The organism is Laceyella sacchari (assembly GCF_004343255.1).
Classification (GTDB): Bacteria; Bacillota; Bacilli; order Thermoactinomycetales; family Thermoactinomycetaceae; genus Laceyella; species Laceyella sacchari.
In genome coordinates this window covers 57,672-150,561 of sequence record NZ_SMDD01000004.1, presented here as the reverse complement: position 1 = coordinate 150,561, position 92,890 = coordinate 57,672, and the positions used below count along the sequence as shown (strand labels likewise).

114 protein-coding genes, 1 tRNA gene, 1 rRNA gene and 2 other annotated features are annotated in these 92,890 nt (G+C 47.9%); of the genes, 8 read left to right on the top strand and 108 right to left on the bottom strand.

Features of this window, described 5'->3' with window-relative positions:
• From EDC32_RS14495 to EDC32_RS14485, 3 genes are all read right to left on the bottom strand, one after another.
• Window positions 1–72 (bottom strand): 16S ribosomal RNA (locus EDC32_RS14495); the annotation flags it as partial.
• Window positions 73–288: 216 nt separating this feature from the next.
• Window positions 289–717, bottom strand: a complete 429-nt coding sequence (locus tag EDC32_RS14490; protein WP_211341939.1) for an OsmC family protein — start codon at window positions 715–717, stop codon at window positions 289–291.
• A 14-nt stretch (window positions 718–731) separates the two neighbouring features.
• On the bottom strand, window positions 732–1,346 hold the full coding sequence (locus tag EDC32_RS14485) for a stage II sporulation protein M (RefSeq protein ID WP_158283398.1): 615 nt from the start codon (window positions 1,344–1,346) through the stop codon (window positions 732–734).
• A gap of 93 nt (window positions 1,347–1,439) precedes the next feature.
• Here EDC32_RS14485 and pdaB point away from each other — a divergent pair, with 93 nt between their 5' ends.
• Window positions 1,440–2,204, top strand: a complete 765-nt coding sequence (gene pdaB / locus EDC32_RS14480) for a polysaccharide deacetylase family sporulation protein PdaB (RefSeq protein WP_132223268.1) — start codon at window positions 1,440–1,442, stop codon at window positions 2,202–2,204.
• 72 nt (window positions 2,205–2,276) lie between these two features.
• Here the strand turns inward: pdaB and EDC32_RS14475 are convergent, their stop codons facing one another.
• Window positions 2,277–2,876, bottom strand: a complete 600-nt coding sequence (locus EDC32_RS14475) for a KinB-signaling pathway activation protein (protein WP_022738912.1) — start codon at window positions 2,874–2,876, stop codon at window positions 2,277–2,279.
• A gap of 148 nt (window positions 2,877–3,024) precedes the next feature.
• Here EDC32_RS14475 and gerD point away from each other — a divergent pair, with 148 nt between their 5' ends.
• Window positions 3,025–3,654: a spore germination lipoprotein GerD gene (gerD, locus tag EDC32_RS14470; RefSeq protein ID WP_132223262.1), complete on the top strand. Its 630-nt coding sequence runs from the start codon at window positions 3,025–3,027 to the stop codon at window positions 3,652–3,654.
• A 37-nt stretch (window positions 3,655–3,691) separates the two neighbouring features.
• Here the strand turns inward: gerD and EDC32_RS14465 are convergent, their stop codons facing one another.
• The 66 genes from EDC32_RS14465 to EDC32_RS14140 all read right to left on the bottom strand — a co-directional run bounded on the left by EDC32_RS14465 (window position 3,692) and on the right by EDC32_RS14140 (window position 52,521).
• Window positions 3,692–4,792: a P-loop NTPase gene (locus tag EDC32_RS14465; protein ID WP_132223259.1), complete on the bottom strand. Its 1,101-nt coding sequence runs from the start codon at window positions 4,790–4,792 to the stop codon at window positions 3,692–3,694.
• 48 nt (window positions 4,793–4,840) lie between these two features.
• A complete protein-coding gene (gene cwlD, locus EDC32_RS14460) occupies window positions 4,841–5,590 on the bottom strand; it encodes an N-acetylmuramoyl-L-alanine amidase CwlD (RefSeq protein ID WP_132223256.1) in 750 nt (249 codons plus the stop codon).
• Between the two features lie 70 nt (window positions 5,591–5,660).
• Complete coding sequence (locus EDC32_RS14455) at window positions 5,661–6,092, bottom strand: hypothetical protein (RefSeq protein ID WP_132223253.1); 432 nt, start codon at window positions 6,090–6,092, stop codon at window positions 5,661–5,663.
• 109 nt (window positions 6,093–6,201) lie between these two features.
• Window positions 6,202–6,594, bottom strand: a complete 393-nt coding sequence (gene rpsI / locus EDC32_RS14450) for a 30S ribosomal protein S9 (RefSeq protein ID WP_022738906.1) — start codon at window positions 6,592–6,594, stop codon at window positions 6,202–6,204.
• Between the two features lie 18 nt (window positions 6,595–6,612).
• Complete coding sequence (gene rplM / locus EDC32_RS14445; protein ID WP_022738904.1) at window positions 6,613–7,050, bottom strand: 50S ribosomal protein L13; 438 nt, start codon at window positions 7,048–7,050, stop codon at window positions 6,613–6,615.
• A gap of 204 nt (window positions 7,051–7,254) precedes the next feature.
• Window positions 7,255–8,007, bottom strand: a complete 753-nt coding sequence (gene truA / locus EDC32_RS14440) for a tRNA pseudouridine(38-40) synthase TruA (RefSeq protein WP_132223289.1) — start codon at window positions 8,005–8,007, stop codon at window positions 7,255–7,257.
• A 17-nt stretch (window positions 8,008–8,024) separates the two neighbouring features.
• Window positions 8,025–8,819 (bottom strand): energy-coupling factor transporter transmembrane component T family protein, encoded by a 795-nt coding sequence (locus EDC32_RS14435; protein WP_132223250.1) that lies wholly within the window; start codon window positions 8,817–8,819, stop codon window positions 8,025–8,027.
• The gene (locus EDC32_RS14430) at window positions 8,816–9,679 is read right to left on the bottom strand and encodes an energy-coupling factor transporter ATPase (RefSeq protein WP_132223247.1); all 864 of its coding nucleotides are present in this window, start codon (window positions 9,677–9,679) and stop codon (window positions 8,816–8,818) included. The genes EDC32_RS14435 and EDC32_RS14430 overlap by 4 nt, the downstream gene beginning before the upstream one ends.
• On the bottom strand, window positions 9,655–10,503 hold the full coding sequence (locus EDC32_RS14425) for an energy-coupling factor transporter ATPase (RefSeq protein WP_132223244.1): 849 nt from the start codon (window positions 10,501–10,503) through the stop codon (window positions 9,655–9,657). The genes EDC32_RS14430 and EDC32_RS14425 overlap by 25 nt, the downstream gene beginning before the upstream one ends.
• An 88-nt stretch (window positions 10,504–10,591) precedes the next feature.
• Window positions 10,592–10,984 (bottom strand): 50S ribosomal protein L17, encoded by a 393-nt coding sequence (gene rplQ / locus EDC32_RS14420; RefSeq protein ID WP_022738898.1) that lies wholly within the window; start codon window positions 10,982–10,984, stop codon window positions 10,592–10,594.
• 25 nt (window positions 10,985–11,009) lie between these two features.
• Window positions 11,010–11,954: a DNA-directed RNA polymerase subunit alpha gene (locus tag EDC32_RS14415; RefSeq protein ID WP_022738897.1), complete on the bottom strand. Its 945-nt coding sequence runs from the start codon at window positions 11,952–11,954 to the stop codon at window positions 11,010–11,012.
• A gap of 159 nt (window positions 11,955–12,113) precedes the next feature.
• Window positions 12,114–12,512 (bottom strand): 30S ribosomal protein S11, encoded by a 399-nt coding sequence (gene rpsK, locus EDC32_RS14410; protein ID WP_029072151.1) that lies wholly within the window; start codon window positions 12,510–12,512, stop codon window positions 12,114–12,116.
• A gap of 21 nt (window positions 12,513–12,533) precedes the next feature.
• Complete coding sequence (gene rpsM, locus EDC32_RS14405) at window positions 12,534–12,902, bottom strand: 30S ribosomal protein S13 (protein ID WP_022738895.1); 369 nt, start codon at window positions 12,900–12,902, stop codon at window positions 12,534–12,536.
• 19 nt (window positions 12,903–12,921) lie between these two features.
• Window positions 12,922–13,035: a 50S ribosomal protein L36 gene (gene rpmJ, locus EDC32_RS14400; RefSeq protein ID WP_022738894.1), complete on the bottom strand. Its 114-nt coding sequence runs from the start codon at window positions 13,033–13,035 to the stop codon at window positions 12,922–12,924.
• Window positions 13,036–13,104: 69 nt separating this feature from the next.
• On the bottom strand, window positions 13,105–13,323 hold the full coding sequence (infA, locus tag EDC32_RS14395) for a translation initiation factor IF-1 (RefSeq protein WP_022738893.1): 219 nt from the start codon (window positions 13,321–13,323) through the stop codon (window positions 13,105–13,107).
• 4 nt (window positions 13,324–13,327) lie between these two features.
• Window positions 13,328–13,633, bottom strand: a complete 306-nt coding sequence (locus tag EDC32_RS14390) for a KOW domain-containing RNA-binding protein (RefSeq protein WP_054095567.1) — start codon at window positions 13,631–13,633, stop codon at window positions 13,328–13,330.
• A 13-nt stretch (window positions 13,634–13,646) separates the two neighbouring features.
• Window positions 13,647–14,393, bottom strand: a complete 747-nt coding sequence (gene map, locus EDC32_RS14385) for a type I methionyl aminopeptidase (protein ID WP_132223241.1) — start codon at window positions 14,391–14,393, stop codon at window positions 13,647–13,649.
• Window positions 14,390–15,043, bottom strand: coding sequence for an adenylate kinase (locus EDC32_RS14380; RefSeq protein WP_132223238.1), 654 nt, complete (start codon window positions 15,041–15,043; stop codon window positions 14,390–14,392). The genes map and EDC32_RS14380 overlap by 4 nt, the downstream gene beginning before the upstream one ends.
• Window positions 15,044–15,156: 113 nt before the next feature.
• Window positions 15,157–16,455, bottom strand: coding sequence for a preprotein translocase subunit SecY (gene secY / locus EDC32_RS14375; protein ID WP_022738888.1), 1,299 nt, complete (start codon window positions 16,453–16,455; stop codon window positions 15,157–15,159).
• Complete coding sequence (rplO, locus tag EDC32_RS14370) at window positions 16,455–16,895, bottom strand: 50S ribosomal protein L15 (RefSeq protein WP_054095565.1); 441 nt, start codon at window positions 16,893–16,895, stop codon at window positions 16,455–16,457. The genes secY and rplO overlap by 1 nt, the downstream gene beginning before the upstream one ends.
• A 33-nt stretch (window positions 16,896–16,928) precedes the next feature.
• The gene (rpmD, locus tag EDC32_RS14365; protein ID WP_102991335.1) at window positions 16,929–17,123 is read right to left on the bottom strand and encodes a 50S ribosomal protein L30; all 195 of its coding nucleotides are present in this window, start codon (window positions 17,121–17,123) and stop codon (window positions 16,929–16,931) included.
• 6 nt (window positions 17,124–17,129) lie between these two features.
• Window positions 17,130–17,597, bottom strand: a complete 468-nt coding sequence (gene rpsE / locus EDC32_RS14360) for a 30S ribosomal protein S5 (RefSeq protein ID WP_029072149.1) — start codon at window positions 17,595–17,597, stop codon at window positions 17,130–17,132.
• Window positions 17,598–17,644: 47 nt separating this feature from the next.
• Window positions 17,645–18,013, bottom strand: a complete 369-nt coding sequence (gene rplR / locus EDC32_RS14355) for a 50S ribosomal protein L18 (protein WP_022738883.1) — start codon at window positions 18,011–18,013, stop codon at window positions 17,645–17,647.
• 35 nt (window positions 18,014–18,048) lie between these two features.
• Window positions 18,049–18,585, bottom strand: coding sequence for a 50S ribosomal protein L6 (gene rplF, locus EDC32_RS14350; protein WP_022738882.1), 537 nt, complete (start codon window positions 18,583–18,585; stop codon window positions 18,049–18,051).
• A 27-nt stretch (window positions 18,586–18,612) separates the two neighbouring features.
• Window positions 18,613–19,011 (bottom strand): 30S ribosomal protein S8, encoded by a 399-nt coding sequence (gene rpsH, locus EDC32_RS14345; protein ID WP_022738880.1) that lies wholly within the window; start codon window positions 19,009–19,011, stop codon window positions 18,613–18,615.
• A gap of 24 nt (window positions 19,012–19,035) precedes the next feature.
• Window positions 19,036–19,221, bottom strand: coding sequence for a type Z 30S ribosomal protein S14 (locus tag EDC32_RS14340; RefSeq protein ID WP_022738879.1), 186 nt, complete (start codon window positions 19,219–19,221; stop codon window positions 19,036–19,038).
• 41 nt (window positions 19,222–19,262) lie between these two features.
• The gene (gene rplE / locus EDC32_RS14335; protein WP_022738878.1) at window positions 19,263–19,805 is read right to left on the bottom strand and encodes a 50S ribosomal protein L5; all 543 of its coding nucleotides are present in this window, start codon (window positions 19,803–19,805) and stop codon (window positions 19,263–19,265) included.
• Window positions 19,806–19,830: 25 nt separating this feature from the next.
• Window positions 19,831–20,184 (bottom strand): 50S ribosomal protein L24, encoded by a 354-nt coding sequence (rplX, locus tag EDC32_RS14330; protein WP_022738877.1) that lies wholly within the window; start codon window positions 20,182–20,184, stop codon window positions 19,831–19,833.
• Between the two features lie 54 nt (window positions 20,185–20,238).
• The gene (gene rplN, locus EDC32_RS14325; RefSeq protein WP_022738875.1) at window positions 20,239–20,607 is read right to left on the bottom strand and encodes a 50S ribosomal protein L14; all 369 of its coding nucleotides are present in this window, start codon (window positions 20,605–20,607) and stop codon (window positions 20,239–20,241) included.
• A 40-nt stretch (window positions 20,608–20,647) separates the two neighbouring features.
• Window positions 20,648–20,914 carry a 30S ribosomal protein S17 gene (rpsQ, locus tag EDC32_RS14320; RefSeq protein WP_022738874.1) on the bottom strand — a complete coding sequence of 89 codons (267 nt, stop codon included), beginning with the start codon at window positions 20,912–20,914 and terminating at the stop codon, window positions 20,648–20,650.
• Window positions 20,911–21,123, bottom strand: coding sequence for a 50S ribosomal protein L29 (gene rpmC / locus EDC32_RS14315; protein ID WP_022738873.1), 213 nt, complete (start codon window positions 21,121–21,123; stop codon window positions 20,911–20,913). Before rpmC ends, rpsQ begins: the two co-directional genes overlap by 4 nt.
• Window positions 21,120–21,545 carry a 50S ribosomal protein L16 gene (gene rplP / locus EDC32_RS14310; protein ID WP_022738871.1) on the bottom strand — a complete coding sequence of 142 codons (426 nt, stop codon included), beginning with the start codon at window positions 21,543–21,545 and terminating at the stop codon, window positions 21,120–21,122. The genes rpmC and rplP overlap by 4 nt, the downstream gene beginning before the upstream one ends.
• A 3-nt stretch (window positions 21,546–21,548) precedes the next feature.
• Window positions 21,549–22,208, bottom strand: coding sequence for a 30S ribosomal protein S3 (gene rpsC / locus EDC32_RS14305; RefSeq protein ID WP_022738870.1), 660 nt, complete (start codon window positions 22,206–22,208; stop codon window positions 21,549–21,551).
• A 29-nt stretch (window positions 22,209–22,237) separates the two neighbouring features.
• Window positions 22,238–22,570: a 50S ribosomal protein L22 gene (gene rplV, locus EDC32_RS14300; RefSeq protein WP_022738869.1), complete on the bottom strand. Its 333-nt coding sequence runs from the start codon at window positions 22,568–22,570 to the stop codon at window positions 22,238–22,240.
• A gap of 30 nt (window positions 22,571–22,600) precedes the next feature.
• Window positions 22,601–22,882, bottom strand: coding sequence for a 30S ribosomal protein S19 (rpsS, locus tag EDC32_RS14295; protein ID WP_022738868.1), 282 nt, complete (start codon window positions 22,880–22,882; stop codon window positions 22,601–22,603).
• 42 nt (window positions 22,883–22,924) lie between these two features.
• Entirely contained in the window at window positions 22,925–23,755 is an 831-nt protein-coding gene (gene rplB, locus EDC32_RS14290; protein ID WP_022738866.1) for a 50S ribosomal protein L2, read from the bottom strand.
• Window positions 23,756–23,785: 30 nt separating this feature from the next.
• Window positions 23,786–24,073 (bottom strand): 50S ribosomal protein L23, encoded by a 288-nt coding sequence (gene rplW / locus EDC32_RS14285; protein ID WP_132223235.1) that lies wholly within the window; start codon window positions 24,071–24,073, stop codon window positions 23,786–23,788.
• Window positions 24,070–24,696, bottom strand: coding sequence for a 50S ribosomal protein L4 (gene rplD, locus EDC32_RS14280; RefSeq protein WP_022738864.1), 627 nt, complete (start codon window positions 24,694–24,696; stop codon window positions 24,070–24,072). The genes rplW and rplD overlap by 4 nt, the downstream gene beginning before the upstream one ends.
• Before the next feature lie 29 nt (window positions 24,697–24,725).
• Window positions 24,726–25,352, bottom strand: a complete 627-nt coding sequence (gene rplC / locus EDC32_RS14275) for a 50S ribosomal protein L3 (protein ID WP_022738863.1) — start codon at window positions 25,350–25,352, stop codon at window positions 24,726–24,728.
• Window positions 25,353–25,384: 32 nt separating this feature from the next.
• On the bottom strand, window positions 25,385–25,693 hold the full coding sequence (gene rpsJ, locus EDC32_RS14270; RefSeq protein WP_029072148.1) for a 30S ribosomal protein S10: 309 nt from the start codon (window positions 25,691–25,693) through the stop codon (window positions 25,385–25,387).
• Between the two features lie 451 nt (window positions 25,694–26,144).
• Window positions 26,145–27,332, bottom strand: a complete 1,188-nt coding sequence (gene tuf, locus EDC32_RS14265; protein ID WP_132223232.1) for an elongation factor Tu — start codon at window positions 27,330–27,332, stop codon at window positions 26,145–26,147.
• A gap of 116 nt (window positions 27,333–27,448) precedes the next feature.
• On the bottom strand, window positions 27,449–29,524 hold the full coding sequence (fusA, locus tag EDC32_RS14260) for an elongation factor G (protein ID WP_132223229.1): 2,076 nt from the start codon (window positions 29,522–29,524) through the stop codon (window positions 27,449–27,451).
• A gap of 36 nt (window positions 29,525–29,560) precedes the next feature.
• Complete coding sequence (rpsG, locus tag EDC32_RS14255; RefSeq protein WP_022738859.1) at window positions 29,561–30,031, bottom strand: 30S ribosomal protein S7; 471 nt, start codon at window positions 30,029–30,031, stop codon at window positions 29,561–29,563.
• A gap of 45 nt (window positions 30,032–30,076) precedes the next feature.
• On the bottom strand, window positions 30,077–30,490 hold the full coding sequence (gene rpsL, locus EDC32_RS14250; RefSeq protein WP_022738858.1) for a 30S ribosomal protein S12: 414 nt from the start codon (window positions 30,488–30,490) through the stop codon (window positions 30,077–30,079).
• Window positions 30,491–30,651: 161 nt separating this feature from the next.
• On the bottom strand, window positions 30,652–30,900 hold the full coding sequence (locus EDC32_RS14245) for a 50S ribosomal protein L7ae-like protein (protein WP_022738856.1): 249 nt from the start codon (window positions 30,898–30,900) through the stop codon (window positions 30,652–30,654).
• Between the two features lie 81 nt (window positions 30,901–30,981).
• Window positions 30,982–34,596, bottom strand: a complete 3,615-nt coding sequence (gene rpoC, locus EDC32_RS14240) for a DNA-directed RNA polymerase subunit beta' (RefSeq protein ID WP_132223226.1) — start codon at window positions 34,594–34,596, stop codon at window positions 30,982–30,984.
• Between the two features lie 73 nt (window positions 34,597–34,669).
• Window positions 34,670–38,206: a DNA-directed RNA polymerase subunit beta gene (gene rpoB / locus EDC32_RS14235; protein ID WP_425436578.1), complete on the bottom strand. Its 3,537-nt coding sequence runs from the start codon at window positions 38,204–38,206 to the stop codon at window positions 34,670–34,672.
• 248 nt (window positions 38,207–38,454) lie between these two features.
• Window positions 38,455–39,057, bottom strand: coding sequence for a class I SAM-dependent methyltransferase (locus EDC32_RS14230; protein WP_132223223.1), 603 nt, complete (start codon window positions 39,055–39,057; stop codon window positions 38,455–38,457).
• Between the two features lie 201 nt (window positions 39,058–39,258).
• Window positions 39,259–39,624: a 50S ribosomal protein L7/L12 gene (gene rplL, locus EDC32_RS14225; protein ID WP_022738851.1), complete on the bottom strand. Its 366-nt coding sequence runs from the start codon at window positions 39,622–39,624 to the stop codon at window positions 39,259–39,261.
• Window positions 39,625–39,691: 67 nt separating this feature from the next.
• Window positions 39,692–40,204, bottom strand: coding sequence for a 50S ribosomal protein L10 (gene rplJ, locus EDC32_RS14220; RefSeq protein WP_054095561.1), 513 nt, complete (start codon window positions 40,202–40,204; stop codon window positions 39,692–39,694).
• Window positions 40,205–40,232: 28 nt separating this feature from the next.
• Window positions 40,233–40,364: a sequence feature (ribosomal protein L10 leader region), on the bottom strand.
• A 49-nt stretch (window positions 40,365–40,413) separates the two neighbouring features.
• Window positions 40,414–41,112 (bottom strand): 50S ribosomal protein L1, encoded by a 699-nt coding sequence (gene rplA, locus EDC32_RS14215; protein WP_022738849.1) that lies wholly within the window; start codon window positions 41,110–41,112, stop codon window positions 40,414–40,416.
• A gap of 83 nt (window positions 41,113–41,195) precedes the next feature.
• A complete protein-coding gene (gene rplK, locus EDC32_RS14210; protein ID WP_022738848.1) occupies window positions 41,196–41,621 on the bottom strand; it encodes a 50S ribosomal protein L11 in 426 nt (141 codons plus the stop codon).
• Between the two features lie 163 nt (window positions 41,622–41,784).
• Entirely contained in the window at window positions 41,785–42,318 is a 534-nt protein-coding gene (gene nusG / locus EDC32_RS14205) for a transcription termination/antitermination protein NusG (RefSeq protein ID WP_022738846.1), read from the bottom strand.
• A 47-nt stretch (window positions 42,319–42,365) separates the two neighbouring features.
• Window positions 42,366–42,593, bottom strand: coding sequence for a preprotein translocase subunit SecE (gene secE, locus EDC32_RS14200; RefSeq protein WP_022738845.1), 228 nt, complete (start codon window positions 42,591–42,593; stop codon window positions 42,366–42,368).
• A gap of 44 nt (window positions 42,594–42,637) precedes the next feature.
• The gene (gene rpmG, locus EDC32_RS14195; protein WP_022738844.1) at window positions 42,638–42,787 is read right to left on the bottom strand and encodes a 50S ribosomal protein L33; all 150 of its coding nucleotides are present in this window, start codon (window positions 42,785–42,787) and stop codon (window positions 42,638–42,640) included.
• 324 nt (window positions 42,788–43,111) lie between these two features.
• Window positions 43,112–43,777 carry an RNA polymerase sporulation sigma factor SigH gene (gene sigH / locus EDC32_RS14190; RefSeq protein ID WP_022738842.1) on the bottom strand — a complete coding sequence of 222 codons (666 nt, stop codon included), beginning with the start codon at window positions 43,775–43,777 and terminating at the stop codon, window positions 43,112–43,114.
• Window positions 43,778–43,860: 83 nt separating this feature from the next.
• Window positions 43,861–44,397 (bottom strand): NYN domain-containing protein, encoded by a 537-nt coding sequence (locus tag EDC32_RS14185; protein ID WP_022738841.1) that lies wholly within the window; start codon window positions 44,395–44,397, stop codon window positions 43,861–43,863.
• Window positions 44,375–45,115: a 23S rRNA (guanosine(2251)-2'-O)-methyltransferase RlmB gene (rlmB, locus tag EDC32_RS14180; RefSeq protein ID WP_132223220.1), complete on the bottom strand. Its 741-nt coding sequence runs from the start codon at window positions 45,113–45,115 to the stop codon at window positions 44,375–44,377. The genes EDC32_RS14185 and rlmB overlap by 23 nt, the downstream gene beginning before the upstream one ends.
• A complete protein-coding gene (locus tag EDC32_RS14175) occupies window positions 45,108–45,542 on the bottom strand; it encodes a Mini-ribonuclease 3 (RefSeq protein WP_022738838.1) in 435 nt (144 codons plus the stop codon). Before EDC32_RS14175 ends, rlmB begins: the two co-directional genes overlap by 8 nt.
• Window positions 45,539–46,945, bottom strand: a complete 1,407-nt coding sequence (gene cysS, locus EDC32_RS14170) for a cysteine--tRNA ligase (RefSeq protein WP_132223286.1) — start codon at window positions 46,943–46,945, stop codon at window positions 45,539–45,541. Before cysS ends, EDC32_RS14175 begins: the two co-directional genes overlap by 4 nt.
• Window positions 46,905–47,654, bottom strand: coding sequence for a serine O-acetyltransferase (cysE, locus tag EDC32_RS14165; RefSeq protein WP_083464836.1), 750 nt, complete (start codon window positions 47,652–47,654; stop codon window positions 46,905–46,907). The genes cysS and cysE overlap by 41 nt, the downstream gene beginning before the upstream one ends.
• 56 nt (window positions 47,655–47,710) lie before the next feature.
• Window positions 47,711–47,941: a binding site (T-box leader), on the bottom strand.
• 26 nt (window positions 47,942–47,967) lie between these two features.
• The gene (gene gltX, locus EDC32_RS14160; RefSeq protein WP_281275234.1) at window positions 47,968–49,425 is read right to left on the bottom strand and encodes a glutamate--tRNA ligase; all 1,458 of its coding nucleotides are present in this window, start codon (window positions 49,423–49,425) and stop codon (window positions 47,968–47,970) included.
• A gap of 39 nt (window positions 49,426–49,464) precedes the next feature.
• On the bottom strand, window positions 49,465–49,944 hold the full coding sequence (gene ispF / locus EDC32_RS14155) for a 2-C-methyl-D-erythritol 2,4-cyclodiphosphate synthase (protein ID WP_132223214.1): 480 nt from the start codon (window positions 49,942–49,944) through the stop codon (window positions 49,465–49,467).
• Window positions 49,941–50,630 (bottom strand): 2-C-methyl-D-erythritol 4-phosphate cytidylyltransferase, encoded by a 690-nt coding sequence (ispD, locus tag EDC32_RS14150; RefSeq protein WP_246026961.1) that lies wholly within the window; start codon window positions 50,628–50,630, stop codon window positions 49,941–49,943. The genes ispF and ispD overlap by 4 nt, the downstream gene beginning before the upstream one ends.
• Window positions 50,631–50,807: 177 nt before the next feature.
• Window positions 50,808–51,902: a PIN/TRAM domain-containing protein gene (locus EDC32_RS14145; RefSeq protein ID WP_102991313.1), complete on the bottom strand. Its 1,095-nt coding sequence runs from the start codon at window positions 51,900–51,902 to the stop codon at window positions 50,808–50,810.
• Between the two features lie 124 nt (window positions 51,903–52,026).
• Entirely contained in the window at window positions 52,027–52,521 is a 495-nt protein-coding gene (locus tag EDC32_RS14140; protein WP_259436708.1) for a CarD family transcriptional regulator, read from the bottom strand.
• 226 nt (window positions 52,522–52,747) lie between these two features.
• Between EDC32_RS14140 and EDC32_RS14135 the strand changes: the two genes are divergently transcribed.
• The gene (locus EDC32_RS14135; RefSeq protein ID WP_132223211.1) at window positions 52,748–53,143 is read left to right on the top strand and encodes a DUF1573 domain-containing protein; all 396 of its coding nucleotides are present in this window, start codon (window positions 52,748–52,750) and stop codon (window positions 53,141–53,143) included.
• A 104-nt stretch (window positions 53,144–53,247) separates the two neighbouring features.
• On the opposite strand, the gene pssA is transcribed toward EDC32_RS14135, so the two are convergent.
• The 9 genes from pssA to EDC32_RS14090 form a co-directional block, all read right to left on the bottom strand.
• Window positions 53,248–53,955 (bottom strand): CDP-diacylglycerol--serine O-phosphatidyltransferase, encoded by a 708-nt coding sequence (gene pssA / locus EDC32_RS14130; protein WP_022738828.1) that lies wholly within the window; start codon window positions 53,953–53,955, stop codon window positions 53,248–53,250.
• Between the two features lie 96 nt (window positions 53,956–54,051).
• Complete coding sequence (gene disA / locus EDC32_RS14125) at window positions 54,052–55,125, bottom strand: DNA integrity scanning diadenylate cyclase DisA (protein ID WP_132223208.1); 1,074 nt, start codon at window positions 55,123–55,125, stop codon at window positions 54,052–54,054.
• Between the two features lie 3 nt (window positions 55,126–55,128).
• Complete coding sequence (gene radA, locus EDC32_RS14120) at window positions 55,129–56,502, bottom strand: DNA repair protein RadA (protein WP_132223205.1); 1,374 nt, start codon at window positions 56,500–56,502, stop codon at window positions 55,129–55,131.
• A 231-nt stretch (window positions 56,503–56,733) separates the two neighbouring features.
• Window positions 56,734–59,181, bottom strand: coding sequence for an ATP-dependent Clp protease ATP-binding subunit (locus tag EDC32_RS14115; RefSeq protein ID WP_022738824.1), 2,448 nt, complete (start codon window positions 59,179–59,181; stop codon window positions 56,734–56,736).
• Window positions 59,182–59,373: 192 nt separating this feature from the next.
• Window positions 59,374–60,453: a protein-arginine kinase McsB gene (gene mcsB, locus EDC32_RS14110; protein ID WP_022738823.1), complete on the bottom strand. Its 1,080-nt coding sequence runs from the start codon at window positions 60,451–60,453 to the stop codon at window positions 59,374–59,376.
• A gap of 11 nt (window positions 60,454–60,464) precedes the next feature.
• Window positions 60,465–60,974 (bottom strand): protein-arginine kinase activator protein McsA, encoded by a 510-nt coding sequence (gene mcsA / locus EDC32_RS14105; RefSeq protein ID WP_022738821.1) that lies wholly within the window; start codon window positions 60,972–60,974, stop codon window positions 60,465–60,467.
• A 6-nt stretch (window positions 60,975–60,980) separates the two neighbouring features.
• Window positions 60,981–61,451: a CtsR family transcriptional regulator gene (locus EDC32_RS14100; RefSeq protein ID WP_022738820.1), complete on the bottom strand. Its 471-nt coding sequence runs from the start codon at window positions 61,449–61,451 to the stop codon at window positions 60,981–60,983.
• A 201-nt stretch (window positions 61,452–61,652) separates the two neighbouring features.
• Window positions 61,653–62,342, bottom strand: a complete 690-nt coding sequence (locus tag EDC32_RS14095; RefSeq protein WP_022738819.1) for an MgtC/SapB family protein — start codon at window positions 62,340–62,342, stop codon at window positions 61,653–61,655.
• 153 nt (window positions 62,343–62,495) lie between these two features.
• Complete coding sequence (locus EDC32_RS14090) at window positions 62,496–63,161, bottom strand: HAD family hydrolase (protein WP_054095554.1); 666 nt, start codon at window positions 63,159–63,161, stop codon at window positions 62,496–62,498.
• A gap of 621 nt (window positions 63,162–63,782) precedes the next feature.
• Here EDC32_RS14090 and EDC32_RS14085 point away from each other — a divergent pair.
• From EDC32_RS14085 to EDC32_RS14070, 4 genes are all read left to right on the top strand, one after another.
• Window positions 63,783–63,977: a hypothetical protein gene (locus EDC32_RS14085; RefSeq protein ID WP_132223202.1), complete on the top strand. Its 195-nt coding sequence runs from the start codon at window positions 63,783–63,785 to the stop codon at window positions 63,975–63,977.
• Window positions 63,958–64,788, top strand: coding sequence for a sensor histidine kinase (locus EDC32_RS14080; RefSeq protein ID WP_132223199.1), 831 nt, complete (start codon window positions 63,958–63,960; stop codon window positions 64,786–64,788). Before EDC32_RS14085 ends, EDC32_RS14080 begins: the two co-directional genes overlap by 20 nt.
• Window positions 64,781–65,455, top strand: coding sequence for a response regulator (locus tag EDC32_RS14075; protein WP_132223196.1), 675 nt, complete (start codon window positions 64,781–64,783; stop codon window positions 65,453–65,455). Before EDC32_RS14080 ends, EDC32_RS14075 begins: the two co-directional genes overlap by 8 nt.
• Before the next feature lie 86 nt (window positions 65,456–65,541).
• Window positions 65,542–66,285: a FixH family protein gene (locus EDC32_RS14070; protein ID WP_132223193.1), complete on the top strand. Its 744-nt coding sequence runs from the start codon at window positions 65,542–65,544 to the stop codon at window positions 66,283–66,285.
• A gap of 174 nt (window positions 66,286–66,459) precedes the next feature.
• On the opposite strand, the gene EDC32_RS14065 is transcribed toward EDC32_RS14070, so the two are convergent.
• The 5 genes from EDC32_RS14065 to EDC32_RS14045 form a co-directional block, all read right to left on the bottom strand.
• Window positions 66,460–67,554 carry a site-2 protease family protein gene (locus EDC32_RS14065; RefSeq protein WP_132223190.1) on the bottom strand — a complete coding sequence of 365 codons (1,095 nt, stop codon included), beginning with the start codon at window positions 67,552–67,554 and terminating at the stop codon, window positions 66,460–66,462.
• Window positions 67,555–67,699: 145 nt separating this feature from the next.
• Window positions 67,700–67,775: transfer RNA gene (locus EDC32_RS14060), tRNA-Ala, on the bottom strand.
• A 103-nt stretch (window positions 67,776–67,878) separates the two neighbouring features.
• Window positions 67,879–68,082 (bottom strand): hypothetical protein, encoded by a 204-nt coding sequence (locus EDC32_RS14055; RefSeq protein WP_102991300.1) that lies wholly within the window; start codon window positions 68,080–68,082, stop codon window positions 67,879–67,881.
• Window positions 68,066–70,036 (bottom strand): tetratricopeptide repeat protein, encoded by a 1,971-nt coding sequence (locus tag EDC32_RS14050; RefSeq protein ID WP_132223187.1) that lies wholly within the window; start codon window positions 70,034–70,036, stop codon window positions 68,066–68,068. Before EDC32_RS14050 ends, EDC32_RS14055 begins: the two co-directional genes overlap by 17 nt.
• Window positions 70,029–70,787, bottom strand: coding sequence for a serine/threonine-protein kinase (locus EDC32_RS14045; protein ID WP_022738808.1), 759 nt, complete (start codon window positions 70,785–70,787; stop codon window positions 70,029–70,031). Before EDC32_RS14045 ends, EDC32_RS14050 begins: the two co-directional genes overlap by 8 nt.
• 424 nt (window positions 70,788–71,211) lie before the next feature.
• Here EDC32_RS14045 and EDC32_RS14040 point away from each other — a divergent pair, with 424 nt between their 5' ends.
• Complete coding sequence (locus EDC32_RS14040; protein WP_132223184.1) at window positions 71,212–71,541, top strand: winged helix-turn-helix transcriptional regulator; 330 nt, start codon at window positions 71,212–71,214, stop codon at window positions 71,539–71,541.
• 48 nt (window positions 71,542–71,589) lie between these two features.
• On the opposite strand, the gene EDC32_RS14035 is transcribed toward EDC32_RS14040, so the two are convergent.
• The 24 genes from EDC32_RS14035 to EDC32_RS13920 all read right to left on the bottom strand — a co-directional run bounded on the left by EDC32_RS14035 (window position 71,590) and on the right by EDC32_RS13920 (window position 92,810).
• Window positions 71,590–73,092, bottom strand: coding sequence for an aldehyde dehydrogenase family protein (locus EDC32_RS14035; RefSeq protein ID WP_132223181.1), 1,503 nt, complete (start codon window positions 73,090–73,092; stop codon window positions 71,590–71,592).
• Between the two features lie 290 nt (window positions 73,093–73,382).
• Window positions 73,383–73,781, bottom strand: a complete 399-nt coding sequence (locus tag EDC32_RS14030; protein WP_132223178.1) for a hypothetical protein — start codon at window positions 73,779–73,781, stop codon at window positions 73,383–73,385.
• 300 nt (window positions 73,782–74,081) lie between these two features.
• Window positions 74,082–74,330 (bottom strand): hypothetical protein, encoded by a 249-nt coding sequence (locus tag EDC32_RS14025; protein WP_132223175.1) that lies wholly within the window; start codon window positions 74,328–74,330, stop codon window positions 74,082–74,084.
• A gap of 693 nt (window positions 74,331–75,023) precedes the next feature.
• On the bottom strand, window positions 75,024–75,341 hold the full coding sequence (locus EDC32_RS14020) for a hypothetical protein (RefSeq protein ID WP_132223172.1): 318 nt from the start codon (window positions 75,339–75,341) through the stop codon (window positions 75,024–75,026).
• 27 nt (window positions 75,342–75,368) lie between these two features.
• The gene (locus EDC32_RS14015; RefSeq protein ID WP_132223169.1) at window positions 75,369–76,925 is read right to left on the bottom strand and encodes a pre-toxin TG domain-containing protein; all 1,557 of its coding nucleotides are present in this window, start codon (window positions 76,923–76,925) and stop codon (window positions 75,369–75,371) included.
• Window positions 76,926–76,944: 19 nt separating this feature from the next.
• Window positions 76,945–77,577 (bottom strand): YIP1 family protein, encoded by a 633-nt coding sequence (locus EDC32_RS14010; RefSeq protein WP_132223166.1) that lies wholly within the window; start codon window positions 77,575–77,577, stop codon window positions 76,945–76,947.
• A 9-nt stretch (window positions 77,578–77,586) separates the two neighbouring features.
• Window positions 77,587–78,186, bottom strand: coding sequence for a Yip1 family protein (locus tag EDC32_RS14005; protein WP_132223163.1), 600 nt, complete (start codon window positions 78,184–78,186; stop codon window positions 77,587–77,589).
• Between the two features lie 167 nt (window positions 78,187–78,353).
• Window positions 78,354–79,208 (bottom strand): peptidoglycan DD-metalloendopeptidase family protein, encoded by an 855-nt coding sequence (locus EDC32_RS14000; RefSeq protein WP_246026960.1) that lies wholly within the window; start codon window positions 79,206–79,208, stop codon window positions 78,354–78,356.
• 23 nt (window positions 79,209–79,231) lie between these two features.
• Window positions 79,232–79,609 (bottom strand): TadE family protein, encoded by a 378-nt coding sequence (locus EDC32_RS13995; protein WP_132223157.1) that lies wholly within the window; start codon window positions 79,607–79,609, stop codon window positions 79,232–79,234.
• Between the two features lie 19 nt (window positions 79,610–79,628).
• A complete protein-coding gene (locus tag EDC32_RS13990; protein WP_132223154.1) occupies window positions 79,629–80,198 on the bottom strand; it encodes a TadE/TadG family type IV pilus assembly protein in 570 nt (189 codons plus the stop codon).
• A 37-nt stretch (window positions 80,199–80,235) separates the two neighbouring features.
• Window positions 80,236–80,457 (bottom strand): hypothetical protein, encoded by a 222-nt coding sequence (locus tag EDC32_RS13985; protein WP_132223151.1) that lies wholly within the window; start codon window positions 80,455–80,457, stop codon window positions 80,236–80,238.
• A 4-nt stretch (window positions 80,458–80,461) separates the two neighbouring features.
• Window positions 80,462–81,151 (bottom strand): hypothetical protein, encoded by a 690-nt coding sequence (locus tag EDC32_RS13980; RefSeq protein ID WP_132223148.1) that lies wholly within the window; start codon window positions 81,149–81,151, stop codon window positions 80,462–80,464.
• A gap of 7 nt (window positions 81,152–81,158) precedes the next feature.
• Entirely contained in the window at window positions 81,159–81,506 is a 348-nt protein-coding gene (locus tag EDC32_RS13975) for a hypothetical protein (protein WP_132223145.1), read from the bottom strand.
• A gap of 24 nt (window positions 81,507–81,530) precedes the next feature.
• On the bottom strand, window positions 81,531–81,818 hold the full coding sequence (locus tag EDC32_RS13970) for a hypothetical protein (RefSeq protein WP_132223142.1): 288 nt from the start codon (window positions 81,816–81,818) through the stop codon (window positions 81,531–81,533).
• Between the two features lie 340 nt (window positions 81,819–82,158).
• Entirely contained in the window at window positions 82,159–83,283 is a 1,125-nt protein-coding gene (locus tag EDC32_RS13965; protein WP_132223139.1) for a phage tail family protein, read from the bottom strand.
• Window positions 83,284–83,478: 195 nt separating this feature from the next.
• On the bottom strand, window positions 83,479–84,798 hold the full coding sequence (locus tag EDC32_RS13960; RefSeq protein ID WP_132223136.1) for a vWA domain-containing protein: 1,320 nt from the start codon (window positions 84,796–84,798) through the stop codon (window positions 83,479–83,481).
• A 72-nt stretch (window positions 84,799–84,870) separates the two neighbouring features.
• Entirely contained in the window at window positions 84,871–85,089 is a 219-nt protein-coding gene (locus EDC32_RS13955) for a hypothetical protein (RefSeq protein WP_132223133.1), read from the bottom strand.
• A gap of 106 nt (window positions 85,090–85,195) precedes the next feature.
• Window positions 85,196–86,059: a type II secretion system F family protein gene (locus tag EDC32_RS13950; protein ID WP_158283397.1), complete on the bottom strand. Its 864-nt coding sequence runs from the start codon at window positions 86,057–86,059 to the stop codon at window positions 85,196–85,198.
• Between the two features lie 60 nt (window positions 86,060–86,119).
• Window positions 86,120–87,043 (bottom strand): type II secretion system F family protein, encoded by a 924-nt coding sequence (locus tag EDC32_RS13945; RefSeq protein ID WP_132223127.1) that lies wholly within the window; start codon window positions 87,041–87,043, stop codon window positions 86,120–86,122.
• Entirely contained in the window at window positions 87,043–88,416 is a 1,374-nt protein-coding gene (locus EDC32_RS13940; RefSeq protein WP_132223124.1) for a TadA family conjugal transfer-associated ATPase, read from the bottom strand. Before EDC32_RS13940 ends, EDC32_RS13945 begins: the two co-directional genes overlap by 1 nt.
• A 56-nt stretch (window positions 88,417–88,472) precedes the next feature.
• On the bottom strand, window positions 88,473–89,231 hold the full coding sequence (locus tag EDC32_RS13935; RefSeq protein ID WP_132223121.1) for a CpaB family protein: 759 nt from the start codon (window positions 89,229–89,231) through the stop codon (window positions 88,473–88,475).
• A gap of 19 nt (window positions 89,232–89,250) precedes the next feature.
• On the bottom strand, window positions 89,251–89,697 hold the full coding sequence (locus EDC32_RS13930) for a prepilin peptidase (protein ID WP_158283396.1): 447 nt from the start codon (window positions 89,695–89,697) through the stop codon (window positions 89,251–89,253).
• A 14-nt stretch (window positions 89,698–89,711) separates the two neighbouring features.
• Window positions 89,712–90,890, bottom strand: coding sequence for a CpaE/TadZ family protein (locus EDC32_RS13925; protein ID WP_132223115.1), 1,179 nt, complete (start codon window positions 90,888–90,890; stop codon window positions 89,712–89,714).
• Window positions 90,891–91,286: 396 nt separating this feature from the next.
• The gene (locus tag EDC32_RS13920) at window positions 91,287–92,810 is read right to left on the bottom strand and encodes an Hsp70 family protein (protein ID WP_132223112.1); all 1,524 of its coding nucleotides are present in this window, start codon (window positions 92,808–92,810) and stop codon (window positions 91,287–91,289) included.
• Between the last annotated feature and the right edge of the window lie 80 nt (window positions 92,811–92,890).

Here is a 92,890-nt window from a genome sequence, read left to right as displayed (position 1 = left end):
CCCCCGCACGACTTGCATGTATTAGGCATGCCGCCAGCGTTCATCCTGAGCCAGGATCAAACTCTCCGTTAAAGGTTTCACACCAACGTGTGAAACTGAGGTTTGAGTCTATGCTCAATGAATTGACAGGTCACGTTGTCACTCTTTAGTTTTCAAGGAACACTTTGTTTCATTTTGCACCGCTCGTCCGCGGCGACAAATAAGATATTATCACAGGGATTATATCATGTCAACACTTATTATCCAAAAAAGAGCGATTCCATTCTTCCGGAACCGCCCTTACCCTGCTTACACTTCGTCCATTTCGAATCGTTGGCCATTAATCTCAAAGCTAGCCGTCACTTTTGCGTTAAGGGAATTGGACACGGAGCAATACTTCTCCACAGATAGCTTCACCGCACGACGCACTTTGTCTTCCGGCAGATCGCCCGTCAGACGATAATGCATGTGCACATGCGTAAAGCGGCGCGGATGCTCCTCTGCCCGCTCTCCATTCACTTCCATCGCGAAAGACTCCACATGTAAGCGCATTTTGCGCAAAATGTCCACAATATCAATCCCGGAACACGTTCCCACCGCGGACAGAAGCACCTCGGTCGGCCGAGGGCCTAAGTTTTCTCCGCCCACTTCTTGCGAGGCATCCAAGGAAATGACATGGCCCGAGGGTGTTTCCGTTTTAAAGTGCATGTTGCCTTGCCACTCAATTTTAATATTCATTGTCATACCTCCTTTTATTGCTTGACTGACACAATGAGGCCTGATTCAATCACAGCAGCCACCGCCAACAGCAGGGTGATAATCAAAATCAATCGGGGCAATCTGGCCCGGATACCTTTCCACTCTTGAATAGAACCTTCACGCCGATCGGGTACCAACAGCGCTAGAAAACGGCGCCAGCCCGCCATGCCCAACCGGATGCCGATCGCTGCCGCCAAAATGATAGCGGGTAATTCAAGCACGCCATGCGGTAGGACTTTCCCGACAAAGATGGCCAAGGGATGCTGCCCGCTGGACTTGGCCACCGCATCTAATACTACACCGAGAACCATCCCATTCGTCAACATGGCCATAAACGGAATGATCCCCAGCAAAAGCCCAAACACAATCATTTTTAGTGAAGCGAGCAGGTTATTAAGAAAAATGATGATGAAGGCATTGGCAAACGTAGGCTCTTTGCTGATTGATCCCATCACTTGCTCCAATTGATCTATGATCCCCATCTGCTTCATGCTCTCAAGAATGGCCTCTCCATTGGCAAACCCGGCTATGGCGCTGGTGATGAATACCACCGCCGCAATGCCGAGATACCTGCTCTCTTCCCTGATTGCCGCCAACCACATCCGCATATCTTTCACTCCTTTTGCTTTAAGACATTCAATCATAACCCTCGTCCATCGGCATAGATTGATAATAAGAGGTTGCCAGTAGGAGGGTCATAGATGAATATGTTCTTGGTTTTATCTGCAAAACGATTGAAAAGTACGTTTTTCATCATCTTAGCTTTGTTTTTCGCTATGGGCATTTTCTACGCTGAAAATAAGAATATCCAAGTGTTCTTCCCTATTGACCCTGGGCCAAGTGCCATCTACAGTGTAGAGACGAATAAAAAACAAGTGGCCCTCACATTCGACATCAGTTGGGGAGAAGAGCGCACCGGTCCGATCTTGGATGTGTTGGAGCAAAAAGGATTAAAAAAGGCAACATTCTTCCTGTCATCTCCTTGGGCTGAGAGCCATCCTGATTTGGTCAAACGCATTGTGGACATGGGTTTTGAGATAGGAAGCCACGGACATCGCCATGACAATTACAGCCAGTACAGCGAAGAACAAATTCGCACGCAAATTAGCAAAGCGGACCGAATCTTGACCGAAGTTACAGGAAAAAAGCCGAAGCTGATCCGCTATCCCAATGGCGATTTCGACAAACGGGTGTTACGCATCGCCGATCAAATGGGATATAAGTCCATCCAATGGGACACCGATTCGCTCGACTGGATGAATCCTGGAAAAGAGAAAATCATCAACCGCGTTCTCAAACGTGTCCATCCGGGTGACATCATTCTCATGCACGCCAGCGATTCTTGCCGGCAAACTCATGAAGCCCTCCCTGTCATCATCGACTCCTTGCGCAAACAAGGATATGAATTTGTCACTGTCTCCGAGCTGATCGCCGGTTCGGAAGTAAAAATGAAAGCCGTTGATTGATAAGATTTCCATCGCATGATGGCGACAAACCAGTTTCCCGCCAATCGAGGGAACTGGTTTGTCGTCTTTTGCTTATTTGGTTTGGCTGGCTTTCGCCGGCGGTTTGATCCAACGGTGCAATTGCAGGATTTGCCATGCGTTGCAAACCAGCAACACCACCACACTGTGAAAAATGATCAATAACGGGATTTCACCCGCTTTGGAATTAATCGATGGAATCGCCTCAAGAATCGTAGCCACGACCATAAAGAAAAGAGTCGGAATATAGGCCGACACATTGGTCGATTTCTCTTTCAACTTCGCTACGATCAATGCTGTCAGGAGAATGATGAATGGAATCAATAAGTGCAACCAAAAGCTCTCTCCACTGAATTTGACCGCATTCAGATATACCAGATTACCTAAAACGATCACTGTGAGAACCAACATTGTCACATCATAACCCAGTTTATTGCGAATGAGCCCCTTGGCCAAGAAATTGAAAACCAGGTATGCAAAGAACCCCAACTCAGCAACCGCCGCCAGGGTCAAACTTAACAGCAATTGCTGTGTGATGTCGCCAAACATCTTCTGCCCCACCAATATCTCCAGGACAAAAGCAAGGACCAACGCCGTCACGCTGCCAAGCGCGAGTGTGGACCAGAACCAATAAAACAGTTTTTTTAGTGTCATGGTCGTCTCTCCTGTTCCATTTCCTCTTCTCGATTGTATCAAAATCATTTTACCTGCGAAAGTGGACGCCTTTCTTTCTCTGCATAAAACCCATCCACCCATTCCATATTAAAAATAGTTCCCTTGGAAACGGAGGCAGGACACGCTTATGCAGCGCTTAAAATGGATAATCCCAATCATCGCCGGTCTTTTCCTCATTTCATGCAATAACAGCCAATCCCAACCCCAAGAGCCTGATTACCAAAAGATTAAAGAGATCACACTGGACGTATTGCACACCTCTGAAGGAAAAAAGATGCTGGAAGATGTCATGACCGATCCATCGTTCAAACAAAAAGTCACCATCGATTCCAAAGAATTGGAAACGATTTTGGCCAAGTCGTTTACAGATCAGCAGACCAAAAAAGAGTGGGAAAAAATCCTGCAAAAAGAAACAGTGGCTGCTAACCTATATAAAGCGACTGAAGAGCAACAGAAAACCATGCTTAAAACAATGATGAAAGATCCAGAGTACCAAAAGATGATGCTCGATCTCTTAAAAGACCCGCAGTTTTCCCAACACCTGATTCAGTTGCTCAAAAGCCAGCAAGCCCGCCAAGAAGTGCAAAAGCTCATGGAAGAGCTTGTATCAGTGCCAAGCATTCAAGAAAAGTTAGCCAAAAAAGTGAAAGAAGCATTGAAGCAAAAAGAGGGCGAAAAACAAGACCAAGGCGGTGGAGAAGCCAGTGGAGGAGATGGTGGCGGAGACGGTGGCGGGGAAGGCGGCGGAGGATCATAAGCAAAAGGCTACCAGGCATAAGCCCGGTAGCCTTTTTTTAGGATTGGCTTGGCACAGGCGCTTTTTCGATCACTTTGCGCGCCAATGTGGTGTAGATCTTACCGATAAAATGGTTGGCATCGTATACTGAAGGAGCAAAATTCGGATCATCCACATCCTCGTTGTCAGGGGCACCCAATGGAATCTGCGCCAGTAGGTCTATGTTCAATTCTTTGGCCAGCTTCTCTCCCCCGCCACGGCCAAATACATACTCGCGCTCTCCGTATTTGTTCTGATACCACGCCATGTTTTCCACTACCCCCAACAGCTCGTGTTTGGTGGCGTGAAGGGCCATCGCACCAGCCCGGGCGGCCACAAACGCTGCCGTTGCATGCGGAGTGGTCACCAAGATTTCTTTGCTTTGCGGTATCAATTGATGAACATCCAAGGCGACATCCCCTGTTCCAGGAGGCAAATCCAGCAACAAATAATCTAACTCTCCCCAATGGACTTCACTAAAGAAATTGCGCAACATCTTACCCAACATAGGTCCCCGCCACACGACAGGAGCATTGTCTTCCACAAAGAACCCCATCGACATCACTTTCACGCCAAACCGTTCCACAGGCAAAATGGTTTGGTCGATCACCACAGGGCGTTGTTCAATCCCCATCATGTCCGGCACACTAAAGCCATAGATGTCTGCATCGATGATTCCTACTTTCTTACCTTCCCTCGCCAAAGCGACAGCCAAATTCACTGTCACAGTCGATTTGCCGACACCGCCTTTGCCACTGGCAATGGCGATAAATTCCGTTTTTGAAGCCTTGGACAACAGGGGCGGTTCAGTGTTTGCACCCGCCGCAGAGGAACCACTGGGGCGGCGCAATGATTCTGACAGCGCTCTTCTTTCTTCATCAGTCATCGCACCAATGCGCACATCCACTTCTGTGGCTCCCAAGGCCTTCAGCGCCGTTTCGACATCCTCCTGAATCTTAAATTTAAGGGGGCACCCCTGAATGGTTAAAATTAAATCCAGTGCCACGCGCGTCCCCTTGATTTCAATATTGCGAACCATGTTCAGCTCAACCAAGCTTCTATTTATCTCCGGATCTTTTACTTCTTTTAAAGCGTCCAATACTTGTTCTCTCGTTATCATGTCACAAGACACCTCGATCGAAAGCGATTTCTTTTCCATTATAGCACATTAGCGATCGGTTATCGGAGGTGTCTCCTTGCCGGTGTAATATTGCAACAGACCCAAATAGATGGCGGCAGCCAATTTCTTTTGGTAATTCTCATCCGCGAGCAGTTTAGCCTCACCTGGATTGGTCAAAAAACCGACTTCAACCAGTGCGGTGGGGACATGTGCCTCTTTCAGGATGTAGACATCGCTTTTTTGTTTGGCCAGGCGGTTGGTATTCCCCAATTGCTTGATCAATTCCGCTTGAATCAGCGTGGCCAACCGCTTATTCTCTTCGCGAATCGGATTGTAAAAAGTTTGGGCACCTGACCACTTGGGAGATGGCATAGCATTAAGATGGATGCTCACAAGTGCATCAGCCCGCTTCTCCTTCAACAAATGAATGCGCTTTAGCAAATCCTCCACTTTACGCCGACTGAGCGACTTCGTTTCCAGTTCGGCTAAGTCTTGGTCAGCTTCGCGCGTCATCAGCACATATGCGCCCGCTTCATTCAGATAATCCCGCAAATATAAAGCAATATTTAAAGTGATATGTTTCTCTACCAATCCGTTTCCGCTGGCCCCTCCATCAACTCCCCCATGACCTGCGTCAATCATAATCACCTTGCCACTCAGGGGCATAGCCATGGTACTAACTGATCCTACCTTCATTACTGAGAACATGCCGATGGCACTGACAAGCGCCGCCGTGCAGAGCAGAATCATCCAACCTTTTTTTTGGTGGCGCATCCACCAATCCATTGCCATTTTCATGCGTCTCGCCTCACTTCACTTCACATCGCCTACTAGCTAATGTATGGGACGAGACCATTTGATATGATTATCAACGCTTATGTGCATACCCTTTCATAAACCAATTTTTAGACAGCTCGGCCAACAGCATAAACACCGATTCTGCACTCCATTCATCCAGCCACTGGAATACATGAAACTCTTTGGTCAGCTGTTCCATCAGCTGTTGGCAATGGGCTTGATGGCGCGGCGCAAACACATCCGGCGCCTCTTGAAACATTCGTGATGGCCGTCTCCATTTGGCTTCTTTCATGCCACAAACAAACGCTTCATAGGCCAGACGGTAACATAATTCGAGCAGGAGCCATTTTCTCGAGGCCGGCCAATATTTCACCATCGGTTCGATCAGATTGGCTTTCACCCACTCCATTTCGTCCCACGGAAACGCATCTAATGCATCTTGGCGCAAAGCCGCTTCTTTTTTAATCCGCAAACTATCAATATGAATGATTTCCCCCACCAAGCCAAATCGCTCCTTCTTTTGCAACCATCTCATTTATTGTTGACAAAAGAAGGACAGAAAAAACCCCTGGACAACAATCCAGGGGTTTGTGCAAGAAGCGGATGCCCGATTAGCGCTTGGAGAACTGAGGAGCGCGACGAGCAGCTTTGAGACCGTATTTTTTCCGTTCTTTCATCCGTGGGTCACGGGTCAAGAAGCCGGCTTTTTTCAAGGATGGACGAAGTTCTGGGTCCACTTTCAGAAGCGCACGCGCGATACCGTGGCGGATAGCGCCCGCTTGTCCTGTGAATCCACCACCGGATACGTTCACCAATACATCATAACGATCCGTGGTGTTGGTCAGTACTAATGGTTGACGTACGATCGCTTTTAAGGTTTCCAGACCAAAATAGTCATCAATGTTACGACCATTGATCACAACGCGGCCATCCCCAGCAACGAGGCGAACACGAGCGACCGATTCCTTACGGCGACCGGTTCCATAGAATTGAACTTGTGCCAAATCGGTTACCTCCTTTTATTAACCGCGCAGTTCCCACTCAACCGGCTGTTGAGCCTGATGAGGATGTTCGGAACCAGCGTATACTTTTAGTTTTTTGAATTGCTGACGACCCAAAGAGCCTTTTGGCAGCATGCCTTTCACTGCAAATTCGATCAGGCGCTCCGGATGTTTGGCGCGCATGTCACTGGCTACAGTGGCTTTCAGACCACCTGGATGACCAGAGTGACGATAGTAAGTTTTTTGAGCCCATTTTTTACCGGTCAATTCAACTTGATCTGCGTTAATCACGATCACAAAATCGCCAGTGTCCACATGGGGAGTAAATTCAGGTTTATGCTTTCCGCGAAGCAAGGTAGCTACTTCAGTTGCGAGGCGACCCAAGGTTTTGCCCGCAGCATCTACCACATACCATTTCCGTTCCACTTGATTTGGCTTAGCCATAAATGTGGTACGCATCGTATTCCCTCCTCTATCGCAACGGATTGACCGTTTACTTTTAACAGATTTAGAAGCATTTAGAAGCAATTTAGAAGCATTTTTTGTAGCACTGACAAGATTTGCGCCGAACAACTCCACCGGGGCATGGAGTGGAAAATACCAAGCGTAATCTTACCTTAAATGCGGGAAAATGTCAAGAAATCGCAAGGGCAAATGCCCTGTTTACATATTGTTCCATGGAGTGTAGCCCACTTCCATCAGCACGAGCCCCTCGGGCGGAAAAGTGGGGCCAGCCTTCGTGCGGTCGCGGGCGGCCAAGATCGCCGGGATTGCTTTGGGGTCGATTTGCTTTCTCCCCACTTCGACCAATGTGCCGGTCAATATCCGCACCATGTTGTACAAAAACCCGCTACCTGTCACTTCGATCGCATACCCATGTGCTTCTTCGATGACCTTACACTGATAGATCGTGCGCACCCTGTCTTCCACCTGCGTTTTAGCTGAGCACAGCGATGTGAAATCATGAGTGCCCACCAAGTAACCGGCAGCTTCCCGCATCGCCTGAAAATCAACTGCATGAGGAAGATGAGTGCGATAACGTCGAGAAAACACATCCGGTGCACGCCGTGTATCTATTTGATAGCGATACGTCTTCCAGTGGGCACTCTTGCGCGCGTGAAAGTCGGACGGAACTTCTTCGCTCGACACCGCGACAATATCCCGCGGCAACATGTTGCGCAAGATATACGCGATCTTTTCAGCAGGAATCGGACTGGATGTCACAAAGTGGCAAATCTGCCCTTGGGCATGAACACCCGCATCTGTTCTTCCCGAACCGTGAATCTCTATCTTTTCCCGCATCAAAGCGGTCAACGCGTTTTCCAGCTCCGCTTGGATCGTGCGTTGTCCCGGTTGGCGCTGAAACCCGGAAAAGTCAGTGCCGTCATAGGAAATATGCAGTTTGATCTTTTTCATCTTCTTATTTCGGCCCCCTACTTCTCCAAGTACCACAACACCAACCACAGCGTCGCCGCCGTCGGAATCAACCATAAATCCCTCCGAGCAAACGTCAACTCCCGCCAACGGGTCCGTCCTTCGCCCCCACGGTAACCACGGGCTTCCATCGCCATGGCCAAATCTTCGGCGCGCCGGAAGGACGAGATTAACAGCGGGATCAAGATGGGAATATGGTTCATGATTCGCCTGAACAATGAACCCGCCTCAAAATCAACCCCGCGCGCCATTTGCGCCTTTTTGATTTTTTCCGTTTCTCCCCATAAGGTAGGAATAAAGCGAAGCGCAATGGACATCATCATCGCCAACTCATGCACGGGAACACGCACCTTCGTCAACGGCCGCAATAGTTGTTCGATTGCATTGGTGATCTCCATCGGGGAAGTGGTACAAGTGAGCAAAGTAGCCGTGGCCATCAAAACAAACAAACGCAACGACATGAGTACCGCTTGCTCCACCCCTGCCTCATGCACCGAAAACAACGGAGTCTGAAGCAAGACTCCACCGCCTTTTGTTGTGAACAAGTGCAGTAGTGAAGTCAGGATGATCAAAAATAATACCGGCTTGACTGCCCGCAAAAAAAGCGCAAGCGGAATACGTGCCCCTTTGACAGCGAGCAGGACAAACAGGGTGAGCAACAGGTACGAAGGCCACCTCTCCGCAAATAAAACGAGGAACATGAAGGCAAACACAAATACGAGCTTGCCTCTAGGGTCCAATCGATGCAAGAACGAATCAACCGGGACATATTGCCCAATTACGACCGGTGTCACCTGTCATCCCCCCGCTTCCATCGCAACTCCAGCTCACGTTCCAACTCTTCGACGGAGAACAATGTCAGTGGAAGGGGAGGATCGAGATTGCGGTTCAATGCCATGATGAACTTGGTGATCTCTGGCACATCCAGCTTAAGCCGAGACAGTGCCTGCTCATTCCCAAACACTTCTCTCGGAGTGCCCGTAAGCGCTATTCGCCCTTCTGACAAGATCACCAGCTGTTCCGCGTATCGGGCTGCCTCTTCCATTTGATGGGTGACCAACAATACAGTTAATCCCTGTTCACGGTGCAAACGCCCCACCATGTCCATCATCTCCCGTTGACCGCGAGGATCAAGTCCAGCTGTCGGCTCATCAAGGATCAGCACCTGCGGTCGCATAGCCAGAATACCGGCAATAGCCACTCGCCGCATCTGTCCACCGCTCAGAGCCAATGGGGAACGATCTTTCAATGAAGGAGGCAACCCCACCCAACACATGGCTTCCTCCACCCTCTCGGCGACCTGTTCTTCTGTCAGTCCTTGCTGACGCGGACCAAAAGCGATGTCTTTCTCCACGGTTTCTTCAAACAATTGGTGTTCAGGATATTGAAAAGCCACCCCAACCAACCGTCTGAGTTCCGACAACTGTTTGCTCTTGGGCGTTATCACTTGGTTTCCAATCCTTAATTGCCCCGACGTCGGCTTAATCAAGCCGGCTACTGTCTGAATCAACGTTGATTTGCCCGAACCCGTCGCCCCGAGCAACGCGACAAATGAACCGCTTGCAACGCGCAAATTGATATCCGTCAACGCTTGTTTAGCAAACGGGGTTCCAGGATGGTATATGACGTTCAAGTCTTCGATAACAATCTCCATAGTTCGCTCACCAGATCCTCTTTACTGGTGATGGAAGCGCGTACCGGCCAGCCCGCTTTCACCAGGCGGTGATGCAATTCCACTTCAAGTGGAACATCCAGATCCCACTCTTTCAACTTCATCGCTTGTGGATATAGTTCAGAGACAGGAGTGTCCAACTTGATTTGTCCTTCGGCCATAACGATCAACCGCTCAGCCATGAACGCTTCTTGCGCCGAATGGGTAATGTGGATCACCGTCGTCCCCTGTTCATGGATCGACTTGATCAGTTGGCACACTTCCGATCTACCTTGCGGGTCCAGCATCGACGTTGCCTCATCAAACAGGATGATATCCGGTTGCATCGCCACCACCCCTGCAATGGCCAAACGTTGCTTCTGCCCACCTGAGAGATGGTGTGGCTCCCGCTCTTCCATCCCAGCCAGACCTACCCATTGCAACGCCTGTGCCACCCTTGCTTTCATCTCATCGCGCGGCAACCCCATATTCTCTAAACCAAAAGCGACATCATCCTGAACAGTAGGCGCGACAATTTGATTATCTGGATTTTGAAATACCATTCCAACCCGACGTCGAATTTGCCACAACTCATGTTCATTTGATGTCGCTCGTCCACAAACGTGCACATCTCCTTCAGTAGGGAGATACAGCCCAGCGATTATGCGTGCCAATGTTGATTTTCCTGAACCATTGGGGCCAATGATACTAACATACTCACCTGCCCCGACGGTGAGCTGGATATCTTTCAGTGCCCATCTTTCCTTGGATAATGCATCAGGCTGATAGTGAAACCGGAGATTGGAAACGTGCAAGATCGGTTCCATGTTAGCTCCTTAAAAGAAAAAAGGGTAAACGTCAGGACCGGCCGGATCCTGCCCTCACCCTTTCTAATTCAAACTATCAACGCATGGCTTACTTCACCAATTCGATGAAAACCATTGGTGCACCGTCACCACGGCGAGGTCCGAGCTTCAGGATGCGGGTGTAGCCGCCGTTGCGCTCTTTGTAGCGTGGTGCGATTTCGTCAAACAGCTTTTTCACTGCATCGACGTTTTTGTTATGGGTTACTTCTTCCCCATCTTTTACGGTGTTGGAGCGAGTTGTGCGAACAAACGCTGCCGCTTGGCGACGTGCGTGCAGATCTCCGCGTTTACCGAGGGTGATCATTTTCTCCACGATGGAGCGCACTTCTTTCGCTTTGGATTCGGTGGTTTCAATGCGTTCGTTGATAATCAGATCCGTTACCAAATCACGGAGCAACGCTTTACGGGCTCCTGTGTTTCTGCCGAGTTTGGAATATGCCATCTTCTTTCCCTCCCCCTACCAGTTGTTAGTCGTCTTTGCGAAGTGACAACCCGAGCTCTTGCAACTTCTCTTGAACTTCTTCCAGAGATTTGCGTCCCAAGTTGCGAACTTTCATCATATCTTCTTCTGATTTTTGCGTGAGCTCTTGAACGGTGTTGATGCCGGCACGTTTGAGACAATTGTAAGAACGCACGGAGAGGTCGAGTTCCTCGATGGTCATCTCCATGACCTTCTCTTTTTTGTCTTCTTCTTTTTCTACCATGATTTCAGCATCTTTTGCCTGTTCAGTCAGACCCACGAATAACATCAAGTGCTCATTTAAGATCTTAGCGCCAAGGCTCACCGCTTCATCCGGTTTCAAGCTGCCGTTCGCCCAGACTTCCAAGATCAATTTATCGTAGTTGGTAACTTGTCCAACACGCGTATTGGTCACTTGATAGTTAACCCGTTCAATCGGCGTGTAGATCGAGTCGACCGGAATCACACCGATTGGCAGATCTTCACGTTTATTCTTATCAGCGGATACATATCCGCGGCCACGATTCGCGGTCATCCGAATGCGCAGGTGGGCGTCTTCAGCCAATGTAGCGATGTGCAGATCAGGATTCAACACCTCTACATCACTATCCGCGCGAATATCCCCCGCTTTGACTTCTCCCGGGCCTTCGAGATCGATCTCCAGGATTTTCTCTTCATCCGAATGAATTTTGAGAGCAAGTTGTTTAATGTTGAGAATGATCTCCGTGGTATCTTCTACAACTCCAGGAATCGTGGAGAACTCATGCAATACCCCATCAATCTGGATGGTTGTAACGGCCGCTCCTGGCAAAGAGGAGAGCAGGACACGGCGCAGAGAATTGCCCAGGGTAGTGCCGTATCCGCGTTCCAAGGGTTCTACCACAAATTTTCCGTAACGATGATCATCACTGATTTCAACAGCTTCGATCTTCGGCTTTTCAATTTCAATCATACGGCTCACAAACCCTCCTTCAGAACGTCGCGTTCTGGGCGTTATCTCCCTAGCAGCTGAAATGTGTGGTGTATATAGGAAAGACAAGGAAATCCAGTCCTAACCAGTATACACGATAATTTACAAAAATAAACCACGGATCAGCTTAAAGAAGTAAGATTAAACACGACGACGTTTTGGCGGACGGCAACCGTTGTGAGGGATCGGTGTTACGTCTTTGATCAAGCTGACTTCAAGGCCTGCTGCTTGCAGAGAGCGGATCGCCGCTTCACGACCGGAGCCGGGGCCTTTAACCAGTACATCAACAGACTTCATCCCGTTTTCCATTGCGACTTTGGCTGCTGCTTCTGCTGCCATTTGTGCCGCAAACGGAGTGCTCTTGCGGGAACCTTTGAATCCCATGGTACCGGAGCTTGCCCAAGCAACGGTGTTACCGCGTGGGTCTGTGATGGTGATGATCGTATTGTTGAAAGTAGAGCGGATATGAGCTACGCCCGTCTCAATGTTCTTTCTCACACGACGTTTTACGCGCTGAGTAGTCGTTTTACGTTTAGCCACTGTTTTCCCTCCTTACTGCAATTATTTTTTCTTGTTCGCAACCGTACGGCGTGGACCTTTACGGGTACGAGCATTGGTTTTGGTACGTTGACCACGAACCGGCAAACCACGACGATGACGGATGCCGCGATATGCACCGATCTCGATCAGACGCTTGATGTTCAGTGCCACTTCACGACGAAGGTCACCTTCTACCACCAAGTTTTTATCAATAAAGCTGCGCAGCTTGGTCACTTCTTCTTCCGTCAAATCGCGAACACGAGTATCTGCGCTGATCCCAGTTGCTTCCAAGATTTTTTGTGCTTGAGAACGACCAATACCGTAAATGTAAGTCAGGGCGATCTCTACACGTTTCTCACGTGGCAAGTCAATACCTGCGATACGTGCCATACGCTACACCTCCCGTCTATTATCCTTGTTTTTGCTTGTGTTTTGGATTTTCACAGATTACCATTACAGCCCCTTTGCGACGAATCACTTTGCACTTTTCGCAAATGGGCTTCACAGATGGTCTTACTTTCATCTTGTTAACCTCCTGTCTGTGTCCCACTTTAGGTTCGGCACCCCAAGGTTATCGAGTCACTACGCGAAATTACTTATAGCGGTAAGTGATCCGCCCACGGGTTAAGTCATAAGGGGAAAGTTGCACGGTCACTTTGTCTCCTGGCAAAATGCGAATAAAGTGCATGCGGATTTTGCCAGAAACATGCGCCAACACTTCATGACCATTCTCCAACTTCACACGGAACATTGCGTTTGGCAGGGGCTCTTGGACGATCCCTTCAACCTCGATCACATCTTCCTTGGCCATCGATTCACTCTCCTTTTTGCTCACTCAGGAGCAGGTATTGGTTCAGGGCGTATCGCAACTTTGCATTGGTTACACGACCATGTTGTCTCAATGCTTCAGCCACATCCTCGCTTACATAGTTGATAAGCTGGATGTGTTTTACGTTTTTCTTTTTGGGATGGTCAAATTTACGCTGATCCCCATCAGCCAGAAAAACGAAATGTGGTTCCTCAAAACTGATTACTACAGCGAATTGACCTGCATCTCTCCCGCGCAACACACGCACGATCTGTCCTTGGCGGGGTCTGCAGTCAACAGCAGCCACATTCATCACCCTTCACCTGTTACGCTTTCGTCAAAATCTCATGGCCTTCATCCGTGATCGCAATCGTGTGCTCAAAATGGGCGCAGATTGAACCGTCAGTCGTCACAACCGTCCAATTGTCCGCAAGTGTCCGCACAAAGCGTTTGCCGAAGTTAACCATCGGCTCCACTGCCAAGGTCATCCCCGGCTTCAACCGAGGCCCTTTCCCAGCTAATCCATAATTAGGAACGCTCGGCGCCTCATGCAGGTTTTGGCCAATGCCATGACCCACATACTCACGCACAATCGAAAAGCCCGCTTCTTCAGCGACTCGTTGTACGGCATGAGAGATATCACCGATGCGTGCACCAGGCTTTGCCTGTTCCAAGCCTTTGTAAAGACTCGCTTCGGTAACTGAAAGCAATTTTTCCGCATCTGGAGAAATTTTCCCTACGGCGTAAGTCCAAGCCGAGTCCCCATGGTACCCCTCATAACACGCGCCGATGTCGATGGAGATAATATCCCCCTCTTTCAACGTGCGGTTACCTGGAATCCCGTGAACCAGCTCTTCATTAACCGAAGTGCAAATACTTCCGGGAAACCCATTATACCCTTTAAAAGAAGGAGTGGCACCATAACGGGTAATCACTTTCTCCGCGATCCGGTCCAACTCTTTCGTTGTCACTCCCGGTTGGATCGCCTTCTTCAACTCCTGATGAGTCAAATATACGATCTTGCCCGCTTCTCTCATGCAGTCTAACTCTTTTGCCGATTTTAAAATAATCATTTCACGGAACCTCGAATCAGTGACAAGATTTGTTCGGTCACGTTTTCGATCGGCTGCTCCCCATTCACGCGATGAAGTTTGCCAGTCGATTCGTAGTAATGAAGTAAGTGACGTGTTTGCTCAAGATTTACCTTAAGCCGTTCTTGAACGGTCTCAGCACTGTCGTCAGCGCGCTGATACAACTCGCCGCCACAGCGGTCGCAGACGCCTTCTGCTTTTGGTGGTGCGAACACCACATGGTACGAAGCACCACAATCGCGACAGATGCGTCTTCCTGTGAGCCGTTTCAGCAGTTCTTCTTCGCTTACTTCAATATATAATACGAAATCGATAGCGCGATGAAGCTCTTTTGTCAATTCATCAAGTGCTTCAGCCTGTGGAACCGTTCTGGGAAAACCATCCAACAAAAAACCGTTCGCACAATCATCTTTGCCCAACCGCTCACGAACGATACCAATCGTCACACGGTCGGGAACCAGTTGACCTTGCTCCATATAGGACTTTGCTTCCAAGCCCAATGGCGTTTCTTCTTTTACGGCTGCCCGAAACATATCTCCCGTGGAGATGTGAGGAATATCCAACACCTCAAGTATTCGGCTCGCTTGCGTGCCTTTTCCTGCTCCGGGCAAACCCATCAGTACGATATTCAAGCCTCATCCCTCCGGTTGGGTTGCCTACGGGCGGTCCGCATGTGCAGATGATGCCAACAATGGCCTGCTCATGCATAGTCCCCGGAAGAAGGCTCCGGGGGTGTTCGATCATCTTATTTATGCATAAAGCCTTTATAATGGCGTTTGATCAATTGGCTTTCAATTGTTTTCAACGTCTCAAGAGCGACGCCGACAACGATCAGAAGGGATGTTCCACCTATCTGAACCTGCTGCGGCAAGCCCGCCAAGATGATCAGGATGATCGGCAAAATGGACACGGCCGCCAAGAACAGGGCACCCGTCAAGGTCAAGCGGTTCATCACCTTGGTCAGGTAGGCGGTTGTGGCTTTGCCAGGGCGGACACCTGGAATAAATCCACCATTTTTCTTCATCTGATCAGACAATTGAATTGGGTTGAGCTGCACAAACGTATAGAAGTAAGTAAATCCGATGATCAGGATCACGTACAGTGCCATCCCGAGGCTAAACTTGGTGTAGTCAAAGTTGACAATAATCCAATCAGCAACAGGATTGCCTTGCCAGAACTGTGCGATCGTCTGCGGAAACATCAAGAGCGAAAGGGCGAAGATCACAGGAATTACACCAGCAGCATTGGTTTTCATCGGAATGTGGGTCGATTGACCACCATACATTTTACGTCCAACCACACGCTTAGTGTATTGTACCGGGATCTTTCTTACGCCTTGGTGAATGTAGATAACCGCCACAATCAGGATGATTGCAACAAGCAAAACGCCAACCATCTTCAGAATGCCCAGGAACAATTGGTCTTTGTCCTTAAAGAAATCTTCGGCCAAATAGCCCACTTGACCCGGCAGACCAGCGACGATCCCCGCAAAGATCAAAATGGAAATACCATTTCCAATCCCTTTGTCGGTGATTTGCTCACCCATCCACATCAAGAAACAGGTACCCGCTGTCAAGGACAAGGCAATTAAGGAATACGACCACACGCTTTCATCCACAATGAACCCGGCAGCGGCTCTGTTAAACCCGATTGATACCCCGATCGACTGGATAAGGGCCAGCACCACCGTAAAATAACGGGTAAACTGGGCAAGCTTGCGGCGCCCCACTTCCCCTTCTTTCGCCCAGCGCGAAAACGCCGGAATCACATCCATCGAGAGCAATTGGACAACGATCGATGCGGTAATGTAAGGCATAATGCCCATCGCAAAGATGGAGAAGTTTTGTAAGGCATTCCCCGAAAAAGCATTGATGAGATTGAAGACCCCTTGGGTCTCATTCATCATTTGCTGAAGGATATTGGCGTTAGTGTTCGGAACCGGAATGAAGCTTCCGATCCGAAAAACCACTAACATCATCAGGGTAAAAAAGATGCGACGACGAAGATCTTCCACCTTAAAGATGTTTCCCAGGTTCCGAATCATTAGATTACCTCCGTCGCTCCACCAACGGCGTTGATTTTTTCAATCGCAGAGGCAGAGAATTTATGAGCTTTCACGGTAAGTTTCTTGCTCAATTCGCCATTGCCCAGGATTTTTAAACCATCTTTCAAGTTTTTCACAACGCCTTCTTGAACCAAGAGTTCCGGAGTAACAACAGTTCCCTCTTCAAACCGGTTCAAGGTGTCAAGGTTGACAATCGCATACTCCACACGATTTGGGTTGGTAAAGCCGCGTTTCGGCAAACGGCGGTAAATCGGGTTTTGACCACCTTCAAAGCCAGGACGCACACCACCACCGGAGCGGGCATTTTGACCTTTATGACCTTTACCAGCCGTCTTACCTTGGCCTGCAGAAATACCGCGACCAAGACGTTTTTTCTTGTGACGAGATCCTTGGGCAGGTTTCAGCTCGTGCAGTTTCATCCTTCGCACCTCCTCTTCAACAGATCATATCGCTTATTCAGCGATTTCTTTCACTTCCACCAGATGGTTCACTTTTTTAATCATGCCACGAATCGCCGGATTGTCAGCATGGACAACGGTTTGCTCACGTTTCGTCAGACCGAGTGTGCGCAGGGTGACGCGTTGCACTTCCGGACGGCCAATCATACTACGCTTCAGCGTAACTGCCAGCTTCTTAGCCACGGTCATCCCTCCTTAACCCAACAATTCCTCTACGCTTTTGCCGCGCAGTTTTGCTACGTCCTCAGGACGCTTCAAGCTTTCCAATCCCGCCAAAGTTGCGCGAACCATGTTGATCGGGTTGTTGGAACCGGTCGATTTGGTGAGGATGTCGCCCACACCTGCCGCGTTCAACACGTCACGAACAGGTCCGCCCGCAATAACCCCGGTACCTTTGGAAGCCGGTTTCATGATAACTTGGCCAGCGCCGAAACGACCAACCACATCATGCGGGATAGTGTTGCCTTTCAAAGGAACAGTAATCATGTTCTTTTTGGCATCTTCGATACCTTTGCGAATCGCTTCTGGTACCTCAGCCGCTTTGCCGATGCCCGCACCGACTTTGCCTTTGCCGTCGCCAACAACAACCAGCGCGCTGAAGCTGAAACGACGACCACCTTTAACAACCTTCGCTACGCGGTTAATGTTAACCAGCTTTTCGATATACTCGGATTGCGCAGCATCTCTTTTGCGTGGTTTCTCTTGCTTGCTCAAAAGTCTAGACCCCCTTCCCGTGCTCCTTCAGCCAAAGCTTTAACCCGACCATGATAGAGATAACCGCCACGATCGAACACAACTACTTTGTGTCCTTTATCAATCGCGCGTTTTGCAATCATCTCACCAACAATACGTGCCGCTTCAACCGTTCCACCATTCACACCTTTAGCTTGGAACTCCTTATCCAGGGTGGACGCAGAAGCGATCGTGTGACCCACGGTGTCATCGATCAATTGTGCATAAATGTTGTTGGAAGAGCGGAACACGTTCAGACGTGGACGCTCAGCCGTACCAAACAACCGTTTGCGTACACGCAGATGGCGTTTTTTCCGTTTCTTATTGCGATCTTCCTTGCGAATCACGGTCTAGCTCACTCCCTTCTAGTTAGGCGATTCGATTACTTACCAGTTTTACCTTCTTTACGGCGAATAACTTCATCGCTGTATTTAATCCCTTTGCCTTTGTATGGCTCAGGCTCACGAATCTTGCGGATGTTAGCGGCCATTTCGCCGACTTTTTGCTTGTCAATCCCTTTAACTACGATCTGGGTTTGAGATGGTACATCCAACTCAATCCCTTCGAGCGGTGTCACTTCCACTGGGTGGGAGTAACCTACGTTCAACACCAGATTGCTTCCTTTCTTGGAAGCCCGGTATCCGACACCTACCAACTCAAGTGTTTTGGAGAATCCATTGGATACACCTTCAACCATGTTTGCAATCAAGCTGCGGGTGGTTCCATGGAGTGCACGGTGTGTGCGATGATCGCTTGGACGTTCCACGATCAATTCATTGTTCTCCAACTTGATGGCGATATCGGAATGGAAGTCGCGGGTCAGTGTACCTTTCGGACCTTTCACCGTTACCTTGCCGCCCTCGACTTTCACTTCAACGCCAGCTGGAATAACAACTGGTTTTTTTCCGATACGGGACATTCCGTTCACCTCCATCCGTTAGCCAAATTACCAGATATAAGCGAGTACTTCTCCGCCCACTTTGTTTTGGCGAGCTTCTTTGTCAGTCAAGATGCCTTTGTTCGTAGACAAAATGGCAATACCCAAACCACGCAATACACGTGGAATTTCATTAGATTTTACATAAACACGCAAACCGGGTTTGCTGATCCGTTTCAGCCCGGTAATTACTTTTTCGTTGTTCTGACCGTACTTCAGGAAGATGCGGATAATACCTTGCTTGTTATCTTCGATATATTCAGCATCGCGAATAAATCCTTCACGTTTCAGGATTTCAGCAATCTCCCGTTTTATACGAGACGCAGGGAACTCAACGCTCTCATGGCGAACCATGTTGGCGTTACGAATTCTAGTCAGCATATCTGCAATCGGGTCAGTCATCACCATGCGAAACCCTCCTTCCTATCATCATTACCAGCTTGCTTTTTTAACGCCGGGAATCTGCCCTTTGTAGGCCAACTCACGGAAGCAGATACGACACAGCTTAAACTTGCGCAATACGGAATGTGGACGACCACAACGTTCGCAACGGGTGTAAGCGCGCACTGCAAATTTCGGCTCACGCTTAGCCTTTACGATCATCGACTTCTTGGCCAAGTGATTCCCTCCTTTAATCGTATTTTTAATCCCGTTCGTGACTACTTGCGGAATGGCATACCCATTTGGGTAAGCAGTTCACGAGCTTCTTCATCGGTATTGGCCGTTGTCACGATCACAACGTCCATACCGCGAACTTTATCCACTTTATCGTATGCGATTTCCGGGAAGATCAGCTGTTCTTTCAGACCAAGGGTGTAGTTCCCACGGCCGTCAAACGCTTTTGGGGAAACCCCGCGGAAGTCGCGTACGCGTGGCAGAGCGATGTTCATCAATTTGTCCAAGAAGTGATACATCCGCTCACCACGAAGAGTTACTTTCACACCGATCGGCATGCCTTCACGAAGCTTGAAGCCAGCGATCGATTTTTTCGCACGGGTGATGATTGGCTTTTGACCAGCGATCAACGTCAGGTCTTCTACCGCTCCATCCAACACTTTCGCGTTGGCTACAGCTTCACCCACACCCATGTTGATGACCACTTTCTCAACTTTTGGCACTTGCATAGTAGATTTGTAGTTGAACTTTTTCATGAGGTTGGGAGCAACCTCGTTCAGGTACATCTCTTTCAGACGTGCTGCCACTTTGTGTACCTCCCTTCCTTAAACATTACTTGTCAAGAATTTCGCCAGACTTTTTGGCTACGCGAACTTTTTTCTTCTCACCGTTCTTGCCTTCAACGAATTTGTAACCAATACGAGTCGGTTCTTTCGTTTTTGGATCCTCGATCATCAAATTGGAAACATGGATTGGCGCTTCCTTTTCGATGATGCCACCTTGAGGATTGGCTTGAGTCGGGCGGGAATGCTTCTTCACCATGTTCACACCTTCGACTACCACGCGGTTCTCTTTCGGGAGAACTTTGATCACGCGACCGCGGGTGTAAACCTTTTTGCCGTTTTCAAAGTACGGCGCTTCCTTGCCGCGCATTACGATAACCATATCGCCTTTTTTGATGTGCATGTCTTAAGCACCTCCTTGCATACTGAAGTGGTACCAGCCAAAAAGAACTTTATATTACAGTACTTCCGGTGCCAAAGATACGATTTTCATGAAATCGCGATCACGCAGCTCACGGGCAACAGGTCCAAAGATACGAGTTCCACGTGGGCTTTTATCTTCTTTGATAACAACCGCCGCGTTTTCATCAAAACGGATGTAGGAACCATCTGGACGGCGAGACGGACGAACCGTACGTACCACCACGCACTTCACTACATCACCCTTCTTGACAACGCCACCGGGTGTAGCTTGTTTTACAGAAGCCACGATGATGTCACCGATACCAGCAGTGGACTTTTTGGAGCCACCCAATACACGGATGCACATAACTTCTTTCGCACCAGAGTTGTCAGCGACACGAAGACGTGTTTGAGGTTGGATCATGGTTTTCCCTCCTTCCCGCGTCATTCACGCGTGTCTCAAGTTAGATGATCACTGCTTCTTCAACGACTTCTACCAAACGAAAACGCTTATCTTTGGAAAGCGGACGAGTTTCCATGATTTTTACTACATCGCCGATTTTCGCTTGGTTGTGCTCGTCATGAGCTTTGAATTTTTTCGTGTATTTCACACGCTTACCGTACAGTGGATGTTTCTTATAGGTCTCAACAGCGACAACAATCGTTTTATCCATTTTATCGCTGACCACTTTGCCGACACGTACTTTACGGCGAGTTGTACGCTCGTTCATCCCTGTTTCCTCCTTTCGATTCCCAGTTCGCGCTCCCGCAGAACGGTTTTAGCACGGGCAATCGCCTTGCGAACTTGGCCAATCCGAGCAGGGTTTTCCAATTGCCCAGTGGCCGACTGGAAGCGGAGGTTGAACAGTTCTTCCTTGTACTGTGCGAGCTTTTGCTCAATCTCGGCGGTGGTCAACTCTACTAATTCTTTTGCTTTCATTCGTTACCACCCGCTTCTTCACGTTTTACGAACTTCGTTTTCACCGGCAACTTCATTGCCGCCAGACGCATTGCTTCACGAGCTGTTTCTTCCGGTACTCCGGCCAACTCAAACATGATGCGACCTGGTTTTACGACCGCTACCCATTTTTCAGGAGAACCTTTACCGCTACCCATCCGAACCTCAAGCGGCTTTTGGGTGATCGGTTGATCCGGGAAGATCTTGATCCATACTTTACCACCCCGTTTGATGTAACGGGTCATGGCGATACGGGCAGCTTCGATTTGACGGTTCGTAATCCAAGCTGGCTCAAGTGCTTGCAATCCGTACTCGCCGAATGCGACTTCCGTACCGCCTTTTGCCTTCCCTTTCAGGCTCGGACGATGCGGACGGCGGTATTTCACACGTTTAGGCATCAACATAGATTACTCGCCTCCTTCCGCTGCTCCTTTATTTTTGGTTGGCAAAACCTCACCACGGTATACCCACACTTTCACACCAATCCGACCATAAGTGGTGTGCGCTTCTGCAAAACCATAGTCGATGTCAGCGCGCAGGGTGTGAAGTGGTACCGTTCCTTCGCTATAACCTTCGCTACGGGCGATGTCCGCTCCACCCAAACGTCCGCTTACCATCGTGCGGATCCCTTTTGCTCCAGCACGCAAGGAACGTTGAATCGCTTGTTTCATCGCACGGCGGAAAGAAACGCGACGCTCCAATTGTTGCGCGATGCTTTCTGCAACCAGATATGCATCAAGCTCTGGATTTTTGATTTCGTTAATGTTGATGTGAACTTTCTTGTTGGTCAGTTTCGCAAGCTGTTGGCGCAATGCTTCAACTTCCGAACCACCTTTACCGATAACCATCCCTGGCTTCGCGGTGTGGATGCTGATGTTTACGCGGTTGGCTGCGCGCTCAATCTCAACAGTGGAAACCGCTGCGTCTTTCAGCTTGTTTTTCACGAATTCACGGATCTTAATGTCTTCGTGTAATAAATCAGCATAGTCTTTGTCAGCGTACCATTTGGATTCCCAGTCGCGAATCACCCCGACACGCAGACCAACTGGATTTACCTTTTGACCCACAGCTTCATCCCTCCTTGTTCAATAGTTGATTACTTTTCGCTCACAACCACGGTGATGTGGCTGGTGCGTTTGTTAATGCGGCTCGCACGTCCCATAGCACGAGGCATGTAACGCTTCAGTGTTGGACCTTCGTCAACAAACGCTTTCGCTACAACCAGACGGCTGGTGTCCATGTTAAAGTTGTGCTCAGCATTTGCCACAGCAGAAGCGAGTACTTTCTCGATAATCGGAGATGCTGCGCGAGGAGTGAATTTTAAAATCGCGATGGCTTCTTCCACGGACTTACCGCGGATCAAGTCCATTACCAGGCGCGCTTTGCGTGGAGCGATGCGCACATAACGTGCAACAGCTTTAGCTTCCATGTTGTAACCCCCCTCTCTTCAACAAGACCTCTACCGTCTTTTCGTTTTCTTGTCATCAGCGGCGTGACCTTTGTAGGTGCGGGTTGGAACGAACTCACCCAACTTGTGACCTACCATGTCTTCAGTCACGAATACAGGAACATGTTTGCGACCATCATGTACTGCGAAAGTGTGACCGATGAAGTCAGGGAAAATGGTAGAACGGCGAGACCAGGTTTTGATCACTCGCTTTTCACCTTTTTCATTCAGTTCTTCAACCTTTTTAATCAGGTGCGCATCTACAAATGGTCCTTTTTTCAAGCTGCGGCCCATGTAATTAACCTCCCTTCGAGTGAGGCTTTCTCCCAGCCTAGATTACTTCTTGCGACGACGGATAATATATTTGTCAGATGCTTTGTTTTTCTTGCGGGTTTTGTAACCAAGCGTTGGTTTGCCCCATGGGGTCATCGGAGACTTGCGTCCGATTGGCGCGCGACCTTCACCACCACCGTGTGGATGGTCTACCGGGTTCATAACAGAACCGCGAACGGTCGGGCGCTTGCCTAACCAACGAGAACGTCCTGCTTTACCAATGGTGATAAGCTCATGATCCAGGTTACCTACTTGACCGATGGTCGCGCGGCACTCCAGGTTAATCATGCGGGTTTCACCAGAGGTCAGGCGGATGATTGCGTATTTGCCCTCTTTACCCAGAAGTTGTGCAGAAGCACCTGCTGCACGCACCAATTGTCCACCGCGGCCTGGTTTCATCTCAATGTTGTGGATAACGGTACCTACAGGAATGTTTTTCAGTGGCAGTGCGTTACCCACACGGATGTCAGCTTCCGGACCGGACATGATGGTGGTGCCGACTTTCAAGCCATGCGGAGCGAGAATGTAACGTTTTTCACCATCCGCATAATGAATCAGCGCGATGTTGGCAGAACGGTTTGGATCGTACTCGATTGTAGCGACCTTACCTGGGATGCCGTCTTTGTTGCGCTTGAAGTCAATAATACGGTATTTGCGTTTATGACCACCGCCTTGATGACGAACAGTCAACCGACCTTGGTTGTTGCGACCGGCTTTGCGCACCAGCGTAACAAGCAAGGATTTCTCCGGTTTGTCGGTGGTGATTTCTTCGAAAGAAGAAACGGTCATATGACGACGAGATGGAGTCGTTGGTCTAAAATGTTTTACAGCCATGCCTTTTTCCCTCCTTTTTGTTTAGGATAATTACACTTCAAAGATTTCGATCGGTTTGCTGTCGGCAGCCAATGTCACGATCGCTTTCTTTCTTTCGGCAGTACGTCCGGTGTAACGACCGTAGCGTTTCATTTTGCCTGGAACACGCATGGTGTTCACTTGGTCAACTTTCACACCGAAAATTTGCTCAATCGCTTTTTTCACTTCCACTTTGTTGGAACGAGGATCTACTTCAAATACGTATTTTCCTTGCTCCATCATGCCGGTGGAAGCTTCGGTGATGACCGGGCGACGGATAATATCGCGTGGGTCTTTCACTGGCCAAGCACCTCCTCAACGCGATTCACAGCTCCACGAGTGAGAATCAATTTGTCGTGATAGAGGACGTCCAGTACATTGACGCCATCAGCAGTGATGAGTTTCACTCCTGGGATGTTGCGTGCTGCGAGCACTGCGTTGTCTTCCAGGTTGTCAGTAACAACCAACGCTTTTCTTTCTACTCCCAGGTTTTTGAGCACTTGAACCATGTCACGGGTTTTTGGTTGCTCCAGTTTCAGTTCATCCAGTACAACCAATTGGCTGTCGATCACTTTGGAAGCGAGAGCCGATTTGATCGCCAAGCGACGAACCTTTTTAGGCAATTTGTATGCATAGGTGCGTGGAGTTGGACCAAATACCACACCACCGCCTACCCATTGCGGAGAACGAATGCTACCTTGACGCGCGCGTCCGGTACCTTTTTGTCTCCATGGTTTTCTACCACCGCCGCGAACAGCTGCACGGTTTTTCACAGCATGGGTGCCACGACGAAGCGATGCTTGTTGCATCACAACGGCATCATGCAATACGGCTTCATTTGGGGTGATGCCGAAAATGGCGTCTGCCAGTTCGATCTCTCCCACTTGTTTACCGCTCATGTCTAAGACTGTTACCTTTGGCATGGATGCTCCTCCTTTCTTTGATCGATCAATTAGCTGCCTTTGACAGCAGATTTGATTACAAGATAGCTATTTTTTGGCCCTGGTACTGCACCTTTGATCAGGAGCAAGTTTTTCTCTGCGTCAACGCGTACGATTTGCAGGTTTTGCGTCGTTACGCGCTCTCCGCCCATGCGTCCTGGCAGGGTTTGGCCTTTAAATACACGTGCCGGGGCAATCGCACCCAAGGAACCAGGACCACGATGATAACGGGAACCGTGGCTCATTGGCCCGCGGGATTGGTTGTGGCGTTTGATCGCACCAGCAAAGCCTTTCCCTTTGGAAGTACCGGTTACATCCACCAGCTCTCCCTCAGAGAAGATGTCGGCTTTAACTACTGCGCCCAATTCATAGTCAGCCAAGTTTACACCGCGGAATTCTTTGATGAATTTTTGCGCCGCCGCGTTTGCTTTTTTGGCATGACCCAATTCCGGTTTGTTCGCACGATGCTCTTTCTTCTCTTCAAAACCGAGCTGAATTGCTTCGTAACCATCATTGGCGATATCTTTCTTTTGCAACACTACGCATGGACCCGCTTCAACAACGGTAACGGGAATAACCACGCCATCTTCGTTGAAGATTTGCGTCATCCCGATCTTTTTACCGAGAATCCCTTTCACTTTGTACACCTCCTACCACTCTAAAGTCAGGATTACAATTTGATTTCAATATCAACACCGGACGGCAAATCCAGTCGCATCAGCGCGTCAACGGTTTGTTGCGTTGGATTCACGATGTCGATGAGGCGTTTATGAGTGCGCATTTCGAATTGCTCACGAGAGTCTTTATATTTGTGAACCGCACGCAAAATCGTGTAAACCGTTTTTTCGGTCGGCAACGGAATCGGACCAGATACGCTGGCTCCGGTGCGCTTAGCGGTATCAACGATTTTCACCGCGGATTGATCCAGCACACGGTGATCGTAAGCCTTTAAACGAATGCGAATCTTTTGTTTTGCCATTGGTAACCCTCCTTCTCGCCCATTTTATTAAATGAACTTCTCCGCGAAAATTTCCCGCCCGGCCATGGCAAAGGGGCCGGGTGTGTCGGCAACCTTTCGCATCATCGCGTTCATGACAACATTCAAGATTATAATGAAAAACAGAGGCTTATGCAAGCTTTTTTCTTTGATTTTGCCGAAACGACACATAAGGAAGTACTTGCCGCCACTTGAAATCCTCTCATGAACACGACGAACTTACAATATTTTACTAGATTGACGCCCCGCTTGCAAGTCATACCTTAAGTCTCCACTACATAGACATCCATAACCATGACAGCTGAAAAAAAAGCCATATATGACAACAGAGACCAACATCCCTGTGCTCCCCCATCCTACACGCGATGAGAGATACAAATGAAAAAGCTGCTAACCCCATAGGGTTAACAGCTTTTATCTGGTTTAGGCGAAATTACTCGATGATAGCGGTAACTGCGCCAGCACCTACGGTACGTCCACCTTCACGGATAGCGAAGCGGGTACCGTCTTCGATCGCGATCGGAGCGATCAGTTCTACTTCCATTTCGATGTTGTCGCCAGGCATGCACATTTCAACGCCTTCTGGCAGTTTGATGATGCCGGTTACGTCAGTCGTACGGAAGTAGAATTGCGGACGGTAGTTGGAGAAGAATGGGGTGTGACGTCCGCCCTCTTCTTTGGACAATACGTAAACTTGAGCTTTAAATTTGGTGTGTGGTTTTACGCTGCCTGGTTTGGACAGTACTTGACCACGTTGGATGTCTTTACGCTCAATACCACGCAGCAGGGCACCGATGTTGTCACCAGCTTGAGCGGATTCGAGCAGTTTGCGGAACATCTCAACACCAGTACATACGGTTTTGCGGGTTTCGCCAAGACCTACGATCTCAACTTCGTCACCCACTTTAACTACACCGCGTTCTACACGACCGGTAGCAACCGTACCACGACCAGTAATGGTGAATACGTCCTCTACCGGCATCAGGAAGCTTTTGTCGGTGTCGCGCTCTGGTTCTGGGATGTACTCGTCTACAGCGTTCATCAGTTCGATGATTTTTTGAGCCCATTCACCAGTTGGATCTTCCAGAGCTTTCAGAGCGGAACCAGCAACTACTGGGATGTCGTCGCCTGGGAATTCGTACTCGGACAGAAGTTCGCGTACTTCCATTTCTACCAGTTCCAGCAACTCTTCGTCGTCAACCATGTCGCATTTGTTCAAGAACACAACGATGTATGGAACGCCTACCTGACGGGAGAGCAAGATGTGTTCACGAGTTTGCGGCATTGGGCCGTCAGCAGCGGATACTACCAGGATCGCGCCGTCCATTTGCGCAGCACCGGTGATCATGTTTTTCACGTAGTCAGCGTGACCTGGGCAGTCAACGTGAGCATAGTGACGTTTGTCGGTTTCATACTCCACGTGTGCGGTGGAGATGGTGATACCGCGCTCTCTTTCTTCTGGAGCTTTGTCGATTTGGTCATAAGCGGTCGCTTCTGCGCCACCTTTTTGTGCCAATACCGTGGTAATAGCAGCGGTCAGAGTGGTTTTACCATGGTCAACGTGACCGATGGTACCAATGTTTACGTGAGGTTTTGTACGCTCAAACTTGGCTTTTGCCATGACTAGGTATCCTCCCTTTACTCATGAAACTAAGTATTATTGTAATAGATATTTGAAAATCCGGGAAGCGGAAAGTTCCCGCTTCACCAGTTTCTCAACCCTTAGAACAAATGGAATTACTCGCCGGAACGCTTCTTCACGATCTCGTCAGCGATGTTGCGCGGTACTTCTTCATAGTGGTCAAACACCATGGAGAACACACCGCGGCCTTGGGTGCGGGAACGCAAGTTACTTACATAACCAAACATTTCCGCCAAAGGCACCATCGCACGAATCACTTGAGCGCCACCGCGTGCTTCCATGCCCTCTACACGACCGCGACGGGAGTTGATGTCACCCATCACGTCACCCATGTAGTCTTCTGGTACCGTGACTTCCACTTTCATCATCGGCTCCAGGAGAACTGGGTTACACTTAGATTTGGCAGCTTTGAGGGCCATCGAACCAGCAATTTTGAACGCCATCTCGGAGGAGTCCACATCGTGGTAAGAACCGTCCACAATGGTCGCGCGAACGTCAACCAACGGGAATCCAGCCAAGACACCGTTTTGCATGGCTTCTTCGATACCTGCTTGAACCGCTGGGATGTATTCTTTCGGAACCACACCACCGACGATTTTGTTGACAAATTCGAAGCCAGCGCCTTCTTCCAATGGTTCGAACTCGATCCATACGTGACCGTATTGACCACGACCACCAGACTGACGAACAAATTTCCCTTCCACCTTCGCAGCAGAGCGGAAAGTTTCTTTGTAAGCAACCTGTGGTGCACCAACGTTGGCTTCCACTTTAAACTCGCGTTTCAAGCGGTCAACAATGATCTCCAGGTGCAACTCACCCATACCAGCGATGATCGTTTGGCCAGTCTCTTCATCGGTCCAAGTTTTGAAAGTCGGGTCCTCTTCAGCCAATTTGGTGAGAGCCAGACCCATTTTGTCTTGGTCCGCTTTCGATTTTGGCTCAATAGCGATCTTGATTACCGGTTCTGGGAACTCCATGGACTCAAGAATGATCGGATTCTTTTCGTCACTGAGGGTTTCACCCGTGGTGGTATCTTTCAAGCCTACTGCAGCGGCGATGTCACCGGCGTAAACTTTGGAGATCTCTTCACGGTGGTTCGCGTGCATTTGCAGGATCCGACCGATCCGCTCACGCTTCCCTTTGGTGGTGTTCATCACATAGGAGCCGGATTCAAGCGTACCCGAGTAAACGCGGAAGAAGGTCAACTTCCCTACGTACGGGTCCGTCATTACTTTGAACGCCAGAGCGGCAAACGGCTCTTCGTCGCTCGATTGACGCACAACTTCCGTACCGTCCGGCAAGGTGCCTTGGATCGCCGGTACATCCAGCGGAGAAGGCAGGTACGCGACTACTGCGTCGAGGAGTGGTTGCACCCCTTTGTTCTTGTAAGAAGAACCGCAGAGAACCGGAGTGATTTTCACTTCACAGGTACCTTTGCGAAGTGTGGAGACAATTTCCTCTTCGGTGAGTTCTTCACCTTCGAGGTATTTCATCATCAGCTCTTCATCCAGCTCAGCCACAGCTTCTACCAGATTGTTGCGGTATTCTTCCGCTTTGTCCGCGTATTCTGCTGGAATCTCGCGAGCTTCCGAAGTGGTACCCAAATCGTCGGTGTAAATGATCGCTTTCATGGTGATAAGGTCAATTACACCTTCGAAAGTTTCTTCAGAGCCGATTGGAATTTGGATCGGTACAGCATTTGCGCCAAGACGCTCACGCATTTGCTCTACCGCACCGTAGAAATCGGCACCGAGAATATCCATTTTGTTGACATACGCAATACGCGGTACGCCATAACGGTCAGCTTGACGCCATACCGTTTCAGATTGTGGCTCTACGCCACCTTTTGCACAAAAAACACCTACTGCCCCGTCTAATACACGGAGGGAACGCTCTACCTCAACGGTAAAATCAACGTGGCCTGGAGTGTCGATGATGTTGACACGATGACCTTTCCACTGAGCGGTGGTCGCTGCGGATGTAATGGTGATTCCGCGCTCTTGCTCTTGCTCCATCCAGTCCATGGTGGCCGCACCTTCATGCGTCTCACCAATTTTGTGTACGCGACCGGTGTAGAACAGGATACGCTCAGTGGTAGTCGTTTTACCAGCGTCGATGTGAGCCATGATCCCAATGTTACGTGTATTTTGCAAGGAGAATTCGCGTGCCATCGGAAATTTCTCCCTTCATATTGGAAAGAATGTTGTTTACCAGCGATAGTGAGCAAATGCACGGTTGGCTTCTGCCATACGGTGCGTATCTTCTTTCTTCTTCACGGCTGCACCGGTATTGTTCGCTGCATCCATGATCTCGTTAGCCAAACGCTCTTCCATGGTTTTTTCACCGCGCAGACGAGCGTAGCTTACCAACCAACGGAGACCAAGGCTGGTGCGACGTTCTGGTTTCACCTCTACTGGTACTTGGTAGTTGGCACCACCCACACGGCGAGCTTTAACCTCCAGTACAGGCATTACGTTTTTCAGTGCTTGTTCAAACACTTCCATCGGATCGTTACCGGAACGTTCGCGAATGATATCGAATGCATTGTACAAAATGCGTTGTGCAGTGCCTTTCTTACCGTCATACATCAAGCGGTTGATGAGACGGGTCACCAGCTTGCTGTTGTAAATCGGATCTGGCAGTGCATCCCGACGAGCTACTGGGCCTTTACGTGGCATGCTTCTCCCTCCTTTTCCTCGTTGTTCTATGCTGAATCAGTTGCATTATTTCTTAGGACGTTTCGCTCCGTATTTGGAACGTGCTTGGTTACGGTTAGCTACCCCTGCGGTGTCAAGCGCACCACGAACGATGTGGTAACGAACCCCTGGCAAGTCTTTTACACGACCACCACGGATCAACACAACACTGTGCTCTTGCAGGTTGTGGCCGATACCCGGGATGTATGCGGTAACCTCCGTACCGTTGGTCAAACGAACACGCGCATATTTACGCAAAGCGGAGTTAGGTTTTTTAGGAGTCATGGTGCCCACACGAGTGCAAACACCGCGTTTTTGCGGAGCGCTTTGTGGCACAACCTCTTTCTTCATGGTGTTGTAGGTGTACTGCAACGCCGGAGATTTGGACTTCTTGATTTTAGCTTTGCGACCTTTGCGCACGAGCTGGTTCATTGTTGGCATGACTGGCACCCCCTTCTGAGTTTGGTTATATCTCTTCAAGACCACAGAACCAGGTGTTTCATCTGTGGCCGAAAAAAATCGGAACGACGAGACTTTTTATGAAAGTTGATCACGCCCACCATCGTGGGACGCGATCAACGATAATTTTCTGTCGCTCACAATCATTTTAAAACCGCTGCCGTCGCAGCGCCCACTTCAATGCCGCAAGCTTTGCCAAGTTGCTTCATTGATTCAACGTGGATGACATGAATGCCGCGATCCTTGCAAAGCTTCAGGATCGGGTAAATGATTTGCGGATCCGCATCATCTGCAACAAGTACTTCGAGCGCTCGGCCTTGCTCAATGGCCTTCTTCGTTTGCTTGGTGCCGATCGTTAACGATTCTGCTTGTATCACTTTTTCATAAGACATTGAATCGCCCTCCAAAGTGAATAATTCCCAAGCACACGAAGATATATTAACATCTCGCCTGGGCAAAGTCAACAATTAACTCTACTTAACAAGCATCGTCTCTTTGCCGGCTTGGTCCGATTCAGTTTTTTCACCAACAATCTCATACGTTTGGTTGCGATAGCGGGAAATACCGGTTCCAGCGGGAATCAGCTTCCCGATGATGACGTTCTCCTTCAGACCCAAGAGCCCATCCAATTTGCCCTTGATCGCCGCATCGGTCAAGACCCGTGTGGTTTCTTGGAACGATGCCGCTGACAGGTAAGACTCTGTTTCCAACGAAGCCTTGGTGATCCCCAACAGGACAGGGCGGGCAACAGCCGCATCTCCGCCGTTCAACAGCACTTTGCGGTTAGCCGCTTCATATTCGTGAATGTCGACGACTGCGCCCGGCAACAAATCGGTCGTACCCGCATCGGTAATCCGTACCTTGCGCATCATCTGCCGAATCATCACTTCTACGTGCTTGTCGTTAATTTCCACCCCTTGCAGGCGGTAAACCTTCTGCACTTCTTGGAGGATGTAGCGTTGCACGCCAGCCACTCCTTTAATGCGCAGAAGCTCTTTCGGGTCAACAGAACCCTCTGTCAACTCGTCACCAGCGTTGACATAATCTCCGACTGAAACACGCAGGCGGGAACCATATGGGACGGGATGAATTTTGGACTCCACGTCTCCTTTGATCTCGATTTCACGACGGTCTTTGGTTTCACGAATGTCGACAACTTCCCCGGCAATCTCGCTGATCACCGCTTGCCCCTTCGGATTGCGCGCTTCAAACAGCTCCTGAATCCGCGGCAAACCTTGGGTGATGTCGTCACCCGCAACCCCACCGGTGTGGAAGGTACGCATCGTCAGCTGGGTACCAGGCTCACCAATCGACTGTGCGGCGATAATGCCGACAGCTTCGCCGATTTCCACCGGTGTGCCCAAGGCCAAGTTGCGGCCGTAGCATTTTTTGCAAACACCGTGTTTGGTGCGACAGGTAAGAACCGAGCGAATCGTAACTTCTTTCAGACCTGCTTCGACGATTTTGTTAGCGATCTCTTCGTCGATCATCTCATTGATGCCGACAATAACTTCACCTGTTTCCGGATGGCGAACCGTTTGGAAAGCAAACCGTCCTACAAGACGATCATATAAGTTTTCAATCACTTCGTTTCCATCAGCGATCGCACTTACAGTCATTCCCCGGTCGGTGCCGCAATCTTCTTCACGTACGATCACATCTTGCGCCACGTCTACCAGACGGCGGGTCAAGTAACCCGAGTCAGCCGTTCTCAGCGCGGTATCCGCCAAACCTTTTCGCGCACCGTGGGTGGAGATGAAGTACTCCAATACGGTCAACCCTTCACGGAAGTTGGTACGGATCGGTTGCTCGATAATCCGTCCGGATGGGTTGGCCATCAGACCCCGCATCCCTGCCAACTGGGTGATCTGGGACACGTTACCCCGCGCACCAGAATGCGCCATCATGTAAATCGGGTTATATTTACCCATGTTTTCCATGAGCACTTTCGTGATCTGATCCTTCGAGCGGCTCCAGATGGAGATGACGCGCTCGTACCGTTCGTCTTCGGTAATCAAACCACGGCGGTATTGCTTCATCACTTTGGCGACATCCTCTTCCGCTTGCGCCAAGATCGCTTTCTTTTCCTCCGGCACATTTACGTCAGAGACTGACATCGTGATCCCCGCTTTGGTAGAGAACTTATAGCCAAGTTCTTTCACCCGGTCGAGGATTTCCGACGTAGTGGTCGTACCGAAACGGCGGAAGCACTCTGCGATCACCGCACCCAAATCCTTTTTGGTCAGGGCGCCCGGATCATCCATCTTACTGATAAATTCGCGGACATTCACGCCTTTTTCAAAGATGAAGTATTTATCCGGAGTGCTTACAAAGTTCTTTTTGCCCGGTTCGCAGATGTATGGGAACTCTTCGGGGAAGATCTCGTTGAAGATCAGCTTACCCGGAGTCGTCACCAACAAGCTATTTTTCTGCGCTTCAGTGAAAGAGGTTTTCTTCACATTGCGCGCTGGAATGGCAATGCGGGAATGCAGGCTGACGTAACCATGCTGGTAAGCGTTGATGGCTTCGGAGATCGAATAAAAGATCGAGCCTTCCCCTTTTTCGCCAGCCTTCTCGATGGTCAAGTAGTAGCAACCCAATACCATATCCTGAGACGGGGTTACAACCGGCTTACCGTCTTTCGGGTTCAAGATGTTTTGTGCCGCCAGCATCAACAGGCGAGCTTCCGCTTGCGCCTCTGCAGATAGTGGTACGTGCACAGCCATTTGGTCTCCGTCGAAGTCAGCGTTATACGCCGTACATACGAGCGGATGGAGACGAATGGCGCGCCCTTCTACGAGAATCGGCTCAAATGCTTGAATTCCCAAACGGTGAAGCGTGGGCGCCCGGTTGAGGAGCACAGGATGCTCCTTGATCACTTCTTCCAACACATCCCACACTTCGGGGTGAACGCGCTCCACTTTGCGTTTGGCGCTCTTAATGTTGTGCGCGAGCCCTTTCGCCACCAACTCTTTCATCACAAACGGCTTAAACAGTTCCAGCGCCATTTCTTTTGGCAAACCGCATTGGTACATTTTCAGATACGGGCCGACAACGATAACGGAACGGCCAGAGTAGTCAACACGTTTCCCAAGCAGGTTTTGCCGGAAACGGCCCTGCTTCCCTTTCAGCATGTGGGAGAGAGACTTGAGTGGGCGATTCCCCGGCCCGGTAACCGGACGACCGCGACGACCGTTATCGATCAGCGCGTCAACCGCTTCTTGCAACATCCGTTTTTCGTTTTGCACGATGATATCCGGTGCACCCAAGTCGAGCAGGCGTTTTAACCGGTTGTTACGGTTGATCACACGGCGGTAAAGATCGTTCAAGTCGGATGTGGCAAAACGGCCACCATCCAATTGCACCATCGGCCGCAACTCCGGCGGAATAACCGGCAACACATCAAGAATCATCCAATCCGGAGAATTGCCGGAAGCACGGAAGGCTTCCAACACTTCCAAGCGCTTGATTGCGCGGTTGCGCCGTTGCCCTTGCGCCGTCTGCAACTCTTCTTTCAGGCTTTCTACCTCTTTGTCGAGGTCGATCTCTTGCAACAGACGCTTAATCGCTTCCGCACCCATCATCGCCGTAAAGGCGGTACCGTATTTTTCACGATAAGCGCGGAATTCTTTTTCAGACAGGAGCTGTTTCTTCTCCAACGGGGTCGGACCCGGGTCCACAACCACATAGGAGGCGAAATAAATAACTTCCTCCAATGAGCGGGGAGACATGTCCAATACAAGACCCATTCGGCTCGGAATCCCTTTGAAATACCAGATATGGGATACCGGTGCAGCCAACTCAATATGGCCCATCCGTTCACGACGCACTTTGGCACGGGTCACTTCCACGCCGCATCGGTCACAGACTACCCCTTTGTAACGAACGCGTTTGTATTTACCGCAGTGACACTCCCAATCTTTGGTCGGTCCAAAGATCTTCTCACAGAACAAACCTTCTTTTTCCGGTTTGAGCGTGCGATAATTGATTGTTTCCGGCTTTTTAACCTCACCGCGAGACCAAGAGCGGATTTTTTCAGGAGAGGCGAGGCCGATTTTCATATACTCAAAGTTGTTTACATCCAACATTGGGCGATTCCTCCCTCAGGATTCATCCCGTTGCATGCACAGGGGCGCGCATCACGCCCCCTGCATGCGACGATCAAGAGTTTGAGTGAGCAGTATCCTCCTCAAGCAGATCAAAACCGAGCTTATCACTTGCCGATTCCTCATCCTCATCCAATTCACGCATCTCAATTTCTTGCTCGTCTTCGGAAAGGATCTTCACATCCATACCCAAGCTTTGCAACTCTTTGATCAATACCTTGAATGATTCAGGCACTCCCGGCTCCGGCACGTTTTCACCTTTGACAATGGACTCGTAGGTTTTTACGCGGCCGACAACGTCGTCTGATTTGACCGTGAGAATCTCTTGCAGTGTGTGCGCGGCACCATATGCTTCCAGCGCCCACACCTCCATCTCACCAAACCGTTGTCCACCAAATTGCGCTTTACCACCGAGCGGTTGCTGGGTAACCAAGGAGTAAGGACCTGTGGAACGCGCGTGAATTTTGTCATCAACCATGTGCGCCAGTTTGATCATGTACATGACCCCAACGGTGACGCGATTTTCAAACGGCTCTCCCGTGCGTCCATCATAAAGAATCGTTTTGCCGTCTTCATCCAAGCCAGCTTCTTTCAACGTTTCAAACACATCGTTTTCAGTTGCCCCGTCAAAGACTGGCGTAGCCATATGCAGGTTTAGTGCTTTGGCCGCCATGCCCAAGTGAACCTCAAGCACCTGACCGATATTCATCCGCGACGGAACACCCAGCGGGTTCAAGACAACTTGAACTGGCGTACCATCCGGCAAAAATGGCATGTCCTCTTCAGGCATGATCCGGGCAATAACCCCTTTGTTACCGTGGCGTCCAGCCATTTTGTCCCCTTCGGAGATTTTCCGTTTCTGTGCGATGTAGACGCGCACCAATTGATTCACACCTGGCGGCAACTCATCGCCGTTTTCACGGGTGAAGACTTTTACGTCTACGACGATTCCGTCTTGACCATGTGGCACACGGAGTGACGTATCGCGAACTTCCCGTGCTTTCTCACCGAAGATCGCGTGCAGCAGCCGTTCTTCCGCAGTCAGTTCGGTCACCCCTTTTGGCGTCACCTTCCCAACCAGGATATCTCCCGGCTTGATCTCTGCACCAACGCGAATAATTCCGCGCTCATCGAGGTTTTTGAGGGCATCTTCACCCACGTTTGGAATGTCGCGGGTAATTTCTTCCGGCCCCAGCTTGGTGTCTCTCGCTTCACTTTCCAACTTCTCAATGTGAATCGAGGTATAGACGTCTTCCTTCACCAATTTCTCGCTCAGCAAAATGGCATCCTCGTAGTTGTAACCTTCCCAAGTCATGAAGGCTACCACAACGTTGCGTCCCAATGCCATTTCCCCTTGCTCGGTGGATGGACCATCCGCCAGGACATCGCCCACTTTTACTTTTTCCCCCGTGCGGACAACCGGCCGTTGGTTGATGCAAGTGCCTTGGTTGGAACGAGAGAACTTGGTGAGCTTGTATTTATCAATGTCCCCTTCAATCAGGCGACCGTCAATTTCTTGCTCTTGCCGTACCCAAATTTCGTCCGCGGATACACGGACAACCGTACCCGGCCGTTTCGCACGAACCATCACGCCAGAGTCACGCGCAGCCACGTGTTCCATACCCGTTCCAATGAACGGCGCTTCCGGTCTCAACAACGGCACCGCTTGCCGCTGCATGTTTGAACCCATCAGCGCGCGGTTGGAGTCGTCGTTCTCCAAGAAGGGGATGCATGCCGTAGCCACGGACACAACCTGTTTAGGCGAAACGTCCATATAATCCACTCGGTCGCGAGGGACGTTGATAATCTCCGAACGGTGGCGGACCGTCACCATATCATCGGCGAAAGTGTTGTCTTCATTAAGTGGTGCGTTAGCCTGCGCCACATAGTAGTTGTCCTCTTCATCCGCCGTGAGGAAATCAATCCGATCCGTCACCTGACCCGTATCGGGATCAACGTGACGATAGGGGGTTTCGATAAAGCCATACTCATTGACACGCGCAAACGTCGACAAGGAGTTGATCAAACCGATGTTCGGACCCTCAGGAGTTTCGATCGGACACATCCGACCATAGTGTGAGTGGTGAACGTCACGCACTTCAAACCCAGCGCGCTCCCGGGTCAAACCACCAGGACCAAGCGCCGACAGACGGCGTTTGTGAGTCAGCTCAGCCAACGGGTTGGTTTGGTCCATGAACTGAGACAACTGGCTGCTACCGAAAAACTCTTTAATTGCCGCGATGACCGGACGAATATTGATCAACGCTTGCGGTGTAATCGCGTTGGCGTCTTGAATCGACATCCGTTCGCGCACTACCCGCTCCATCCGTGACAAACCGATACGGAACTGGTTTTGCAACAGTTCTCCTACAGAACGCAGACGCCGGTTGCCCAAATGGTCGATATCATCCGTGCTTCCCACTCCGTACAACAAATTGACGAAATAGCTGATCGAAGCGATGATGTCGGATGGGGTAATATGTTTGATCTCATCAGACACTTCTGCGTTGGAGATCACTTTGGTCACTTTGCTCTCATCATTGGGCGCAAAGATGTGCACAGCTTGCAACGAGATCGGTCCATCATCGGGAACGCCTCCACGCACTTTGTACTCCTTGCGGCCAAATGCCTTCTCGCCTGTCAGATACGGAAGGAGTTTGTCCAGGACGCGGCGTTCCAGCACCGTCCCAGCTTCAGCCAAGATCTCACCTGTTTCCGGATTTACGACAGGCTCAGCCAGCTTCTGGTTGAGCAAACGATTTTTGATGTGCAGTTTTTTATTAATTTTATAACGTCCCACAGCTGCCAAATCATAGCGCTTCGGATCGAAGAACCGTGCGTATAAGAGGCTGCGAGCGTTTTCCGCTGTTGGCGGCTCGCCTGGACGCAAACGTTCGTAGATTTCAATCAGTGCTTTTTCAGTATTTCCTGTGTTGTCTTTGTCCAGGGTGTTACGAATGTATTCGTCATCCCCCAGCAAATCGATGATTTCCGCATCGCTACTAAAACCAAGCGCACGTAACAGAACCGTCACAGGAATCTTGCGCGTACGGTCGATGCGAACATATATAATATCTTTGGCGTCGGTTTCAAACTCCAGCCACGCACCGCGGTTAGGGATCACCGTCGCCGTGTAAGTTGTTTTCCCGTTCTTGTCCGCTTTCGTGTTATAATACACACTAGGTGAACGCACCAACTGGCTGACGATTACGCGTTCCGCGCCATTGATGATAAAGGTACCCGTTTCGGTCATGAGCGGGAAGTCGCCCATAAAGACTTCTTGCTCTTTTACTTCGCCCGTCTCTTTGTTGATGAGGCGCACTTTGACACGAAGCGGTGCAGCAAAGGTCACCTGATGATCTTTCGCCTCTTCAACGGTGTATTTTGGTTCACCCAGGCTATAGTCGATAAACTCCAGCACAAGGTTACCGGTAAAATCCTCGATTGGCGAAATATCGCGGAACATTTCTCGTAAACCAACATCAAGGAACCAGTCATAAGACTTTTGCTGAATCTCAATCAGATTCGGCAGCTCGAGAACCTCATTAATGCGAGCATAGCTACGACGTTGCCGACGACCACATGGGATCATTTTACCAGCCAAACAAACTCCCCCCTCGCATCCAGTCGAAAGCCGCTCAATATTAGCGACTAATCACGGTAAAAAAAGAAAATGAGTGAATACGCAACCTCATTTTACCTAGAAGCAGTCTATTTACCTATTTTATCCAGCCCGATATGTGATTAAACAGGCTGGTTGACCACACATACCAAAAAAAACCAGCCTCAAAAGTTGAGACTTTCTGCAATTTAAAACACTATCACAAGCGGATACTGAAGTCAATGCCCTTGTGCGCAAATAATCCAATACCCTTTCTTTTGCTCAACCACATCCACATCTTGAAAATATGATGTCAACTCTTTTTTTGCAGAAGCAGCACCTTGTTGTTTGCGAATCACAATCCATAGTGATCCATCTGGAACCAACGCGTCTGCCGCTTCGCGAAACAAACGATATATCGTCTCTTTTCCAGTGCGGATCGGCGGATTGAACAAAATGCAGTCAAACTGTTGGCCATGAATCGCTGAAAAACCATCGCTTTTCAAGACTTGCACCATGCCATCTACACGATTTCTTCGCGCGTTTTGTTCAGCGAGCTTAACCGCCCGTTCATTCACATCAACCATGACCACTGTAGTCTGGGGTACCGCTTTGGCGATGGCTATTCCTATCGCTCCATAACCGCAACCAAGATCTAGCACACGGGAACCCGGCTCAATTTGCGCCGTTTCCACCAGAAGTCGACTACCAAAGTCAACCCCTTTTTTGGAAAAAACGCCAGCGTCCGTATGAAAACGCAAAGAATGCCCGCGCAGTTCGGCCATCACTTCCCGCTCTTCGCTTTTGGCCAGTGGATTCGCTGAAAAGTAGTGTTCACTCACGGTACATAACCCCTTCCACAGCATTACCCGGTCATGCGTACATGTTAAAGCAAGGCAAAACCCAATTCATCTGTCGTGCCAGTACAAGGGAGAGTTACGTAGTGCCAAAGGAGCATTGCCTCCTTAGCCTGCACAAAACCACCCTTACAATAAAAGAGACCCGCCGACCGACGACGGCGGGTCCGGCCGGAGTCAAGCTTATTACTTGATTTCCACAGATGCACCGGCTTCTTCGAGTTCTGCTTTGATTTTTTCTGCTTCTTCTTTGGATACGCCTTCTTTGATTGGAGCAGGAGTTCCGTCAACCAGCGCTTTTGCTTCTTTCAGGCCCAGGCCAGTGATGCCACGAACCACTTTGATAACGTTGATTTTGGAGCTACCAGCGCTTGCCAGGATTACATCGAATTCGGTTTTCTCTTCAGCAGCTTCTCCGCCACCTGCTACGTTACCCATTACAACCGGAGCCGCAGCAGTTACGCCGAATTCTTCTTCGATTGCTTTTACCAAGTCGTTCAGTTCGAGAACGCTCATACCTTTAATCGCTTCAATGATTTGTTCTTTCGTCATGAAAGGAAACCTCCCTATATACAGATCTAGTAATTTTTCAAATGCCGTTCGATTTACTCAAGCAGCATTACGCTTCTTGTGCTTCGCCAGCTTCTCCGTCTTTGTCAGCAACTGCTTTAACAGCAAGCGCGAAGTTGCGCATCGGTGCTTGCAGTACGCTGAGAAGCATGGACAAGAGACCTTCGCGGCTTGGCAGCTCAGCCAGCGCCTTAATCTCATCAAGGCTTACTGCTTTGCCTTCTACGATACCGCCCTTGATTTCCAGCTCTTTGTTGGTCTTTGCAAATTTGTAAAGCACTTTAGCTGGAGCAACGACATCCTCATAGCTGAAAGCGACTGCGGATGGGCCGGTCAGGTGCTGGTTCAAATCTTCCATTCCCACTTGCTCAGCAGCACGGCGGGTCAAGGTATTTTTCAGAACCTGCATCTCTACGCCAGCTTCACGCAACTCTTTACGCAGCTCGTTCATTTGTTTTACGTTCAAACCGCGATAGTCAGCTACGATGGTTGTTTTACTGCGGGTCAGTTTATCCGCGATTTCTTTAACAATTACTTTTTTCTGCTCGATTGCTTTGGACATGCGGTACACCTCCTCATCAGGAGTTTTTGAAGAAATAAGAAAAAGCCTCCGCAGGCAGTCGAAGGCTAGGCTTTGTCATAGACAACAGCGCAAGCTCCTCGGCAGGATATTAAGCGGATCAGTCCGCACCTACTGTCTACGGTAGCTTCTTATTCGATTTTAAACAGCGATTACATGTTACCCAACCTCGCTGCAAAAGTCAAGCGTTATTAACGACCGGACAAACGTTGCGCGTTTACAGCTACGCCAGGACCCATGGTGGAAGAAACGGTAACGCTCTTCATGTAGGTACCTTTTGCAGCAGCCGGTTTTGCTTTCACCAATGCTTCAGCAAGTGCAAGCAAGTTTTCTTCCAGTTTCTCAACCGGGAAGGAAACTTTACCAATTGCGGCATGCACGTTGCCGGCCTTGTCAGCACGGTACTCAATTTTACCCGCTTTGATCTCGTTTACGGCTTTAGCTACTTCAAAAGTAACCGTACCCGTTTTCGGGTTTGGCATGAGGCCTTTCGGACCGAGAGTCCGTCCCAGACGGCCCACTTGACCCATCATGTCAGGAGTAGCCACAACAACGTCAAATTCAAACCAACCTTGGGCTACTTTGTTGATGAGGTCCTCATCTCCTACGAAATCCGCACCAGCGGCTTCCGCCTCTTTTGCCTTTTCACCTTTCGCGAATACGAGAACGCGTTTGGTTTTTCCCGTGCCGTGAGGAAGTACAACAGCACCTCTCACTTGTTGATCTGCCTTCTTGGTATCAATACCCAAGCGGAAAGCAGCTTCCACGGTTTCGTCAAATTTAGCGACAGAAATTTCTTTCACGAGCGCCAAAGCTTCTTTGGGCTCATAGACTTTGTCACGATCTACTTTTTTGATCGCTTCCAAGTATTTTTTACCATGTTTTGCCACCGACAGTTCCTCCTTTCGTGGTCGTAGCGGAAGATCCTCCCACAAGCCTCACTCTACTCGTGGCAGAGTAGGCAGGCTTTCTATTAGTCTTCGATTACGATGCCCATGCTACGCGCGGTTCCTTCGATCATACGCATAGCCGCTTCCACGCTTGCAGCGTTTAAGTCAGGCATTTTCAACTCGGCGATCTCACGCACTTTGTCGCGCTTCACGGTCGCCACTTTCTTTTTGTTCGGTTCACCGGAACCGGACTCAATCCCGGCTGCTTTTTTCAGAAGTACAGCAGCTGGCGGGGTTTTAGTGATGAAGGTAAAAGAACGGTCTTCAAAAACCGTGATTTCTACCGGAATAATCAAACCGGCTTGATCAGCAGTGCGGGCATTGAACTCTTTACAGAATCCCATGATGTTCACACCAGCTTGACCGAGCGCCGGACCTACTGGCGGTGCTGGATTAGCTTTACCAGCGGGAATTTGCAGCTTGACCACTTTAATCACTTTTTTGGCCACGCTAACCAACCTCCTTCAAACATGTGGTTTTCTCGGGTATTACCCTCCCACGGAAAGGCAAGCTCCCTCTTCTCCTAACGGGCTTGCGCTCGCCCCAAAGATGGGGGTAACAAACAAAAATACTTTATCACAACATGGCGCAAAACAAAAGTTTTTTGCCAGATTAAATTTTTTCCACTTGGAAGAAGTCCAATTCTACAGGCGTTTCACGGCCAAACATGTTGACCATGACTTTGAGTTTCGAACGGTTCATGTCGATCTCTTCGATCCGGCCGACAAAATTGGCGAAAGGCCCTTCTTTCACCTTTACTGTCTCAGCAACTTCAAAGTCGACGGTAGCTTTGGACTCATCCATACCCATTTGGCGCAGAATCGCGACAACCTCATCCGGCAAAAGGGGGGTTGGTTTTGAACCCGCCCCTGATGAACCGACGAAACCGGTTACCCCAGGCGTGTTCCGCACGACATACCACGAGTCATCGGTCATGATCATCTCTACCAGCACATAACCCGGAAAGACCTTACGCATGACGGATTTTTTCTTACCGTCCTTATGCTCGATCTCCTCTTCCATCGGAACGAGGACACGAAAAATCTTGTCCTGCATATCCATCGAGTGGACCCGCTTTTCCAGGTTGGTTTTCACCTTGTTCTCGTAGCCAGAATACGTGTGAACCACATACCAATTCTTTTCCATGCTCACCAGGGCCTAAAGCCCTGTACCCCCCTTATGATTCATTCCACCTATTTCGTAATCAAGCGAACCAATTGCAAGATCCCTTGATCGATAATGAAGAAAAAGAGCGCCAATACCAGCACTGTCAAGACGACAACCATTGTGTAGTTCACCATCTCTTGCCGGTTTGGCCAGCGCACTTTTTTCAACTCTTGGACGCTACCACGGAAGAAGCCAGACGTGCCTGAAACACTTTTCTTGATTCCGCGTCCGATGTTTGCGAGAAAAGCTGCCATGGCTGTCACCCCCATCTTGATATCAAGCGTTCAAACCCAGCCGCTTATTTCGTTTCGCGATGTGCTGTATGCGCATTGCAACGCGGACAAAACTTCTTCAGCTCCATGCGATCTGGATGCTTCCGTTTGTTTTTGGTCAGCGCGTAGTTGCGTTCACGACATACCGTGCAAGCCAATGTGATATTCACCCGCATGCCGACACCTCCTCTATTTGTTAATCACCGTTCGAGTGGATTTTATTATAGAAAATACCCAAATTACATTAACATACCCCTGACTTCCTGTCAATGTGAAACCCTCTGCCAATTCATTATTGACAACTTCTACCCCGTTTCATAACCATTTCTTTCCTCCATTTGGGTCAACGAAGGTTTTTTATCGACAAACAACATTCTTCATTCATACCACAACTTTTTATATCCTTAAAAAAGGAGAATGATGATTTTTGTCGAATTAAACAAAAAACAGGTGATTACACCTGTTTTAAAGGGCCTGCAACCCATTGATTTCTTTTTGTTTTATAGAGAGATTTCCCGTACTTCCAGATATCTCTCCAGTTTGCGCTTTACTCGTTGCAACGCATTGTCGATTGACTTAACGTGTCGATTTAAGTCGACAGCGATCTCCTGATAAGATCGGCCATCGAGGTACAGCATCAAAACTTTGCGTTCCAAATCACTTAGAATTTTCGATATTTTATCTTCAATATCGTTATACTCTTCTTGGCTAATGTATATTTCTTCTGGGTTTGATAGACTGCCTGGAATCTTGTCTAACAATGTCCGATCTGTGTCATCATCGTATGCGGGCTTGTCCAAAGATACATATGAGTTAAGTGGAATGTGCTTCTGACGAGTGGCTGTTTTGATTGCTGTGATGATTTGGCGCGTTATGCACAATTCGGCAAATGCTTTGAAGGAAGCCAGCTTGTCTCCTTTAAAATCCCGAATCGCTTTGAATAAGCCAATCATCCCTTCCTGAACAATGTCTTCATGATCGGCTCCGATCAAGAAGTAGGATCTCGCTTTCGCTCTGACAAAATTTTTGTACTTATTAATCAAATATTCAAGCGCTTGATGATCACCTACACGTACGCCATAAACCAGCTCTTCGTCGGCCATTGTCTTGTAGTCAACCTCGTTGTCGTAAACGACAGAATTACTGGATTGAAGTTCTACGCTCACCACTTTCCCTCCCGACCAAGTAGCCTATAAACCCATAGTAACGTTATTATAGCCGAATAGAAACAAAAACGTCAAATTTTCACCTATTTTTTCCTTCTCCATTTATCAAGCATCTGCCGTAACTCCCGGCTCAATCTGTCTTCCAATGTGTTTCTGACTTGGTTTTCCTCCTCTTTTCTCAATTTTTCGCTTAAATTCTTTTTGGCCACGCGAATTTCTTCCAACAATTCGCGTGACGAAATACGGTATGCCCCCTGACCAAACACCATCCGCTGTTCCAGATAGTCGGATGTAGCCACGTAGATGGCCCGATGGGGGCTTTTATTTTTTTTGACAAAGCTTTCGATGAATTCATCTGCAGTCTCATCGCGACGGGTATAATACACGAACACTTTTTCCTGGTTGGTTTTCACTCCCGCCCCCGGTTTCAGGTGCGCATCAAACACCAAATGCACCTGCCGGCCCGTCATCGCCTGATACTCGGACAGATCCCGAATCAATTTGACTCTCTCCTCTTCAAGCGACGCGGGATGCCACTTTACTTCAGGATCCGCCCCTATGACATTGTATCCGTCCACAACCAACCATTCTTCGCGCTTAACCATGGGTGCTTCGCCCACGCAACACCTCATACATAAGCACGCCAGCGGCCACAGAGGCGTTGAGGGAAGTCACTTTGCCAAGCATGGGCAACTTGACGAGAAAATCGCACTTTTTCTTGAGGAGAGAGCTCATCCCTTGTCCTTCGCTACCAATGATCAGCGCGAGGGGCATCTGATAATCAATTTGGGTATACTCAGATTTGGCCGACCCGTCACTACCAACCAGCCATAATCCCCGATCTTTAAGCTCGTCCGCTACTCGGTTGAGGTTAGTTACTTTTGCTACCGGTACATACTCGATCGCGCCTGCAGAAGTTTTGGCAACCACAGAAGTGAGACCCACCGCGCGGCGTTTTGGAATAATAACCCCATGCGCTCCGACAGCATCAGCTGTCCGCAATACCGAGCCCAGATTATGCGGATCCTCCAAACCATCCAACAAGATGAAAAAAGGCATTTCCTTTCTTTCCTCTGCCCGGCGGAACAGATCCTCCAAGCTGGCATAGCGATAAGCGGCCACTTGCGCCATAACCCCTTGATGGTTTCCCCCTTCTGATAGCTGATCCAAGCGGGCGCGGGGGACAAATTGGGTGGGGATTCCCTCGTTTTTGCTTTTCTTCAAGATTTCTTGGATGTTTCCCTTTTGAATGCCATCCGCCAGCAAGATTTTTTCCACTTCCCGTCCGGAACGAAGTGCTTCCAGTACAGCGTGCCTACCTAAAATCCAATCACTCATCTTCGGTGTGCTCCTTTTCAACAATGTCTAATATTTGACTCATCAACGTTTGAAGGCGCGTCTCTTGCTTTGAACAATACAGATAGCCCACCAACGCTTCCAAGCCCGTGCTGTGGCGGTAGTCTGTCACGCTCGCGTGTTTGGGAACGCTCCCCGACTTGGCGTTGCGGCCTCGTCGGAGAACTTCCATTTCCTCATCGGTCAGTCGAGCTTCAATCGCCCGATACACTTTCGCTTGGGCGACCGCTGAAACAAACCGCGTCGCTTCTTTTTGCAATTCGCGCGGACGCACAATGCCTTTGGCCAGCAAATGATGCCGTACATAAACTTCGTATATCGCATCCCCCATGTATGCCAGCAACAGCGGATGGATCTCCCGCGGCGATTTAGCAAGGGAAGAGGTCATGCCCAGTAACCATTCGTTCATTTCCGTTTCCACCTTACCCCTTGCGGTGTGTCCTCTAACACAATCCCACGCGCGAGCAATTGGTCGCGAATCTCATCCGCACGCTGGAAATTGCGCTCTTTTCTAGCCTGCTGGCGTTCGGCGATCAACGCTTCAATCTCCGCGTCCAGGCTTTCTTCCTCATCCAATTGAACTAAGCCCAACACCTGTTGGCCATGGATGCGGAACCAATCGAGCAATGCCATAATGGAACCTTTGGAAACCACGGCTTCCGCCACTGTTTCGTTGGCTAGTTTGACGGCTTCAAATATGACACTGATCGCATTGGCCGTGTTGAAGTCATCATTCATGGCTTCACGGAACGCCTCTGTCAACTGCTCCAAGCGATTCAACAGTTCTGTAGAGGCCTCTCCGTCCATCGCTACGGTCGCGCGGTGCTTCAGATTGTCTACCGCCGTTTGCATCCGTTCCACACTGCCTTGGGCTTGTTGCATCACCTCGTCGCTGAACACAATCGGGTTCCGATAATGCGTGGACAACAGGAAATACCGCAACGTCTTGGGATCATATTCACGGCGTAATTCAACCACTTGACGCACATTTCCAAGTGACTTCGACATTTTTTCATTTCCCATTTTCATGTAACCGTTATGCAACCAATAGTTGACAAACGTTTTTCCCGTCCACGCCTCACTCTGGGCAATCTCGTTCTCATGGTGCGGAAAGCACAAATCCGCTCCGCCAGCATGGATATCCAAGGTGTCCCCTAGGTATTTTCGGGCCATGGCCGAGCACTCGATGTGCCAACCGGGGCGTCCTTCTCCCCAAGGCGTTTGCCATCTGATTTCGCCTGGTTCCTTGGCTGCTTTCCACAACGCAAAATCCATCGGATGCTCTTTTTGCTCATTCACATCGATGCGGGCTCCCGCTTTCAGTTCATCCAACGATTGATGAGACAGTTTCCCATAGTTTTCTTTTTTGAGCGAGCGGAAGTAAACATCCCCGTCTTTGACATACGCATAACCTCGGTCGATCAGCGCCTGGATGGCTTCAATCATCTCCGGGATGTGCTCAGTTGCCCGCGGGTGGACATCCGCCCTTTCCACCCCCAAAGCATCCATGTCCTCAAAGTAAGCCTTGATATAGCGTTCAGCAATTTCTGGGACGGACAGGCCTGTCTCTTTGGAAGCATTAATCAGGCGATCATCCACATCTGTGAAGTTTTGCACGTACGTAACCCGATAGCCTGCCTGGCGCAAATAGCGGCGTACCACATCAAAGAACACAAACACGCGCGCATTGCCAATATGAATGTAGTTGTATACCGTCGGGCCGCAGACATACATCCGCACTTCGCCCTCGTGAACCGGTTTGAATTCTTCTTTACTCTTGGTCAGTGTGTTGTAAAGCCGGATGGTCATTATCTTTATTTCCTCCTTGCTCATTACGAGCAGATGATTCATCTTGTTGCCCTTGCTTCAATTTCTTTACTTCTTCTTTCAAAGCTTGAATTTCAGCCTGCATGGAACGACAAAGTTCGGCAATCGGGTCAGGCAAATTGACCTGGTCAAGATCATTTTGCACCCGAATTCCATCTTGTATCACAACCCGTCCCGGCACTCCGACGACAGTCGAGTTAGGCGGAACATCGCGCAATACCACCGAACCGGCGCCAATCTTGGCAAAACGGCCGATGCGGATCGAACCTAACACCTTGGCTCCTGAAGCGATCATCACATGATCTTCAATGGTTGGATGTCGCTTGCCTTTTTCTTTGCCGGTTCCTCCCAATGTTACCCCTTGATAGATGGTCACATAATCGCCAATTTCGCACGTTTCCCCAATAACAACCCCCATCCCATGGTCGATGAAGACGCCCCGCCCGATCTTGGCGCCCGGATGGATTTCAATCCCTGTAAAAAAGCGGCTGATTTGCGATATGGCACGGGCGATAAAAAAGAGCCGCCGTTTGAAAAACCAATGTGCCAATCGATGCGCCCAAATGGCATGAAGACCTGAATAGGTGATCACCACTTCCCATGTGCTTCTCGCTGCCGGATCCCGATCAAACACCGCTTGGACGTCCGCTTGCAATACTCTCCGCGTCTCCGCAATACGGCTAAACAACGACATCACCTGTTCCCCTCCCAAGTGTGTGTAAATAAAAAACGCCTCCGCAGCAACAATGCTGCAGAGACGGTTATGCCCGCGGTTCCACTCTGCTTGAATTCCGCAAACGCAGAATTCCCCTTCACCCTATAACGGCGGGTACCGGAACGCTCCTACATGGGCGCAATCGCCCGTTTCAGAGGTCAGCTCATGGGGCGCATTTCAGAACCGTACCGGATAGGGTTTCGCACCAGCCAACCCCTCTCTGGCATCCAGTTACGCTTCCTACTTTTCCCATTCATCGCTTTTGGCGTTAACATTATTTTGGCCGACGAGCTTAGGCCTTGTCAATCTGTTGTTGCAAACGGCTTTTCACCGTCTCAAGGCCGATCAGTGCGAGCGACTCCCGCAAGTCTGGACCGTGCACGACACCCGTGACAGCGGCGCGCACGGGCATAAACAGCTGTTTTCCTTTATGTCCCGTCTCTTTTTGCACCTGCTTGAAAATGTCTTTGAGCGTATCGGCTTCCAATGTCTCCAAAGTATCCAACTTATTTAGGAAGGAGGACAGCACCTCCGGCACATGCGGAGCCGACAGCACTTCTTTGGCTTCTTCGGTCACTTTGTACTCTTCTTGGAAGAAAAGATCAGTCAATTCCACAATTTGAGCCACGTATTCCAATTGCTCTTGATACAGAGCAACCACCCGAGTCACCCACGCCTGCTGTTCATCGGACAGAGGCAACGTGATACGGCCCGCCTTTTCCAAGTATGGCAACGCCAAGTCGACAATTCGTTCCAATGGCGCCTTTTTAATATATTGCCCATTCATCCATTTCAACTTGCCCGTGTCAAAGATAGCTGGCGCTTTGGAAACGCGTTCCAACGAAAAGCGTTCCACCAATTCTTCTTTGCTGAAGATCTCTTCTTCCCCTTCAGGAGACCAACCCAAGAGGGAGAGGAAGTTGAGAATGGCTTCCGGCAAATAGCCCAAATCCTTGTACTGATCAATGAATTGAATGATGCTTTCATCCCGTTTGCTCATTTTCTTGCCTTCTGCATTCAGAATGAGCGGGATGTGGGCGAATTGAGGCGTTTCAAAACCTAAGGCCTGATAAATCAAAACTTGTTTCGGCGTGTTGGACAAATGTTCTTCCCCACGGATGACATGGGTAATTTTCATCAGAGCATCATCCACCACAACAGCAAAATTGTAAATCGGCCGGCCATCCGGACGACGAATCACAAAATCGCCAATGCCGTCTGTTTCAAACTTCACTTTGCCACGGATCGCATCGTCGATCTCGATCACTTGCCCTTCTGGCACACGAAAGCGTACGCTCGGCACACGACCTTCAGCCTCAAACTTCGCTCGTTGTTCCGGTGTCAGATCGCGATCCCAACCACTGTATTTCGGCGCTTCACCCCGCGCCAATTGCTCTTCCCGTTCCTTGTCGATCTCTTCCTGAGTTGCATAGCTCAAATACGCTTTACCCTCAGCCAACAATTGATCAATGTACCGATTGTAGATATCCATCCGTTCCATACAACGGTAAGGTGCATACGGGCCGCCCACATCGACCGATTCGTCCCAATCGATCCCGAGCCATTTCAGCATATCCATTTGCTTCTTGTCAGCACCCGGCACATTCCGTTCTGTGTCGGTATCCTCGATGCGCACGATAAAGTCGCCGCCTTGCTGTTTAGCCAACAGATAGCTGAACAAAGCCGTCCGCGCGCCACCAATGTGCAAATGCCCCGTCGGGCTTGGAGCATATCGTGTTCGAATCTTCATCTCATCCATGACTCCTTTGCTTAAACAATATATGCGGTTTTATGCTTTGTTGACCAGACAAACGACGGCCATGGCTGCGATGCCCTCGCCTCTTCCGGTAAAACCGAGTTTTTCCGTCGTCGTCGCTTTCACATTCACTTGTTCCGGGTTCCCCTCCAGCAAAGCAGCGATCCGTTTTTGCATCGCTGGAATATGGGGAGCCATTTTTGGTTGCTGGGCAATGATGGTACAATCAACATTTCCCAGGCAATAACCCTTTTCTTTCACCAAGGACCATACCGCTTCCAACAATTTGGCGCTGTCAGCTCCTTTGTATGCGGGATCGGTGTCTGGAAAATGCTTGCCAATGTCCCCCAAAGCTAATGCGCCCAACACGGCATCCGTGATCGCATGCAACAACACATCCGCATCGGAATGCCCGATCAAACCTTTCTCATAAGGAATCTGAACCCCGCCAATGATCAAGGGCACATTTGGTCCCAATTGATGCACATCAAACCCTTGTCCGATTCGGATCATATGCTCTTTCCCCTCATTTGATATATCGCTTCTGCCACCGCCAAATCATCGGGCGTCGTCAGCTTGATATTGGTATACTCGCCTTCAACCACTCGTACATCTATCCCTAGCTCTTCCACCAACATGGCGTCATCCGTCACCGAGGCGCCAGTCTTCCGACCTTGCTCATGCGCTTCCATCAGCATGTCGGTTCGGAACGCTTGAGGTGTTTGCACAGCCCACAATCGCTTGCGGTCTGGCGTTTCCTCCACCACTCCCGCGGCATCCACCATTTTGACCGTCTCTTTCACCGGAACAGCCAATATAGCCGCACCATGCATTTTGACCACCTCCAACAGGCGAGAAATGGCCTCTCTGCTGACGAACGGCCGCACAGCATCATGAACCAACACCCATTCAGTGGAGAGCATCCGCAAGCCGTTGTACACGCTGTCTTGACGCTCACGCCCCCCCACGACGACATGCGTCACTTTCCGCAATCCCGCATCTGCAACCAGTTGACGCACACGCGCCACTTCTTCTTCTCGGACCGCAAGGACAATTTCATCCACTTCTGGGTGGGTCTCAAAGATATGTAACGTATGAATCAAGACAGGCTGTCCTTGAAAAGACAGAAATTGTTTGCTTTCCTTGGAGCCCATCCGCTTGCCAAGGCCGGCTGCGGGAATCACCACACCAACACTCAAGAGAACTATCTCCTTTCAAACACACAAATGCCCGTCTTCGGTTTAGAATAAACCAATCACGGGCCACTCGCAATCCGTTTTCATCAAGAAAAGGGGGCAATCCACCACATCGGCGCGGAGTGGCCCCCTTCTCCCCATTCATTGGATAACCCTTGATCGCCAACCCATCACCAAACCTTACAGTGCACGCTCCAATAGCTTCGGTTTGGCGAAGATCATGCGGCCGGCCGAAGTTTGCAACACACTGGTAACCAGCACATCAATGCGGTCTCCGATGTAGTCGCGACCGCCTTCGATGACGATCATGGTGCCGTCATCGAGATAAGCGACACCCTGTCCATGCTCTTTGCCATCCTTGATCACTTGAACGTTGATCTCCTCACCCGGCAACACAACTGGTTTGACAGCATTGGCCAAGTCGTTGATGTTGAGTACACTCACTCCTTGCAACTCACACACTTTGTTCAAGTTGAAATCATTGGTGACAACTTTCCCAGACAAGACTTTGGCCAACTTCACCAGCTTGCTGTCCACTTCTTGCACTTCCTCGAAGTCACCTTCATAAATCAAGACTTTCACATCAAGCTCTTTTTGGATTTTGTTGAGAATGTCCAATCCGCGCCGCCCACGATTCCTTTTCAGCACATCGGAGGAATCGGCGATGTGTTGCAATTCTTCCAAGACAAAGCTTGGGATGACCAACGTTCCTTCTAAAAAGCCAGTGCGGCAGATGTCAGCGATACGCCCATCAATGATGACACTGGTATCCAAGATTTTGTGTTCAGAAAAGTGCTTTTCATCCTTTTTATTGCGTCCTTCCCTATTTTGACGCCCAGCTGTAAAGATAGAGATAAGTTCGTCACGCTTTTTATATCCCACTCTGAATCCGAGATAGCCGAACAACCCAGAGATGATAAACGGCAATATACGATTGATGACCGGAATTGGCAATTGGGTCAGCGGCATTTGGATCAATACGGCCACGATCAAGCCGGAAACCAGACCCAACGCTCCAAAGATCCCATCGATTGCCGGAATTTTGATCAATCTCTCTTCGCTCCAGCGAATCCACTTCACTACATTGTCTGAAATCCAATACGTAGAAATGAACAAAGCCGCTGCGCCCAAGGCGGCGCCAATGTAATGTGGGGCCGGAACTTCACCGAAATTCAGAGGAGATTTTTGAAGCAACCCGAAAAACCTTTCCCCATAATAATACCCTACAGATGCACCGATCAAGGTCAAAGCCAATTGCACAAAACGTTTTAGCACGGGGCTTCACCTCCTCCCAAAACCAAAGTCCCCTACTACCATTATAGACATTCTGCGAAAATGAAAACCCAGACAAACGCAATTTCTTATGACCGTTTTGTAAACTCGGCAATAAAAAGAAAAATTAGTTCTTCTTCGCTAAAATTCCATCAATTAGTTCAAAAGCTTGTTCTTCGTCCAAATCGCGCGCCAACGCCAATTCACTGATCAGAATCTGCTTGGCATTATCCAGCATCTTGCGTTCGCCCGTGGACAACCCTTTTTCTGCATCCCTCAACATCAAGGAGTGTACCACGTCGGCCACTTCATGAATATCACCGCTTTTCATTTTGTCCAAATTGGCTCGATAGCGACGGTTCCAATTGGATGTGTCCGTGACCTCCTGATTTCTCATGCGATCAAGCACTTCGCTTACTGTGTCTTCATCGACAACTTCTCTGAGCCCGATGCTTTCGACATTGCGCATGGGAACCATCACTTTCATATCCCCAATGGGCATCCTCATCACATAGTACTTCTGTCGCTCACCCAAAATCTCCTTTTCCTCGATCGACTCGATGATACCCGCACCATGCATGGGATAAACCACTTTATCGCCAATATTGAACAAAACACCCACCTCCGAGAGGGCAATATCTATTTCCAAGATATCACAAAATTACACCCCCGTCAATAAAATAAAAAAGTTTATATTAGCACATAAATCCACATCGCGTCAATATATAAGCTCCGGAAAAGTTATTGTCTGTTTAGATGAAAAATTGACACGATTGTAGAATCGTCTATATAATAAAATTAGTGAACCCGGATTTTAGTTTCACCAATCCCCATGCGAGGTGAAGGCGATGAGTGAAGACAACCTTCATTCTTTTCAAGAGCAGGTGGCGGACCTTTTGCTTCGGCACCGCAGCTTTTTGGATGTGACATCCAAATTGCAGGAAGCGAATGCGCGCGTGGTTCGCGCTTTGATGAAAGCCGTGACCGAATGCGGTTGTATTGAAGTCAACGCTAGCCGGCAGGCTATTCCTGACGACTTGACCACATCTGACTGGAAAAACCACTTCCAAACTCACCTTTCCGGCAAGCTGTGTGATCATTGCTTGGATGTCGTCAAACACGAAATGGGTAAGCATCTTTTTTATGTGGCTGCGCTGTGCAATCTCCTGCACATCTCTATTCCCGAAGTGCTGAAGCAAGAATCGGATCATCTGTCCACACTCGGGGTTTTTCATCTTCGTTAGTCGATCTTCGCCCAAACAAACGGGTTTCGCATACCCTTGCAAGTTCGACCGTCAAATCGACGGCATAAAAAACAACCCTGCATCGCAACAGGGTTGTTTGTTGTCTATTTGAGCTCTTCGACGGGATCTTCGTTGTCTTTTCGCTTCAGTTCCAACGACTTTTTCACGCCGTATATGGCATACAACGCCAACGGCACAAACATCACTTTCGGCAATTCATGCGGGAACCGGAAAGCGGCCACCGCGATCATAATCAAAAACAGTGGTGCCAACCAAATCGCCGACTTCGGCAACCCGACTTTTTTGAACGTCGGATATTTCACTTGGCTTATCATCAAATACGACAAAAACAGCATTGCAATCATAAGCGCCACTTTGTTGGGCAACATGTCACTATACAAGGCCATCGTTGCCAGAATTCCTCCGGCAGCCGTAATAGGCAATCCGATGAAATACCCCGGCTCACCCGGATGAACATTGAAGCGCGCCAACCGCAGTGCGCCACAGATCGGGAAGATGGCCGTAACCAACCAACCCAAAGGGCCCATTTCGCTCAACGTCGTCCCGTACATGATGATCGCAGGCGCAACACCAAAAGAAATAACATCCGATAATGAGTCCAGCTCTTTTCCAAATTCGCTCTGCGTATTAAGCATGCGGGCGACCCGTCCGTCCAATCCATCCAACAGCATGCCGATTATCACCATAATGGCCGCATATTGCCAAGAATGCTGTATGGCTAAAATAATCGAGATGACACCGAGAAACAAGTTGCCAACCGTAAAACAACTGGGCAACGCCTTCGCAAACATAAGGGAACCTCCTAACAAGTGTCAACGGGTGGTTATGAGCCCATCCCACTTCCCTGTTTTCGTTCAATTTGCTTTAGTGGTTACATTCTAGGTTATTTAGATATGTCTGTCAATAAACACCTGTTCCTGAATCCGCTTCAATCCTTCTTTAATCGTGCGAGCTCGCACATGCCCAATGCCTTCCACATCATCCAATTCCTCTATGGTCGCCATCATAATCCGCGACAGGTTTTCAAAGCGCGAAACCAACTTGAAAATGATGTTGGATGGCAAGCGCGGAATTTTGTTGAGAATGCGGTATCCTTTCGGCGAAACAGATTCTTCCTGGATATTCACATTGCCCACGTACCCCAACAACCGCACCAGAAGGGAGTGCTCCAACAACTCATCGGCGGACAGCTTTTGCAGTTCGCAGAAGACCGTTTGTGGTTCAATATCGGGATTCAGACAGTAATCCCTGATCAACAGCTCCGCCTCCTCCTCCACATCAGCCACAAGTTCCTCCAGCTGCATGCTGATGAGTCGACCTTCCGTCCCCAACTCATGAATGTACGTTTCAATCTCCCGCTTAATGCGCAAAACCATCTCCACCCGTTGTAGCACGAGTGCCACTTCACTTAGGGTAACCAATTCCTCAAATTCCAACGCAGTCAAATTGGTTGTTGTTTGATCCAAGACGGATTTATATTTCTCCAGTGTCTGCACCGCTTGGTTCGCTTTGGTAAGGATCACACCAATATCTTTCAATGCGTACCGAAAATGCCCTTTGTACAATGTAATGATATTCCTGCGCTGAGAAATGGACACAACCAATTTACCGGTTTGCTTTGCCGTTCTCTGAGCCGTCCGGTGACGGATTCCCGTCTCAGTTGAAGGAATGTCCGAGCTGGGTACCAACTGGGCATTGGCATACAATATCCGTTTCCCGTCATTGCTTAAGATGATGGCGCCGTCCATTTTGGCGAGTTCGTACAGAAAAGCCGGCGTAAACGGGCAATCAATGTGAAATCCTCCATCCACGATTTCCCGGACGCTATCGTCATAGCCAATCACAATCAATGCACCTGTTTTGGCGCCCAGCACATTGTCCAACCCTTCGCGCAATGTGGTGCCCGGAGCGATTAAGCGTAACATCTCACTGGAACTTGTTTCTTTTTGCTCGTCTTTCACTCATTACCCCCCCAACGCCACACGCAATGCTTCTTCTAATGTATGCACCCCTATCAGTTCCACCCCTTCCGGCGGCGTCCAACCCCGCCGGTTCTTCTCCGGAATGACGACACGCCGAAATCCCATATTTGCCGCTTCCGCCACCCGCTGTTCAATGCGCGAAACGCCACGCACTTCCCCTGTCAGCCCTACCTCGCCGATGAACAAATCGTGCGCGGATGTAGAAACATCGCGAAAGCTTGACGCCAAGCTGATGGCCATGGCCAAATCGACAGCTGGTTCATCCAACCGTACTCCGCCGACCACATTGATATAGGCATCCTGATTTTGCAGGAAAAAGCCGAGCCGTTTCTCCAACACCGCCATAATCATGGTGACGCGGTTGTGATCAACCCCGGTTGCCATTCGTTTAGGCGTAGCAAAACTTGTAGGTGCGACCAAGGCCTGTAACTCAATCAAAACCGGCCGCGTTCCCTCGATACTTGCGGCCACAGCGGTACCAGGAGCGCCCACGGGCCTTCCCGACAAAAACATCTCTGAAGGATTATCCACTTCTGCCAATCCGCTTTCCTTCATTTCAAATACGCCGATTTCATTGGTCGATCCAAACCGGTTTTTGACTGCTCTGAGCACCCGGTACGTATGGTGGCGCTCCCCTTCAAAATACAAAACGCAATCCACCATGTGCTCCAACATCCTCGGCCCAGCGATCGCCCCCGCTTTGGTCACATGACCCACGATGATGATCGCCATGCCTCTGTCCTTGGCCCAACGCATCAGCGTGCCGGTGCATTCCCGCACTTGGGCAACGCTCCCTGGTGCAGACATCACTTCCGGATGAAACACCGTTTGAATGGAGTCAACCACCATTAATTTTGGGTTATTTTCATCCATCAGGCTTTCGATCGCAGTCAAATTGGTTTCGGAAGCCACCAATAAGTTCTCGCTCAACGCTCCAAGCCGATCGGCACGAATGCGGATCTGCTCCGTCGATTCTTCTCCCGATACATATAAGATGGGCAACCCGCGCTTGGCTAATTCATGTGACGCTTGCAGAAGCAGCGTCGATTTCCCGATTCCCGGGTCACCTCCGACCAAAATAAAAGAACCCGGCACCAAGCCTCCGCCCAAAACGCGGTTCAATTCCTTGATGCCCGTGTCGGAACGCGGCTGATCCAGCTTCTCCACTTGCGTAATCGGCGTCGCTTTTTCATGTTTGTCACGGATTTTCAACCCCGTGCCCGGAATGATGGCCGCTTTGCTATCCATCTCTTCCACCATGGCATTCCAGGTTCCGCATCCTGGGCAACGCCCCATCCATTTGGCCGATTCATATCCGCATTCCTGGCACACAAACTTGGTCTTTTTTTTCGCCACAGCTCGTCCCCTACTCACTTCTATTATATTTACTCCTCATTATAACAAATATCTTGACAAAAACATCATGTTACAAATCTGTTTTTTAACCTTCCTCATTTTAAAATAGGCTTTGTTTTCCCACGGCATCAACAAGGTCATTTGAATTTTTCATGATGTTTTATATTCTTTTGATGACAAATCCAACGGAAAAACCACTCACCGTCCCGTAGGCAGTGAGTGGTCGTCTGATTATTGTGCCGCGCCTTTGGTGGTCTCTTCCTTTTCAACCACCAACTGTCCATCTCTGTAGTCGATCAGCACCGACTCGCCTCGAGAAATGTTGCCGCGCAGCAGTTCTTCAGAGAGGCGGTCTTCAATGTGCTTCTGGATGGCGCGACGGAGCGGCCGAGCACCGTAAGTTGGGTCAAACCCTTCTTTGGCCAAATGTTTTTTCGCGCTGTCTGTGAGTCGGAAATCAATCTCTTGCTCTCTCAGTCTTCTTCTGAGCTCTTCAGCCATTAACGACACGATTTCCTCCAAATGCTCTTCCCGTAGCGAATGGAAGACAATCAGATCGTCAATGCGGTTCAGGAATTCAGGACGGAATGATTTTTTCAGCTCTTCCATCACGTTTTGCTTCATTTGCTCATAGTCATCTTTGGCTGTATCACCAACAGTGAAGCCCAACCGTCCGCTCTTCTTGATCGTGGAAGCACCTGCGTTAGAGGTCATAATGATGATGGTGTTGCGGAAGTCGACCGTCCGCCCTTTGCCGTCGGTCAGTCGTCCATCTTCCAACACTTGCAACAAAATATTAAACACTTCAGGGTGCGCTTTCTCCACCTCATCGAAGAGAACAACAGAATAAGGCTTGCGGCGCACTTTCTCCGTCAACTGCCCGCCTTCTTCATATCCCACATATCCTGGCGGGGAACCGACCAAGCGGCTGGTGGAGTGTTTCTCCATGTATTCGGACATGTCAATTCGAATCATCGCATCTTCATCACCGAACATCGCTTCTGCCAGTGCACGAGCCAACTCGGTTTTCCCTACCCCCGTCGGGCCGAGGAAAATGAATGATCCGATCGGGCGCTTGGGATCCTTCAGCCCCGCCCGAGCGCGGCGGATAGCACGTGCAACAGATTTCACCGCTTCTTCTTGCCCGATGACGCGGTTATGCAGAATCTCCTCCATGTTCAATAACCGTTCTGACTCTTCCTGTGCCAGCTTTTTGACCGGAATCCCCGTCCAGTTGGACACCACATCGGCGATATCTTCGGCGGTGACTTCGGAATCCGTCTTCCCTTGGTCTTGCTTCCAATTGTTGCGGGTCACTTCAATTTCTTCCCGCAGTTTTTGTTCGGTGTCTCTAAGTGAAGCCGCCTTTTCAAACTCTTGGCTTTGCACAGCCGCATCTTTTTCTTTCTTAATTTCCTCTAAGCTCTGCTCCAGCTTTTTCAATTCAGGTGGAACCATATATGATTTGAGGCGCACTTTGGACGCTGCTTCGTCGATCAAGTCAATCGCTTTATCAGGCAGATACCGATCCGTAATGTAACGGTCCGACAACTTCACCGCTTGTTCAATCGCTTCATCCGTGATTTTCACGCGATGGTGTGCTTCATAGCGGTCACGCAGCCCCTGCAAAATCAAGAAAGCCTCTTCAATGCTCGGCTCATCCACCAAGATCGGTTGGAAACGGCGCTCCAAAGCCGCATCTTTTTCAATGTATTTGCGATACTCATCCAAGGTGGTTGCCCCGATGCATTGCAATTCTCCGCGAGCCAGCGCCGGCTTCAGGATGTTGGACGCATCAATGGCGCCTTCTGCCCCACCTGCACCAATCAAGGTATGCAGCTCGTCGATAAAGAGAATGATATTTCCCGCTTGCCGAATCTCATCCATAATCTTTTTCAGCCGATCCTCAAATTCGCCGCGGTATTTGGTTCCGGCTACCACCGTACCCATATCCAGTGTCATCACGCGTTTGCCGCGCAAGGTCTCCGGAATCTCCCCATCGACGATGCGTTGCGCCAGCCCTTCGGCTACCGCCGTCTTACCAACACCCGGTTCCCCGATTAACACCGGATTGTTTTTGGTTCGACGGGACAAGACTTGAATCACCCGCTCAATTTCTTTGCTGCGGCCAATGACAGGATCGAGATTGCCATCACGGGCCGCCGCAGTCAAATCACGAGCCAAACCGTCCAGCGTTGGAGTGTTTACATGATTGTTGGCACCTGGGTGATTGGACAACGCCTCACTTGAGCCCAGCAATTGCAACACTTGTTGGCGCGCTTTGTTTAAGCTCACTCCCAAGTTGTTCAACACCCGGGCCGCCACCCCTTCCCCTTCGCGGATTAAGCCGAGGAGAATGTGCTCCGTCCCCACGTAGGTATGACCCAACTTGCGCGCTTCATCCATCGAGAGTTCAATTACTTTCTTAGCGCGAGGAGTGTAAGCGATGTTGCTTGGTTGATTTTGGCCGCGGCCGATCAGGTTCTCTACCTCTTTGGATATTTTCTCCAAGCCCAATCCAAGAGCGACCAATGCTTTGGCGGCGATGCCTTCACCCTCTCGAACCAGGCCCAACAGGATATGTTCGGTACCAATGTTATTATGACCGAGACGAACTGCCTCTTCTTGCGCTAACGCCAACACCTTCTGCGCACGCTCCGTAAATCGACCAAACATCATAGTTAACACCTCACCTTTACTAGTCGTTCTTAGCGAACGTTTTTTGTGAGCGAGAGTCTGACGTACTCCGCCAAGCGGAGTTTCTTATCCCGTTCTTAGCGAACGTTTTTTGTGAGCGAGAGTCTGACGTACTCCACTGGGCGGAGTATCCCATTCCATGCTTAGCGAATGTTCTTCTATGTGTACGAATAATTACTCTTTCGTTTGCTCCATGGCCAACCGCTCCCGGATCAGCCGTGCGCGCCGGATGTCCCGTTGTTCGGGATTGAGCCGTTGGTTCGCGTAACTTTGCAAGAACCCCGGCTGTGTCATCACCATCAACTCATTCATCACATTGGCTGACACACCGAGGATCAAGCCCATGTCCACACCCAACCGCACATCGGACAAGCGTTTCATCGCCTCATTGGAATCAATAATCCGCGCATGAGCCAAGATCCCGTAAGATCGATGTACCCGGTCTTCCAATTGGGTCAGGGACATCTCTTGCAGTCTCCGTCTTGCTATTTGCTCATGTTCGATCATCTGTCGGACAACTCCTTGCAAGTTATCCAAAATCTCTTCTTCCGATTGTCCCAAGGTGACTTGGTTGGAAACTTGGTAGAGCTGCCCCAACGCTTCACTGCCTTCGCCGTAAATTCCACGCACGGCCAAACCCACCTGGGTGATAGCTGGAATCAGCCGGTTCAACTGTTGGGTCATGGCCAACGCCGGCAAATGAACCATGACCGACGCCCGAATTCCTGTGCCGACATTGGTCGGACAACTGGTCAAATACCCGTATCCACCTTCAAACGCGTATGTGAGGTATTTCTCCAACCAATTGTCGATCTGGCTGGCCAGTTCCCAAGCATTTTCCAACTGCAAGCCGGGGAACAACACTTGAATCCGGATGTGGTCTTCTTCATTAATCATAATGCTCACCGATTCGTCCTGGCTCAACAACACCGCGCCGTGTCGTGATTCCTCCGCCAACATCGGACTGATCAAATGCTTCTCGACCAACACACGTTTTTCTAAATCAGTGAGGTCAGACATGCGAATCAATTCCGCGTCTTTGAGAACTGCCAACCGGTCTTTATCATTCTTCCAGGCTTCTTCCACTCTGCGCACCACTTCTTCGGCTTGCGACTGGGTACTCAACAGAGGAAACGGCAAGCCTTCCAAGTTGCGGGCGATGCGCACGCGGCTAGAGAACACAATATCCGACTGCGGTCCTTTGACGCGCATCCATTCACTGATCGCATTTTGCATAAAATGTTCAAGCGACATGCGAATCACCCCTATTTTTCCAATTGCTCTTGCAATGAACGGATTTGGTCGCGCAGGCGGGCGGCTTCTTCAAATTCTTCCGTTTCAATCTTAGCCGCCAGCTCAGCTTTCAACTGTTCCAATTCCTTTTTCAGCTTTAATTCCCCTTGCGCACGCTCCGGAATTTTCCCACGGTGCGTGGAATGTCCATGCACCCTTCTCAACAGGGGGTCAAGCCGCTCTCGAAACGTCTTGTAACAGTCACCACAACCGAAACGGCCGATTTTGCTGAACTGATTATACGTCAACCCACAAGTATTGCATCGCAATGTTTGCGGTTTATATGCTTCTTGAGGAGAGGAGTTAAAATTGAGCAACCCAGACAGCAGTTGATGGAAAGAAAATCCATGTTCAAATCCAGGCATGACTTCGCCTTTTTCTTGGGCACACACTTCGCACAGATGGAATTCCGTTTTTTCCCCATTCACGATCTTCGTGTAATGAAGTGTGGCCGGCCGTTTTCCGCACTCGGGACAGAGCATCGGCCGTCACTCTCCTTTGCTTGTAAATAATGTTGAGATAAGGATTCGCATCATCCGCGCACGCATCTGGTCGCGCAACGGAATCGGCAATTGCAACGTTTCCCGGGAAATCAGGCGTTGCATCAACACCGCTTCCCTTTTCGTCATTAACTTCTCTTCAACCAACCGAATGATCACGTGTTCCGCCGTCAGTTGCGGAACGGCCTCACCAATCTGATCGAGCATCTCTTCAAACACTTCACGGCGATTTTGGAAACGAACCTTTTGAATGCGGATATAACCGCCTCCACCCCTTTTACTTTCCACAATATACCCTTTTTCCACCGTAAAGCGGGTGCTGATGACGTAATTGATTTGTGACGGAACGCATTGGAAAATATCAGCCAATTCGCTTCGTTTTACCTCGATGACGCCTGTCTCGCTCTCATTCAGTATTTTCTTCAGATACCGTTCAATAATGTCCGAAATACTGTTCATTCGGACAACCTCCTGCTGACTTTGACTAACTTTGACCTTATGCTTAAATTATAGATAAAAATGCCCACATTGCCAATACCCTTCTGTGGTTATTTTGAACCAAAAACACCATATTCATTACCTCCTGTTCGCTTGTTAGGAGAGGAATTCCACAGCGCTGTGTGGTCGGGGGAGCGGATTCCCCATACTAGCCGCTCTCCCTCAGTCTGCCCGCACGCTCTTCACTCCCTCAATCTTGGTGATCTCATCAATCAGCTCGGTCAGCGTCGTCTTTTGCGGCAATCGGACGGTGAGAGCAATTTCCAGCATGCCCGACATCTCCTCATCTTCTTCCACATTCACTTTGCGTACACTTCCACCCTTCTCCGAGATCAATGTGAAGAGTTGTCCCAACTTCCCCTGTTCATCCTTTACATGGATATGAAGCAAACAGAGATGACGTTTGCGAATCAAAATTTTCTCCATCCTGGTCAATAACTCCAAGCTGACCAAGGCAAAAACCGTGGTCAACACAGCCCCGAACATAAATCCCGCCCCTACCGCCAGGCCGACGCCGGAGACCACCCACAAAGACGCCGCCGTCGTAAGTCCCGATACAGAGGCACGATGTCGCAAGATGGTTCCTGCACCCAAAAACCCGATCCCGCTCACCACTTGTGCACTTAAACGTGCGGGGTCAAACCGCACTTGTTCTTCATCCATGTAATCGGTAAACCCGTAAATGGAAATCAACATGATGAGCGCCGACCCCAGACTCACCAGAATATGTGTCCGAAAACCGGCTGGGTGATTGTGCCGCTCCCGCTCCCAACCGACAAGCCCTCCCAACAGTCCAGCCATAAACAGGCGCCACGCGATGTCCCAGTATGGAATCACCCACAATTGCCCCATGGCATCCTCTCTCCTCTTCACTGTGATGATTCAACTGCCGGATGCCAGACGGCCGCTTGGCCGCCGGCAACATCTTTCCCCGTTTATCCTAGCCTGTTCCTGTGCAATTCATAACGAAAACGTAAGTCAACGTCCATCAACCAACCAGGCATCTTATAAACGGTTGACTAACGACGGGAGTTCGGAAAACGTTGACAGGATCATGTCAGCCCCCTGCAACTCTTCCTCCCCTCCAAACTGCGGAAAGCCGGTATATCGGCAACCGATGACAACCAAGCCGTTTTCCAAGCCTGCCCGCACATCGGATTGTCGGTCCCCAACCATGTACCCTTGTGTAATTCCATGAGTTTCTTTACAAATCCGAACCAAGTCCACTTTGGTTTCCGTTTCATAGTCTCCTGCTGTATAAATTCCCTTAAATAAAGAAATTAATCCTTTAGAACTTAAAGCACCACGCACATATGGGCCCACGCCGTTGCTGGCGATGAATAAAGACCACCCTTGATCAATCAACTGGGGTAGCGTTTCTTCTACTCCTGGATAACATTGGCCCACCCCCTGCTCAAACAACTCCAACTCTTTGGCCAACATCAACTGATCAGCGGTGTGGCGAACCTCTTCACTCGCTTCAGGCAACAAGGTTTCCCACAGTTCCTCATGTGTCATGCCAAACACTGATTGAATTTTTTCATCCGAGGGAATCTCCCCATCATACAGCCCTTCCTTGCGCAACTGGACAAATGTTTCCCGAAAGGCGGGCACCCCCACTTTTTCTGTTTGAAACAAGGTGCCATCCAAATCAAAAATGATTGCTTTCATATTATCTCCTCTTTCCGTTTTCGCATTAGTTGTGACCCAAGTGATGGGAAGCCCACTAAAACACCATCCCTATAAAAAGGACTACTTAGAGCATGCCCCCTGCACGTTTATATTTTATAGCCAAATTCCCATGAAAACATGAAAGATCGGCTTCACAACGAAGGAATAAAGCGGGGCAACCCTTAGAACGGTTGGGTTGCCCGTTACAAGCCTATTACCTGCGATAAATACAATTGACAAAACTGTGACGAAAATATAAAATTTAAAATACTGAAACACCCTTTGGGAAAGAAGTCGTCCTCCATGAATAAGCTTCTTCTCATGCTTACTGGCACAGCTTTGCTTTGGGACGCTTCAATGCGGTTTCCATTGCAGGCTACTCCCCCCTGGACGGCTTCCATGAACAAAGGTGTGTTTTTCCCCATTCTCAACTTTACAACCACATGCCATGGGCGAGTTTCGCCGATGGTTTTTTATTTTCTTATCCTCAGTCCTCCCCATCTTTTCCCTTCAGGTCATTTCGTCCCTTTTTGTTTACAGATTGCTAGGCCTACGTCATGATAGATTAAGAAATAGTACCGAACGTTAATTTCCAGATTGGGAAAACGGTGGGCGTATCTGGTGAATCAAGTTGATATGGAAGAAGCGGCGGAAAAACTTTTCTCGATAAGCGCCGATGCACAAGTGAAGCGAATGAGAAAATGGTTTTGGAGCCACTGGCCTATTCATCAGACACCCCCTGGAATCGCCCTACCCTTTGCCACAGATGGACATGCTATAAAACGGAGTGGTAACGTTGCGATACAAACAAATTAAATGGTTGATTCTCACCATCCCGACTGTCGTGGTTGGGGTGTGGGAATACGTGCGACACGAGTTTCTCTTGCCGTACATCTCCATGGATGCGGGCAACATACTGACGCCTGTCATCGTATTTTTGGTCACTATCACACTATTGTTGCACCTGTTTTTAGTGTATGAAAAAATGCAGGAGGATCTGAAAAAAGAACGGGCGGAAAAAGCCGTGTTGCAAGAAAGAGAACGGATCGCCAGGGAATTGCACGACGGCATCGCGCAAACCCTATTCTTGTGCTCGGTACAATTGGATCGGCTCAAACTGAAATACAACGATGGGGAACTAAATCAGGTGCACAAGCACTTGCGTCTCATCCACGACGATGTGCGCCAATCCATCTACAACCTCAAACACTCTTCCAGTGAAGCCTCCCATGTGTGGCATGAGCGGTTGGTTCACTGGCTCGATCAGTATCAGCTTGACACGGGCCTCCGCTTGGAAGCCCATATCGACTTGAAGGAAGAGCAATTAACCCCTCGTGAAAAAGTGGAGCTGTTCCACTGTATTCAGGAAGCCCTGACTAACGTCCGCAAACATGCGGAAGCCGAACACGTCTCCTTGCGGTTGGAACCCCGTCCGTCTGGATGGGCGTTAACAGTGGTTGATGATGGCAAAGGTTTTACTGATGACCCTTTTCAACATCATGACCGCTTCGGTTTGAAGATCATGCAGGAACGAGCCCACAACATGAAGGCTGATTTCAGCATCACACGGGAACATGGCAAAACGAAACTCCAAATCATTTCAGCAGGAGGGGATTTGAGTGGCTGAGCCTTGCCGGATTCTCATTGGAGACGACCACAAACATGCCCGCCAGGCCATGCGGATGATCATCGAGCAAGACCCTTTTTTTGAATTGGTGGGGGAAGCACAAGACGGTTATGAAGTGGTGAGGTTGGCAGCTGAGTTGATGCCCGATATGGTGTTGATGGACATCAACATGCCGGGACTGAGCGGCCTGGAAGCGACGCGGTTGATCAAGGAAGCATATCCCTCCATCAAAATCGTGATGGTCACGGTATCTGATGATGCGTCTGATCTGTTTGAGGCACTGAAAAAAGGGGCACAGGGTTACCTATTGAAGAACTTGAATCCTTCGATTTGGCTCACCTATTTACGATCCATCGTGGCCGATGAGGCACCGATGCCCAAAGAAATCGCCAGCCGGATTTTGCATGAATTTACCCCCTCTCCAACCAAGGCTCCCGCTTCCACAAACTTAACCAGCCGTGAACAAGAGATTCTCACCCATGTGGCCAAAGGATTGAGCAACCGTGAAATTGCGGCTGCCTGCACAATCTCGGAGTATACAGTGAAAAACCATTTAAAAAATATCATGCAGAAATTGCATTTGCACAACCGGGTGCAATTGGCCCGCTTCGCCGTTGAACAAGGATGGGTTTCCCAACGGTTTCAGGGAGATCGTGATGAAAAATAGCCCGAAAGAGGGATAGCCAAACCGCAGGGAAAGGCTGACAATAGAGGTTGAGCTTTTTTGGAAGGTTCAGAAGGGAGTAAGCAGGAATGAAACGACATACGGCTATGTTATTGGTGGGACTCCTGACCTTGTCTGGGGTATTGACCGCATGCCAAACCGACACGAAGCAGACCCAACATCATCAGCACCATACACAAACCACCCAATCCACGCAGTTGAATATTACCTTTCAAACAGATCCAGCCCATCCCGACAAGGACAAGCCTGTGAAACTCATTTCTCATATCACAGCCGACAAACAACCTGTCGAAGATGCCAAAGTGGAGTTTGAAGTATGGAAACAAGGTGCCAAACACGAAATGATCGCAGCCCAAAAAACGAAGAGCGGCGTGTACCAAGCTACTCACACCTTTAATGAAGAAGGACAACATGTAGCGGTTGTGCATGTGACGACACCGGCAACCCACCAGATGATCAACGCCACTTTTGTCGTCGGCAATCCCAGCGCATCCCATCACGGCACCGCCAGTGATCACAAGAGCAATCTTCACTTACACATCGAAGCACCAACTGATGCCAAGGCTGGCACACAAGTGCCTATCACCGGACACGTCTCCAAAGCAAACAAGCCTTTTACCGATGCAAACGTCCAATTTGAGTATTGGTGTGAAGGGGATGACAAGCACTTGTTTTCCGATACAGCCGAAACCAAAGCAGGCCATTATGAAACAAGGCTCACCTTTGCCAAGCCTGGCACCTACCAACTCAAGTTGCATGTGGAAAAAGACAGTGAACATGACCATACCACACGAACGATCACCATTAAATAAAAATGAAAGCCACAAGCATTTCCACAACAGCAAACTTTTGATAAAATAAGCCAAACGGGATTATATCCCGTCACCCAACAAATGAGCTAATTCCACTTACGAAAGAGGAACCGCCCAAATACAGGCGGCTCCTCTTTTGTTTCTTGGGATTGATTTGCCATCGCATCCATCTTTTTACTGGATTTGTTCCAACGGCACTTGGCCTGTCACATACACCATGTAACACAAAAAAGCGATCAATCCGATATACGCAATGCCAAATGCCCAGCGCGTCTTGGGAGAAACACTGTAATATTTCTCATCTCGATTAATTGCTCCGATCCGTTCCGGTGTGTATCTCCCTTCCAATATCATTCGCACCACACCTTGCTCCTCAGTGGTGGTCTTAACCAAATTTAACTCATGCAATTCCCCTTGCATTTCAAAGGTGGCGATGGTGCCCAAGCCAGGGAACTCCACTGCCACTTTGTGGCTTTGATCTTCCAATTCACAATAATGAACAAACGGCAATGGGCGACGATGGTCTTCCCCGGGAATCCATACACCTGCCTCAGAAAACTTCTGTTCTTCGATTTTGGCCTCGATTTGAAACAAACTCGGTTTTGCTTTCCGCTTCTTGCGTCCGTATGTAGACCATAATTCAATAACAAACATAATGTAAATGATTATCAAGAGAATACTTTTCGTCCATATGATTAGCGCCGCACCCAAGATCAAGCCTAGTCCCCACAGCCAGCGCGTCACAGCGGTGACGATGCGACCGCCGTCCAAGGGATGTACCGGGATCATGTTAAACAAATTGATCATGAAGCCCACCACGGCAACCGCCACCATCATGGGAGAATCCAGCCACAAACCCAATCCATAGCAGGCGAGGGCCCCCAACGTTCCCATCAGAGGACCACCATAAGCGATAAATGCTTCCGTCGCTGCGTCTGAAGGCTGGCGCTTCATCGTAATCAGCGCCCCTAAGAACGGGATGAACGACGGCGCCGAAACGGGAAGGCCTTTGAGTCGAGCTGCCCACACATGCCCCATCTCATGGATGAATATCATCATGACCAGCCCGACAGCAAACTCAAAGGGGTAGATCAAGGCATAACCGCCGATCGACACAAACATCGAAACCAATGTCCCGCCGAATTTTCCAAGTTTCAACAACGGCAACAAGGCCTTCAACTTCCCGCCTAAACTGAGAAGCAGCACCCCCACTCCGCCCAGCCATGATATGAACCGGTTTCGCTCGCCCTTCTTCTTCTCCCCTTCCACAATCTCTTGCCTCCTTTAAACCAATCATGACTACCTTTTTCCCTCTTTCCATAAAATTATGCAAAAAAATAAAGGGCAACCATCCACCCCATCTGGGCACCAAAAACAAAAAATTGCACCCTATTAAGAGGTGCAATTTGTAAATTGGTGGAGCTAAGCGGATTCGAACCGCTGACCCCCTGCTTGCAAGGCAGGTGCTCTCCCAGCTGAGCTATAGCCCCATATGTAATTAAAGACAAGAATTATATTACTATCCGCATAGGCGAAAGTCAAGCGATTTTGGGAAGCCATACAGCCTAAAAAAAGCCGGCTCTATTGAGCCGACTATTCTTCTTCTTTTGCCTTCTCCTTGACTTCCGTGCTGGCTGGCACCGGTGGGAAATCTACTTTTTCCAGCTCCATCTGCAATGAAGGAACCTGCACCACCACCGGGGGCAACGCCTCACTATACGGGGCGAAAGAGAAAAACGCACCGATCCCAACAATCGCAACCAACCAACCCATCCGGCGGTTATTGTTTTTTCTCATCGGCCTTTTCCTCCTTCTTGGTGTCTGTTTTTTGCGGCTTAATCTGCTGGGCTTTTTTGATCGCGTCTTGAATCAGTGAGTTGTTTGCATCAATCTGATAAGCTTTTTCCAACACGCTGAGGGCATTCTCCTTGTCTCCCAACGCAATGTACGTCAAGCCAAGCTGATATTGATAGATGGCATTGTTCGGCTCCAACTCAGCCGCTTTCAACGCTGCCGAGTTGGCAGATTTAAAGTTGCCATGCAAATAATGAGCCAACGCTTTGTAATATTGCCCCTTAGGGAAACGTTTTTCCTTATCCACCGCATCATTAAACGCACGATAAGCCCGTTTGCTGTATTCGGCCATCTCTTCTTCCCTTTTCTGAGGGGTTAGCGAAGTATTTTTGGAGACTTGCTCCCATTTTTTCAGGTAGAGCACGCCCAATGTGAGATGGTACTCCTCCTGCTTCCGATCAGCATATTTTGCCGCCTTTTTGGCCTCCGTGATCGCATCGTCCAGCTGGCCCTTTATGTTTAAATACACGGCTAAATCGTGATAATAGCGGGGCGTCTTCTTGCTGACGATGGTAGCGTAACGAAGAGATTGAATCGCTTTGTCATATTGTTTCAAAGCCCCATAAATCTTGCCTTGATGATAATAATATGAACCAGCCCCTGGATTCAGCTTCACGGCGCGGTTCGCCGCTTCCAGCGCCCCAGTGTAGTCCTTCAGGTAATAAGAGAAAACCGACAAATCGTCAAGTAATTTGGGTTCATCAGGGAATTCGGCAACAGCCGCTTCCAGCACCACTTTCCCCTTATCATATTGTTGGGCCACGCCATACATATTGGCCAAGTTAATATAGTACTCTTTTTTCCCCAGATCGGCGCTCAACGCCTTGCGTCCCAGTGCGATCGCTTGCTCCAACTGTTTGCGGTCATATGCCTGGTTGGATTGTTGATAATAAACAAACGCCTGTTCAGCATCCTTCTTCACGGAAGTATCAAGAATTCCGCCAGCGGCCAGCACGTCTTCCGCCGAATCACCACTTAACCACATGAACCCCCCAACAGCCACCGCCAACGCGGCTACGACACCAAGCAACACGACGATAGGACGGCGTGCCCGTGGACGTTGTCCCACCTGCTTCCGTTTCTCCGCTTGCTTCCCTTTCACTGGTCTGGGAAGGGTTTCTTCTTTTGTCTTCTTGGTTTCTACTTTGGCTGGCAATACTTCGCTTGCCGACTTGGATTTTTTTTGCTTTTTTTCTTCGTACTGCTCAGCCCAACGCCAAAAATCCCGCACTCTTGGCCGTTTCAGCGGATCAGCCGACAACGCGCGCTGAATCAGGCTTTCCAATTCCAACGACATATCTTTCCGTGTCTCTTTCACCGGTTCCACTTTGTCAACTTTGTCATCAACTCGCTTGCCGGTCAACATCTGGTACAGCACTTGGGCCACTTTCTTCACATCTTCCGTTTCCCGGCGTGCCAACCCAAACAGACGCTTGGGGCCGCCAAACAAGAACCGGACTTCTCCAGCAGAGGTAATCATCATGTTTTGCGGGTCAATCAACGCAAACTGCTCTTCATCATAACACTGCATCAAATGGTTGGTGACCGTCTTCAAAATGCGCGCCACTTCATCCATCGTCAGTGGAGCACTACGCATGAGATAGACCCCAAACAGGATGCCCTCCATCTTGTTAAATACCTGATACAGCTTCCCGTCTTCCAAAAACACTTCCTGAATCGGAAAAAACATTTCCTGATTCCGCGACATCAACTCATCCAATTCATAATCAGCCGGTTTTTTCTTCATGTTGACCGCATGGATGAAACGAGTTTGCCCGGCATCTGGGCCTTCCTTCTTCACCGTTGTGTAATAAAGTACCCCTTCGACGAAGGGAAACACACTCGTGATCTCATATGTACCCTGAATAATATCGCCTTTCTGTTTAAACTCACTCATCACGCTCTCCTCCAACTTTTACCCTTCGTTCTGCTAACCATTCCAGGAAATCAGCTGTTTCAGCGATGGTCGGTCGTTTATGGAGATCAAATGAACATGTTCGCTCAATCCACTCATCCAATTCTGGCGGACACTCTTCACAATAGGTGGAAATCGGCGGAATCGTCAAACCGACGCCTATGGGATTTTTCCCAGTCAACATTCTATAAATCAATGTCCCCAATGTATAGGAGTCGACTAACTGATTGGTTTTCTGATCCACTTGGGGAGCCAGTCCTTTAGGTAGCGTCCCCCACGCTCCTCCGTACAAAAAGCGGATTGCCTTACCGGGAGTCAACAACACATTTTGCGGATGGATGATCGTCAATTGCTTCTCTCCATACAACCGTAACAGGTGATTAACGATTCCCCGCGCGATCCAGACTGTTTCTTCCAAGTTTAGAGGAGAATGCTGAATTAAATGATGAGCAAGGAGGTTTCCTTCCAAACGTCGAAATACTTGATACAAGACCCCGTCTTCCACAAACACTTCCTTCACCGGAAAAAATACGGACTCGTCGCGTGCCAAAACCTCTTCCGGTTCCACTTGGTGCGGCATCGCATCCAGCTCCAGGGCATGGACAAACCGCTTGCAAACGATCCCCGAGTCTTGATGCGCTTCCGTATAATACAAGGTGCCGATGACAAATGGAAATGTTTTGAGTACACGGTACGTCCCGTTAATCATCTCCCCTTGTTCCTTCAGCTTCATACAGCGCTTCCCCTTTAAATCTGATTTTCACTTTTTTCAAGTTCCGAACCTACTACCGTTTATTCTAACATGAACCCATTCGCTAGAGTAGGCATTGCGGCGAGTTCATATATCTTTAAAGGGATTTATGTCTAACAAATAGAAATATTTCTTTTTGTACTCAAATAAACCCGATACCCGCTTCTGCTAATTAGCAACTTGATTTACCATATACCCCCAAAAACAAGTATATTCCTCTTCTCTCCCCAGATTTATCATAATTGCCTGTCTAATGAGCAACCCGACAGCACAAGCCATCACTCATGTAAAAACAGGCAACGAAGTGGTTGCCTGTTTTTATGTATCGCGCGAGTCAGCAAATTCTCCTGTGATATGATACAATTTTTAGAAAATAGATCATTTATACAAGTGGGAGCGTGACAATGTGGGAGATCTTGAATTTAAGCATGCTGTAGAAACCACGCTCAAAGTCATCGGTGGGAAGTGGAAATTGGTGATTTTGTGCCATCTGTTGGACGGAGTCAAGCGCTTCAGTGAGTTGAAACGCAGCATGCCCAACATCACGCAAAAGATGTTGACACAACAACTGCGAGAGCTAGAACAAGATGGCCTGGTTCATCGCCAAGTATATTCTCAAGTGCCTCCCAAAGTAGAATATTCCTTGACGGAATATGGGAAATCGATTAAAGAAGTGCTGGATGTATTAAATGGCTGGGGCAGACGGCACCGTGTACGCATGAAACTTCAAAAATAATAAACACTCCCCCAACGGCGTTGAGGGAGTTTGGCATTCTGTCCTGCTTTAGTTGAGATTGATCCACACCGACTTCACTTGCGTATACAAATCCAAAGCATAGCTGCCCATCTCTCGCCCGAATCCAGATTGTTTATAACCCCCGAATGGAACGGACGCATCAAATACATTGTAACAATTCACCCAGACCGTTCCCGCCTCCAACGCATGCGCCACACGATGCGCTTTGCTGACATCCTTTGTCCACACCCCAGCCGCCAAGCCGTACTCGCTATCATTTGCGCGGCGAATCACATCCGCTATCTGATCTTCATCGTCAAACGGCATCGCCGCCACAACCGGCCCAAAAATCTCTTCTTTCGCAATGGTCATATCGGCTTTCACATCGGTAAAAATGGTCGGCTGTACAAAATACCCTTTTGAAGACAGCGGTTGCCCCCCGATCAACGGCTTGGCGCCTTCCGCCTTCCCTTTCTCCAAGTATTGGGAAACGCGTGCGAATTGCTCATCGGACACCAACGGACCCATCTCCGTCGTTTCATCCAGGCCAGGGCCCTGCTTGATCTTAGACGCATATCCGGCCATATCAGCCAAGAAGTTATCGTACACCTTTTTGTGCAAAAACAGCCGGGAGCCTGCACTACATACCTGTCCCTGGTTAAAGAAGATTCCCCTGAGTGCCCCGGGAATTGCTTTTGAGAAGTCAGCATCCGGGAAAATAATATTTGGCGATTTCCCGCCCAATTCCAAGGAAACCCGTTTCACCCGATCAGCCGCCTGACTCATGATCAGTTTGCCGACTTCCGTCGATCCGGTGAAAGCCACCTTGCGAATTTTGGGATGCGCCACAATCGCCCCTCCCGCTGTCGGGCCAAATCCCGACAGGATATTGACAACTCCCTCGGGGAAGCCGGCTTCTTGGATCAATTGGCCTAAGTAAAGCGCCGACAACGGCGTTTGCTCTGCCGTTTTCATAACCACCACATTGCCAGTCGCCAATGCCGCTCCCAACTTCCATGCCGCCATGAGCAACGGGAAATTCCAAGGAATAATCTGTCCCACAATACCGATCGGCTCGTGCCGGGTATACGAGAAGAAATTGTTGCCAACGGAGTTATCAATCACTTGACCGTGGATTTTGCTGGCCCACCCCGCATAATAACGGAAATGATCCACCGTCAGCGGTATATCCGCCGCCCGCGTCTCTCTGATCGGTTTCCCATTGTCAAGCGTCTCCAATTGGGCCAAGGCTTCCGCATGTTCCTCAATCAAATCGGCCAGGCGCCACATCAGCCTCCCCCGCTCACTGGGAGTCAGCTTCGACCAACGCCCCTCGTACGCCCGTTCAGCCGCTTCCACTGCTACATCCACATCGGCGCTGTCCGCTTCATACACCTCCGCCAACACTTCCCCGGTTGCCGGATTCCTCGTGGCAAACGTCTTACCTGACAACGATTCCACAAACCGTCCTCCGATAAACAGCGGCTTCGGCTTCCCATCCAAAAAAGCTTGCACACGCGGGTCCAATGGAACAGAAGACTTTCCTTGCATCCCAACGCCCCCTTCAAAAGGATATGACAGAACGACAGCTTTCACTTCCATTATATCTATATGAAACATTCAGAAAAATACGCACCTTAAAGGAACCAAGTATCGATAAAGGTACATAGTTCCCATAAGGAAACCCTAATGATAGGAAAGGTGTTAGATCGCCAGCCCAAGTTTGCAGAAAAAAAAGCCTCCTCCAGTGTACAGGAGGAGGCTATTAATACTGATGTCAACTATCATCCAGTTCTATAAAAGCACTTGATAGATGGTAGTAACATCAGATGAGATATCTTTTATAAATAACGATCCACATCGATTTCATCCATTTTCACTCTCGGAATGGCCATCGCTTCTTTTACTTTGTTATTTTTGTCGTAAATGACTACAATTCCTACTGATTGTCTTTTTAAATTGCCATAAAACCCAATCGTTTCCCCATTATCTTTGTTGATTTCTTTAATCAAACGATAAGCATACATCCCAAAACTGTTTTCCACTTCTTGTTTCTCTCTTCCCAAATAAGCAATTGCTGCTACGTATTCCTCACGGAGTTTGAATGATTTACGGGCTACTTCATCTTCGAGATATTCAATATTGACCAATCGGTCATTAGCATCATAGGCAAATTGATAAATACCACACTCATCTATTAAGCCATAGAAGGAATCGTCGATTGCTGATAGCCCAGACAAGGATTAAGTTTTTTCAAAAATGGGCTCACTTTGACCATAATTGGTGAGGTGGCATCTTGAAAGGCCGATACAGTTTTATTCACTAACGGTTTGACATAGTGGGCGACAAAGCTAACTCCACCGACGAGTGCTACCCAAGGCCAAGCACAGCGGCCGCTTTCTGCCAATCAATCTTCTTACCATGGAGCAAATCATCAACTACACTGGTTCCCGCGCCTTCAACCACCGAAACTAAGACCATCTTGCTGAAAACATTTTGAATTGGTCCCGGCATCTTGCTGATCAGTTTCCCAGCACCATTTAAAACAGGCCCCAAAATACGAGAACCGGCAGTGCGGTTACAGCTTTTTGTCCATATGCAGAAGCTAATCCTTTGGTAATTCCACCAGCCAGACCTAGGCTGACGATACCAAGAACACCACCAATTGCGGCTTCCATGAATGTGTGCTTGTCAACCTTGTCACCGTTCAGAGCCAGGCTGAAACCAAACGAAATGGCCCAACCAATTAAAATGGACGCACCAACGCCTTGCAGTTCAGGGATGAACAAGCAAGCAACCCCTGCCGTCAAAACGAGGCCGGATATAATATATATTCTTTATTTTTTTTGTCCATTCCCATGCTTTGTTCAGCCCTTCCGAAGTGGTATGTACAATTCCTTTTCTCTTATTCCAAAGTTTCTTTGTACCACGGTCGTTTTTCTTGATTTGAAGCAGAATCCCTCTTTCCATTGCCCTGGGAGTTTGCTTAATCTAAATCCGGTGCTTGATAAGGATCAGGAGTGATATATATATCATCTCGAGCCTTATAGGGATCGGGTGCTTTATACGGATCAGGGGCTTGATGCCCCTCGGCCAACACTGTAATAGGAAAACAACATGCTATTAAAAAGAATATGAGTACCATAGCCGAAAAGTGGCTTAAAGCTTTTATATTCAATCAAATCACCTCTCTTCCATTTTAATTTATAGAGGTTTGTTGATATGTGACAGCACCTCGAAAAATACTCTAAATATTAGTAAATAATTTAAATATCATCCTTAAATGAAACAAATTGAGGCGTACATTGATCAGGCATCATGCCATCCTCTTCTACATTTATATAATCAAATTTATAAAAGCTCATTCATCTAAATATTGTTTGTTTTAATACTCCTCTTTGAAAAAAGAATAAGCGATTCGATTTGAATCGCTTATTCTTTGTCCGATTAGTCATTTGTCCTTGTCATTTCACGTTATTCTCTCAGTTTAAATAATGCTTTGCGATGTATGCATCCATTGTTTTTTTCCAGTGCTCCAAAAATGTATCTTCGTCGCAAGAGTATTTCTTCCCACCGATGCCTGCCCTTGTCAGCCCATCGTAATTACTGCTGATACTGATACCTTGGGAACCGCAACTTTTAGTAGAAGTGTACAGATAATACTCGACAATCAAATCTCTAATCGTCAAACCTTCGTCCTGCACAAGCATTATGACAAACTCCCAGACTACATCTGTATTTTGATCAGAGGGGCGGTTTTCCATTAAAAAACGAACCAAATTTTGCGTTTTGCTATTCATCTGTTTACCTCTTTTCTTGCAAAGCCTTTAAATAGTGTTTGGGTCGACAGTTTTATTGTTACTGCCTTGCGTAAACTTGGGATAATGAGTATTTATGTGGTCGACACTACCATCCGGCTTTGGAACTACATATCCTTCAACCTCGATGTCTTTTCCGTCTGGCCCTTTAACCACTGAATTAAATCGAATTGGCTTGACATCCCCGTTGGGAAGCGTTGAATACTGCAAGTTATTGTTTTTGAGAAATTGATCTAGCGCCTTATCTCCCATTTCATCAATTTGTTGTTCAGTATAATGGGAAGGGTATACCGTTTTGGTTGTTACTTTTTCTTGCTTAGAAAGGGCTTTGGGATCTATGGTATTTGGATCTGTATTTGGGTCAACTTTGTATTTTTGCAATACCTTTTGCGCTTTCTTTTGTTGGCTTTTTGACGCGGTCCCTGATTGTACTGTTTCTAAAGCAGCTTTTATGTTTTCATATTTTTTCAAAGTCGCTGGGTCATGGCCTATTCTTCTCACTTCCACATAGAGTACACCATTTTCATCCATTTCGACTTTATTAAATTCATAACCATCTTTTTCAACACGACTTTTCAATTTCTTCCAATTATGAAGCCCCTCACCATTCCATTTCCCATTGTAAGGTGATTGAGGATCGTTGACTGTTTCTCCTTCATGAACATGCTTTTTATCGGCATTATACTTTCCTTTATATCCACCTGCATGGTTTGTGTTCTTGTCTTTACCCTTGTTTTTCTTTTCGTTTTCATCACCTAATATATCTCCAATCAGACAACTTCCATCATTCCCTACCGATTTTCCGGTATCGGCATAAGCAGTGTCTATTAGCAAGGCCGTTTTTTTCGGTTTGCCGCAAGCCCAATCCACGAATTCATCCCGTTTTTTATCGATGGGCTTAAGAATTTTATCCCCAACCCATTTGGTAACCTTGCCACCCAAAAGCTTTTTATCCACTTTGGACAATATTCCGCCAACTTTACCCACTTTTTTAGCCAATAAATAATTCAAGAAAGGTTCACCAAAACGTTCATACCCACTTATCTTTTCGCCGGTGTCCCAATCTTTGCCCGTTGCCAGTTCATATATTCCCGAAGTGGGATCGAAAAAGTTCAGCACTTCTTCGACCACGGGACCTCCCCAAGGCTTAACATATTTATTATAATTTGGCTCAATATATTCTTTGTAATAGGGTTCCGTTTTCTTTACAACATACCCCAAAACAGGAATTTCTTTCGCTTTATCTAACCATCCTTTTTCTTCATGAGGCTTTTCAATTGAAGGGGGAGGGGTTTGATCTGCTGATGCAATTTTGTTAGATGTGTTAACAGGTTCTTCAATGGGACTTTTGTCTTTTGGATCCGACGTTGGGATAGTGTTTGACTTCCCTGTTATCATTCCTATTACTTTGCTTTGAAGAGTATCGCCTATTGACTCATCACTGCTGAAGGTAAACAGTAAGAGCGAAGCCAACAATATACCAGCAGCAATAATGATGACATATTCAAGCGTTGAAGCACCCCGTCGACTTTCTATAATGTTTTTCCAGCTTGTACGTTTGTTCAAAACGTCCTCCTCCTAGTAATTATATGGGAAAGATAAGAAGTTGAAACAACAACAGCAACAATATGGACAGCAAGAGGACACAACTGATAACAATAGTGGCAGCTTTCCAAGTTGGAATGCCATGCACTTCAGCAACACCACGGATCTGAACGATATAAAACCATACAGTTACTATCATTTTCAACAAGGAAAAAAAGATAAGAAGCAGTTGCAAATCAAGCACCGTAATCATTGAGGCCGAGGCGAACATTTCCTCTCCAAAAAACAAAAATTGAAACCATATCAACACCAATTTGATCAAATAAGGGATATAAGACCAAGCGACGGTAGTAGTCATTTCCTGCCATGTAGCTAATCCACCCCATACGCGCCCGAGGAACCAAAACAAGGAGCTGGTCAAGACCCAGTAACCCCCACCTAACAAGGGGGCTAGCCAAATTCCGTTTAGAAAAATCGATCCAAATGATGCAACATTTCCTAAAGATTGTCCATCGACTTGTACATAATAAAAAGCAAAGCCAAATAGGAAAACCCAAAGGTAAGTAATTCCAATGGGTTCGCTGGATGAAATATCTTGCATCACACTACGAGTTTGGGTTCCAATCCGCCAAATCCAATCTTTTGCTTTATCATGACTCCATTCCAATGTCATCCCCCATTTCTAGGAAGCTATTAAAAATAACATAAGCAGAAACAACAGTCCAACAGGGAGCAACATGGCGACAGTTACACGGCTACGTGAAAGATGGTGCATTTCTGCTAACGAGCGAATCAAGGTAAATACAAACCAAATATTAATGACAATCATAACAATCGATAAAAGAACGATGAGGACTAACAAAAAAACATTGCTGTCAATACGAGGTGTTTCATCGGTGAACATTTCTTTGCCAAAAATCAAGACTTGCAACAGCCATACGGGTAATTTGCTGGAATAGATCACCGATGCCCACGCCCAGGTTTGACGAGTCTCCCGAAAAGATGCACTCCCTCCCAACCAGCGGCAACAGAGATGTAGAGTTCCACTCAAACAAAACCAAACAAATAAACCAAATAAAGGACCAACTACTACTGCCATCACCAAAATGGATAAAAGGTCCATGCGGTCTCCCACAGAGTTGTTAGACGCATAATCCAACGAAAAAGCAATACCAAACAAGACAAGTAACAGTACCATATGACCCTTTTTTGTATCTTCGACTACTTCATGGATCACATCATCTGGTTGTGTCCACATATTTTTATAAATTTGCAATAACATAGTTCCTCCCTATTTACAACTATTTTTTTGATTTCATATCCATTATATATCGAAAAATACAATGTATATTGTTACTTTTACTTATTTTTTCTTTTACATCAACCCAAAGTAAACTGGAGTAACGTTATAAATTATATTTAAAGGTCGCTCCATCTTTTCTGAGCGACCTAATTTTTAGATACATATCGCAATGGATTCACAGGTTGGCCGCCAATGTGCACTTCAAAATGCAAATGCGCTCCCGTCGACCATCCCGCATTGCCTATGCCTGCGATATGATCTCCCCGCTTTACTCGCTGACCCGGTCGCACGTAGATATGTTGTGAGAACATGTGAGCATACCAAGTCTGCATTCCGTTACCATGATCTATAATAATGAGATTTCCATAACCATTAGATGCACCAGCTTTGATCACAACTCCATCTCCCGCCGCATAGATCGGCGTACCAACCGGACCGGCCAGGTCAATACCTGCGTGGAGTTTGTTAACTCGCCTGATAGGATGAAAACGATATCCGAAAGGAGATGTGAGATTCCAAACCCTTACCGGTGGCCCTAACACACCTCCTGAAGTAATTAGAGGCCCAGAAGCCCCTGTCGCTCCACCAAAAGAAAAAAGGGCAAAATTCTTTTGCAATACTGGAGCCTTTGACTTGCTTTCATACGTTATAGGAGCTAAATTCTGGTCAAAAATGACGGGGATTTTCACCTTGGCCAAGGCACTTACTTCATCATCTTCAATATTTATTTCGAACTTCTCAATCTCTACCCGTTTACGGTCAACAAAAGAAAGTTTGAATTGGTCTTTTGCTTTTTCCTCATCCCCTGTAGTGGAAGCGATTTTTACGGCATCTCGCAATGCTGCCTGCGTTTCCAGTACTGCCATCCCAGCTTCAACAAGTTGCCATACGACTAAACATAGCAAAAAAAACAATGGAAGAATCACGACAAATTCGGTCGTCGAAGCACCTTTCCGATATCTCTGGCTCCATCTTCCCAACGAAAAATCGCCTTTCTTCATAATCACTCCTCCAAAAATAACTTTTATTTTATTACAGGTGATTTCGCGACATATTGATAAGTGAACGGATCCATAGGCAAAAAAATCCATTTTATTTTTGTCTCTGCTGTTGCAATCACTTGTCCATCTTTGATTTTCACTTCATAATCAGATAACCAATAATGAGATGTTTTATCAAATCTCACTTTGCCCTGTTTCTCTTCATTCTGCGGTTTCCCCGATGAGGCGGCAGACCTCACTCCGTCCTTAACAAAATGATGCGTTTCCAACACTGCCATTCCCGTGACCACAAACTGCCCAACAAATAAGCACATAAAAATAACCAACGGAATAACCATAATGAATTCTAACGTCACAGAGCCTTTGATTAGCCTCTCCCGACATTTATGCAAACGGCTCATGCCAAACCCTCCGACATCCTTATTCAAACGTTACTGTAAGCGGATTACGATTCGACCACCATGTCCCATAGTCCCTAGTTGGACCAAAACCATTTCCTTTCACATATTTGTTGGTAAACTCTTCTGCCCAAATAAGCGGGGTAAACTTCACCTTTGCTTCAACTTGAATCCTTCCATCCGCAAAAAAACGGATTTTGCTCGGTTGTGCTCCATTTTGTTTGACATATTTCCGCACTTCTTTTTTCAGCTCTTCTTCATTATTAAAAACTGCATTTTTAATAATGCCTTTCTTAATTCCATTATGACTCATAACATATTGATAAGGATCAATATTCGTCTGGTTTTCAGTGTTGTTCTCCAATATTTTATTCATGATAATTTGAAGTTCGGCGCTCACATACTCATCCATTTTCTTTGTGGCCGCAAGACTGCCGGCATCAGCAGCTTTTTCGGCAACTGCATGATTCATCCAAGCAATCACCAACGAACCCAAAAACATGAATATGATCATGAACACCGGTAATGCAACCACCCACATCAAAGTCACATTGCCGCGTTTGCGGTTAATTGTTCGCATTCCCCGAAACATAGTTTCCTCCTATTGCCAACAGTTGCTGTACCTTGCTTTATCGTTTGAATAACTTGGCGATGAAACTAAAAATATCTCGAATCAAGGTAAACGGAAAAGTGATGACATGCCATATGAGCCCAAACACTCCCCCCAGTTCATGAACAGTATCCGCTATTGCCTGAGATGGGCCGTATTTGATGCATTGGTATATAAAGATCAAGGTGGGAACAAACAAAATCACTCCTAACACTACCGCAAGAAAAGCCAATACTTCCATTTTTTTACTCCTTTTCAAGCCATTTGTAATAACATTTGGTCAAAACAAACACAGCAAACGGAATTAACGATATTTCAATGACCAACTGAACCATCACCAGAAACGCGTCAGGTGCGGTACCTTTTGTCAACAACTCTATTCCCGTAAACAACCCGCTTTTTATTCCCAAACCAATCAAATAAAAGCTTGCGAGCAAAATAAGCAATTGCATCCATTTAACTAAGCCAATTTTTACTGATTTAGTAATACATACAATTGGTTCATATTCTTTTAAAATAACAAGATAAGGTATAGAGATCGATAAAAATACGCCTATAATCCATAAGTAATCAGAAATAAATTCAAACAAAGCTACCAAAGCAAAAAAAACGAGGCTAGTTGTATAGGCAGTCGATAATTTTTTAAAAAAGAAACGAAACATATCACTCGTCTCAAATATTTCATCATTGATAAACATAAGGCTGATATATATTAGTGGCAATTGACCTATAGAAAATACAACTGGGAGAACCATAGGATATAGTGAACTCATTTCTGGATATATATAAGCAAACTGTTCAACTATAAGAAGAAAAAAACCAAAAGGAAATAAGATAGTCAACCCAATCAACATAATTTTTGAGAAATGTTCCTTATAAAACTGAAACGCTTCACCCATAGAAGCAAAAACACCTTTCATACTTTCAAACATCATGTCCGCCCTACACTCCCTTTTGAGACAAAGTGGAATTTTTCTTACCAATCCAAGCCCCAAGCATAGCAAAAATCCAACCGAAAATCAGTCCTATTAACGGAATGTTGATCTCACCCAAAACATTCACTGATATAAAAGTATTAATGAAAAACATCACAGATGCTACAAACCAAGCGTTAACCAAGGCATATTTATTATTACGACCTGTAACCCAACCAGCCACCATATATGTTAAAACCATTAACATGATCGGACCCGCTGCATTCAAAATGAGTCCCGTCGCCCCAACAATATAGCCTAACAGGATAGAAGTAGCAAAACCTGCTCCTAACCCTTGCAACATTTTGGTTGCCATATATTAAACCTCCATTTCAATCTACTATTCAACTTTCTTTTGCATTAAATTAGACGTATCAGCATAAAACCACATTGCATGAATAATGACTACAATAACCAACATTAAAGAGTACATAACGAGAGCCAATACATTTGTTGTCGTAAACCGCGATAAAAAGTAAAACAATAATGCGGCATTCCCCGCACCGACTATGCCAATTGATGAAAGCAACTTCCCCCATCCTGTCATGGGTTTACGAAGCTCCTGAGCGATGCAGCCACGGAAACCATGACCAATTCCTATAGCAACAAACAACATGATCAATTGCAACAGTCCAATGCTCCATCTCTCTCCAGAAACTCTCCAATAAACAATGCCGACAAATATCGTTGACAGGTCGATATGAGCTAATAAAGATCCAACACGCCATTTTACACTTTTATACAACTTATAGCGATTGCTAGCATATTTCCAATAAAAGCAGGATATCATTAGCAATAAATACAAAACGAAGAATCTCATAGAAAATGTTGGCACCAAAAAAGAAAACAAAGAAATAAATAATGTTACATAGTTTATCTGATAAAAAAACCCAACGAATTCTTCTCTTAATTGGTGCTTTTCATCAAAAAATCCACGATTGTCCAGTATTTGCTCCTCCCCTCAACAATTAGAAAAGACCTTTCACAAAGTTTTTAGCAGATGAAAGAGCGGATTTACCCTTGTCTACCCAACTCCCCACTGTTTCTTTAGCCTTTTCATATCCTTTTTGGATAGTGTTGGACACTCCATTTGGGGTTATGGCGTTAATTACATGCTTAACTCCACCTTTTACCCAGTTCTTCACCTTGATTCCTACTGAAGTATTTGTCAAAGCGTATAAACCTACGCCAACAGCGGCCCCTATAATTGTGCCTACAATTGGAACAGCAGAGCCCATCGAGGCCCCTAATGCGGTACTTGCTATCATTCCAGCCAGGGCGGATCCGATTGCTGACCCTGCCGCCGACGTAGCCATGCCAACTCCTGTCTCAACCAAGGCCGACGCAGTCCAGTCTTGCCATTTTTCGTGCCCCTCTAATGAGGCGGTAATGACACCTGCCAGTCCGCTTAATGCCCATCCACCTTTAGAACTTAAATTAAACTTCCATGCAGCTTTAAAATTATTAAACTGATTTTTAATAGGCAAATTACGGTTATAAATTTTTTGTCCATCAACTTTTTCCGGACGCAAACCACTGGCCCATTTTTGCATTTTTGTATCTAATTTACCTTCAAATCTATACCCGATTAACTTTCCATTTGCATCATACCGAGGAATAAGGCGATGTCCCGCCTTTTTGTATGAAACTTGATATTTAAAATAAACTTTATGAATTGCTGAACGTATTTTGCTTATTATATTTTTTTTCTTATATTTACCGTCATAAGGATCCAACAGACGATTCAGGTAAGCTTCCCATCCGGAGGGTTGATACAAGTCTGGTGCCTGATAAGGATCTGGTACTTGGTATGAATCCGGTGCTTTATATGGATCTGGCGCTTTATATACATCAGGAGCTTTATACGAATCTGGAACCTTATATGAATCTGGAGCTTTATATGGATCTGGAGCCTTATATGAATCTGGAGCCTTATATGAATCTGGAGCCTTATATGGATCTGGAGCCTTATATGGATCCGGTGGAACATAAGGTGCTGTATCGGCATACACAGGGATGAACGGTAATATCAAAACAGTGATAATTACGCTTAATAGCAACATGCTTAACGTTTGTCGCATCCTCTTATTCATTCTAATCACCTTCATGCAGTGTTTTTCTTATTCTCGCATTAAAAATCCATTTATACTTAATCATACTGAATGTATTAGACAATACACTTAACAAAAATAGACAGATTATTAAAAAAACAAAACCAAACAATCAAAGATAAAGGGAATCAAATACCAATCAACTATCTCACACGATATTTGATCCCCCATACGATACTACTCCAAGTCTGAAATATTTCGATCAGAAGTTTTTTCTGCATCCTCTTTAATCTGTTTTTCTACTCTCTCCAGAACATCTCCAATCTCAAAATATCGATCATTTAGCTCTCCCTCGATGGTTCTTTGACGCTCAAGAATTAGCTTGGTTACCTCCGTATTAATATCTTGGTTGATTAGACCTTTTTGAAGCAAGTAATCATTTGCCTCAAAAAGCCGCTTTGTTTCTGGTGGAGTTAAGTCAGTAAGCTTACCATAAGCCTCCTCCAACTCCTCACGTTTCTTTGCCCAAGCGCTCCAAGCTCCCAATTTGGTGTCTATAGCCCACATTTCCCATTCACTTTTTATGCGGTCTTTTTCTGCTTGGAGATATTCTTTCAGATCATTTGCTGAGTAAACTGATTTATAAACACCGCCTCCAGCTTCCGCTACTTCCTGAAGTTGTTTTTGTCCAGCATCATCCACGTCAAATCCAACAATGTTGATAACGGGTTTAATTCCGGAATCCTTTAATTGTTGCGCAGCTTTTACTGGATTTCCACCACACGTTTCTATGCCATCACTCACAACATAAATCACATTTCGCACGCCTTCACCTTTTGCATCGGCCAAGTCTTTATGTGCTTCTTCTATCCCTTTAGCAAGTGGTGTATAACCTGTTGGCTTAAACTTGGAAAGTGCAGATTCAAATTGCGCTTGATCATATGTATTTAGAGGATAGACAAGTTCACTGCTTTGACAAGAAAGTTGTTTGTCTTTCGGCTGGTTGCTTCCTTTGTGGCCATAGACGCGCAATGAAACCTTTGCTTCTTTTGGTATTGAAGAGGCAAAACTGCGAACCGCCTCCTTGGCCAGATCCATCTTCTGCCCACCAGCTACCTGCCCTGCCATGCTTCCACTTGCATCTAGTACAATCTCTACATTAATTTTTTCCAGTTTCGGCATCTTTATTTTGCCATCGGGAGTTGCATTGTTTACGGAGAAATTAGGATTAAAGGCAAGAAATCTGTTGTACAAAGGCAGATAATTTTGGGCTAAAAGATGATTAATGTAAGAATAAACCTTTTCAGGGTCTTTGGCATATTCTTTAGGCATTTTATCTAGTTCTTTGTTTACTGCGGCTTTATTGTATTTGTCTCCCGCATATTTACCCGGATTTTGCCTCATCAATCCTTCCAGTGTTTTGGGTACTGGCGGCAGTGTTGACTCTTGTTTTTTCTTCACCTCTTCACTTGGTGCTCCCGCTTGCTCTTCTTGACTGCACGCAACCAAATACACTGGCAATACTAACAAAGCCAATACTGCCTTAAATAATTTCATAAATACCCTCCTTTTTAGAAAGGGATTCGTTTGGCTATTTGTAAATAGCCAAACGAACAAAGCAAAAAACTTCTATTCCTTACCTTTGATTTGCTCTTCAACTTTCGTTTTCAGCGTCTTAGTGATTCCACCCTCTTCATCCGCAAAAATGGTGAGCAACAAACCAGCAAATGCAGCACCAACCGCAATGATGATCACATATTCCATTGTTGGCGAACCTTTTTTGCTGAGTCTTGGAAAAAACTCTTTTGCTGATGCCAAACGCAATTTCCACTCTTGTAATTTAGTCATGAGTAAATCCTCCTTAAATAATAAAAGATAAATGATAACCCAACACCAGTTTACAGTTGATACCACATTTTTCGTCGACTGCCTATTCATCACCTCCTTTGAAAATCTAAAATAAGTTAGCCAAATTCTTGACCACAACATTGTAAATAATGGCACCCAACATTAACAACATAATCGAAGGGGCAATCACCAATCCACTGACCAGAGAAATTTTAGGCGCGGCTTTCCCTGCCGCTTCCTTGGCTTTCTCGGAACGCATGCGACGCATCTCAACAGCTTGTTGGGTAAAAGTTTGAGCAATCGGTGTCCCTAAGTTATGAGCTTGAATGAGGGACATAATCAAGGCCTCCAACTCAGGCGAATCCGTTCTTTTAATCAATCCCCTATAAGCTGTTTCCCGTTGTACACCAAATTTAATCTCCTGTAACATACGATTTAATTCTTCCCCCAACGGACCGCGGGTCGCTTCGGCGTAATAGGCCATAGCGTCGTCCATTGCCATTCCAGCCTGCAATGTGATGCTCATCATATCAAGAAAATCGGGAAGCTCCAAACGGACTTGCTCTTGTCGCCTCTTAGCCAAATATCGCACAAGCAAAACCGGGGACAAAAATCCCAAAATCGGCAGCATAACAAAAGACAATTGGGCAAAAGGCAGTCCAACCACGTTTAACAGCACTGCAAAAATAATCCCCGCAAACAAACCCAGCATTTTCGCACCATGCATGCGGTGCACCGATAATTGAAACGGATGCCCAGCCTTAATCAAGCTGTCTTCCAACTCAGCCTGATCACTCAAAATTTGAATCTTTTTTCCAGTTGGAGCCAAACTGTCCATCCATTTATGCAGCAGGGCACGCCTACTTGATTTGCGGCGCATCACTTTCCATGGTGGTATGAAGTTATCTAAGTTTCCCTTAACTTCTTCTGACGCCTTCTTATAGGAGTAAAAAGACGTCGCTGCAAACACAAGACAACCCCATATCATAATGATCAAGAGATATAAGAAAAAGGTCATTGCTCCCTACCCCTACACTTTGATATCCGCAATTTTGCGGATTAGGACAAAGCCAACTACTTGCAAAATAATAAATATCACCAATACCCCTATACCAATGCCAGTAGTGAAAAAATCAAAAAAACCTTCAATCATTTGACTCATCATTACCACCATTAGAATAGAGACAACAGGCAGAAGATAGGCAGAATATCGAGCTTGGGCTACGGTTGCGTCAATTGTCTTATGGATAATCTTCCTCTCTTCCATCGTAGCAGCCATTTCACTCAACACCCTAGCTAAATCTCCCCCAGCCCGACGCTGAATAACCAAAGCATTGATAAAAACCTGAATATCTTTGGTTTCTACACGCTTCAGCATATCCTTTAACGCCACTTCTACGTTTTTTCCCAATTGCAATTCGCGTACAACGATTCCCAGTTCTTCCTTAATTGGCCCATCCATCTCTTTGACAACTAATTCCAGTCCTTGCGGAATAGATAAGCCCGCCCTTGCTCCGCTACTTAACAAGCGGCAGGCTTCCGACAGCTGATTGTCAATCTTTTGTGCATACAGGAATTTACGGGAATTAATCATCATTTTCGAACCAAGCGGAACCAAAATAATGGGGATCAGTACACTGAACAAAGGAGGGGCATCCATCCCTTTGTTTAGCAAAAAGAACACACCCATACCAATCAAGAACAATACTGCAGCATATTCTGATGGTCGAAGTTGAATACTAGCCCGCTTCAACTGCGGTTCCAACTTCTGGGCCCATTCATATTGATCCAATTTTTCTACTAGACGGTCCGACCATCCCATTTCCGAAGGGGAACCTACATATTTTTCCAAAACCTCTTCCGTCTGTCGTTGGGCGGACTTCATTTGAGTCCAAAAATATACTGCAGTTAAAAAGCTGAAGATTGCGAGCGCACCTATAATCCCAATAAGCATTACTCCTTCACTCCCGCCTGGTTCGGCTGAAAGATCTTCTGATCCACACCCACTCCATATGCTTGCAAACGATCAAGGCAGCTAGGTAAATAGCCAGTTGGTGCGAAGTATCCTTCCACCTTCCCGTCTTTATCTACATTGGTCTGGACAAAGCGGAAAATATCAATCATCTTGACAGAACCGTCTTCCTTTTGCTGCATCTCTGCAATGGCTAACATCTTGCGCTGCCCATCTGGCAACCGTCCGATTTGCACAATGTAATCAACCGCACTGACAATATACTGGCGAATGATTTCAGAAGGCAAATCCATTCCCGACATCATGACCATCCCCTCCAAGCGGCTCATAGCGTCTTGTGGGGTGTTGGCGTGTACGGTGGTGATGGAGCCTTCATGACCCGTGTTCATTGCTTGTAGCATGTCAAACGCCTCCGCACCGCGAACCTCCCCTACGATGATCCGGTCAGGACGCATCCGCAACGCGTTCCGTACAAGCTGGCGAATCGAAACTTCCCCTTTGCCTTCCACGTTGGCAGGACGCGCTTCCATCCCGACAACATGCGTATGCGGAATGCGGAGCTCCGCCATATCCTCAATGGTGATAATCCGTTCATCTTCTGGAATGAAACACGCCAATGCATTCAGCAGGGTCGTTTTCCCGCTACCCGTACCCCCAGAGATGATAATGTTCAACTTCGCTTTCACCATACTCGTAAGGAATTTGGCCATATCCGGAGTCATGCTGTTAAATGAAATTAAGTCCTCCAACCGAATCGGGTCTTTGCGAAACTTACGAATAGAAAGCAACGATCCTTTCAAGCTGATCGGGGGAATTACTGCATTCACACGGCTTCCGTCAGGTAGGCGCGCATCCACCATGGGCGAACTGACGTCAATCCGGCGGCCGATCGGTGCCACAATTCGGTCGATCACATGGCGCAACGCTTCTTCATCGCGAAATTGGATATCCGTTTTATACAATTTACCCTTCTTCTCGTAGAACACTTCATAAGGACCATTCACCATAATTTCGGTGATCTCTTCATCTTCCAACAAGGCTTCCAATGGACCAAAGCCCACGGACTCGTTAATGATCCGATTGATGACCCGATTCCGCTCTTGGCCGGTCAACACGACCTGCTCTTCCGCCAAATAACGACTCACCAATCGGTCCAGTGTAATACGCAATTCTGCAGACGGCATCTTCGTCAATTTTTCAAGGTCTGTCTCACTTAGCAGTCTCGCTTTAAAATGCTGCGCTAACTGGTTTACTCGATTATCATCAACTGATCGTTGAACTTGTTTTTGTTTTTCATTTACTCGCTGTCGTTTTAAATGCTTGGACAATCGTTGGTTTTGTGAAAAAATCGCCATAGGCCACCCCTTCTTCACAATACAACTGATTTATACACATCAGCTGATTACCGTTTTTATTTGTCAGTTCCTGGAAGATCATCTTGTGGTGCTCCACCCGTTTGTGGCAGTTTAGTCTTGGTTTGTTCATTTAGTTTCTGGGCAGCTTTATCATTACTTCCGCCATTACGCGTTCCATTGATATCCTCCGCGTTGGGAGCTTTAAGAACTCGAATATTAATTGCATTTACTTGTTTATCAACAAAGTCGGCTGCTTCCGTCAATCCCATCTCAAGCCCTATTCCGGTCACATTTCCTTGCTGGTCTTTTGCCAAAGCAACTACAGGAACTTTTTGCATATAAACCACTGATTTGGTATTCGGCATGGTTACAATGATATCAACAAGGTCATTGTAGCTGAACACATCATCAAACCCGACTTTTTCTGAACGGCTCAACATCACCATGCGCTTTGTATCAGAAGACAAATTAGTGTCAGACTTAAGCATATTGCTTGTTAGCAAATCACCTTTTTGCAATTGAACAACAGTAATCAACTTGGTAATAGGAAAAACTCCATTTTCCAACTTAATTCCTTGCAAGTTGGTGATGGCAGATTGCTGTACATATTGTTCCGGCACCTTAACCGCCTCAAAGTCTTCAGGTTTCAAAGGCTCTCGAACAGCTATACTTTTATTTGCCACATACACCGTAGTAAAATTCCCCAAAGTTTCATCGACTTCACTAACTTTCTGTAAAAACATATACCCGGCTATCGCAGAAAGTAACAACGCGACAACTAAAAACAATAAGGCTCTTCTCTTTGCATCCTGCATAGATCACACCTGCTTATTTTTATAATTTGGTTAGCACATACGTAAACACCGTGCCAAGTAGAATGAATGGGGCAAATGGGAATTCAGTTTTGCGACCCACTTGGTTCCAACGCACTAGCTTGACGATGAGCAAATAGAGGGCCGCCAACAGGTGGGAGGAGAAAAAGATCAGGAGAAAAGGTTGAAAGCCCAAGGCGAGCCCCAACATGCCAAACAGCTTCACATCTCCTCCGCCGATAGAACGTTCATCGGTTACGACGGCAATCACATAAAGGATGAGAAAGGCGACGAAACCGGTCAACACATAGTTCCACCATGGTTCCGGCCGCTCAAAAAGGCGAGCGAGCACAGCTGCCACGATGCCAATCACGACGAAACGGTCGTAGATTAAGCGGTATTTGAGATCAGTCACCGTTGCCGCGATCAACAATCCTATCAAGACGAGATACAACCCATGCTCAATCAAGGAATTCTCCCGCCTTATGAAGTGGATTTGCCGTTCTTCGATTCAGACAGCAGTTGTTTGGCAAACTTCTGCATGTCCCGGGCGAAGAGTGACAGATTGCGTTCGTTTTTGGCGGTGCGCAATGGCTTGCCGCGATTAATCGCCTGGTCGATGCGTTTTAGATCATCACGGAATTCACCGGCGATATCGAAGCTGAAGCGTTGGCGGATTTCTTTGGCTCCGATTTCGGAGTCGCGGTTTATGCGGTTAACGAGGATTTCCAAACGGTCTGTTGGGTCCACACCAATCATGTTAAATGCGGTCAACACCCGGTTCAATGTGCGCAGGGACAAGGCGTCGGGATTTAACACGTAAAAAATCTTGTCCGCCTCTTCCAATGCCGCATACGTTAAGTTGGTCATTTCCGCTGGCATGTCGACAAGTATGTAATCATAGTAAAGGCGGGCAGCGCGGAGCAGACGTTCGACATGCTCTTCGGTAATCTGTTCGGCCACTTCTAAATCAGCGGGACTGGCCAACACTTCAACGGCAGAGTGAGGTTCAATCACGGTCACGCTGCGAATATGGTTATCGTTCAACTCATGCAAAACCGGCGTCAAATCATATAGATTGCGGCCGCTTGCAAGATTGAGATACGTTTCCACCCCGCCGAATTGAAAATTGAGATCCACCAACAGCACACTGGAGTTGGATTCCAACTGGAGCGTCTGAGCTAGCGTGGAAGCGATCAAACTTTTGCCGGAACCGCCCTTGCCGCTGTAAAAACCGATTACTTGCCCGCGCCCCCAGGTAAAATTGGCAGCCGCCTCATTCTTGTCACTATCAGATTGCAACGCGATAACGGCGCGAGACAACACATCGCCTAGCGCATTAATCTCATCCGGGAAAAAGAGAACATCAAACGCTCCTGCGCGACTGGCATCACGAATGCGGATTGAATCTTTGGATTCAGTGAGGAAAACAATCTTGACTTGTGTCACTTCACGCAAGATGTAAGGGATCAGCTGCATCCCCAAGCTCCCGACCCCTTCATGCAACAACACGACATCCGGCTGGATCCGGGCGATCTCACGCCGCACTTCTGACGCGTAAACATGGCTGATCTGAGGAAACTGAGTGCTTAATCTTTCTCGCAAATCCGTTGCAATCGAATCTTCTTCGGTTATGATTAACAACTTGATATCTGGATACATAAGAAAAGCAAAGCCTCCTTAAATAGCATGCTTTCTCAACAACGATATTTGATGATAGCATCACTATATTTTATCTTAGTAAAAATGAAGTTCAATACTTTCTGCTAAGATTTATTAAATATTTTAAAACCGGGTATTAATTAAACATAATGGGAAATGTATAATCTTATTGGGATTAAATGAAATCTTCCTCCAAGTTTAGCATAATATACTTATATATACCCTCAATCGGTTCAATTTTATCAATTTACCACATTATTGGCAATAGTTCAACTTCATTCGACAACATGAAAAAGCCGGGATTCCCCGGCTTTTCGCTTATCTTTCACTATTTGTTCGAAAAATCGACGATAAGGGCTGACTCACTCTGTTTTATTTGCCTAATCCATCATTTAATTAACCGATTGCCATCTTCCCAACACGGCGTTGTTTCGCCAGTACTTCATCTTCGGTCAGGTTGGAAGTTCTTTCGATGTTCAGCTCACCCAATAAGGTTCCCGCGGTGGAATCAATGACCGAAATGTGGATAATCCCATCACTGTCGTATTCGAAAATCACTTCCAACGGCGCACCCTTCGGATAAGCTGGAAGGTCGATCATCCCTTCCCCGACGATTTTCACATAATCGAGGTCGCTGTCCTCGCCTTCAGTCACTTGCAAGAAAAGTTGAGATTGGCCATCAACCGTTGTTTTGTAATGACCGCTTACCCGACTCGGAATGGTGGTGTCCTTCTTGAGCACGATGGAGTTGAATTCCTCACCTGATTCGTCCAACGCCACTACTCCCATACTGTGCGAGTTCACATCCTGCACTTCGACGACAGGGAAGGCTTGGGTGAGGTGCATATCGGCCGTGCCTTGCTTAATTTGCAAAATCGCACCTTGAATGGCCGCTCCTTGAGCAACCACCTCATCCGGGTTTACGTCGAGGGACTGTTTGATTCCCGTCACGCGTTCGATCATAGCCGGCACTTGTTTCATGCGTGTCGAACCACCCACAAGCAACACACGGTCAATATCCTTCCATTGAAGGCCGGCATCCTCTAATACAAACTCCAAAATCTTTTGGGTGCGGTTGAGAAGGGGAGCCGTTAATTCATCGAATTTGGTGCGGGTCAGAGGAATGGAAACGTTGACTCCATTTGCAGACAAGAACACATTGGTGCGGTCTCGGACAGAGAGGGTTTTCTTGGCGATTTCCGCTTTTTCGCGCAGATCTTGCTCCAACATGGGGTCTTCTAACAAGTCAATGCCGCCTTGCGCTTTAAATTCTTCATTTAAATAGTTCATCACCGTGTTGTCCCAATCAAAACCGCCCAGGTTCTTCGCTCCACCCGTGGAAAGTACACGCAAACCGTCCGGAGACAGATTCATGATCGTCACATCGAACGTACCGCCTCCCAAATCGTAGACGAGCAGGTTTTGGGTTTGATGCATTTTGTCCAGACCATAAGCCAAAGCAGCAGCGGTCGGTTCGTTGATAATGCGCAACACATTGAGTCCCGCAATCCGTCCTGCGTCTTGAGTCGCTTTGCGCTGAGCGTCATCGAAATACGCTGGCACGGTGATCACCGCATCCTCGATCTTCTCATCCAACAATGTCTCAGCGTCTTCCTTGAGGCGGCGCAAAATCATCGCAGAGATTTCCTCAGGTGTGAAGTCATCATGGTTGTCAGTCTGAAACTTCCATGTCTTGTCCCCAATCTGCCGTTTTACGAACTGGACCACATTAAACGGGCTTGCCACCGCAGTCCGCTTCGCGATGCTTCCCACCACGACATCGGCACCATCAAAGAGCACGACTGAAGGAGTAATGCGTTCTCCTTCACGGTTAGCGAGCATTTCCGGTTTTCCGTAATTGTTTACTATAGCGATCGCCGAGTAAGTCGTTCCCAGGTCGATCCCTACAACTCTTCCCATCTTTTTTCACTCCCTCTATCACTTCCATCAAGGTCAAAAAGGCAATAATGACGCTTTTTAAAGAGACACTTTTCTATGTT

What these genes read in the sequence shown, in the direction of transcription:
- EDC32_RS14035 (WP_132223181.1), bottom strand. Translation starts at nt 73,092, where the DNA reads ATGCAAGGAAAGTCTTCTGTTCCATTGGACCCGCGTGTGCAAGCTTTT.
- EDC32_RS13940 (WP_132223124.1), bottom strand. Translation starts at nt 88,416, where the DNA reads ATGGCGATTTTTTCACAAAACCAACGATTGTCCAAGCATTTAAAACGA.
- rpsH (WP_022738880.1), bottom strand. Translation starts at nt 19,011, where the DNA reads ATGGTGATGACTGACCCGATTGCAGATATGCTGACTAGAATTCGTAAC.
- gltX (WP_281275234.1), bottom strand. Translation starts at nt 49,425, where the DNA reads ATGAAGATTCGAACACGATATGCTCCAAGCCCGACGGGGCATTTGCAC.
- EDC32_RS14175 (WP_022738838.1), bottom strand. Translation starts at nt 45,542, where the DNA reads ATGAACGAATGGTTACTGGGCATGACCTCTTCCCTTGCTAAATCGCCG.
- EDC32_RS14005 (WP_132223163.1), bottom strand. Translation starts at nt 78,186, where the DNA reads ATGTTATTGCAAATTTATAAAAATATGTGGACACAACCAGATGATGTG.
- EDC32_RS13980 (WP_132223148.1), bottom strand. Translation starts at nt 81,151, where the DNA reads ATGATGTTTGAAAGTATGAAAGGTGTTTTTGCTTCTATGGGTGAAGCG.
- rplL (WP_022738851.1), bottom strand. Translation starts at nt 39,624, where the DNA reads ATGACGAAAGAACAAATCATTGAAGCGATTAAAGGTATGAGCGTTCTC.
- rplD (WP_022738864.1), bottom strand. Translation starts at nt 24,696, where the DNA reads ATGCCAAAGGTAACAGTCTTAGACATGAGCGGTAAACAAGTGGGAGAG.
- rplJ (WP_054095561.1), bottom strand. Translation starts at nt 40,204, where the DNA reads ATGTCCAAAGCAATCGAGCAGAAAAAAGTAATTGTTAAAGAAATCGCG.
- rpoC (WP_132223226.1), bottom strand. Translation starts at nt 34,596, where the DNA reads ATGTTGGATGTAAACAACTTTGAGTATATGAAAATCGGCCTCGCCTCT.
- EDC32_RS14245 (WP_022738856.1), bottom strand. Translation starts at nt 30,900, where the DNA reads ATGTCTTATGAAAAAGTGATACAAGCAGAATCGTTAACGATCGGCACC.
- pdaB (WP_132223268.1), top strand. Translation starts at nt 1,440, where the DNA reads ATGAATATGTTCTTGGTTTTATCTGCAAAACGATTGAAAAGTACGTTT.
- truA (WP_132223289.1), bottom strand. Translation starts at nt 8,007, where the DNA reads ATGAAAAAGATCAAACTGCATATTTCCTATGACGGCACTGACTTTTCC.
- EDC32_RS13935 (WP_132223121.1), bottom strand. Translation starts at nt 89,231, where the DNA reads ATGCAGGATGCAAAGAGAAGAGCCTTATTGTTTTTAGTTGTCGCGTTG.
- rplM (WP_022738904.1), bottom strand. Translation starts at nt 7,050, where the DNA reads ATGCGTACCACATTTATGGCTAAGCCAAATCAAGTGGAACGGAAATGG.
- rpsG (WP_022738859.1), bottom strand. Translation starts at nt 30,031, where the DNA reads ATGCCACGTAAAGGCCCAGTAGCTCGTCGGGATGCACTGCCAGATCCG.
- rplP (WP_022738871.1), bottom strand. Translation starts at nt 21,545, where the DNA reads ATGTTGATGCCTAAACGTGTGAAATACCGCCGTCCGCATCGTCCGAGC.
- fusA (WP_132223229.1), bottom strand. Translation starts at nt 29,524, where the DNA reads ATGGCACGCGAATTCTCCTTGCAAAATACACGTAACATTGGGATCATG.
- EDC32_RS14010 (WP_132223166.1), bottom strand. Translation starts at nt 77,577, where the DNA reads ATGACATTGGAATGGAGTCATGATAAAGCAAAAGATTGGATTTGGCGG.
- EDC32_RS14430 (WP_132223247.1), bottom strand. Translation starts at nt 9,679, where the DNA reads ATGGAGATTGTTATCGAAGACTTGAACGTCATATACCATCCTGGAACC.
- EDC32_RS13965 (WP_132223139.1), bottom strand. Translation starts at nt 83,283, where the DNA reads ATGAATAAGAGGATGCGACAAACGTTAAGCATGTTGCTATTAAGCGTA.
- rplX (WP_022738877.1), bottom strand. Translation starts at nt 20,184, where the DNA reads ATGCACATCAAAAAAGGCGATATGGTTATCGTAATGCGCGGCAAGGAA.
- EDC32_RS14390 (WP_054095567.1), bottom strand. Translation starts at nt 13,633, where the DNA reads ATGAATGTGGCTGCTGTTGACTGCAGACCCCGCCAAGGACAGATCGTG.
- EDC32_RS14485 (WP_158283398.1), bottom strand. Translation starts at nt 1,346, where the DNA reads ATGCGGATGTGGTTGGCGGCAATCAGGGAAGAGAGCAGGTATCTCGGC.
- EDC32_RS14475 (WP_022738912.1), bottom strand. Translation starts at nt 2,876, where the DNA reads ATGACACTAAAAAAACTGTTTTATTGGTTCTGGTCCACACTCGCGCTT.
- rpsS (WP_022738868.1), bottom strand. Translation starts at nt 22,882, where the DNA reads ATGGGCCGCAGCTTGAAAAAAGGACCATTTGTAGATGCGCACCTGATT.
- rplQ (WP_022738898.1), bottom strand. Translation starts at nt 10,984, where the DNA reads ATGGCATATTCCAAACTCGGCAGAAACACAGGAGCCCGTAAAGCGTTG.
- cysE (WP_083464836.1), bottom strand. Translation starts at nt 47,654, where the DNA reads ATGTCGTTGTTTAGCCGTATTGCGGAGACGCGGAGAGTATTGCAAGCG.
- rpmJ (WP_022738894.1), bottom strand. Translation starts at nt 13,035, where the DNA reads ATGAAAGTAAGACCATCTGTGAAGCCCATTTGCGAAAAGTGCAAAGTG.
- EDC32_RS14090 (WP_054095554.1), bottom strand. Translation starts at nt 63,161, where the DNA reads ATGAAAGCAATCATTTTTGATTTGGATGGCACCTTGTTTCAAACAGAA.
- EDC32_RS14000 (WP_246026960.1), bottom strand. Translation starts at nt 79,208, where the DNA reads ATGAAGAAAGGCGATTTTTCGTTGGGAAGATGGAGCCAGAGATATCGG.
- rpsL (WP_022738858.1), bottom strand. Translation starts at nt 30,490, where the DNA reads ATGCCAACAATGAACCAGCTCGTGCGCAAAGGTCGCAAAGCTAAAATC.
- rpsQ (WP_022738874.1), bottom strand. Translation starts at nt 20,914, where the DNA reads ATGAACGAGCGTACAACTCGCCGTAAAGTACGTGTCGGCAAAGTGGTC.
- pssA (WP_022738828.1), bottom strand. Translation starts at nt 53,955, where the DNA reads ATGTTTGCGAAGGCGTTGCCCAGTTGTTTTACGGTTGGCAACTTGTTT.
- EDC32_RS14490 (WP_211341939.1), bottom strand. Translation starts at nt 717, where the DNA reads ATGAATATTAAAATTGAGTGGCAAGGCAACATGCACTTTAAAACGGAA.
- EDC32_RS13975 (WP_132223145.1), bottom strand. Translation starts at nt 81,506, where the DNA reads ATGGCAACCAAAATGTTGCAAGGGTTAGGAGCAGGTTTTGCTACTTCT.
- rplN (WP_022738875.1), bottom strand. Translation starts at nt 20,607, where the DNA reads ATGATCCAACCTCAAACACGTCTTCGTGTCGCTGACAACTCTGGTGCG.
- EDC32_RS13920 (WP_132223112.1), bottom strand. Translation starts at nt 92,810, where the DNA reads ATGGGAAGAGTTGTAGGGATCGACCTGGGAACGACTTACTCGGCGATC.
- EDC32_RS14135 (WP_132223211.1), top strand. Translation starts at nt 52,748, where the DNA reads ATGAGTGAAGACAACCTTCATTCTTTTCAAGAGCAGGTGGCGGACCTT.
- tuf (WP_132223232.1), bottom strand. Translation starts at nt 27,332, where the DNA reads ATGGCAAAAGCCAAGTTTGAGCGTACAAAACCTCACGTAAACATTGGT.
- rplF (WP_022738882.1), bottom strand. Translation starts at nt 18,585, where the DNA reads ATGTCCCGTATCGGAAAAAAACCAGTTGTTATTCCAGCTGGCGTTGAA.
- secE (WP_022738845.1), bottom strand. Translation starts at nt 42,593, where the DNA reads ATGGCAGCTTTTCTCGCAAACATCGGACGCGGAATCAAGAAAAGTGTT.
- mcsB (WP_022738823.1), bottom strand. Translation starts at nt 60,453, where the DNA reads ATGTCGCTTGAACATTTTATGCAAAATGCGATCAGTGAATGGATGCGC.
- rplV (WP_022738869.1), bottom strand. Translation starts at nt 22,570, where the DNA reads ATGGAAGCTAAAGCTGTTGCACGTTATGTGCGCATCGCTCCACGCAAA.
- EDC32_RS14425 (WP_132223244.1), bottom strand. Translation starts at nt 10,503, where the DNA reads ATGGAACCGATCTTGCACGTTTCCAATCTCCGGTTTCACTATCAGCCT.
- EDC32_RS13955 (WP_132223133.1), bottom strand. Translation starts at nt 85,089, where the DNA reads ATGACTAAATTACAAGAGTGGAAATTGCGTTTGGCATCAGCAAAAGAG.
- rplB (WP_022738866.1), bottom strand. Translation starts at nt 23,755, where the DNA reads ATGGCTGTAAAACATTTTAGACCAACGACTCCATCTCGTCGTCATATG.
- EDC32_RS14070 (WP_132223193.1), top strand. Translation starts at nt 65,542, where the DNA reads ATGAAACGACATACGGCTATGTTATTGGTGGGACTCCTGACCTTGTCT.
- mcsA (WP_022738821.1), bottom strand. Translation starts at nt 60,974, where the DNA reads ATGCTCTGTCCCGAGTGCGGAAAACGGCCGGCCACACTTCATTACACG.
- EDC32_RS14055 (WP_102991300.1), bottom strand. Translation starts at nt 68,082, where the DNA reads ATGAGAAAAAACAATAACCGCCGGATGGGTTGGTTGGTTGCGATTGTT.
- EDC32_RS14100 (WP_022738820.1), bottom strand. Translation starts at nt 61,451, where the DNA reads ATGAACAGTATTTCGGACATTATTGAACGGTATCTGAAGAAAATACTG.
- EDC32_RS14465 (WP_132223259.1), bottom strand. Translation starts at nt 4,792, where the DNA reads ATGATAACGAGAGAACAAGTATTGGACGCTTTAAAAGAAGTAAAAGAT.
- gerD (WP_132223262.1), top strand. Translation starts at nt 3,025, where the DNA reads ATGCAGCGCTTAAAATGGATAATCCCAATCATCGCCGGTCTTTTCCTC.
- EDC32_RS13945 (WP_132223127.1), bottom strand. Translation starts at nt 87,043, where the DNA reads ATGCTTATTGGGATTATAGGTGCGCTCGCAATCTTCAGCTTTTTAACT.
- EDC32_RS14415 (WP_022738897.1), bottom strand. Translation starts at nt 11,954, where the DNA reads ATGATTGAAATTGAAAAGCCGAAGATCGAAGCTGTTGAAATCAGTGAT.
- EDC32_RS14095 (WP_022738819.1), bottom strand. Translation starts at nt 62,342, where the DNA reads ATGGGGCAATTGTGGGTGATTCCATACTGGGACATCGCGTGGCGCCTG.
- rpsM (WP_022738895.1), bottom strand. Translation starts at nt 12,902, where the DNA reads ATGGCACGTATCGCAGGTATTGACTTGCCACGTGAGAAACGTGTAGAG.
- EDC32_RS13995 (WP_132223157.1), bottom strand. Translation starts at nt 79,609, where the DNA reads ATGAGCCGTTTGCATAAATGTCGGGAGAGGCTAATCAAAGGCTCTGTG.
- EDC32_RS13925 (WP_132223115.1), bottom strand. Translation starts at nt 90,890, where the DNA reads ATGTATCCAGATATCAAGTTGTTAATCATAACCGAAGAAGATTCGATT.
- EDC32_RS13990 (WP_132223154.1), bottom strand. Translation starts at nt 80,198, where the DNA reads ATGTTTCGGGGAATGCGAACAATTAACCGCAAACGCGGCAATGTGACT.
- EDC32_RS14045 (WP_022738808.1), bottom strand. Translation starts at nt 70,787, where the DNA reads ATGAAGCTGAAGGAACAAGGGGAGATGATTAACGGGACGTACCGTGTA.
- map (WP_132223241.1), bottom strand. Translation starts at nt 14,393, where the DNA reads ATGATTATTTTAAAATCGGCAAAAGAGTTAGACTGCATGAGAGAAGCG.
- rpmD (WP_102991335.1), bottom strand. Translation starts at nt 17,123, where the DNA reads ATGACCGTGGCTAAGAAGCTGGCAGTTACGCTGAAGCGTAGTATGATT.
- rpoB (WP_425436578.1), bottom strand. Translation starts at nt 38,206, where the DNA reads ATGATCCCATGTGGTCGTCGGCAACGTCGTAGCTATGCTCGCATTAAT.
- EDC32_RS13985 (WP_132223151.1), bottom strand. Translation starts at nt 80,457, where the DNA reads ATGGAAGTATTGGCTTTTCTTGCGGTAGTGTTAGGAGTGATTTTGTTT.
- rplO (WP_054095565.1), bottom strand. Translation starts at nt 16,895, where the DNA reads ATGAAACTGCACGAGCTGAAACCTGCCCAAGGATCTCGTCACAAGAAA.
- secY (WP_022738888.1), bottom strand. Translation starts at nt 16,455, where the DNA reads ATGATTCGGAACCTGGGAAACATCTTTAAGGTGGAAGATCTTCGTCGT.
- nusG (WP_022738846.1), bottom strand. Translation starts at nt 42,318, where the DNA reads ATGGAAAAGAATTGGTATGTGGTTCACACGTATTCTGGCTACGAGAAC.
- cwlD (WP_132223256.1), bottom strand. Translation starts at nt 5,590, where the DNA reads ATGAAAATGGCAATGGATTGGTGGATGCGCCACCAAAAAAAAGGTTGG.
- rpsJ (WP_029072148.1), bottom strand. Translation starts at nt 25,693, where the DNA reads ATGGCAAAACAAAAGATTCGCATTCGTTTAAAGGCTTACGATCACCGT.
- rlmB (WP_132223220.1), bottom strand. Translation starts at nt 45,115, where the DNA reads ATGAGTGATTGGATTTTAGGTAGGCACGCTGTACTGGAAGCACTTCGT.
- ispF (WP_132223214.1), bottom strand. Translation starts at nt 49,944, where the DNA reads ATGATCCGAATCGGACAAGGGTTTGATGTGCATCAATTGGGACCAAAT.
- rpmG (WP_022738844.1), bottom strand. Translation starts at nt 42,787, where the DNA reads ATGCGGGTGAATATCACATTGGCTTGCACGGTATGTCGTGAACGCAAC.
- EDC32_RS13960 (WP_132223136.1), bottom strand. Translation starts at nt 84,798, where the DNA reads ATGAAATTATTTAAGGCAGTATTGGCTTTGTTAGTATTGCCAGTGTAT.
- rpmC (WP_022738873.1), bottom strand. Translation starts at nt 21,123, where the DNA reads ATGAAAGCAAAAGAATTAGTAGAGTTGACCACCGCCGAGATTGAGCAA.
- infA (WP_022738893.1), bottom strand. Translation starts at nt 13,323, where the DNA reads ATGGCCAAGGAAGATGTGATCGAGGTTGAAGGGATCGTCCAAGAGCCC.
- EDC32_RS14115 (WP_022738824.1), bottom strand. Translation starts at nt 59,181, where the DNA reads ATGATGTTTGGTCGATTTACGGAGCGTGCGCAGAAGGTGTTGGCGTTA.
- EDC32_RS14020 (WP_132223172.1), bottom strand. Translation starts at nt 75,341, where the DNA reads ATGAATAGCAAAACGCAAAATTTGGTTCGTTTTTTAATGGAAAACCGC.
- EDC32_RS14050 (WP_132223187.1), bottom strand. Translation starts at nt 70,036, where the DNA reads ATGAGTGAGTTTAAACAGAAAGGCGATATTATTCAGGGTACATATGAG.